This is a genomic window from Streptomyces sp. NBC_00289 (assembly GCF_041435115.1).
Lineage (GTDB): Bacteria > Actinomycetota > Actinomycetes > Streptomycetales > Streptomycetaceae > Streptomyces.
In genome coordinates this window covers 8832818-8946749 of record NZ_CP108046.1, presented here as the reverse complement: position 1 = coordinate 8946749, position 113932 = coordinate 8832818, and the positions used below count along the sequence as shown (strand labels likewise).

General features: G+C 72.3%; 103 protein-coding genes and 1 pseudogene (2 of these 104 cut by a window edge). 39 read left to right on the top strand and 65 right to left on the bottom strand.

Annotated features, from left to right (window positions below; genetic code table 11):
- Positions 1-708 carry the 3' end of a PP2C family protein-serine/threonine phosphatase gene (locus OG985_RS40475; RefSeq protein WP_371673366.1) on the top strand. 759 nt of this gene lie to the left of the window's left edge, so the window shows 708 of its 1467 coding nt (coding positions 760-1467); the start codon falls outside the window, past its left edge; its stop codon occupies positions 706-708.
- A 66-nt stretch (positions 709-774) separates the two neighbouring features.
- Here OG985_RS40475 and OG985_RS40470 read toward each other — a convergent pair whose 3' ends face one another.
- Complete coding sequence (locus tag OG985_RS40470; protein ID WP_371673365.1) at positions 775-2259, bottom strand: hypothetical protein; 1485 nt, start codon at positions 2257-2259, stop codon at positions 775-777.
- A gap of 232 nt (positions 2260-2491) precedes the next feature.
- Between OG985_RS40470 and OG985_RS40465 the strand changes: the two genes are divergently transcribed.
- Entirely contained in the window at positions 2492-3634 is a 1143-nt protein-coding gene (locus tag OG985_RS40465) for an aminoglycoside phosphotransferase family protein (RefSeq protein WP_371673364.1), read from the top strand.
- 271 nt (positions 3635-3905) lie between these two features.
- Positions 3906-5885, top strand: a complete 1980-nt coding sequence (locus OG985_RS40460) for an N-acetylmuramoyl-L-alanine amidase (RefSeq protein ID WP_371673363.1) — start codon at positions 3906-3908, stop codon at positions 5883-5885.
- Between the two features lie 5 nt (positions 5886-5890).
- On the opposite strand, the gene OG985_RS40455 is transcribed toward OG985_RS40460, so the two are convergent.
- The 3 genes from OG985_RS40455 to OG985_RS40445 form a co-directional block, all read right to left on the bottom strand.
- Positions 5891-6388 (bottom strand): hypothetical protein, encoded by a 498-nt coding sequence (locus tag OG985_RS40455; protein WP_371673362.1) that lies wholly within the window; start codon positions 6386-6388, stop codon positions 5891-5893.
- 71 nt (positions 6389-6459) lie between these two features.
- A complete protein-coding gene (locus OG985_RS40450; RefSeq protein ID WP_371673361.1) occupies positions 6460-9375 on the bottom strand; it encodes an AAA family ATPase in 2916 nt (971 codons plus the stop codon).
- Between the two features lie 109 nt (positions 9376-9484).
- The gene (locus OG985_RS40445) at positions 9485-10102 is read right to left on the bottom strand and encodes an ABATE domain-containing protein (RefSeq protein ID WP_371673360.1); all 618 of its coding nucleotides are present in this window, start codon (positions 10100-10102) and stop codon (positions 9485-9487) included.
- A gap of 51 nt (positions 10103-10153) precedes the next feature.
- Here OG985_RS40445 and OG985_RS40440 point away from each other — a divergent pair, with 51 nt between their 5' ends.
- Entirely contained in the window at positions 10154-10831 is a 678-nt protein-coding gene (locus OG985_RS40440) for a pyridoxal 5'-phosphate synthase (RefSeq protein ID WP_371673359.1), read from the top strand.
- A 260-nt stretch (positions 10832-11091) separates the two neighbouring features.
- Here OG985_RS40440 and OG985_RS40435 read toward each other — a convergent pair whose 3' ends face one another.
- The 5 genes from OG985_RS40435 to OG985_RS40415 form a co-directional block, all read right to left on the bottom strand.
- Entirely contained in the window at positions 11092-11334 is a 243-nt protein-coding gene (locus tag OG985_RS40435) for a DUF397 domain-containing protein (protein ID WP_371673358.1), read from the bottom strand.
- A gap of 82 nt (positions 11335-11416) precedes the next feature.
- Positions 11417-12583 (bottom strand): thiolase domain-containing protein, encoded by a 1167-nt coding sequence (locus OG985_RS40430; protein WP_371673357.1) that lies wholly within the window; start codon positions 12581-12583, stop codon positions 11417-11419.
- Positions 12580-13629 carry a thiolase domain-containing protein gene (locus tag OG985_RS40425; protein ID WP_371673356.1) on the bottom strand — a complete coding sequence of 350 codons (1050 nt, stop codon included), beginning with the start codon at positions 13627-13629 and terminating at the stop codon, positions 12580-12582. The genes OG985_RS40430 and OG985_RS40425 overlap by 4 nt, the downstream gene beginning before the upstream one ends.
- A complete protein-coding gene (locus OG985_RS40420; protein WP_371673355.1) occupies positions 13626-14597 on the bottom strand; it encodes a Zn-ribbon domain-containing OB-fold protein in 972 nt (323 codons plus the stop codon). Before OG985_RS40420 ends, OG985_RS40425 begins: the two co-directional genes overlap by 4 nt.
- A 52-nt stretch (positions 14598-14649) precedes the next feature.
- Entirely contained in the window at positions 14650-15450 is an 801-nt protein-coding gene (locus OG985_RS40415) for a crotonase/enoyl-CoA hydratase family protein (protein ID WP_371673354.1), read from the bottom strand.
- A 165-nt stretch (positions 15451-15615) separates the two neighbouring features.
- Between OG985_RS40415 and OG985_RS40410 the strand changes: the two genes are divergently transcribed.
- Positions 15616-17235 (top strand): acyl-CoA synthetase, encoded by a 1620-nt coding sequence (locus tag OG985_RS40410; RefSeq protein WP_371673353.1) that lies wholly within the window; start codon positions 15616-15618, stop codon positions 17233-17235.
- A 176-nt stretch (positions 17236-17411) separates the two neighbouring features.
- Positions 17412-19442, top strand: coding sequence for a sulfatase (locus tag OG985_RS40405; RefSeq protein ID WP_371673352.1), 2031 nt, complete (start codon positions 17412-17414; stop codon positions 19440-19442).
- Positions 19443-19475: 33 nt separating this feature from the next.
- Here OG985_RS40405 and OG985_RS40400 read toward each other — a convergent pair whose 3' ends face one another.
- Positions 19476-20339 carry an alpha/beta fold hydrolase gene (locus tag OG985_RS40400; RefSeq protein ID WP_371673351.1) on the bottom strand — a complete coding sequence of 288 codons (864 nt, stop codon included), beginning with the start codon at positions 20337-20339 and terminating at the stop codon, positions 19476-19478.
- A gap of 183 nt (positions 20340-20522) precedes the next feature.
- Between OG985_RS40400 and paaK the strand changes: the two genes are divergently transcribed.
- From paaK to OG985_RS40385, 3 genes are all read left to right on the top strand, one after another.
- Positions 20523-21818 carry a phenylacetate--CoA ligase PaaK gene (gene paaK / locus OG985_RS40395; RefSeq protein ID WP_371673350.1) on the top strand — a complete coding sequence of 432 codons (1296 nt, stop codon included), beginning with the start codon at positions 20523-20525 and terminating at the stop codon, positions 21816-21818.
- An 810-nt stretch (positions 21819-22628) separates the two neighbouring features.
- Positions 22629-23285, top strand: a complete 657-nt coding sequence (locus OG985_RS40390) for a hypothetical protein (protein WP_371673349.1) — start codon at positions 22629-22631, stop codon at positions 23283-23285.
- Positions 23286-23307: 22 nt separating this feature from the next.
- A complete protein-coding gene (locus OG985_RS40385) occupies positions 23308-23670 on the top strand; it encodes a hypothetical protein (protein ID WP_371673348.1) in 363 nt (120 codons plus the stop codon).
- A gap of 174 nt (positions 23671-23844) precedes the next feature.
- On the opposite strand, the gene OG985_RS40380 is transcribed toward OG985_RS40385, so the two are convergent.
- The 10 genes from OG985_RS40380 to OG985_RS40335 all read right to left on the bottom strand — a co-directional run bounded on the left by OG985_RS40380 (position 23845) and on the right by OG985_RS40335 (position 36371).
- The gene (locus OG985_RS40380; RefSeq protein WP_371673347.1) at positions 23845-24156 is read right to left on the bottom strand and encodes a trypco2 family protein; all 312 of its coding nucleotides are present in this window, start codon (positions 24154-24156) and stop codon (positions 23845-23847) included.
- A gap of 48 nt (positions 24157-24204) precedes the next feature.
- On the bottom strand, positions 24205-25707 hold the full coding sequence (locus OG985_RS40375; protein WP_371673346.1) for an acyl-CoA synthetase: 1503 nt from the start codon (positions 25705-25707) through the stop codon (positions 24205-24207).
- Between the two features lie 205 nt (positions 25708-25912).
- Positions 25913-26758: an RNA polymerase sigma factor SigJ gene (gene sigJ, locus OG985_RS40370; protein ID WP_371673345.1), complete on the bottom strand. Its 846-nt coding sequence runs from the start codon at positions 26756-26758 to the stop codon at positions 25913-25915.
- 226 nt (positions 26759-26984) lie between these two features.
- Entirely contained in the window at positions 26985-28559 is a 1575-nt protein-coding gene (locus OG985_RS40365) for an acyl-CoA synthetase (protein ID WP_371673344.1), read from the bottom strand.
- Positions 28556-29668, bottom strand: coding sequence for an NAD(P)H-dependent flavin oxidoreductase (locus OG985_RS40360; RefSeq protein WP_371673343.1), 1113 nt, complete (start codon positions 29666-29668; stop codon positions 28556-28558). Before OG985_RS40360 ends, OG985_RS40365 begins: the two co-directional genes overlap by 4 nt.
- A 54-nt stretch (positions 29669-29722) precedes the next feature.
- On the bottom strand, positions 29723-31291 hold the full coding sequence (locus OG985_RS40355; RefSeq protein WP_371673342.1) for a phytoene desaturase family protein: 1569 nt from the start codon (positions 31289-31291) through the stop codon (positions 29723-29725).
- Positions 31292-31410: 119 nt separating this feature from the next.
- Entirely contained in the window at positions 31411-33687 is a 2277-nt protein-coding gene (locus OG985_RS40350) for a tetratricopeptide repeat protein (RefSeq protein WP_371673341.1), read from the bottom strand.
- A 63-nt stretch (positions 33688-33750) separates the two neighbouring features.
- A complete protein-coding gene (locus OG985_RS40345) occupies positions 33751-34611 on the bottom strand; it encodes an oxygenase MpaB family protein (protein ID WP_371673340.1) in 861 nt (286 codons plus the stop codon).
- 9 nt (positions 34612-34620) lie between these two features.
- Positions 34621-35811: an acyl-CoA dehydrogenase family protein gene (locus OG985_RS40340; protein WP_371673339.1), complete on the bottom strand. Its 1191-nt coding sequence runs from the start codon at positions 35809-35811 to the stop codon at positions 34621-34623.
- A 185-nt stretch (positions 35812-35996) separates the two neighbouring features.
- Positions 35997-36371 (bottom strand): ferredoxin, encoded by a 375-nt coding sequence (locus tag OG985_RS40335; RefSeq protein WP_371673338.1) that lies wholly within the window; start codon positions 36369-36371, stop codon positions 35997-35999.
- A gap of 107 nt (positions 36372-36478) precedes the next feature.
- Between OG985_RS40335 and OG985_RS40330 the strand changes: the two genes are divergently transcribed.
- The 6 genes from OG985_RS40330 to OG985_RS40305 all read left to right on the top strand — a co-directional run bounded on the left by OG985_RS40330 (position 36479) and on the right by OG985_RS40305 (position 40687).
- Entirely contained in the window at positions 36479-36838 is a 360-nt protein-coding gene (locus OG985_RS40330) for a DUF6479 family protein (protein WP_371673337.1), read from the top strand.
- A 199-nt stretch (positions 36839-37037) separates the two neighbouring features.
- Complete coding sequence (locus tag OG985_RS40325) at positions 37038-37925, top strand: NAD(P)-dependent oxidoreductase (protein WP_371673336.1); 888 nt, start codon at positions 37038-37040, stop codon at positions 37923-37925.
- Between the two features lie 50 nt (positions 37926-37975).
- Entirely contained in the window at positions 37976-38398 is a 423-nt protein-coding gene (locus OG985_RS40320) for a PPOX class F420-dependent oxidoreductase (protein WP_371673335.1), read from the top strand.
- A gap of 235 nt (positions 38399-38633) precedes the next feature.
- Positions 38634-39626 carry a dihydroxyacetone kinase subunit DhaK gene (gene dhaK / locus OG985_RS40315; protein WP_371673334.1) on the top strand — a complete coding sequence of 331 codons (993 nt, stop codon included), beginning with the start codon at positions 38634-38636 and terminating at the stop codon, positions 39624-39626.
- A gap of 49 nt (positions 39627-39675) precedes the next feature.
- Positions 39676-40284 (top strand): dihydroxyacetone kinase subunit DhaL, encoded by a 609-nt coding sequence (dhaL, locus tag OG985_RS40310; RefSeq protein WP_371673333.1) that lies wholly within the window; start codon positions 39676-39678, stop codon positions 40282-40284.
- The gene (locus OG985_RS40305; RefSeq protein ID WP_371673332.1) at positions 40277-40687 is read left to right on the top strand and encodes a PTS-dependent dihydroxyacetone kinase phosphotransferase subunit DhaM; all 411 of its coding nucleotides are present in this window, start codon (positions 40277-40279) and stop codon (positions 40685-40687) included. The genes dhaL and OG985_RS40305 overlap by 8 nt, the downstream gene beginning before the upstream one ends.
- Positions 40688-40735: 48 nt before the next feature.
- On the opposite strand, the gene OG985_RS40300 is transcribed toward OG985_RS40305, so the two are convergent.
- On the bottom strand, positions 40736-41431 hold the full coding sequence (locus tag OG985_RS40300) for a glycoside hydrolase family 75 protein (RefSeq protein WP_371673331.1): 696 nt from the start codon (positions 41429-41431) through the stop codon (positions 40736-40738).
- Between the two features lie 477 nt (positions 41432-41908).
- On the opposite strand from OG985_RS40300, the gene OG985_RS40295 reads away from it, so the two are divergent.
- Positions 41909-42910 (top strand): fibronectin type III domain-containing protein, encoded by a 1002-nt coding sequence (locus OG985_RS40295; protein ID WP_371674632.1) that lies wholly within the window; start codon positions 41909-41911, stop codon positions 42908-42910.
- A gap of 196 nt (positions 42911-43106) precedes the next feature.
- Positions 43107-43658, top strand: a complete 552-nt coding sequence (locus OG985_RS40290; RefSeq protein ID WP_371673330.1) for a hypothetical protein — start codon at positions 43107-43109, stop codon at positions 43656-43658.
- 24 nt (positions 43659-43682) lie between these two features.
- Here OG985_RS40290 and OG985_RS40285 read toward each other — a convergent pair whose 3' ends face one another.
- The 4 genes from OG985_RS40285 to OG985_RS40270 form a co-directional block, all read right to left on the bottom strand.
- Positions 43683-44234, bottom strand: coding sequence for a PadR family transcriptional regulator (locus OG985_RS40285; protein ID WP_371673329.1), 552 nt, complete (start codon positions 44232-44234; stop codon positions 43683-43685).
- Positions 44235-44263: 29 nt separating this feature from the next.
- Entirely contained in the window at positions 44264-46279 is a 2016-nt protein-coding gene (locus OG985_RS40280; protein WP_371673328.1) for an FAD-dependent oxidoreductase, read from the bottom strand.
- 98 nt (positions 46280-46377) lie between these two features.
- A complete protein-coding gene (locus tag OG985_RS40275; protein ID WP_371673327.1) occupies positions 46378-46746 on the bottom strand; it encodes a hypothetical protein in 369 nt (122 codons plus the stop codon).
- 115 nt (positions 46747-46861) lie between these two features.
- On the bottom strand, positions 46862-47740 hold the full coding sequence (locus OG985_RS40270) for a hypothetical protein (RefSeq protein WP_371673326.1): 879 nt from the start codon (positions 47738-47740) through the stop codon (positions 46862-46864).
- Positions 47741-48113: 373 nt separating this feature from the next.
- Here OG985_RS40270 and OG985_RS40265 point away from each other — a divergent pair, with 373 nt between their 5' ends.
- Both OG985_RS40265 and OG985_RS40260 read left to right on the top strand, forming a co-directional pair.
- The gene (locus tag OG985_RS40265) at positions 48114-50195 is read left to right on the top strand and encodes a SpoIIE family protein phosphatase (protein ID WP_371673325.1); all 2082 of its coding nucleotides are present in this window, start codon (positions 48114-48116) and stop codon (positions 50193-50195) included.
- Between the two features lie 117 nt (positions 50196-50312).
- Positions 50313-51080 carry a hypothetical protein gene (locus tag OG985_RS40260; protein ID WP_371673324.1) on the top strand — a complete coding sequence of 256 codons (768 nt, stop codon included), beginning with the start codon at positions 50313-50315 and terminating at the stop codon, positions 51078-51080.
- Positions 51081-51383: 303 nt separating this feature from the next.
- Here OG985_RS40260 and OG985_RS40255 read toward each other — a convergent pair whose 3' ends face one another.
- On the bottom strand, positions 51384-52214 hold the full coding sequence (locus OG985_RS40255; RefSeq protein ID WP_371673323.1) for a putative protein N(5)-glutamine methyltransferase: 831 nt from the start codon (positions 52212-52214) through the stop codon (positions 51384-51386).
- Between the two features lie 385 nt (positions 52215-52599).
- Between OG985_RS40255 and OG985_RS40250 the strand changes: the two genes are divergently transcribed.
- Positions 52600-53004: a MarR family winged helix-turn-helix transcriptional regulator gene (locus OG985_RS40250; protein WP_371674631.1), complete on the top strand. Its 405-nt coding sequence runs from the start codon at positions 52600-52602 to the stop codon at positions 53002-53004.
- A gap of 18 nt (positions 53005-53022) precedes the next feature.
- Here OG985_RS40250 and OG985_RS40245 read toward each other — a convergent pair whose 3' ends face one another.
- Together OG985_RS40245 and OG985_RS40240 are read right to left on the bottom strand one after the other, a co-directional pair.
- Positions 53023-53754, bottom strand: coding sequence for a GNAT family N-acetyltransferase (locus tag OG985_RS40245; RefSeq protein WP_371673322.1), 732 nt, complete (start codon positions 53752-53754; stop codon positions 53023-53025).
- On the bottom strand, positions 53751-54677 hold the full coding sequence (locus OG985_RS40240; protein ID WP_371673321.1) for an NADP-dependent oxidoreductase: 927 nt from the start codon (positions 54675-54677) through the stop codon (positions 53751-53753). Before OG985_RS40240 ends, OG985_RS40245 begins: the two co-directional genes overlap by 4 nt.
- A 209-nt stretch (positions 54678-54886) precedes the next feature.
- On the opposite strand from OG985_RS40240, the gene OG985_RS40235 reads away from it, so the two are divergent.
- The 3 genes from OG985_RS40235 (at position 54887) to OG985_RS40225 (ending at position 57454) form a co-directional block, all read left to right on the top strand.
- On the top strand, positions 54887-55492 hold the full coding sequence (locus OG985_RS40235) for a sulfite oxidase-like oxidoreductase (RefSeq protein ID WP_371673320.1): 606 nt from the start codon (positions 54887-54889) through the stop codon (positions 55490-55492).
- Positions 55485-56255, top strand: coding sequence for a ferredoxin reductase (locus OG985_RS40230; protein ID WP_371673319.1), 771 nt, complete (start codon positions 55485-55487; stop codon positions 56253-56255). Before OG985_RS40235 ends, OG985_RS40230 begins: the two co-directional genes overlap by 8 nt.
- Positions 56256-56872: 617 nt before the next feature.
- Positions 56873-57454 (top strand): hypothetical protein, encoded by a 582-nt coding sequence (locus tag OG985_RS40225; protein WP_371673318.1) that lies wholly within the window; start codon positions 56873-56875, stop codon positions 57452-57454.
- Positions 57455-57477: 23 nt separating this feature from the next.
- Here OG985_RS40225 and OG985_RS40220 read toward each other — a convergent pair whose 3' ends face one another.
- Positions 57478-57846, bottom strand: coding sequence for a hypothetical protein (locus OG985_RS40220; protein WP_371673317.1), 369 nt, complete (start codon positions 57844-57846; stop codon positions 57478-57480).
- A 103-nt stretch (positions 57847-57949) separates the two neighbouring features.
- On the opposite strand from OG985_RS40220, the gene OG985_RS40215 reads away from it, so the two are divergent.
- From OG985_RS40215 to OG985_RS40205, 3 genes are all read left to right on the top strand, one after another.
- Positions 57950-58918 (top strand): acetylxylan esterase, encoded by a 969-nt coding sequence (locus tag OG985_RS40215; protein WP_371673316.1) that lies wholly within the window; start codon positions 57950-57952, stop codon positions 58916-58918.
- 118 nt (positions 58919-59036) lie between these two features.
- On the top strand, positions 59037-60203 hold the full coding sequence (locus OG985_RS40210; RefSeq protein ID WP_371673315.1) for a serine hydrolase domain-containing protein: 1167 nt from the start codon (positions 59037-59039) through the stop codon (positions 60201-60203).
- A 130-nt stretch (positions 60204-60333) separates the two neighbouring features.
- The gene (locus OG985_RS40205; RefSeq protein ID WP_371673314.1) at positions 60334-61068 is read left to right on the top strand and encodes a GntR family transcriptional regulator; all 735 of its coding nucleotides are present in this window, start codon (positions 60334-60336) and stop codon (positions 61066-61068) included.
- Between the two features lie 211 nt (positions 61069-61279).
- Here the strand turns inward: OG985_RS40205 and OG985_RS40200 are convergent, their stop codons facing one another.
- Together OG985_RS40200 and OG985_RS40195 are read right to left on the bottom strand one after the other, a co-directional pair.
- The gene (locus OG985_RS40200; protein ID WP_371673313.1) at positions 61280-62005 is read right to left on the bottom strand and encodes a class I SAM-dependent methyltransferase; all 726 of its coding nucleotides are present in this window, start codon (positions 62003-62005) and stop codon (positions 61280-61282) included.
- Positions 62006-62010: 5 nt separating this feature from the next.
- A complete protein-coding gene (locus tag OG985_RS40195) occupies positions 62011-62574 on the bottom strand; it encodes a PadR family transcriptional regulator (protein WP_371673312.1) in 564 nt (187 codons plus the stop codon).
- An 87-nt stretch (positions 62575-62661) separates the two neighbouring features.
- Here OG985_RS40195 and OG985_RS40190 point away from each other — a divergent pair, with 87 nt between their 5' ends.
- The gene (locus OG985_RS40190; RefSeq protein WP_371673311.1) at positions 62662-63060 is read left to right on the top strand and encodes a nuclear transport factor 2 family protein; all 399 of its coding nucleotides are present in this window, start codon (positions 62662-62664) and stop codon (positions 63058-63060) included.
- A 71-nt stretch (positions 63061-63131) separates the two neighbouring features.
- On the opposite strand, the gene OG985_RS40185 is transcribed toward OG985_RS40190, so the two are convergent.
- Positions 63132-64376, bottom strand: coding sequence for a cytochrome P450 (locus tag OG985_RS40185; RefSeq protein ID WP_371673310.1), 1245 nt, complete (start codon positions 64374-64376; stop codon positions 63132-63134).
- A gap of 479 nt (positions 64377-64855) precedes the next feature.
- Between OG985_RS40185 and rho the strand changes: the two genes are divergently transcribed.
- Together rho and OG985_RS40175 are read left to right on the top strand one after the other, a co-directional pair.
- Positions 64856-65998 (top strand): transcription termination factor Rho, encoded by a 1143-nt coding sequence (gene rho, locus OG985_RS40180; protein ID WP_371673309.1) that lies wholly within the window; start codon positions 64856-64858, stop codon positions 65996-65998.
- A gap of 219 nt (positions 65999-66217) precedes the next feature.
- Entirely contained in the window at positions 66218-67396 is a 1179-nt protein-coding gene (locus OG985_RS40175; RefSeq protein WP_371673308.1) for a D-alanyl-D-alanine carboxypeptidase family protein, read from the top strand.
- Between the two features lie 433 nt (positions 67397-67829).
- Here the strand turns inward: OG985_RS40175 and OG985_RS40170 are convergent, their stop codons facing one another.
- The 12 genes and pseudogenes from OG985_RS40170 to OG985_RS40115 all read right to left on the bottom strand — a co-directional run bounded on the left by OG985_RS40170 (position 67830) and on the right by OG985_RS40115 (position 79290).
- Positions 67830-68762: a glutaminase gene (locus OG985_RS40170; protein ID WP_371674630.1), complete on the bottom strand. Its 933-nt coding sequence runs from the start codon at positions 68760-68762 to the stop codon at positions 67830-67832.
- A 34-nt stretch (positions 68763-68796) separates the two neighbouring features.
- A complete protein-coding gene (aspA, locus tag OG985_RS40165) occupies positions 68797-70212 on the bottom strand; it encodes an aspartate ammonia-lyase (RefSeq protein WP_371673307.1) in 1416 nt (471 codons plus the stop codon).
- A gap of 18 nt (positions 70213-70230) precedes the next feature.
- Positions 70231-71256 carry an asparaginase gene (locus OG985_RS40160; RefSeq protein WP_371674629.1) on the bottom strand — a complete coding sequence of 342 codons (1026 nt, stop codon included), beginning with the start codon at positions 71254-71256 and terminating at the stop codon, positions 70231-70233.
- A 71-nt stretch (positions 71257-71327) separates the two neighbouring features.
- Positions 71328-72770 (bottom strand): amino acid permease, encoded by a 1443-nt coding sequence (locus OG985_RS40155; protein WP_371673306.1) that lies wholly within the window; start codon positions 72768-72770, stop codon positions 71328-71330.
- Positions 72767-73447 (bottom strand): FadR/GntR family transcriptional regulator, encoded by a 681-nt coding sequence (locus tag OG985_RS40150; RefSeq protein ID WP_371674628.1) that lies wholly within the window; start codon positions 73445-73447, stop codon positions 72767-72769. Before OG985_RS40150 ends, OG985_RS40155 begins: the two co-directional genes overlap by 4 nt.
- 163 nt (positions 73448-73610) lie before the next feature.
- Positions 73611-74447 carry an undecaprenyl-diphosphate phosphatase gene (locus OG985_RS40145; protein ID WP_371673305.1) on the bottom strand — a complete coding sequence of 279 codons (837 nt, stop codon included), beginning with the start codon at positions 74445-74447 and terminating at the stop codon, positions 73611-73613.
- A gap of 48 nt (positions 74448-74495) precedes the next feature.
- Positions 74496-74902: pseudogene (locus OG985_RS40140) on the bottom strand (CrcB family protein).
- Positions 74903-75109: 207 nt separating this feature from the next.
- Complete coding sequence (locus tag OG985_RS40135) at positions 75110-76072, bottom strand: SMP-30/gluconolactonase/LRE family protein (protein WP_371673304.1); 963 nt, start codon at positions 76070-76072, stop codon at positions 75110-75112.
- Between the two features lie 154 nt (positions 76073-76226).
- Positions 76227-76514 carry an ArsR family transcriptional regulator gene (locus tag OG985_RS40130; RefSeq protein ID WP_371674627.1) on the bottom strand — a complete coding sequence of 96 codons (288 nt, stop codon included), beginning with the start codon at positions 76512-76514 and terminating at the stop codon, positions 76227-76229.
- A gap of 316 nt (positions 76515-76830) precedes the next feature.
- Positions 76831-77649 carry an ABC transporter permease gene (locus OG985_RS40125; protein ID WP_371673303.1) on the bottom strand — a complete coding sequence of 273 codons (819 nt, stop codon included), beginning with the start codon at positions 77647-77649 and terminating at the stop codon, positions 76831-76833.
- The gene (locus tag OG985_RS40120; RefSeq protein WP_371673302.1) at positions 77646-78608 is read right to left on the bottom strand and encodes an ATP-binding cassette domain-containing protein; all 963 of its coding nucleotides are present in this window, start codon (positions 78606-78608) and stop codon (positions 77646-77648) included. The genes OG985_RS40125 and OG985_RS40120 overlap by 4 nt, the downstream gene beginning before the upstream one ends.
- 13 nt (positions 78609-78621) lie before the next feature.
- On the bottom strand, positions 78622-79290 hold the full coding sequence (locus OG985_RS40115; RefSeq protein WP_371673301.1) for a DUF4097 family beta strand repeat-containing protein: 669 nt from the start codon (positions 79288-79290) through the stop codon (positions 78622-78624).
- A 229-nt stretch (positions 79291-79519) separates the two neighbouring features.
- Between OG985_RS40115 and OG985_RS40110 the strand changes: the two genes are divergently transcribed.
- The 4 genes from OG985_RS40110 to OG985_RS40095 all read left to right on the top strand — a co-directional run bounded on the left by OG985_RS40110 (position 79520) and on the right by OG985_RS40095 (position 82474).
- Positions 79520-80269, top strand: coding sequence for a helix-turn-helix domain-containing protein (locus tag OG985_RS40110; RefSeq protein ID WP_371674626.1), 750 nt, complete (start codon positions 79520-79522; stop codon positions 80267-80269).
- A 168-nt stretch (positions 80270-80437) separates the two neighbouring features.
- A complete protein-coding gene (locus OG985_RS40105) occupies positions 80438-81469 on the top strand; it encodes a LacI family DNA-binding transcriptional regulator (protein ID WP_371673300.1) in 1032 nt (343 codons plus the stop codon).
- Positions 81470-81647: 178 nt separating this feature from the next.
- Positions 81648-81998, top strand: coding sequence for a VOC family protein (locus tag OG985_RS40100; protein WP_371673299.1), 351 nt, complete (start codon positions 81648-81650; stop codon positions 81996-81998).
- A 68-nt stretch (positions 81999-82066) separates the two neighbouring features.
- On the top strand, positions 82067-82474 hold the full coding sequence (locus tag OG985_RS40095; protein ID WP_371673298.1) for a MarR family winged helix-turn-helix transcriptional regulator: 408 nt from the start codon (positions 82067-82069) through the stop codon (positions 82472-82474).
- 165 nt (positions 82475-82639) lie between these two features.
- Here OG985_RS40095 and OG985_RS40090 read toward each other — a convergent pair whose 3' ends face one another.
- Positions 82640-83041 carry an SseB family protein gene (locus OG985_RS40090; RefSeq protein ID WP_371673297.1) on the bottom strand — a complete coding sequence of 134 codons (402 nt, stop codon included), beginning with the start codon at positions 83039-83041 and terminating at the stop codon, positions 82640-82642.
- 368 nt (positions 83042-83409) lie between these two features.
- Positions 83410-84378 (bottom strand): alpha/beta hydrolase, encoded by a 969-nt coding sequence (locus OG985_RS40085; RefSeq protein ID WP_371673296.1) that lies wholly within the window; start codon positions 84376-84378, stop codon positions 83410-83412.
- Between the two features lie 188 nt (positions 84379-84566).
- Here OG985_RS40085 and OG985_RS40080 point away from each other — a divergent pair, with 188 nt between their 5' ends.
- The 4 genes from OG985_RS40080 (at position 84567) to OG985_RS40065 (ending at position 88945) form a co-directional block, all read left to right on the top strand.
- Entirely contained in the window at positions 84567-85019 is a 453-nt protein-coding gene (locus tag OG985_RS40080; RefSeq protein WP_371673295.1) for a MarR family winged helix-turn-helix transcriptional regulator, read from the top strand.
- A 105-nt stretch (positions 85020-85124) separates the two neighbouring features.
- The gene (locus tag OG985_RS40075) at positions 85125-85637 is read left to right on the top strand and encodes a carboxymuconolactone decarboxylase family protein (protein ID WP_371673294.1); all 513 of its coding nucleotides are present in this window, start codon (positions 85125-85127) and stop codon (positions 85635-85637) included.
- A 27-nt stretch (positions 85638-85664) separates the two neighbouring features.
- Positions 85665-87110 (top strand): glyceraldehyde-3-phosphate dehydrogenase, encoded by a 1446-nt coding sequence (locus tag OG985_RS40070; protein WP_371673293.1) that lies wholly within the window; start codon positions 85665-85667, stop codon positions 87108-87110.
- A 425-nt stretch (positions 87111-87535) separates the two neighbouring features.
- On the top strand, positions 87536-88945 hold the full coding sequence (locus tag OG985_RS40065) for a DUF2252 domain-containing protein (protein ID WP_371673292.1): 1410 nt from the start codon (positions 87536-87538) through the stop codon (positions 88943-88945).
- A gap of 85 nt (positions 88946-89030) precedes the next feature.
- Here OG985_RS40065 and OG985_RS40060 read toward each other — a convergent pair whose 3' ends face one another.
- Positions 89031-91745, bottom strand: coding sequence for a LuxR C-terminal-related transcriptional regulator (locus tag OG985_RS40060; RefSeq protein ID WP_371673291.1), 2715 nt, complete (start codon positions 91743-91745; stop codon positions 89031-89033).
- A gap of 305 nt (positions 91746-92050) precedes the next feature.
- On the opposite strand from OG985_RS40060, the gene OG985_RS40055 reads away from it, so the two are divergent.
- A complete protein-coding gene (locus OG985_RS40055) occupies positions 92051-94117 on the top strand; it encodes a SpoIIE family protein phosphatase (RefSeq protein WP_371673290.1) in 2067 nt (688 codons plus the stop codon).
- A 130-nt stretch (positions 94118-94247) separates the two neighbouring features.
- Positions 94248-94634 (top strand): hypothetical protein, encoded by a 387-nt coding sequence (locus OG985_RS40050; RefSeq protein WP_371673289.1) that lies wholly within the window; start codon positions 94248-94250, stop codon positions 94632-94634.
- A gap of 75 nt (positions 94635-94709) precedes the next feature.
- On the opposite strand, the gene hypE is transcribed toward OG985_RS40050, so the two are convergent.
- From hypE to OG985_RS39960, 18 genes are all read right to left on the bottom strand, one after another.
- A complete protein-coding gene (gene hypE / locus OG985_RS40045) occupies positions 94710-95789 on the bottom strand; it encodes a hydrogenase expression/formation protein HypE (protein ID WP_371673288.1) in 1080 nt (359 codons plus the stop codon).
- Complete coding sequence (gene hypD / locus OG985_RS40040; protein ID WP_371673287.1) at positions 95782-96906, bottom strand: hydrogenase formation protein HypD; 1125 nt, start codon at positions 96904-96906, stop codon at positions 95782-95784. Before hypD ends, hypE begins: the two co-directional genes overlap by 8 nt.
- Entirely contained in the window at positions 96903-97229 is a 327-nt protein-coding gene (locus OG985_RS40035) for a HypC/HybG/HupF family hydrogenase formation chaperone (protein ID WP_371673286.1), read from the bottom strand. Before OG985_RS40035 ends, hypD begins: the two co-directional genes overlap by 4 nt.
- Before the next feature lie 50 nt (positions 97230-97279).
- A complete protein-coding gene (gene hypF / locus OG985_RS40030; RefSeq protein WP_371673285.1) occupies positions 97280-99691 on the bottom strand; it encodes a carbamoyltransferase HypF in 2412 nt (803 codons plus the stop codon).
- A complete protein-coding gene (hypB, locus tag OG985_RS40025; protein WP_371673284.1) occupies positions 99688-100497 on the bottom strand; it encodes a hydrogenase nickel incorporation protein HypB in 810 nt (269 codons plus the stop codon). Before hypB ends, hypF begins: the two co-directional genes overlap by 4 nt.
- 3 nt (positions 100498-100500) lie before the next feature.
- Complete coding sequence (hypA, locus tag OG985_RS40020; RefSeq protein ID WP_371673283.1) at positions 100501-100896, bottom strand: hydrogenase maturation nickel metallochaperone HypA; 396 nt, start codon at positions 100894-100896, stop codon at positions 100501-100503.
- Positions 100897-101045: 149 nt separating this feature from the next.
- Complete coding sequence (locus OG985_RS40015; protein WP_371673282.1) at positions 101046-101150, bottom strand: hypothetical protein; 105 nt, start codon at positions 101148-101150, stop codon at positions 101046-101048.
- Between the two features lie 74 nt (positions 101151-101224).
- Positions 101225-101776 carry a hydrogenase maturation protease gene (locus OG985_RS40010; protein ID WP_371673281.1) on the bottom strand — a complete coding sequence of 184 codons (552 nt, stop codon included), beginning with the start codon at positions 101774-101776 and terminating at the stop codon, positions 101225-101227.
- Positions 101773-103209, bottom strand: a complete 1437-nt coding sequence (locus tag OG985_RS40005; RefSeq protein ID WP_371673280.1) for a hypothetical protein — start codon at positions 103207-103209, stop codon at positions 101773-101775. The genes OG985_RS40010 and OG985_RS40005 overlap by 4 nt, the downstream gene beginning before the upstream one ends.
- Positions 103206-103916 (bottom strand): DUF6084 family protein, encoded by a 711-nt coding sequence (locus OG985_RS40000; protein WP_371673279.1) that lies wholly within the window; start codon positions 103914-103916, stop codon positions 103206-103208. The genes OG985_RS40005 and OG985_RS40000 overlap by 4 nt, the downstream gene beginning before the upstream one ends.
- Entirely contained in the window at positions 103913-104581 is a 669-nt protein-coding gene (locus tag OG985_RS39995; RefSeq protein ID WP_371673278.1) for a DUF5947 family protein, read from the bottom strand. Before OG985_RS39995 ends, OG985_RS40000 begins: the two co-directional genes overlap by 4 nt.
- The gene (locus OG985_RS39990) at positions 104578-105183 is read right to left on the bottom strand and encodes a hypothetical protein (RefSeq protein ID WP_371673277.1); all 606 of its coding nucleotides are present in this window, start codon (positions 105181-105183) and stop codon (positions 104578-104580) included. The genes OG985_RS39995 and OG985_RS39990 overlap by 4 nt, the downstream gene beginning before the upstream one ends.
- Entirely contained in the window at positions 105180-106964 is a 1785-nt protein-coding gene (locus OG985_RS39985) for a nickel-dependent hydrogenase large subunit (protein WP_371673276.1), read from the bottom strand. Before OG985_RS39985 ends, OG985_RS39990 begins: the two co-directional genes overlap by 4 nt.
- A gap of 122 nt (positions 106965-107086) precedes the next feature.
- Entirely contained in the window at positions 107087-108175 is a 1089-nt protein-coding gene (locus OG985_RS39980; RefSeq protein ID WP_371673275.1) for a hydrogenase expression protein HypE, read from the bottom strand.
- A 48-nt stretch (positions 108176-108223) separates the two neighbouring features.
- Complete coding sequence (locus OG985_RS39975; RefSeq protein ID WP_371673274.1) at positions 108224-110014, bottom strand: hydrogenase maturation protein; 1791 nt, start codon at positions 110012-110014, stop codon at positions 108224-108226.
- A gap of 668 nt (positions 110015-110682) precedes the next feature.
- Positions 110683-111369, bottom strand: a complete 687-nt coding sequence (locus OG985_RS39970) for a TetR/AcrR family transcriptional regulator (protein ID WP_371673273.1) — start codon at positions 111367-111369, stop codon at positions 110683-110685.
- A gap of 35 nt (positions 111370-111404) precedes the next feature.
- On the bottom strand, positions 111405-113459 hold the full coding sequence (locus OG985_RS39965) for a discoidin domain-containing protein (protein WP_371673272.1): 2055 nt from the start codon (positions 113457-113459) through the stop codon (positions 111405-111407).
- A gap of 192 nt (positions 113460-113651) precedes the next feature.
- A protein-coding gene (locus OG985_RS39960) for a SpoIIE family protein phosphatase (protein ID WP_371673271.1) crosses the window boundary here: on the bottom strand, positions 113652-113932 show its 3' portion. Its footprint extends 2230 nt past the window's final position; 281 of the gene's 2511 nt are visible here — the last part of the coding sequence; its start codon lies beyond the right edge, outside the window — the gene reads right to left on this strand; it ends in the stop codon at positions 113652-113654.

The window sequence follows — 113932 nt, the reverse complement described above, 5'->3', positions numbered from 1 at the left end:
TCTCTGCGACTTCCGCACCAGGGTCCCGAGACACTCGACCTCGCGGCCCACTACCTGCCGTCGTCGGCCGGCGCGCTGATCGGCGGGGACTGGTACGACGCGCTCGAACTGTCCGACGGCGAGACCCTGCTCAGCGTCGGCGACCTCACCGGACACGGCGTCGCGGTGACCTCCGGCATGGCGACACTGCTCGGCGCCGTGCGCGGCATGGCGATGGCGGGTACCCAGCCCGGCCAACTGATGGCCTGGCTCAACCAGTTACTCGACGCCACCGTGCAACCGGCCCTCGGCAGCGCGGTGTGCGGCCGCTACCGGCCCGAGACCCGCACCCTGGTGTGGGCGCAGGCCGGACACCCCGCCCCGCTGCTCTACCGCGGCGGGACAGGGCGCAGACTGCACGCGCCGGCCGGCGTGCTGCTCGGCGCGACCTCGGGTGCCGTGTACGAGCAGGCCGAGGAAGCCCTCGAAGTGGGCGACCTGATCCTGCTGCACACCGACGGACTGGTGCCCGGACGATGGGGGTCCCCCCGCTCGAGCGAAGCCGAGAGTGGGGGAGGCACCGAGGCGGTGCGCCGCCTTCTCGGCCTGGCCCCCCGGTTCGGCGGGGCCCGCACGGCGCAGGACTGTGTACGGATGGTCGTGGAGGAGTTCGGCGAGGCGGACCGCCAGGACGACGCGTGCGTGCTCGTCGCCAGGGTGACCGCGTAGCGACCTTCCGGGCTCACCGGTCCATCCACCGGCGCGGAGGCGGCGCGATCACGGACGGCCGTTTTCCTAGGCGCGTGCGGTTCCCCCCTTCGGCTTCGGCAGCGCCACCCTGATCTCCTCCCGGAGTTCGTGGATCTTGGGGTAGCCCGAGTACTCGGCGGTGAGCCGGTACATCTGGCGCAACCGGTCCCAGGTCCGGTGCGAGGAGTTGGAACCCATCGACATGAGCGCCAACCGGGCGTACCGGTCCGCCTGTTCGGGGTCGTCGGCGATGAAGCAGGCCGAGGCCATCGACAGGAAGTCGAAGATCTTCGACCGCTGCCGTCCGTCGACTCGCAGGGCCAGGGCCTTCTCCGCGTAGTGCTGGGCGTGCGCGGCCGCGCCCGGCTCGTGCTCCGCCAGCGTGCGGTAGGCCAGGGCCTGCATGCCGTACAGGTCCTCCTCCTTGAAGGTCTGCATCCAGCTCGGCGGCGGTACGTCGCCCCGGTCGGAGACGAAGAGGTCCTCCGCCTGCCCGAGGGTGCGGCGCATCGCCTGGCCCTTGCCCATGGACGCCTGTGCCCAGGCCTCGATGGTGTAGAGCATCGCCCTGGTGCGCGGCAGCACCGCGGCGCCGGAGCCGGACCGGGCGAGCTTCATCAGGTCCAGCGCGTCGTCGGGCCGGCCCAGGTGCACCATCTGACGGGCCGCCCGGGAGAGCGCCTCCCCGGCCCGGGGCCGGTCACCGCCCTCACGGGCCGCGTGGGCGGCGATGACGAAGTACTTCTGGGCCGTGGGCTCCAGGCCGACGTCGTGCGACATCCAGCCCGCGAGGACGGCGAGGTTGGCGGCGACGCCCCACAGGCGCCGCTGGAGATGGTCGGGGTGACGGTAGGCGAGCATGCCGCCCACCTCGTTGAGCTGGCCCACCACCGCCTTGCGCTGCAGCCCGCCACCGCGGGCCGCGTCCCAGGCGCGGAACACCTCGACCGAGCGCTCCAGTTCCTCGATCTCCTGCGACCCGATGGGGGCGGCCTCGTAGCGGTCGAACCCGGCGGGGTCGGCGTGCAGGGGATCGTCGAACGCGGGAGCGTCGGACCGGAGCGTGGGGTCGGTGTGCAGCCAGTCGTACATGGCGCTGCTGAGTGCGGATCCTGCGGTGAGCGCGACACCCGCGCCCACCAAGCCGCGTCGGTTGAGCATGAGGTCCATTCCCGTGAATTCGGTGAGGACCGCGGCAGTCCGTTCGGGCGCCCACGGCACACCGTCGGGATGTTCCACACTCCCGGCGTCCTGCCGTTTCCCCGTACGCCCGTGCCGGACCAGACCGAGGTCCTCGATGGTCACGACACGGCCGAGACGCTCGGTGAACAGAGCCGCCAGCACCCGCGGCACCGGATCTCGCGGGATCTCTCCCGTGTCGATCCAACGCCGTACCCGGGAGGTGTCGGTCGCCAGCTGGGGGTGGCCCATCGCCGCCGCCTGCTTGTTGACCATCCTCGCGAGTTCACCCTTGGACCAGCCGGTCAGGCCGAACAGGTCCGAGAGACGAGTGTTGGGTTGTCCGCTCACGTCAAGCCCCCAGGTTCTCGGCTGAGTTGAATGTAGCCCGGTGCAAGTTGCCGGGCGACTATTCGCCAGGGTTCGCCAGGGTGCGCCAGATGGTGTGCCACTGGGCAACGGGTGTCAGGTAGGAACGCGCCACCCCGACCCGGTCGCCGAGGGACACTCCCCAGGGTGTACCGGGGAGACCGGGCCGGGCAGCGCATGACGTCGCAGGCACACGAAGGGATCTGTCTCGCCCATGTACACAGCATCGTCCTCCGTGTCCGCCCCGCCCCGGCCGCTGCACCCCCGCCCGGGTGGCGGCGGCCCCTATCTCGACCCCGCACGTCCGGCCGCCCCCGTACTCGGTGGCGCCGGCCGGACGCGGCGCGTGCCGGGGCTCGGCACCCAACCGCTCAGCGGGAGACTCGACCTGTCCGGCCCACAGGGCGCCCAACTGCGTACGGCGATCGCGTCGGTGCACCGGATCTGTCCGGAGTTCGCCCCGGTGCAGGTGCTGCGCCGCAGCGGACGCTCCGTGCTCCTGGTCGGGACGACGGGACGCAGCACGGCTGTCGCCAAGTGTTTACTGGACCACTCCCCCGCCTGGGCCGAGCGCATCCGGCACGAGATAGCTGCATACCGCTCGTTCGTCCGGCACCGCCCGCCCGTGCGGGCGCCCCGGCTGATCGCGGCGGATCCGGACAACTGCACCCTCGTCATCGAGCGGATGCCGGGACGGGTGGCGGCGTTGCAGCGGCACCCGGCCGAGACGCCGCCGCGCGCGGACATCAGAGCGGCACTCGGTGCGATCTGCCGGCTGAACGCCTGGCGTCCGCCGGCCGGCACCTTCGACGCCCCCCTGGACTACGCGGCCCGCATCTCCCGCTACCACGAACTGGGACTGCTCACCGACCGGGACATGGGTGACCTGCAAAAGCTCCTGCACGGCATCGCGCACTCGGCGGGCCGGCAGGGCATGGGCCAGTTCTGCCACGGCGACGCACTGCTCTCGAACATCCTTCTCTCACCGGCCGGTCCAGTGCTGGTGGACTGGGAGCACGCGGGCTGGTACCTGCCGGGCTACGACCTGGCGACGCTGTGGTCGGTCCTCGGGGACGCCCCGGTGGCCCGGCGCCAGATCAGTCAGATCGCCCAGTCGGCGGGCCCGGCTTCGCGTGACGCGTTCCTGGTGAACCTGATGCTGGTCCTGACCCGCGAGATCCGCACCTACGAGACGGCCGTGCAGCGTTCGATGCACGACATGACCCCGGCGGCACCGGGAACGGCCCAGCCGGGTGCTGCGCCGTCCGGCGAGGAGCAGCGGCTGCTGCTGCGGCGGCTGCACGACGACTGCCAGCTGGCCCGCCGGGCCGTACGCGCGGCGGTCGGCACTCGCTGAAGGGGGCAAGGCCCGCGGTGTGTCCGTGAGAACGGCGCACCGCGGGCCTTCGTACGTGTCCGGCGGAACACCCCGACGGGCAGCCACTGGTGTACGCCACTGACGCCGCGCAGGCCCGGAAGCCGCCGCCACGAAACTCCTCCGCGCCCGCCTTGACATGGGAAATCGTCTGCCTCTGGGCATGATTGACGGATCGTCGGTAAGCCGATAGCACTGACCCACCGCTCGGCTCCGCACGCCCCGTCACGCTCGACCGTCCCAGGAGGCCGCATTGCGAGGATCCGTTCCCGACCCCCGGCGCACCCCCGGTCACAGACGCGCCCGCACCACCGCCGGCGCTCTCGCGACGGCCGCCCTGCTGCTGCCGCTGCTCGGCGCCGCCCCCTCCGGCGCCGCCCCCTCCGGCGCCCTGACTTCCGCCGGCGGGCTTCAGCCGGCGTTCGCCGCCGCGGCCGCCGAGTACCACGTCCCGCAGAGCGTCCTGCTCGGCGTCTCCTATCTGCAGTCCCGCTGGGACACCCACGCCGGCGCGCCGAGCGTCACCGGCGGCTACGGGCCGATGCACCTCACCGACGCCCGCACCGCGCTCGCCGAGGCCCCGCACCACAGCGAGGCCACGGAGGACGCCCGTGGCGACAGTGCCCGCGCGCCCCTGCACCCCGTCACGGAGATCCCGGCGAGCTCCGAACTGCCCGCCCGCCTCACGACCCTGCCGAAGGCCGCCGAACTGACCGGGCTGAGCCCCGAGTCCCTGCGCACCGATCCCGCCGCCAACCTGGCCGGCGGTGCCGCGCTGCTGGCGGCCGCCCAGAAGGACCTGGGTGAGCCGACGAGCGAGGACCCGGCGGACTGGTACGGCGCGGTGGCCCGGTTCTCGGGCGCCGACGACAGCGCGACCGCTGCGGCGTACGCCGACGACGTGTACACGGTATTGCGCTCCGGCGAGACACGCGTCACGGACACGGGGCAGCGGGTCGCCCTGGCCGCACAGCCGGGACTGGCCCCCGATACCTCCCAGCTGCGGCGGACGGGACTGCGGACCCCCAGGGCCGGGGACACCGAGTGCCCCTCGTCGGTGTCCTGCGAGTGGATCCCGGCACCGTACGAGGAGTTCGGGGACGGCGACTACGGCAACCACGACCTCGGCGACCGTCCCGCCTCGCAGAGCATCAGGTACATCGTGGTCCACGACACGGAGGGCGCCTGGAACGGCGTCCTCAACCTGGTGCAGGACCCCACCTATGTGTCGTGGAACTACACGCTGCGCTCCACGGACGGTCACATCGCCCAGCATGTGAAGGCCAGGGACGTGGCCTGGCACGCGGGAAACTGGTACGTCAACGCCAAGTCGATCGGCCTGGAGCACGAAGGGTTCTTGGCGAACCCGGACGCCTGGTACACGGAGGCGATGTACCGGTCGTCGGCGCGGCTGGTGAAGTACCTCGCCAAGCGGTACGGCATCCCGCTCGACCGGCAGCACATCCTCGGGCACGACACCGTGCCGGGCCCTACGACCTCGACGGTTCCCGGGATGCACACCGACCCGGGCCCGTACTGGGACTGGCGCCACTACTTCGAGCTGCTGGGGCGGCCGATCAAGGCGAGCGCCGGCAAGAAGGGCGGGCTGGTGACCATCCGCCCCGACTACGCCGGCAACCAGCCGGTGTACACGGGCTGCGCGACCGCGGGTGTGCCGTGCGCGGCGCACGGGTCGGGCGAGGTGCGGCTGTACTCGGGGCCCGGTGACACCTACCCGCTGATCAAGGACATCGGGCTGGGCACCACTCCGACCACCGGGGTGAACGACCTGTCCTCCCGGGTCTCCACCGGCCAGCAGTACGCGGTCGCCGACCGTGACGGCGACTGGACGGCGATCTGGTACCTCGGGCAGAAGGCCTGGTTCGAGAATCCGGCGGCCGCGCCGACGGCGGTGCGGGCGACCGGCCTGGTCGTCACGCCCAAGGACGGTCTCGCCAGTGTCCCGGTGTACGGGCGCGCCTATCCGGAGGCGTCGGCCTATCCGGCGGGGGTGCCCGTACAGGCGGTGTCCCCGCTGCCGTACAAGCTGTTGGAGGGGCAGCGGTACGCGGTCGGCGACGAGCTGCCGGGCGAGTACTACTACGCGGTCACCTTCGGCACGGACTCGCATCAGGTCGTGATCGGCCAGGACCGTTACTACGAGATCCAGTTCGGCCACCGGGTGGCGTTCGTCCGCGCGGCGGACGTGCGGGCGGTGCCGTCGGCCGGCTGATCGCCTCAGCCCTGCTGGAACAGCTCCGCGGGGAGCGGCTTCAGCAGGGCGTACAGGTCGTCGGTGATGGGGCGGTCCCAGGCGGCGATGGTCACCAGGACGTTGTCACTGCGGTCGAACTGCACGCAGGAGATCCGGCCCTCGGAAAGCTTGAGGCGCCGCACGATCAGCAGGTTGTCGCCCTGCATCACCGGCATGTCCTCGGTGCCCACGACGGTGACCTCCTCGTCGTTCTCCAGGGCCAGCAGCAGCTGCGCCACCTCGAAGGGCACCTCGGTCTCGGCGATGTCGCGGGCCGGGGAGCCCTCCGGCAGATTGCCGATGATCATCGCGGGGCCGCGGCCGCCGAACAGGTCGTAGCGCAGGAACACGCCCTGACAGGTGCCGTCGGGGGCGGGCAGCAGTCCGGCGCCCAGGTTGCCGGGCCAGTCGCCCGGGTCCATGGCCAGGACGTCGAATTCAGGCCCGGCGGGCGTGGCACTGCGGCGGCGGAGGAACGACATGCGGCCATGGTACGTGGCCGGGAGTGCTGCGTGACGTGTGGGCGCCCCAGGCGTTGCCGACGGATCTCCGCTCAGCGCGGCAGGGATCCGTCGGCGGCGCCCGGGGTCTGTTCGGCGAACGCCGACGCCAGCCCCGTACGGTCCGTGCCGACCTTCCTGCAGACCGCCGAGAGCAGCCGTACGACAGTGTGCTCGTCGGTGCGGAGTTCCCCGGCGATCTCGGTGTCGGTGCGGCCGCGGGCGGTGAGGGCGGCGGCGGTGCGTTCGCGGGCGGTGAGGGTGTCGGTCTCGGTGCTGTGCAGGCGGCGGGGGCGCAGGCCGGCGGCGGCGAGTTCGTCCCGGGCCTGTTCGACGAGACCGTCGGCGCCGCACTGCACGGCCGCGTCGAGTCCCCGGTAGAGGGGTTCGGCGGCCGCCGCGGGGCGGGCGGCGCGGCGCAGTTCGGAGCCGAGGGCGACCAGGGCGCAGGCGAGCTCGTAGGCGGCCGGGGAGCGTTCGAGGTGGGCGACCGACTCCTCCAGCAGCTTCACCCGCTCCGGGCCCGGCGAGACCTCCGCGGCGATGCGCAGGGCCTGGCCGACGGCGGAGGGTGCGCCGAACTGGCGTGCGCGGTGGACCGCTTCCCGGGCGGTGGCGACGGCGCGTTCGGGGGCTTCGTGGCTCTCGGCGCGGGCGAGGTGAAGCTGCCAGGGGCACCAGGAGGGGTTGCGTACGCCGCGCGGGTCGAGCCGGCGGCCCGCGGCGGTCAGCTCCACGACGGCGTCCTTGGCGAGGCCGCGGGCGAGGAGCAGTTCGCCGTGCACGGTCTGGGCGTCGGGGAAGACGACGACGGCCGGATAGGGCGCGCAGAAGAAGTAGTCGTCGCCGACCTGCGCGGCCTCCGTGACCCGGCCGCGGGCGAGCAGGACCTCGATGAGGATGCCCACGGCGTACCAGTGGGCGGGGGTGCCGGGTCCGACGCGTGCGGCCAGGCGCAGGCCCGCGCGGACGAAGTCCTCGGCCTCGGCGAGCCGGCCGCGGCGGAACCGGACGTAGGCGAGCAGGGTGTACGCGAAGGAGAGGTGGGCGCCGCGCCAGCCCCGCCGCTCGAAGTCGGCGATGCCGGCGGCGAAGAGTTCCTCGGTGCGGCCCGGCCGGTCGCAGTAGAGGTGGGCGAGGGCGACCAGTACGGGCACCTCGAATCCCCGGTCGGGCTCGGCCCAGCCGAGACCGCCGACCAGGGCGCGTTCGGCGTGCTGGAGGGCGACCGGGGCGGGCTCGCCGCGCAGGACGGCGTCCCAGGTCCGCAGGCCGATGATGTACCGCTCGGTGAGGTCGCGGCCCGCGAGTCGGTCGGCGAGCCTGGTGAGGCGGCGGGAGCGCGAGGGGTGGTCGGGTTCGTCGGCGCGGAAGGCGTCCCACATGAACTGTTCGGCGACCATGCGCAGCCTGACCCGGGCGTCGTCGGTCACCCGGATCTCGCGGGCGAGGCTGTCGGAGGCCTCGGCGAGGCGGTCGCTGTGGGCCAGTACCTGGGAGAGCCGGTAGACGATGCGGTGGCGCAGGTCCGGGTCGGCGACGGGCTCCTCGAGGGCGGCGCGCAGGTGGTTGACCGTGGTGGCGGGTTCGGTGAGCAGGGAGGCCGAGCCGAGTTCGTACAGGACGGCGGCCCGGTCCTCGAAGGGCGGCGGTTCGCGCAGTGCGCGGGCGAGGTAGCTGCGTGCGGCGTCGGGGGCCCCGGCGCGGAGGGTCTCGACGGCGGCGGCACGCAGTTGCCGCACGACCCAGGTGTCGCCCTCGGGGTGGGTCTCGAGGAGGTGGCGGGCGGCGACGGTGGGACCCTGCCCCTCGTCGATGACGCACCAGGCGGCCTGGCCGTGCAGGGCGACGCGTACGCCGGCCGGGATGGCCCGGTAGACGGCGGTGGCGATGAGCGGGTGGACGAACTCCAGGGTCTCGGCACCGGTGAGGATGCGGGCGCCACGCAGGGCGTCGGCCGCGTCGGCGGCCTCCTCGTGGCCGACTCCGGCGACGGCGGCGGCGAGCTGCGGCCGGATCTCGGTGCCGAGCACGGCACAGGCCCAGGCGAAGCGGACGGTGGAGGTGCCGAGGCGTTCCAGGCGGGCGACGAGGCCGCTGCCCTTGACGGCGGCGGCGAGGTCGCGCAGCAGGTGGGCGCCGGGTTCGGTGGGGCTGAGTCCGCGGTCGCGCACCTTGGCCGTGAGCTCGACCGCCTCGAAGGGGTTGCCGGCGGTGACGGCCCAGCATTCGCGGCAGAACGCGTCGTCGGCGTGTGCGCCGAGCGCCTCCCGGACCAGGCGGGTGACGGCGACGGCGCTGAGCGGTTCCAGGTCGAGGGGGCGGCCGCCGGCGCGGCCGGGCAGTCCCCTCAACGACTCGGCGTGGTCGGGAAGTTCGTCGGGCCGGTAGGCGACGACGACGAGCAGCGGGAGTTGCTCGGCACGGGGTGCGAACGCGGCGAGCCAGCCGAGGGATTCAGGGTCGGCCCAGTGCGCGTCGTCGAGGACGACGACCATCGGGGCGTGCCGTACGGCGAGGTGGGTGAGCACCCAGTCGAGGCCGTCGCGCAGACCCTGGGGGTCGGGCGGGGCGCCGTCGGTCGGGGCGCACAGGCCGAGGGCGGGGCCGACGATGTCGTACCAACTGCCCAGCGAGGCGCGCAGTTCGGTCTCCGCGGATCGGGCGAGCTGGGGCTGGAGGAGCTGGCGGGCGACATGGAAGGCGACGCGCTGCTCCTGGTCGCTGCCGCGGGCGGACACCACGGCGCAGCCGCGGGCGACGGCGCGGCGGCGGACCTCGGTGAGGAGGGTCGTCTTGCCGATGCCGGCGCGTCCGGCGAAGGCGAGGAGCGCGCCGCGCGGGCGGCCGCGCGGCGCGGCGCCGTCCGCGCGCACGCCGGTGAGTTCGGCCAACGCCTCGTCCACAGCGGCGAGTTCACTGTCGCGCTCGAGGAGCGTCCGGCTGCTCCGTGCGCTGCGCTGCCCCATGGTGCACCCCCTGTCACGGCGGGACACCCGCGCGGGGAGCGGGCACGCACCGTGACCTACAGGGACCTCAGCGTACGCCGTGAGCGGGTCGCGCGACCCGGTTCGCGTATTACTGACCGCGACCGTCCCGGGCGGCGTCGCGGTGCCGTTCGTGGTGGCGGGCGACGCGGGCGCGGTTGCCGCAGGACGGCTTGCACCACTCCTGGCGGGGGTGCTCCTTGAGGAAGTAGCGCACGCAGCGGGGCGCGTGGCAGGCACGCAGGAGCTGCCGGTCGGGGCCGTCGAGGAAGGCGATCGCCGCCTGCGCGAGGACGGCGGTCAGCTCGCCCGCGCCGGAGACTGCCCGACGGTGTACGGCGGGTTCGGCGCCCTCGGCCCACCTCAGCACGGGCACGGTGGGCGTCCGGGCCGCGGCCGCGTTGAGGCGCTCGACCGCTTCGGGAACGGGCAGCAGCCGGGCCGCGTCGGCGGGGCTCGGCTCGCCGGGGCGCACGGCGCGGGCGAACAGGGCCCGGACGGCGGCGCGCAGCTCACGCACGGCGGTGAGGCCGGTGTCGTCCGCGACGAAGGCCGCGGCGTCCGGCACGGTGTCCGGGCGGGCGTGGACCCAGGCGGTGAGGCCGGCCGGGTCGGTGAGGTCGTCGGCGACCCCGCCGTGTCCGTCGTGCCGGACGGTCAGGGCGAGGTCGAGGGCGAGCCGGGCGTCCGTAGTGATCGTGTCCCGCATGCCGCTAATGATAGCTTCACTTCTATCCATTAGAGCTGGAGGGGAGCGTCGATGGAGGATCTGCGCCTGCTGCTGCGCGGCCTGGAGGTGTTCGCGGGTGAGCTGCCCGCGTTCGACCCGTCGGCCGCACCGGACACACCGTCCGAGCTGTTCACCGAATGGCTGCTGGGGGCGGTGGCGGCGGGCGTCCGCGAGCCGCACGCCATGACGGTCTCGACGGCCGGCGCGGACGGCGCCCCGACGGCCCGCACGCTGATCCTCAAGGGCGTGGAACCGGACGGCTGGCAGTTCGCGTCGGACGGCGGCAGCGTCAAGGCCCGCGATCTCGCCGAACGGCCGTACGCAGCGCTGACGTTCTACTGGTCCGAGCTGGCCCGTCAGGTGCGGGTGCGCGGAACCGTCGTACCGGCGAGCGCCGAGGCCAGTGCCGCGGACTTCCTGGCGCGGGGCGCCGGGGCACGCGCGGAGGCGCTGCTCGGCCGGCAGTCGCAGCCGCTCGCGGACCTCGCCGAGCGTGACACGGCGGTGCGGGAGTCGCTGGCCCGGCTGGAGGCCGAACCGGACCTGGTCGCGCCGGGCTGGACCCTGCACACCGTACGGCCCGAGTCGGTCGAGTTCTGGCAGGGCGACAAGGAACGGCGGCACACGCGACTGCTGTACGTCCGCGACGCCGAGGGTGCCGGTCCCGGCGCCGGTGAAGGGTGGCGCAGGCAGCTGCTGTGGCCGTGAGGGGCCGCGCCGCCTCCCGACGAGGTGATCAGGCGCGGGCAGGCGTGAGCAGGCGCGGGAAGACGTGGCCTCACACCTCGGGCGGCGCCGGAAGCGCGTCCTCGCCGCGCACGGACGGCCCTTTCCCTCCGGGGCCGGCCCGGCTCGGCGTCGGCCCCGGCAGGGTGTGCGAGCCCGTGTCCCCGGAGAGGGGCCGTGTCCGCGGGAGACGGCCCGGAGGTCCCGGAGCGGCCCGCCGGTTCACTCCCCCCGGCTGAGGGTCACGTCAGGTCGAACTCGCCTTCACGCGCGCCCGAGACGAACGCGCCCCACTCGGCGGGTGTGAAGATCAGGGAAGGGCTTTCCGGGCGGCCACTGTTGCGCATCGCGATGAATCCCTCGACAAAGGCGATCTGGACATCTCCCCGGCCACGGCTGCTCGAGTGCCACTCGGCGCTGCTGAGGTCCAGCTCGGGCTTGTCCCAGCCCATGAGCGGCTGCTGCTGGATGATGGTCTCGGCCACGTCCTGCTCCTCCCGATTGCGTCGTCCGCGGCCAGCCTAGCGATCGGTTCCTGACGCCGACAGGCCACGTGAGGCGGACCTTTCAGGAGTCGGGGCGTTGTGAGCCCACCAGCCACATGGAGAAGAACTGGGATCCGCCGCCGTAGGCGTGCCCCAGCACCCGGCGTGCCCCCTCCACCTGGTGTTCTCCGGCCTGACCACGTACCTGGAGAGCGGCCTCCGCGAAGCGGATCATGCCGGAGGCGCCGATGGGATTGGCCGACAGGACACCCCCCGACATGTTGACGGGCAGGTCCCCGTCCAGCTCGGTGACCCCGGCCTCGGTGAGCTTCCAGCCCTCCCCCTCGGCGGCGAATCCCAGGTTCTCCAGCCACATGGGCTCGTACCAGGAGAACGGCACGTACATCTCGACGGCGTCGATGTCCCGCCTCGGGTCGGCGATGCCGGCCTGCCGGTACACGTCGGCCGCGCAGTCCTTGCCGGCCTGCGGCGACACGAAGTCCTTGCCGGCGAAGAGCGTCGGCTCGCTGCGCATCGCGCCGCCCAGCATCCAGGCCGGCGGGCGGGGGGCGCGGGCGGCTCCGGCGCGGTCGGTGAGCACCATGGCGCAGGCGCCGTCCGAGGAGGGGCAGGTCTCCGAGTAGCGGATCGGGTCCCAGAGCATGGGCGAGGCCTGGACCCGCTCCAGGGTGAGATCGTGTTCGTGCAGGTGGGCGTAGGGGTTCTTGAGCGCGTTGCGCCGGTCCTTGTACGCGACCAGCGAGCCGACCGTGTCGGGTGCGCCGGTGCGCCGCATGTAGGCGCGCACGTGCGGTGCGAAGAAGCCGCCCGCTCCGGCGAGCAGGGGCTGCTGGAAGGGGATGGGCAGGGACAGGCCCCACATGGCGTTCGACTCGGACTGCTTTTCGAAGGCGAGGGTCAGTACGGTGCCGTGGACGCGGGCCGCGACCAGGTTGGCGGCGACCAGGGCGGTGGATCCGCCGACGGAGCCCGCGGTGTGCACGCGCAGCATGGGCTTGCCCACGGCGCCCAGCGCGTCGGCGAGATAGAGCTCGGGCATCATGACGCCCTCGAAGAAGTCGGGCGCCTTGCCGATGACGACGGCCTCGATGTCGGCCCAGGTCAACTCGGCGTCGTCCAGCGCCCGTTGGGCCGCCTCGCGGACGAGTCCGGCGATCGACACGTCCCGGCGCGCGGCGACGTGCTTGGTCTGGCCGATGCCTACGACGGCCACGGGCTCCTTGCTCATCGTGGATCCCCTTCGAGTACGGCGACCAGGTTCTGTTGCAGACAGGGTCCGGAGGTGGCGTGGGCGAGGGCGCGGTCGGACTCGCCCCGGTGGATGCCGGCGGCCGCCTCACCGATGCGGATCAGCCCGGCGGCCATCACCGGGTTGGCGGCGAGCGCGCCCCCGGACGGGTTGACGCGCACCGAGTCGTCCAGCCTCAGCGCCCGGCGCAGGACGACCTCCTGCGAGCTGAAGGGCGCGTGCAGCTCCGCCGTGTCGACGGGGCGTTCGAAGGCACCGGCCCGTTCGGCGGCCAGGCGGGCCGACGGTGAGTCGGTGAGGTCGCGGACCCCCAGGCCGTGCGCCTCGATGCGGTGGTCGATGCCGCGGATCCAGGCGGGCCGCGCGCACAGGGACCGGGCGCGTTCCCCCGCCGCCAGGATCACGGCGGCGGCCCCGTCACCGACGGGTGGGCAGTCGCCGGTGCGCAGGGGCCGTACGGCGTACTCCCCCTGGGGAACCGAACCGCGCAGCTGCGCATGGGAGTTGGCGCCCGCGTCCGACCGGCTGCGAGCACCTACGGCGGCCAGCGCGGGTTCGTCGGTGACTCCCCCGTCGATGAGCGCCTGCGCCTGCAGGGCGGCGAGGGAGACGGCGTCGGGCCACAGGGGAGCGACGTAGTACGGGTCCAGTTGCCGGGTGAGGACGTCGCGCACCGAACCGGGCGAGGACTTGCCGTAGGAGTAGACGAGGGCGGTGTCCGCCTCCCCGGTGAGCAGTTTGGTCCAGGCCTCGTACAGCGCCCACGCGCCGTCCATCTCGACGTGCGACTCGGAGATCGGCGGCCAGGCGCCCACCCCGTCGAGGGCGAGGGTGAAGGAGAAGGCCCGCCCGGCCAGGTAGTCGCTGGAGCCGGAACAGGTGAAGTCGATGTCCGCGGTCTTCAGGCCGGTCTCGTCGAGTACCTCGTGCAGCACGGGCATGAGCATCTCGACCTCGGAGAGTTCCGCACTCGTACGCCGGTGGTCGGTCTGCGCGAAGGCGACCACGGCAATCTCACGCGTCACAACAGCTCCTTGTAGGTGTCGTACTCCGCGTCGGGTTCGCCCGTGGGCCGGTAGTGGTCGGGGTGGCGGGCACCCTCCTTCCACACCGGCTCGACACGCAGGCCCATCCGTACCCGGTCGTAGGGGATGCCCGCGATCCGGCCGTGCAGCGCGAGGTCGGCGCCGTCGAGGGCGATGTGGGCGTAGACGTAGGGCACCTCGATGTCGAGGTTCTTCGCCTTGATGTTGACGATGCAGTACGTCGTGACCGTGCCGCGCGGACCCACCTCGACCTGTTCCGATGTGGCCACGCCACATGTGGGGCAGGCACCCCTGGGCGGGACGTACACCTTGCGGCAGGACGGGCAACGCTCTCCCACGGTCCGCCGTTCGGAGAGGGCCCCGATGTAGGCGGACTGGGCACGGCCGGGCGAGTAGGTGTAGTCGAGGCGGGCGGGAGCCACGATGCCCGTGACCATGTTCTCGAACTCGCCGCTGTGAACGGCGGCCTCCGTCGCGCCGGTGCGGCCCGTGTCCTGCCGCTCGCCGGCACCGTCGTACGGCTCGAAGCAGGCGATGTCCGTGATGGCACCGGTACGTTCCCCGGCCCAGCGGATCCGCACCCGCATGCCGCTGTGCACGGAGTCGGGGCCGGGCACGTCCAGGACGTGCAGCAGGGCGGTGTCGGCGCCGTCGAGGCGGACCAGGACCCACGCGAAGGGCGTGTCGAGCGGCTGCCCGCGGCGGGGTTCGTGGTTCCAGGCCCAGGTGGTCACCGTGCCGGTGGCGGCCACCTCGACCAACTCGCCTATCTCCTCGGCGGTGACGGGGTCGTATTCGACGGGTGGGACGAGCGTCCTGCCGTCGCGGGTCCGGACGCCGAGGACGACCCGCTCGCGCAGACCGGTGAGGAACGCGCTCTGCACGGGGCCGAGGGAACGGGTGAAGGGAAATTCGAGGACGAGGGGGGCTTGGAGGACTTCGGGCATCGCGGGCGGTCTCCTTCGCGGCTCGGTCACGCTGGTGGACGGGTGGCCGCGCTCAGGCACGCCGGTAGACGGGCGGCCGCTTCTCGGCGAAGGCGCGGGCGCCCTCCTTGGCGTCGGCGGTGTCGAAGACGGGCCAGCCGCGTTTCAGTTCGGCGGCCAACCCGTCCGACTCGGTCATCTCGGCGGTCTCGTACACCGAGGCCTTGACGGCCTCCACGGCCAGCGGGCCGCAGGCGTTGATCCGTTCGGCGATCGCCAGGGCCTCGGCGAGCGCGGTGCCGTCCGGGACGACATGACCGACGAGCCCGATGTCCGCGGCCTCCCGGGCGCTGTAGGGGCGGCCGGTGAGCAGCATCTCCAGGGCGTGGGTGCGGGGAATCTGGCGTTGCAGCCGGACCGTGGAGCCGCCGATCGGGAACAGGCCGCGTTTCACCTCGAACAGGCCGAAGGTCGCGGACTCGCCGGCGACCCGGATGTCGGTGCCCTGGAGGATCTCGGTGCCGCCGGCGACGCAGTACCCCTCGACGGCGGCGATCACCGGTTTGCGCGGGCGGTGGTGGCGCAGCATCGCCTTCCAGTGCAGGTCCGGGTCGGCCTTGAGGCGGTCCCGGTGGTGCTCTCCCTCCATGCCCCTGCCCGCGAGGGCCTTGAGATCCATCCCGGCACAGAACGAGCCGCCCTCGCCGGTCAGCACGACCGAGCGGATCTCCTCGTCCTCGTCGGCCTCGACCCAGCCGTCGTACAGGCCGACGAGCATCGACAACGAGAGCGCGTTCTTGGCCTCCGGCCGGTTGAGCGTGAGCACCAGTGTGGCGCCCTCGCGCCGCACGGTGAGGTGTTCCGTCCCACCCATCGCCCATCTCCCCTCTGAAAGAACGAGAACAGGTTGCAGGAGCGGAGGAGGCACTTCAAGGGTTTTCTGACAGTCAGTCAGATTTGTTTGACGCGGGCCCTTCCCAGTTGCCGCGCCCTTTGCTCTGATGACCGGCGAGCCGACAGTCGAGGGTCAGGAGGAGCGGTGGAGTACAACATTGCCGACCTGTTCGAGTCGGTCGTCGACGTGGTGCCGGATCGCGAGGCGCTCGTGTACCTCGACCGCCCCGGCACGGGCGCGGAGCACCGCCTGACGTACGCGGAACTGGACGCGGCGGCCAATCGCGTCGGCCACCATCTGATCGACAGCGGGATCCGGCCCGGTGAGCACCTCGGACTCCACCTCTACAACGGCGTCGAGTACCTCCAGACCGTGCTCGGCTGCCTCAAGGCGCGGATCGTGCCGGTCAACGTCAACTACCGGTACGTCGAGGAGGAGCTGGTCTACCTCTACCAGGACGCCGACCTGGTCGCCCTGGTCTTCGACGCCGAGTTCACCGACCGGGTGGCGGCGGCGCTGCCGCGGGTGGAGAAACTGCGGCACCTGGTACGGGTGGGAACCGCCCCGCCGGGGGCGGCCGAGGTGCCCGCCACCGCCTTCACGGACGCGGAGGCCACGGGCTCACCGGAGCGCGGGTTCCCGCGGCGCTCGGGCGACGACCAGTTCATCATCTACACGGGCGGCACCACCGGCATGCCCAAAGGGGTGATGTGGCGCCAGGAGGACCTGTTCTTCTCCGGGCTCGGCGGCGGCGCGCCGACCGGGGAGCCGGTAGGGAAGCCGCAGGAGATCGCCGAGCGGGTCGCGGCCGGCGGCGCGGGCATCACCTTCTTCCCCACCCCCCCGCTGATGCACGGGACGTCGACACTGACGGCGTTCATCGGCTTCAACTTCGGGCAGCGGGTCGTACTGCATCGCAAGTTCGCGGCCGAGGAGGTACTGCGGACCATCGAGAAGGAGAAGGTCACCAGTATCTCGCTGGTGGGTGACGCCATGCTGCGGCCCCTGATCGACGCCCTCGACGGCCCCATGAAGGGCACCGACTGCTCGTCCGTGTTCAGCGTGTCGTCCTCGGGCGCGATCATGTCCGACACGGTGCGCCGCCAGTTCCGGGCCCATCTCCCGAACGCGATGCTGCTGAACAACTTCGGCTCCTCCGAGTCCGGCTTCAACGGCACGGCGACGGAGGACTCCGGACCCGAGCGCGGCTTCCGCATCCGCGTCAACTCCCGCACTCAGGTCGTCGATCCGGCGACGCGTGAGCCGGTCGCCGTGGGCGAGGTGGGCCGGGTCGCGCAGTGCGGACACGTGCCCCTCGGTTACTACAACGACCCGGCGAAGACCGCGGAGACCTTCTTCGAGAAGGACGGCGAGCGCTGGGTGCTGCTCGGCGACATGGCCACCGTCGACGAGGAGGGCGTGGTCACCGTCCTCGGGCGCGGCTCCCAGTGCATCAACACCGGCGGGGAGAAGGTCTACCCCGAGGAGGTCGAGCAGGCGCTCAAGTCCCATCCGGACGTGTACGACGCTCTGGTGGCCGGGGTGCCGGACGTGAAGTGGGGCAACCACGTGGCGGCGGTGGTGCAACTGCGGGAGGGCGCGCCACGGCCCTCCCTGGAGGACCTCCAGTCGTACTGCCGTACCCATCTCGCGGGTTACAAGATCCCCCGGCAGATAGTGATCACGCAGACGATACGGCGCTCGCCCAGCGGTAAGGCGGACTACCGGTGGGCTCGCGAGGTGGCGGTCTCGGCGGATCGGTAGACGCGAGGCAGCGGCTCACCGGTGGGCCTGTCGGGAGCTGGGGGCGTACTCTTTGCGCGCGGTTGACCCGGGCGTTTGAACGGAGTGCCGGGTGGGGCCGTACGCGAGGTTGGCGGCCCTGCCCTGTGGGCCCGGTCCGCCGTGCCATCAGCGGCTTCGCACGGAAGGACCCCCGGGTGTCGCACCTCACGCCCCCTCGTCAACTGCCAAAGACGGACGCGGACGCATCGGAGAGAACCACAGCCGAGGAAGCCTCGACCGCTCCCGCGGTGACCGAGCCCGGCGCCGCGGGGGACGTGGAGCCGGCTGACGAGGAGGCGACCGGCGCGACGGCCGAGCCGACCACGAAGGCCGAGGCGGAGGAGGACGGGCCGGACGGACGCCCCGCGACGGAGGAGACGGCCGACGGCGCGGAGGACGGGAAGGCGGCCGCCGAGGCCGTCGTCCCGCACCCGGCCTCCACCGGCGACGCGTCCGGCGAAGAGTCCGGCGACGAGGCAGCGGCCTCCACCGCCACCACCGGCCCACCCGGCCCGGGTGACGCCGCCTCCTCTTCCGCCCGCCCCGGCTGGTTCGGCTGGCGCCGTCGTCACCCCCGCGCCGCCCGTGCCGTGCGGGCGGGCACGAGCATCCTGGCCGGTGCGCTGGTGCTCGTCGTGCTCCTCGTGCCCAACCGCCTCGACCGGATCAATCTCCAGTCGTTCCTCCGCCTCCCCGTCGAGGTGATCTTCCTCGCGGCCGTCCTGCTCGTACTGCCGTCGAGGGCACGGCGGATCACGGCCGTCGTCCTGGGGACGTTCCTCGGGCTGTCCACCGTCCTGAAGTGCCTCGACATGGGTTTCCGCCAGACTCTGGCCCGGCCGTTCGACCTGGTCTTCGACTGGGTTCTGCTGAGCGACGCGGCGGACTGGATGAAGGACTCGTTCGGCCGCTCGGGTGAGGTGCTCGCGGTCATCGGGCTGATCGTCCTGCTCGTCCTCGTGCTCGTGCTGAGCGCGCTCGCGATGGTGCGGCTCGCGAACGTGATGGCCCGGCACCGCTCCGTGGCCGTGCGCGGCACGCTGGTCCTCGGCACCGCCTGGATCATCCTCTTCACCATGGGCGTGCAGTTCGGCGGCGTCACGGTCGCCACCAGGGGCTACAGCCAGTACCTCGCCAACCGCGTGCAGTACGTCCGCGACGGCCTCGGTGACGCCGACGTCTTCAAGAAGCAGCTCGCCGTCGACGCCTTCGCCGACACCCCGAACGACCGGTTGCTGACCGGTCTGCGCGGCAAGGACGTGCTGTTCACCTTCATCGAGAGCTACGGCCGGGTGGCGATCGACGATCCGGCGATGGCCCCGGAGATCGACGCGACGCTCAAGGAGGGCGACGCCAGGCTCAAGGCGGCCGGCTTCGCGGCGCGCAGCGGCTGGCTCAGCTCGCCCGTGACGGGCGCCGGCAGCTGGCTCGCCCACTCGACGTTCCTGTCCGGCCTGTGGATCAAGAACCAGCAGCGGTACCGGACCCTGACCACCGGCGACCACGCCACCCTCACCAGCTACTTCCAGAAGACCGGCGCCTGGCGCACCGTCGGCATCGTCCCGGGCGTGCGCAAGGCGTGGCCCGAGGGCACGTACTTCGGCCTCGACCACATCTACGACTCCACGCACCTCGGCTACCAGGGTCCCTACTTCAGCTGGACGCCCGTGCCGGACCAGTTCAGCCTCGAGGCGTTCCAGCGCCTGGAGCACGGGAAGAAGAACCGCGACCCGATCATGGCGGAGATCATCCTGGCCTCCAGCCACAACCCCTGGGCTCCCATCGCCCACACGATCGGCTGGGACGACCTCGGCGACGGCTCGGTCTTCGAGCAGATCAAGAAGGAGGGCAAGAACCCCACGGAGGTCTGGAAGCACCCGGCGAGCGTGCGCACCGAGTACCGCAAGGCCATCCAGTACTCCCTGGACAGCCTGACCCAGTGGATGCAGAGGTACGGCGACAAGAACACCGTCCTCGTCTTCCTCGGCGACCACCAGCCGGTGCCCACCGTCACGGGCGGCAGCACGAGCCGCGACGTGCCGATCACGATCGTCGCGCACGACCCGAAGGTCCTGGACCGGATCTCCGACTGGGGCTGGACGGACGGTCTCAAGCCGGCCGACAACGCGCCGGAGTGGGCCATGGACGAGTTCCGCGACCGCTTCATGACGGCGTACCAGAAGTGACGGCGCGGCACGCCGCTCCCGGGGCGGGGCGAGCTACTCCGCCGTGGGCAGCGGCGTCGTGCTCCCCGCGAAGAACGCGGCGACGCGACGGCTGAACCATCCCGGGTCGTCCAGCCAGGGGAAGTGGCCGGCGCCGGGCTGGACGACGAACTCGGCGTTCGGGAACACCTGAGCGGCACGTCGGGCGAGTTCGGGGCGCGGACCGCCGTCGAGTTCCCCGGCGAGGACGAGGACGGGTGAGGCCAGTCCGGTGAGGGCCGATCGGGTCGCGGGCGGGTCGTAGGCGCCCTCGGAGCCGTAGACGTCGGCCGCCTCGTCGCTGTACTCGTCGTCGCCCCGCGCGTCGTGCTGTCGGGCCGCCTCGTCCCAGCGGCCGTAGAAGAAGGGGGCGAACGCGGGGTCGAAGTCCCCCTCGCCCGCGAGCCACTTCTCGAACGGCGCGATCGCCTCCGCGAACCACGGCTCGTCCTTCCGCAGCCGCGCCGCGGCCAGCCGGTCCTCGGCGGTGACGGGCATCCCGAGCGCCCAGGGTGTGGCGGTGATCAGCGCCAGCCGGGCCACCCGCCGCGGGTGGCGGGCGGCGTACAGCGTCGCGAGATTGCCGCCCGCCGAGTGCGCGAGCACGTCCATCCGCTCCAGCCCGAGGTGGACGCGCAGCGCCTCCACGTCCTCGACCAGCCGGTCGCAGCGGTACGACGCCGGGTCCTCGGGCGAGGCGGAGTCGCCGGTGCCCCGCAGATCGAGCAGGACCAGGCGCCGGTGCGCGGCGAGTCCGCCCAGGTCTCCGAGGTAGCGGGACGCCCGCATCGGGCCCCCGGGCAGCACGACGAGCGGCTCACCGTCACCTCGCACGTGACAGGCGAGTTCGGTTCCGTCGGGCGCGGTGAAGGTCGGCATGCCGTCGATCTTGGTGGACCGCGCGCCGTGACGGCAACGGATTTGCCGCCCTGCCGCGCGGCGCGCGGAGAAAAGGCCCACCGCCCCCTTGCCTGAGCCCGTCCGGTTTGGATTACTGATCCACACATCGCGACCGAATGATCGGTCGCCCGGATTGGCACGTTTGGTGAGGGAGAAGCTCCCATGGTGGATGCGACTGAGCTGCTGGACCCGGGGGAACGACTCGACGCGGAGGCGCTGCGCACCCTGCAACTGGAGCGGCTGCGCACCTCACTCCGGCACGCGTACGAGCACGTGCCCTTCTACCGCGACTCCTTCGACAAAGCGGGAATCCGCCCCGAGGACTGCCGGTCCCTCGCCGATCTGGCCCGGTTCCCCTTCACCACGAAGGCCGACCTGCGGGCGAACTACCCGTACGGGATGTTCGCCGTGCCCCGCGACCGCGTCCGCCGCATCCACGCGTCGAGCGGCACCACCGGGCGCCCCACGGTGGTCGGCTACACGGACGGCGACCTGTCCCGGTGGGCCGACCTGGTCGCCCGTTCGCTCCGGGCGGCCGGCGGACGCCCCGGGGACACGGTGCATGTGGCGTACGGCTACGGGCTGTTCACCGGCGGCCTGGGCGCCCACTACGGTGCCGAACGGCTCGGCTGTACGGTCATCCCCGCGTCCGGTGGCATGACCGCCCGCCAGGTCCAGTTGATCCGAGACCTGGAGCCCGGCGTCATCATGGTCACCCCCTCCTACATGCTGACGATCCTCGACGAGTTCGAACGCCAGGGCGTCGACCCGCGCGGCACCTCCCTGCGCGTGGGCGTCTTCGGCGCCGAACCGTGGACCGAACGGATGCGCCAGGAGATCGAGGAGCGGTTCGCGATCGACGCCGTCGACATATACGGGCTCTCGGAGGTGATGGGCCCGGGAGTCTCCCAGGAATGCCTGGAGACGAAGGACGGGCTGCACATCTGGGAGGACCACTTCCTCCCGGAGGTCGTCGACCCGGTCACCGGGGAGGTGCTGCCGGAGGGCGAGCGGGGCGAACTGGTCTTCACCTCGCTCACGAAGGAGGCGATGCCGGTGATCCGCTACCGGACACGGGACCTGACTCGGCTGCTGCCGGGCACGGCCCGGGTGTTCCGGCGGATGGAGAAGGTCACCGGCCGCAGCGACGACATGGTGATCCTGCGCGGGGTGAACCTCTTCCCCACGCAGATCGAGGAGATCGTGCTCCGCACGCCGGGTGTCGCTCCCCACTTCCAGCTCCGGCTCACCCGCGAGGGACGCCTCGACGCCCTGACCGTCCGGGCGGAGGCCCGGCCCGACGCGACCCCGCACGACCGGGACGCGGCCGCGCTCGCGATCACTGCCGCCGTGAAGGACGGCATCGGCGTGTCGGTCACGGTGGAGATCGTCGATCCGGAGTCGCTGGAACGCTCGGTGGGCAAGATCCGCCGGATCGTGGATCTGCGCCCCCGCTAACCGGCTGATCCCCGTCCGGCTTCGACACCTCGAAGATCGGCCGGTGGCCGTTCATCTATCAAGGCGCCGAGTGCGGTGGCGCGGCTCGGTCCCGTGCCGGGGGGCGCTCGCATTCCTTCGGTCGTCGGCGGTGGATCCGGGCGTCAGGGCACGGACCGCTCGCCGTCACGTGCCGACGACGTGCCGGAAGCAACGGAAACGTGTTGTGTCGTGTGTTCACGGTGTCGAGTATTTCGTCCGGGCGCTTCCGCCTGCCGGATCAAATGGCGACTTCGCCTCTTGTACTGGACGGACGAAGGGAGATATCGGCGGCGGAATATCCACTGAGCTGCACAAAATGCCATAAAATGGAGGACGCCGTCACCCCGTGCGCGTTTGACCAGAGCTCGAGGTGAGGCCATGAATGCCGTTGCGGAGCCGGTGGCCGACAACACGGCAGCGCAGCACAAGGGGGGACGTAACGCCGGACAGGGGACGCCAGCCCCGGTCCTTCGCCCGTACGGCGGATCGGCCGTGTCCCGAGGCCGAAGGGGCGGCGACATGACCACCACCTCCGGACTCCGCGTCATCACCACGAAGGTCCCTCCGCCTCGACCGGCTGCCGTGGTTCCTGTTCCACTGGCGGATCGTCATCGGACCGCCCGGAAGCCCGGCGCCGGCGCGACCGGACCCCCCCCGCTGGGAGGTCTGCCGCTTTCGCTGCGGTCCGGCGAACTGCGGGGGCGGTGGGGCGGTCGCATGGATTTGAGCAGGAGCTGGTCGTTCAGCCGCTCCGGACGATGAAGAACACATCGCGAGTTGGGAGGAACAATGCGGAACCTGACACTGAGCAAGATCGGCACCCGGCTGTTGCGTCTGCGCCACGACTCGTCACAAAGCTCACAGGACCGGGCGGCGCCGGCCGACTACGGACTGGACCACCGGCAGGTCGCCGAATTCGTCGCCGGCACGCTGGACGCGGAGGGCGAGGCGGCGCTCGCCCATCAGGTGGCGCGGCTGCTGCCCTTCCACTGGACCTGGCCCACCCGGGTCGCGGAGGCGATGTCGCAGATCATGGACCACTTCGGTGATCAGCGTGAGCTGATGGCCTGGTTGGACCGGCACCCTGGCCGACCACGGCTGGTGGCACGCCTGTACGTCTTCATGGGCCTCCTCGACTGGTACAGCGCGGTGCCCGCGGTCGTGACCGCGATGCGTGAGTACCGGGAGCGGACACCGTATCCGCCGGGCCTGGAGCCCTACTTGGTGCCTGTCACCGATGACGACACACTCGCGGGCATTGCTTTCAAGGTCGAGAAACTGCTCGGTGAGGAGCGAACCCGGGAGGCCGTCGAACTGGCCATGGCCACTGCGGCATGGCTGCAGCAGATCGCGCCGCGCGTGCGGGAACTCAGCCCTGAGGTCGGCGACTTGGACGAACTGATGGGGCAGGCGCGGCAGGACATCCGGGCAGCAGCAGACATCTGACAGTCGATGCGGCGGTAACGGCATGACGGTGAAACTGAACGCGATGGCGTTCGACCACGCAAGGAAACTGACCGAAGAGGGCAGGATCGTCCTGGACGACCGGGACGAGTGGAGCGAGCACCAGCCCTCGGCAGCGGACGAGAATGCCTACCTCGAGGAGCACGGATTCAACGAGTACGCCGGGTGGTACCTGGGCATCGACGACGAGATGGGAGAGGAGACCAAGGGCCGGTACAAGTTCCCCTACGGCGATTTCGAGCGCGTCCACCGCTGCGGTGTGCTCTCTGCGAAGGTACGCGCCGGACAGCAGAAATACGCGGACATCGAGAACGCCGCCGCGCACCTGCACGAACTGCTGGACGGCCGGCGGACCGGGAACCGGTGACAGCGCCGAACTCTGCACCCTCCTCACCGTGCGAACGGCAATCCAGCGTCGTACGGAGAGGCGATCCGCGGCCGGACAGCGCCCGCACCATCGACCGTCGCCGGACGAGGCGCGGATCCTCATCGGAGGTCACGCCAAGCTCGTCAGTGCCGCACTGGCGACAGCCGCCACCCTTCAGCGCTCGCCTTCGGCTTCGGCGCCGCCGATCAGCGCGGTCCGCGGCGGGCCGCCGGCCGCCGGGACGAGCTTCGGCGTCAGGGTGACCGTGATGCGCTGCGTCTGTGCGTGGGCGTACTTCCCGTCCGCTCCCGCGTCGACCACCCAGAGCCGGACCTTGGCCTTCGCGCCGGCCTCGCGGGTGACGGCGACGGTGGCCTCGATCTCCACGGGGCCGAGTTCGAACCGGACCGCCTCGCCGGCGCCGTCCGTGAGCGAGTCGGTCAGCTGCTGCCGTAACTCGCGGATCATGTCGGACAGTTCGATCACGCTTCCCCCTCGCGCCGGGCTACTCGGATGCTACAAGGCCGGGCACCTTCACACGCCGTCCCCGAACCGGTCCCTAAGTTCCCGCTTGAGGATCTTGCCGCTGGCGTTGCGCGGCAACTCGTCGACGAACAGAACCCGTTTCGGCGCCTTGAAGGAGGCGAGCTTCTCCCGGGCGTGCGCGAGGAGTTCCTCCTCGGTGACCTCGCCGCGGGCGACGACGACCGCGGTGACGGCCTCGATCCACCGCTCGTCGGGCAGGCCGATCACGGCGACCTCGGCGACGGCCTCGTGCGTGTACAGCGCGTCCTCGACCTGCCGTGAAGCGACCAGCACGCCACCGGAGTTGATGACGTCCTTCACCCGGTCGACGACGGTGAAGTAGCCGTGCGCGTCGCGGACCGCGAGGTCGCCGGAGTGGAACCAGCCCTCGCGGAAGGCCTCGGCCGTCTCCTCCGGCTTGTCCCAGTAGCCCTCGCACAACTGCGGTGAGCGGTAGACGATCTCGCCGGCCGTGCCGTCGGGGACCTCCTTGCCCTGCTCGTCGACCACACGAGCGTCGACGAACAGCACGGTACGGCCGCAGGAGTCCATCCGGCCCTTGTGCTCGTCGGGGCCCAGGACGGTGGCGAGGGGCCCGATCTCGCTCTGCCCGAAGCAGTTGTAGAAGGCCAGTTTCGGCAGCCGCTCACGCAGCCGCTCCAGGACGGGCACCGGCATGATCGAGGCCCCGTAGTACGCCTTCCGCAGGCCGCCCAGGTTCCGCGTCGCGAAGTCCGGGCGGTTGGCCAGGCCGATCCAGACCGTGGGCGGGGCGAAGACACTGTCCACGCGGTCGGCCTCGATCAGGTCGAAGAGCCGGTCGCCGTCCGGCGCGTCGAGGATGATGTTGGTGGCCCCGACGGCGATGTACGGCAGCAGGAACACGTGCAGCTGGGCCGAGTGGTACAGCGGCAGCGCGTGCGCCGGCCGGTCCCCGGCGCTCAGGTCGAGGGCGGTGATCGCGCTGAGGTACTCGTGCACCAGGCCGCGGTGGGTCATCATCGCGCCCTTGGGCAGCGCCGTGGTCCCGGACGTGTACAGCAGCTGCACCAGGTCCTCGCTGCGCGGCTCGGGACCGTCGTACGGGGGCGCCGTGGCCAGCAGCGCCAGCAGGGAGTCGTCGGCGTCCCGCAGGGGCAGTGTCGCGACCCCGTCGGGGAGCCGGCCGGCGAGGTCGGGGTCGGCGAGGACGAGGGTGCTGCCGGACTGCCGGACCAGGTAGGCGAGGTCCTCCCCGGTGAGGTGGTTGTTCACCGGCACATGCACCAGGCCGGCGCGGGCGCAGGCCAGGAAGCCGATGAGGTACGCGTCCGAGTTGCGTCCGTAGGCGGCCACCCGGTCGCCGGGGACCGGACCGCGGGCGAGCAGCGCGCTCGCCGCGCCGGAGACCGCCTCGTCGAGTTCCTGGTAGGTCCATGAGCGGTCGCCGTACTCGACCGCGACCCGCGCGGGGGTACGTCGGGCGGTGCGGCGCAGTACTCCGTCGACCGTGCTGCCGTGTCCGGGCGTCATGACACATGATCCTCGGTCCACCACGGAGGGAGGTCAAGCCGCGCCCCTGCGGCCCGACCGTATGGAGCCACCGGGCGGCCTCCGGTGACGGATCACGGGGCGAACCGCTCGGCGGAGTCCGGTGACCGACGGCGGGGCAGGCCCCCGGTCGGGTGTGGTCCCCGCCCGTGTGCGCGCCGCACATGGGCGGGGCCCACACCTCGGGTCAGCCCGGGATGTGGGCCAGCTTGTCCGGGTTGAGCATGACGTGGATGGCGTCGACACGGCCGTCCACCACGTCGACGGTGAGGAGCCGGGGGTTGCCGTCGACCGTGCCCGCCAGACAGGGGCGGCCGTTGACGTCCACGAGTCGCGGGGCGCTGAGCGGACGGTGGGTCACCAGGTCCACGACGAAGGCGGCGACCTGCTCCCGTCCCCCGATCGGGCGCAGCGCGGCCCTGACCTTGCCGCCGCCGTCGCTCCACGCGACGACGTCCTCCGTCAGCAGGTCGCCGGGTCCCGCCGGGTCGCCGCCGCGCGCGGCCTCCAGGAGCCGGGTCAGCAGCCTGGCGTGGGCGCCCTCGGCGAGGGTGAACCGGTCGCGCCCGGCGGCGAGCCTGCGGGCGGCCCGGTGGTGCAGCTGGCGGCAGCTCGTCACGGTCGTGTCGAGGATGCGGGCGATCTCCCCGTACGGCACCTCGAAGGACTCCCGCAGGACGAACACGGCGCGCTCCGGCGGCGACAGACCCTCCATCAGGTGGAGGGTGGCGTAGGCGACGGTGCCGCGCAGCCCGGGCGTGCCGAGCGGACCGAGCGCTTCCGTGGCCACCGGCTCCGGCAGCCAGGGCCCGACGTACGCCTCACGCGTCACTCGGGCCGACCGCAGCTGGTCGAGGGCGAGCCGGGACACGGCCGTGACGAGGAAGGTCCGGGGTTCGCGCATCTCGTCGCGGCCGCCGGCCGACCACCGTGCGTACGCCTCCTGGACCACGTCCTCGGCGTCCCACATGCTGCCGAGCAGCCGGTAGGCGAGCCCGAGCAGCCAAGGGCGGTACGTCTCGAACAGCTCCATGTCCAACTTCCGTGTCCTTCCGGCGGGTTCGACGTGCGGCACGCGCACCGGTCGACTCGGTGACGAACCCGGCGCGCGCCAGGAGGCATAACGAGGCCGTCGGTCCAAGGTGCGGGCGCCGCGCGAACTGTCCGCGCGGCGCCGCCCGTTCCCACCGGCCGGAACCCCAGTGGTCCCGCCGTTCGTTCCCGCCGGCCGAATGCCGGTCGTAAATCTTGGAGCCGGTCTACACCGCCCTGGTGCGGCCTTCCCAGTACGGGTCCCGCAGCCGTCGCTTGTAGAGCTTGCCGTTGGGATCGCGCGGCATCTCGGCGATGAAGTCGACGCTCCTGGGCCGCTTGTAGCCGGCGAGCTGCCCGGCACAGTGGTCCAGGATCACGGCGGCGAGGTCGGGGCCGGGTTCGTGGCCGGGCGCCGGTTCGACGACGGCCCTGACCTCCTCGCCCCAGTCGTCGTGCGGGATGCCGAAGACGGCGGCGTCGGCGACGGCGGGATGGGCCAGCAGGGCTGCCTCGATCTCGGCCGGGTAGATGTTGACCCCGCCCGAGATGATCATGTCGATCTTGCGGTCGCGGAGGAAGAGGTAGCCGTCCTCGTCGAGGAATCCGAGGTCACCGACGGTGAAGAAGTCGCCGATGCGGTTCTTCCGCGTCTTGTTCTCGTCCTTGTGGTAGGCGAAGCCGCCGGTGTTCATCTTCAGGTAGACGGTGCCGAGTTCGCCGGGCGGCAGCCGGTGGCCCTCGTCGTCGAAGACCGCGAGTTCGCTGATCGGCCAGGCCTTGCCGACCGTGCCGGGCTTCTTCAGCCAGTCCTCGGCGGTCGCGAAGGCGCCGCCTCCCTCACTGGCCGCGTAGTACTCCTCCACACAGTGCCCCCACCAGTCGATCATGGCCCGCTTGACGTGGTCCGGGCACGGGGCCGCGCCGTGGATGGCGTGCCGCATGGAGGAGACGTCGTAGGACTGCCGGGTGTGCTCCGGCAACGCGAGCAGGCGGTGGAACTGGGTCGGGACCATATGGGTGTGTGTGCACCGGTGGGTGTCGATGAGGCGGAGCATCTCCTCGGGCGTCCACTTGTCCATCAGGACCAGCCGGTGGCCGATGTGCAGGGACGCGCCCGCGAACTGGAGTACGGCGGTGTGGTAAAGCGGCGAGCAGACCAGGTGCACGTTGCCGTCGAACGGCCTGATCCCGAAGATGCCGAGGAAGCCGCCGAGGTATGTCTCCTCGGGGACCTTGCCGGACAGCGGGCGCCGGATGCCGCGCGGGCGGCCGGTGGTGCCCGAGGTGTAGTTCATGACCCAGCCGAGGGTGCGGTCGCCGGGCGCCGACCCGGGCTGCCCGTCGAGGAGTTCGGCGTACGGCCGGAATCCCTCGACCGCGCCGACCGCGTACCGGTGGGTGGCCGGCAGGCCGGCCTCGTCGGCGGCGTGCCGGGTGGCGTCGGCGAACCGCTCGTGGGTGATGAGCACCTTGGCACCGGAGTCGGCGACGATCCAGCCGATCTCGGGGCCGACGAAGTGGTGGTTGACGGGGACGAGGTAGAAGCCGGCCTGGGTGGCGGCGAGATAGGCGGTCAGGAACTCGGCTCCGTTGGGCAGGACGACCGCGAAGGCGTCGCCGCGTTCGAGCCCGGCGGCGCGCAGACCGTGGACGAGCCGGTTGGCCGCGGTGTGCAGGCGGCCGGCGCTCCACTGCTCGCCGTCGGGGGCGACGAGTACCGTACGGTCGGGGTCCTGGGCGGCCTGGGCCCAGAACCCGACGGGGGGCGTGCCGACGGTACCGGCGGGGGATGTGCTCACGACTGGCCGCTCCTTCCGGCGATGCGGTTGATGCGGTCGACGGCCCGCTCGAATCCGGTCGTGAGGTCGTCGAAGACCGCCTGGACACTGCGTTCGCCGGTCATCCGGCCGACGATCTGCCCGACCGGCGTGCCGAGCAGGGGCTCGACCTCGTGCTTCTGGATGCGTGAGACGGCTTCGGCGACGAGCAGCCCCTGCAGGGGCATGGGGAGGGTGCCCGGCCCGTCCGGGTCGTCCCAGGCGTCGGTCCACTCGGTGCGCAGCTGACGCGCGGGCTTTCCGGTCAGGGCGCGGGACCGGACGGTGTCGCCGGAGCCGGCGGCCAGGAGTTTGCGGGTGAGGGCGGCCGAGTGCAGGTCGGCCTCCGTGGTGGTCAGCCACATGGAGCCCAGCCACACGCCCTGGGCGCCGAGGCTGAGCGCGGCGGCCACCTGTTGCCCGCTGCCGATGCCGCCTGCGGCCAGTACGGGCAGCGGGTCGACGGCGTCGACGACCTCCGGGGTCAGCACCATGGACGCGATCTCCCCGGTGTGGCCACCCGCCTCGTAGCCCTGGGCGACGACGATGTCGATGCCCGCCTCCGCGTGTTTGCGGGCGTGCCGCGCACTTCCGGCGAGCGCGGCGACCAGCACGTTCTGGTCGTGGGCCCGGGCGACGACGTCGGCGGGCGGCGAGCCGAGGGCGTTGGCGAGCAGCCGGATCGGGTAGTCGAAGGCGACGTCGAGCTGGGTGCGGGCGACCTGCTCCATCCATCCGGTAATGCGCCAGCCGGACACCTCCCCCTCGTCGAGGCCGGGCACGCCGTACTTGGCGAGGGTGTCCGTGACGAACTGCCGGTGTCCCTCGGGGATCATCGCCTCGACGTCGGCCTCGCTGACGCCTTCGACCTTCTTCGCGGGCATCACGACGTCGAGGCCGTAAGGCCGGCCGTCGACGTGCGCCTCGAGCCAGTCGAGGTCGCGCTTGAGGTCGTCGGGGGCGGTGTAGCGGACCGCGCCGAGCACTCCGAAGCCGCCGGCCCGGCTGACGGCCGCGGCTACGGCGGGGAACGGCGTGAAGCCGAATATGGCGTGCTCGATTCCGAGTCGCTTGCTCAACTCCGTCTGCATGGGCGCAGAATGCCGCAGTCCTCCGGACGACGGAAGCCTTTTTCTGATGCTCCGTCAGATTTCTGGCCGCTCCAGCACCGCCATCGCCGCGTTGTGCCCCGGCACCCCGCTCACCCCGCCGCCACGCACCGCGCCCGCGCCGCACAGCAGCACGTTGGCGTGCCGGGTCTCCACGCCCCAGCGGCCGGTGTCCTGCTGGGCGTAGGGCCAGGAGAGTTCGCGGTGGAAGATGTTGCCGCCGGGCAACCGCAGGTCACGCTCCAGGTCCAGCGGCGTCTTGGCCTCGATGCACGGGCGGCCCTCCGCGTCGGTGGCCAGGCAGTCGGCGAGCGGTTCGGCGAGGTGCGCGTCCAACTGCGCCAGCGTGGACTTCACCAGTTCGTCGCGTACGGCGTCGTTGTCCCGGTCGAAGAGCCGCGCGGGCGTGTGCAGGCCGAAGAGGGTGAGCGTCTGGTAGCCCTGTTCGACGAGGTCCGGGCCGAGGATCGTCGGATCGGTGAGCGAGTGGCAGTAGATCTCCGAGGGCGGGGCGGTGGGCAGTTCGCCGGCCGCGGCCTGGCTGTGGGCGACGGCCAGCTGCTGGTAGCCCTCGGCGATGTGGAAGGTGCCGGCGAACGCCTCGCGCGGGTCGACGGAGCTGTCCCGCAGCCTCGGCAGCCGCTTCAGCAGCATGTTCACCTTGAGCTGGGCGCCTTCCGCGGGCTCGGAGGCCGTGTCGCCGGTCAGCGCGGCCAGCTCCTGCGGTGAGGCGTTGACGAGGACGTGCCGGGCGGCGACCACACTCTCGCCGTCCGCGGTGCGGTGGACAACCTCGGCGGTGCGTCCGTCCGTGTCGATCCGCACCACCTCGTGCCCGGTGGCGAGGACGGCACCCGCCGCCCGCGCGGCCCCGGCCAGCGTTCCGGTCAGGGCGCCCATGCCGCCGACGGGTACGTTCCAGTCGCCTGTGCCGCCGCCGATCACGTGGTAGAGGAAGCAGCGGTTCTGCGGCAGCGCCGGGTCATGGGCGTCGGCGAAGGTGCCGATGAGGGCGTCGGTGAGGACGACACCCCGGACCAGGTCGTCGTCGAAGCGGTTCTCGATGGCGACGCCGATGGGTTCCTCGAACAGCGTCTGCCAGGCCTCTTCGTCGTCGACGCGACGGCGCAGCTCCTCACGGGTGGGCAGCGGTTCGGTGAGGGTCGGGAAGACCTGCCGGGCGACGTGGCCGGTCATGTCGTAGAAGCGCTGCCACGCCTCGTACTCCCGCTCGCCGCCCGTCAGTCGCGCGAAGGCCTCCCGGGTCCGGCGTTCGCCGCCGCCGACCAGCAGGCCGGTGGGCCGGCCGGCCCGCTCCACGGGGGTGTACGACGAGACGGTCCGGGTGCGGACGCGGAAGTCCAGCCCCAGGTCCCGCACGATCTTCTTCGGCAACAGGCTGACCAGGTACGAGTAGCGTGACAGCCGTGCGTCGACCCCGGCGAACGGGCGGGTGGAGACGGCGGCGCCCCCGGTGTGGTCCAGCCGCTCCAGAACCAGCACCGACCGGCCGGCCCGGGCCAGGTAGGCGGCGGCGACCAGGCCGTTGTGGCCTCCGCCGACGATGACGACGTCGTACGTCCGGGATCCCTCGAGTGCAGGCATCCCTCTTGGTAACACGGGGTGATCTAGGTCGGCCAGAGGTGAGCGGCACACGGCCCGCACGCCTACCGACCCGGTGGCCGACGCACCGGCCGGCGCCAGGAGGGAGTCCGGGCCGGGGGTCAGGTGCCGCCCGACGCCTGCTGCCGGCGCAGTACCGCGACCCTCCGGTACAGCTCCACCGCCTCCGCACCGCGTCCGACCTGCTCCAGGCAGTGGGCCTCGTCGCTGCGGCTCGCGAGGGTGTCGGGGTGACCGGGGCCGAGGACGCGCTCGCGGGCGGCGGCCACACGCCGGTACTCGGCCAGCGCGTCCGCCCAGCGGCTCAGCCAGCCCAGGCCGACGGCCACCTCGCGGCGGCTGATCAGGGTGTCTGGGTGGTCCGGTCCGAGGACACGCTCGCGGATCGCGCAGACGTCGCGTGACTCCGCGAGAGCCTCCTCCCAACGGCCGAGACGGCCGAGGTTGACGCCGAGGCCGTGGCGGGCGCGGAGCGTCTCGGGATGGGCGGGGCCGTGGACGCGGGTGCGGTCGTCGATCAGCTCGCGGTAGAGCGTCAGCGCCTGCGCGCTGCGGCCGAGGCGGCCGAGGCTGATGCCCACCTCGTAGCGGGCGGCGAGGGTGTCGGGGTGGTCGGGGCCGAGGGCCTGGGCGCGGGCCGCGGCGACCTCCCGGTAGGTCTGCAGGGCCTCCGGCCAGCGGCCCAGCTGTCCCAGCGCGTAGGCGACCTCGTACCGGGTGACCAGCGTGTCGGGGTGGTCGGGGCCGAGCACCCGGACGCGGGCCGCCGCGACCTCGCACGCCATCCGGTACGAGTCCTCCGGGCGGCCGAGTCTGCTGAGGTTGAAGGCGAGGTTGTGGCGGCAGCGGAGGGTGTCCGGATGGTCGGGGCCCATGGCGCGCTCCCGGGCGGCGAGCACCGACGTGTACGTCTGGTGGGCGTCGAAGTGGCGGCCCGACTGGCCCAGCACATAGGCCACTTCCTGGCGGGCGGCGAGCGTGTCGGGGTGCTCGGCACCGAGCAGGCGCTCCCTTGCCCGGGCGACGTGGGTGTACTCGCGCAGGGCGTCGGCGGCGCGGCCGGTGCGACTGAGGGTGAAGGCGAGCTCGTAGCGGCTGGAGAGGGTGTCGGGGTGGTCCGGGCCGAGCAGGCGCTCGCGCTCGGAGGCGACCGCGCGGTGCACCTCGCCGGCCTCCGTCCAGCGGCCCAGCCGACCGAGGCCGAGTGCCTCGTCGTGCCGTCCGGCGAGCGCGCTCACCGCCTGCGGGGAGGGGTCGGACGGGCCGGCCGGTACCGGCGGCGGCTCGGACCGGCCTGCCGGGGGCCGCGGGATCCACTCACCGGTGAGGCCGGCTCCGGCGTCCGGGGGCGTGGTCCGCAGACCGGCCCCGGTGGCCTTGTGACCGGTGGTCATACCGCGGGTCCAGGACGGCAGACGGCCCTCGGGTGACGCCGGGCCGGGCACCCGGAGCGCCTCGCCGGAGCCCGCGGGTCCCGAGGCCCGGAGCACCGGCTGCGGGGTCACGACGGTCGGCACGTACATCGGCGTGGTGCGGCCCGTGTCGATCCGCCGGCTCACCTCGCCGGCGTCGGAAGGCCGTTCTTCGGGAAGTTTGGCCAACAGGTCCAGGATGATCCGCTCGAGGTAGGCGGGCAGTTCGGCGCGGTGACTGCGCGGTGGTTCGGGAGGCGTGTCGCGGTGGCCGACGAGGACCCCCCAGGCGTCGTCGAGATCGAACGGCGGCGCCCCGGTGGCGATTTCGTACAGGACGCAGCCCAGCGAGTACAGGTCGCTGCGCTGGTCCACCTCGACTCCGCCGATCTGCTCCGGCGACATGTAGTGCGGGGTGCCCATGGCGATGCCGGTGCCGGTCAGCCGTGAGGTGAAGCCGATGTCGTGGCCGAGCCGGGCGATGCCGAAGTCGCAGATCTTCACGGTGCCGTCGGTCAGCCGCACGATGTTCGCGGGCTTCAGGTCGCGGTGCACGATGCCCTGCCGGTGGGTGTAGGCGAGCGCCGCGGCCACCTGGTCGGCGATGTCCACGACGTCGGAGACCGGCAGCGGACGGTGCTCGTTGTCGTCCAGGAGCTGGCTGAGGTTACGGCCCTCCAGCAGCTCCATCACCAGGTACAGGACGCCGTCGGACTCACCGAAGTCGTGCACGACGGTCACCCCGCGGTGCTGGAGCGCGGCGGCCACCCGGCCCTCGCGCCGGAACCGCTCCCGCAGCACACGGGTGAAGGACGGGTCGTGGTGCGGCCCGAGCGGCTTGAGGCACTTCACGGCGACATGCCGGCCCAGCGACTCGTCACGCGCACGCCACACCTCGCCCATGCCGCCACGCCCGATCAGGTCGAGCAGCCGGTACCGGCCCTGGATCAGCCTGCTGTCCCCCATCTGCCGCGATCGCCCCCGTCGAAAACTCGCCCCGCCCTCCCCTGGCTCGTCCAGTATGGCGAGCTATCGTCCGACTTTGTACGGCGCCGGGCGGGAGCCGGGTCCGAGGCGGGCCATGGCCCGGAGGATGTGCTTGGGCGGGAGCTGCCACCGCAGACGTGCGGGAACGCGGCGCAGCAGGGTGCCCGTGGTGCGCAACCGGCGGGTGACGGCGGCGGGTTCGGGGGCGGGTCGCCCGTAGAGCTCGTGGGCGTACGGCGGCAGGGCGGCGTACGCCAGCTGCGCCACGTGCCGCCACAGCACCTCGCGCGCCGGGATCAGCAGAGGATGCGTCGGCGGGCGGAGCAGGAGGTCGTCCACCGCGCGTGCGTCCGCTCCGGCGGCCAGCTCGGGCCGCACCTTCTCGAAGTAGGCGGCCAGCTCCGCCCGGTCGGCCGGCACCGCGTCCGGGTCGAGACCCACCAGGCGGGCGCTGACGCGGTGTTCGGCGACGTAACGGTCGGCCTGCGCGTCGGTGAGCCGGAAGCCGGAACGGCGCAGGACGTGCAGGTAGGAGTCGATCTCGGCGCAGTGCACCCAGAGCAGCAGCCCGGGTTCGTCCACGTCGTAGCGCTCCCCGGTGTCCGGGTCGGTGGCCTGGAGCCGACGGTGGATCGTCCGCACCCGGGCGCCCGCCTTCTCGGCGGCCTCACAGGTGCCGTAGGTGGTGGTGCCGACGAAGTGGGCGATGCTCCTCAGCCGGCCCCAGGCGTCGCGCCGGAGATCGGAGTTCTGCATCACCCCGCGCACGGCTCGTGGGTGCAGAGCCTGGAGGTACAGGGCGCGGACGCCGGCCACCCACATCATCGGGTCGCCGTGCATCTGCCAGGTCACCGAGCGCGGTCCGAAGAGCCCCGGGTCGCCCGCCGGGATGGAGGCCGTCATGCGGGCAGGCTAACGCCGTACCCGGGGCATCCCCAGCCCGATCCACGAGATGATCTCCCGCTGGATCTCGTTGTTGCCGCCGCCGAAGGTGAAGATCACCGCGGAGCGGTAGCCGCGTTCCAGTTCGCCGTGCAGCACCGCGCCCGCCGAGCCCTCCTTGAGGGCGCCGGCCGCCCCGACGACCTCCATGAGCCACGCGTAGGCGTCCCGGCGGGCCTCCGAGCCGTACACCTTGACCGCGGAGGCGTCCTGCGGGGTGAGCGTGCCGTCCTGGACGGCGGTCACCATCTGCCAGTTGAGGAGTTTCAGCGCGTCGAGCCTGGTGTGGGTGCGGGCGAGCAGGCGGCGCACCCAGGGCAGGTCGACGACCCGGCGCCCGTCGGCGAGTTTCGTCTCCGTCGCCCAGCGCTGGACGTCGTGCAGCGCGCGGATGGCCATGGTGCCGTGCGCGGCGAGGGTGACCCGCTCGTGGTTGAGCTGGTTGGTGATCAGGCGCCAGCCCTGGTTCTCCTCGCCGACCCGGCGGGAGACGGGGACCCGGACGTTCTCGTAGTGGCTGGCCGTGGTGTCGTGCGAGGCGAGGGTGTTGATCAGGGTGCAGGAGTAGCCGGGGTCGGTGGTCGGCACCAGGAGCATGGTGATGCCCTTGTGGGGCGGGGCGCCCGGGTCGGTGCGGACGGCCAGCCACACCCAGTCGGCGGTGTCGCCGTTGGTCGTCCAGATCTTCTGGCCGTTGACGACGTAGTCGTCGCCGTCGCGCACCGCACGGGTCTTCAGAGCCGCCAGGTCGGTGCCGGCCTCGGGCTCGCTGTAGCCGATGGCGAAGTCGATCTCACCGGAGAGGACCTTCGGCAGGAAGTAGGCCTTCTGCTCGTCCGTGCCGAACTGCATGATCGTCGGGCCGACGGTGTTCAGCGCCATCAGCGGCAGCGGGACGCCCGCCTGGGAGGCCTCGTCGAAGAAGATGAACTGCTCCATCGCCGTCAGTCCGCGCCCGCCGTACTCCTTGGGCCAGCCCACGCCGAGCCAGCCGTCCCTGCCGAGGCGGCGGACGGTGTCGCGGTAGAAGCGTTTCTGGGCGGCGGGGTCGGAGTACCGGGCCGAGTACCGGGTGGAGGAGTGGTCGGGCACCAGGTCGGCGAAGTAGGCGCGCAGTTCGGTGCGCAGCGCGAGCTGCTCGGGCGTGTATTCGAGGTGCACGGCGCCTCCAGGCTTCCCAAGGGCGGTCCTGACGGCGCACACCGTAGAACGTGTTCCAGAAATTGGGAATGCCGGGAGCACCTTCGGCCGCCGGAGCACCCGAAGTCCGGCCGCCCGCCGCCCGAAGCCGCAGCTCTCAGCTCTCAGCTCTCAGCTCTCAGCTCTCAGCTCTCAGCTCTCAGCTCTCAGCTGAGTGTGGCCATGAAGTCCGAGCAGGCCTGTGCGCACTCCCGGCACGCCTTCGCGCTCTGCTCGGCGCCCGCCTGCCCGTCGAAGACATGCGCGCACTCCAGGCACACCGTCCGGCACCACTCCAGCTGGACGCGGATGCCGGCCTCGTCCTGACGGTTCTCCTCGGACAGCACACGGCAGGTCGCGTCACACACCTCCGCGCACATGATGCCCTTGCGTCGTACGAGTTCCTGTCGCTCGGTCGCGTCCGGGTCCACGAGGCTGGCGCGCAGCGCGCACGCCCTGGCGCACTCGGTGCAGGCCTGTGCGCAAGCGAAGCGGTCCTCCAGGAACCGGAACAGCTCCTGCTGGGATGTCGTCGAAGTCACGTCGTCCGGGTAGCCGGTGCCGATGGCGCCAAACCCGGTGTTCGCAAGGGTTCCGGGCGGCGGCGGACCGGCTGGTTCAGGGCGGTCGTCACGGGTACTCGCGTGCCATGACTACTGCATGGATGGAGACGGCCGCGGGCACGGGCGCCGGCGGTGCCGCGATCGTGGTGGTAGGCGTGGTGATCGCGGCGCTGCTGATCGGCGCGTTCTGGCTGGGTGTCCGCGTGATGCGACGCGAATCGCGCCCGCCACGCCCGGATGAACAGCCACGGCTGCCGGACAGTGGCCCGGTCCGTGAGGTCCGCGAACACCGGGAGTCCGACGAGGTCCCCAGAAGCGAGGAACGGCTGACCCCGCACCAGCTGCCCGGCAACGCAGGGTCCCGGACCAGCACGTCCAAGGACCGGCCCCGCTGGGACGAGGGAAGCAGCGGTTCGTTCGGCAGCGGCGGACCGGGCGGCAGCTGAGTCCCGGCGCTCCGAGTCCTGTGCGCGGAGGTCCCGGCGCTCCGAGACCTCCGTACGCGGTGCCGGGCGCCGTAGGGAGGGCAGGTCACCGGGACGGGTGCACCCCCGTCTCCCGCCTCGCCCGGAGCACCCCCGTGATGGCATCGTCGGTGGCGGCCACGCCGCAATACACGCACCGCCACACGAGGAAGTTGACGTCATGACCGACAAGCTCACCGTGAGCGTCCTGGGTACCGGAATCATGGGGGCCGCGATGGCCCGCAACCTCGCCCGCGCCGGGCACACCGTCCGGGCCTGGAACCGCACCCGCGCCAAGGCCGAGCCCCTCGCCGCCGACGGCGCCCAGGTCGCCGACACCCCCGCCGAGGCGGTCCGGGACGCCGACGTCGTCCTGACCATGCTGTACGACGGCGCCGCCGCGCTCGACGTCCTGCGCGAGGCCGAGCCGGCACTGCGCCCCGGCACCGCCTGGGTGCAGTCCACGACCGCGGGCCTCGAGGCCACCGCCGAGCTGGCCGGGTTCGCGCGAGCGCACGGTCTCCTGTTCTACGACGCCCCGGTGCTCGGCACCCGCCAGCCGGCCGAGGCCGGGCAGCTCACCGTGCTCGCCGCCGGGCCCACCGCCGGCCGGGAGAAGGTGACGCCGGTCTTCGACGCTGTCGGCGCCCGCACGGTGTGGACCGGCGAGGACGGGGCGACGGCGAGCGCCACCCGGCTGAAACTGGTGGCCAACAGCTGGGTCATCGCCGCCACCAACGCCACCGGGGAGCTCCTCGCCCTGTCGAAGGCCCTCGACGTGGACCCGGGGGACTTCTTCGCCCTCATCGCGGACGGCCCGCTGGACATGGGCTACCTGCACGCCAAGGCCGCCCTGGTGCTGGAGGACCGGCTCACGCCCGCCCAGTTCGCGGTGGCCACGGCCGCCAAGGACGCCCGGCTCATCGTCGAGGCGGGCCGTCGGCACGGCGTCCGCCTGGACGTGGCGGCCGCGAGCGCGGAGCGGCTGGAGCGCGCCGCCGCCCAGGGCCACGCCGACGAGGACATGGCCGCCGCCTATTTCGCCAGCTTCGACGAGAAGCCCTCCTGAGCGACTCCCAGGCCGCTCCCGGCCCTTCGTCCGCAACCAGAGGAGTCCGCATGTCCAAGCCACCCCTGCCGCCCGAGGCCGTCGAACTGCTGAGCCGGCCGAATCCGTGCGTCATGGCCACGCTGCGTTCGGACGGCGCCCCCGTCTCCACCCCCACCTGGTACCTCTGGCACGAGGACCGGGTGCTGATCAACATGGACGGGGGACGCGTGCGGCTGAAGCACCTGCGGCGCGACCCGCGCGTGAGCCTCACCGTGCTCGACAAGGACGACTGGTACTCGCACGTCACGCTGATCGGCCGAGCCGTCGACATCTACGACGACGAGGACCTGGCCGACATCGACCGCATCTCCCGGCACTACGCCGGCGGGCCCTACCCCGACCGCGTACGCCCGAGGGTCAGCGCCTGGATCGAGGTCGAGCGGTGGCACGGCTGGGGAGCCTTCAGGGACAGCGACCAGGCGTCCCCGTGAAAGGCGACGGTGCGTGTCGGGTGACTACCGTCCGTGTGGAACGGTGGCCGCGGATCCGCCCTGGTGGGCGGCCCGCGCGCCCCGGAACGTCCGTCCACGTGACCTTCGCCCCGCGAGCGCCGATACTTCCGAGTGTGGGCTCCCGGAACCGTCGCTCCACCTGACGGCCGTGTCCGACGGTTTCCCGGGGCAGCCGGCGACAGTGCGCAACTGCCAGGCGATCCAGGAGGCACTCATGAAGATGCTCATCAACGTCCCGGAGAACGTGGTCTCGGACGCGTTGCGTGGCATGGCGGCCGCTCATCCCGAGTTGACCGTCGACGTGGAGAACCGGGTGATCGTACGGCGGGACGCCCCCGTCGCCGGAAAGGTCGCCCTGATCTCCGGTGGCGGCTCGGGACACGAGCCGCTGCACGGTGGATTCGTGGGCCCCGGAATGCTCTCGGCGGCCTGCCCGGGCGAGGTGTTCACCTCCCCGGTGCCCGACCAGATGCTGCGGGCGGCGGCCGCGGTGGACAGCGGGGCCGGTGTGCTGTTCATCGTGAAGAACTACACGGGTGACGTGCTCAACTTCGACATGGCGGCCGAGCTCGCCGAGGACGAGGGCATCCAGGTCGCCAAGGTGCTGGTCAACGACGACGTGGCGGTCACCGACAGCCTCTACACGGCCGGCCGACGCGGCACGGGCGCGACGCTGTTCGTGGAGAAGATCGCGGGGGCGGCAGCCGACGAGGGGCAGGCGCTGGAGCGGGTCGAGGCGATCGGCCGGCAGGTCAACGAGAACTCCCGCAGCTTCGGCGTCGCGCTCAGCGCGTGCACCACCCCCGCCAAGGGCAGCCCCACCTTCGACCTGCCGACGGGCGAGCTGGAGCTGGGCATCGGCATCCACGGGGAGCCGGGGCGGGAGCGGCGGTCGATGATGACCTCGCGCGAGATCGCCGACTTCTCGGTCAACGCGATCCTGGACGACATGACTCCGCGCAATCCCGTCCTCGTCCTGGTCAACGGCATGGGCGCGACCCCCCTTCTGGAGCTGTACGGCTTCAACGCCGAGGTGCAGCGCGTGCTCACCGAGCGCGGTGTCGCCGTCGCCCGCACGCTCGTCGGCAACTACGTCACCTCGCTCGACATGGCCGGCGCCTCGGTCACGCTGTGCCAGGTCGACGAGGAGACGCTGCGCCTGTGGGACGCGCCGGTGAGGACGCCGGGGCTGCGGTGGGGCGTGTGACCCGACAGGGGAAGGCGCTCACCACGTACCGACCAGGCAAGGAGATCACGTGCTCGACGCCGATTTCTTCCACCGCTGGATGACGGCGACCGCCGCGTCCGTCGACCGTGAGGCGGAGCGGCTCACGGCCCTCGACTCCCCCATCGGGGACGCCGACCACGGCAGCAACCTCCGCCGGGGGTTCACCGCCGTGGTCTCCGTGCTGGAGAAGGAGTCGCCCCGGACGCCCGGCGCGGTCCTCACCCTCGCCGGGCGGCAGCTCATATCGACGGTCGGGGGTGCCTCGGGTCCGCTGTACGGGACGTTGCTGCGCCGTACCGGCAAGGCGCTCGGGGACGCCGACGAGGTCAGTGCGGAGCAGCTCACCGAGGCGTTGCGGGCGGGGGTGGACGCGGTCAGGACGCTCGGCGGTGCCGCGCCCGGCGACAAGACGATGATCGACGCGCTGGTGCCGGCGGTGGACGCGCTGGGCGACGGCTTCGCCGCGGCACGCACCGCCGCCGAGGAGGGGGCCGTGGCGACCACTCCGCTCCAGGCCCGCAAGGGCAGGGCCAGCTACCTCGGCGAGCGCAGTATCGGTCACCAGGACCCGGGGGCCACGTCGGCGGCGCTGCTGGTCGCCGCGCTCGGTGAAGCGGCGGAGGCGAGCGATGAGTGACGACAAGCTGGTCGGGATCGTGCTGGTGTCGCACAGCGCGGCGGTGGCCGCGTCGGTCGCCGAGCTGGCGAAGGGGCTGGCCGGCGGGGGTGCGGAGGTGCCCGTCGCTCCGGCGGGCGGCACCGAGGGCGGCGGACTCGGTACGAGCGCGGAGCTGATCGCGGCCGCGGCCGCGGCCGTCGACCGGGGTGCCGGAGTCGCCGTCCTCACCGACCTCGGCAGCGCCGTCCTCACCGTGAAGGCGCTGCTCGCCGAGGGCGACGAACTCCCCGAACGGACCCACCTGGTGGACGCCCCGTTCGTCGAGGGAGCGGTCGCCGCCGTCGTCACGGCGTCGACGGGAGCCGACCTGGCGGCGGTGGAGGCGGCGGCCGGGGACGCCTACACATACCGGAAGGTGTGAGAACAGCCCCGCCCCCGGCTCTGGCCGGGGGCGGGGCCGTGACGGGGTTCAGCCGGCGCGCACGAACTCCTTGGCCAGGCGCTCACCGAGCGTCACGGCGGCCGCGTGATTCTCGATGGGCGTCACCTGCGTGTTCTTGAAGACGATGTAGGTGACGCCGGAGGCCGTGCCGCCGCCGCGCGGGTCGGCGCGGATACCGAGGGCCTCGGCGGTGGCGTACGACGCCTCGCCGATGATGTCGTACGGCCCGACATCCCCCACGACCGCGTACTGCACGCGCCCTTGGTGGACGACGGCGGCGACCGAGCCCCCGCGGATGCCGTGATCCCGGTAGTTCCAGATGCCGCCGGCGTCGGGCACGACGATGTACGGGAGGCGTTCGGCGCTGAGATAGCGGCCGTCGGACTGCTGGAAGGCCGTGGTGTCGGAGAAGAGCGGATCGGTGCGGCCGTTGCACAGCGGGCCCGGCTGCCCGTCACAGTCGATGTCCATGTCGGCCGTCCAGAAGACGGCCTCCCGGGTGCCGCAGACCGGGATCGTCGCGGGCCCGCCGGCATCCGTGCGGTAGCGGCCGCCGGAGACGGGGACGCAGTCACGCACCTTGGCCAGCAGGTCGGCGGCGAGGACGGTGCCCTCGCGCCGCACGACCCGCTCCTCGCGCGCCTGGGGCACCGCGGCGGAGAGCGTCGTCGGGGCGAGCAGGGCGATGCCTGCCGCGGCCAGCGTCAGCGACTGGACACGCACGATGGAAGCCCTCTCCTGGGGGACATGTGGCGAACACCCGGCCAAATCTGGTGCCGTCGCGGGCATCCGGCCACTGTTGGAGGGCCGGACGGCGCACGTCCGCGGGGATCGGCAGGGGCCGGGGGCCCGGGCCCGTGTCGGCTCCGGGCTCCCGGCCGCCCACGTCCGGCGCGGGATCAGCGACGACAGCGGTCCGCGCCACCGGCCAGAACTTCCCGGTTCCCAGGGAGAGTTCGGCCGTGAGAGACCTCAGCATACGTAACGCTCCCGGCGGCCGGGCAACGACCGCCCCCTTGCCGCCGTCGCATCCGGGGCGCCATATTGGTCCGGACCATTGCCGCCGTGCCGCCCCCGGGAGGCAGAGCCGTGCGACGCGTTGCCGATCACCGTGCCGCTCCCCCACACCGCCGCTCCGTTCCTCACCTCCACCGCCGCTCCGTCGCTTCCCCTAGCCGGTTCCTCGCGCTCTGCGCGGCCGTGGTCCTGCTCGCGTCCTGCGGGTGGGGCGGGACGGACGACGGGACGGGTGAGGGCGGGCTGCCCGGGGCGCCCGTCGGCGTCACCGCGACGGCGGGCAGTGCGACCAGCGTCCACGTGATGTGGAACGCGGTGTCCTCGGCCGGCGGCGTCCGCGTCTACGAGGTGTACCGCGGAACCACAAAGGTGAAGGAAGTACCCGGTTCGCAGCACATGGTGGACCTCACCAGGCTCAGGCCGTCCACCCTGTATGTCTTCACCGTGCGGGCGCGGGACACCGCCGGGCGCCGGGGGCCGCACAGCCGCGAGGTCCGGGCCACCACACCCGCGGCCGCGGCGGCGGACGACTCGGCGCCGACGGCTCCGGGCCGGTCGCGGGGCAGAGCGGCCGGCAGCCGGGCCGTCCAGCTGTTCTGGTCCGCCTCCTCGGACGACCGGGGCGTGGTCTCCTACGACATCCACCAGGGCGGCACGAAGATCCACAGCGTGGGTGGCGCCCAGACCGCGGCCGTGGTCACGGGGCTGCGGCCGGACACCCGTTACACCTTCACGGTGCGGGCCCGGGATGCCGCGGACAACGTCTCGCCCCCCGGCGCCGCCGTCCGCCTCACCACCGCGCCGGGCTCCGACGACGGACGCGGCTCCGCCCCCACCGCCTTCCGCGCCACGACCCACCGCACCGACGGGGCGTACTACGTCGACCTCACCTGGGTTCCGCCGCGCACGGGCGGCGTGGTCACCGAGTACCAGCTCCGCCTCGACGGCCGGCCGGCCACCTCACTGGTGTACGGCGCGGGCGCCCCTCGCGACCGGGCGGCGTACAGCTTCTACGTGGGACGGCAGGCCGGGGCCACCCACCGGATCCGGATCCGCGCCAGGCTGCCCGACGGCACCTGGGGCGGCTTCTCGCCGGAGCGGACGGTGACGACGGGCGGGGCCGCCGACCCGAGCGGTACGGCGGACGAGCCGGGAGACGCGGGACAGGCGGAGGCAGGCGGCTGACACCGCGCGGCCGACATCGCCATGCCGGGGCGGCCCGCGATCCTCCGGACGAAGGACTGCGTCACCTGCCCGGGTGCAGTCCGCATGCGGTCCGGGCCGGGGACACGTTGGCTTCCTCTCAGGCGGCACGGGCGTTCCCCGACCCTCGGCGGCGCAAGGGATGTACCGCCAACCGTGCAGCCGGAGGGCAGTCCATATGCACACTCTTCAGGCACTCCACCGCACCGGCCTGACCGCGGCAGCCGCGGCAGCCGCCGTCGCCCTGCCGCTCACCCTGTTCGCCGGGCCCGCGTCGGCGGCTTCCGGCGTCTCCGTGAGCACCAACGGGTCCACGGTCTCGGTCACCACCAGCGCGTGCACGCAGGCGAACGGCAGCTGGGGCAACGCCTCACTCCTCAGCGGCGGGCAGGCGACCTTCTCCCAAGGCCGCCAGGCGGCGCTCACGGGGTCGAGCGCCCTTCAGTCCGCGGCCTGGTCGAGCGTCAGTTCCGGGACGTACACCGTGGTCGTGGTGTGCTCGAACGGCAGCACCGCCGGCACCCAGTCCGTCATCGTCTCCCCCGCCTCGACTCCCACCATCTCCGCGACGGCCTCGGCCTCGCCCTCGCGTGGCGTGATGGGCGGTCTCGGCGGCGCCACCAGGGACTACGGCACCGTCACCCTGGCGGCCGGCGGCGCGCTCGTCGGAGCCGGGGTCATCGCCACGGCATGGGTCCTGCGCCGCCGCTCGAAGCCGAACCGGCTCTGAACGCGCGCTGGAGCGCGGCGCGGTTCACGGGCCGGCCGTGTCCGGACGTTCGGCGAACTCCTCCACCGCGCGCTCCAGCCACCGCGTCCAGAAGGTCTCCAGATCGATGCCCGCCTGCAGCACCAGATGCTGCAGGCGCTCCTGCGGACCGTCCCGGCCGGGTGGGAAGTCGCGCTCCTCGATCTCCCGGTACTCGGCCAACTGCCGCCGGTGCAGCTCCAGATGGCGGCGCAGATCGGACTCGATGCCGGCCGTGCCCACCACGGCCGCGGCGCGCAGCCGCAGCAGCATGACGTCACGCGGCGGCTTCGGGTCCTGGGACGCGGCGGTCCAGCGGGCCAGTTCCGCGCGGCCCGCCGGCAGGACCTCGTAGCTCTTCTTCTGCCCGCGGGCCGGCTGCTCGGCCGGGAGGGTGCGGATCTGGCCCTCGGCCTCCAGTTTTCCCAGCTCGCGATAGATCTGCTGATGCGTCGCCGACCAGAAGTAGCCGATCGACTTGTCGAACCGGCGGGTCAGCTCCAGCCCCGAGGACGGCCGTTCGAGCAGAGCGGTGAGGATCGCGTGCGGGAGGGACATGGAGTCATCCTAGGGACGGACGCACAGGGTCAGAGGGCCGCCGCCAGCTCGGTGCCCTGCTTGACCGCGCGCTTGGCGTCGAGTTCGGCGGCCACGTCGGCTCCGCCGATGAGGTGCACGCTGCGGCCCGCGGCGAGGAGCTCCTCGTACAGGCCGCGGCGGGGTTCCTGACCGGTGCACAGCACGATCGTGTCGACCTCGAGGACCGTGCTGTCCTCCCCGACGGTGACGTGCAGGCCCGCGTCGTCGATCCGGTCGTAGCGCACGCCCGCGACCATGGTGACCCCGCGGTGCCTGAGCTCGGTGCGGTGGATCCAGCCGGTGGTCTTGCCGAGGCCCGCGCCGACCTTGGCGGTCTTGCGCTGGAGCAGGTGGACGGCGCGCGGCGGGGCGGGCCGCTCGGGTGCGGCGAGCCCGCCGGGGGTCGCGTAGTCCATGTCGACGCCCCAGAGGCGGAAGTACGCCGCCGGGTCCTCGCTCGCCTTGTCGCCGCCGTCGGTGAGGAACTCGGCGACGTCGAAGCCGATGCCGCCCGCGCCGAGGATCGCGACCCGGTCGCCCACGTGTGCGCCGTCGCGCAGGACGTCGAGGTAGCCGACGACGCTGGGGTGGTCGATGCCGGGGATCTCCGGGGTGCGCGGGGTCACGCCGGTGGCCACGACGACCTCGTCGTAGCCTGCCAGGTCCCCGGAGGTCACCCAGGTGTTCAGCCGTACGTCCACGCCGTGCGTGTCGAGCTGGTGGCGGAAGTAGCGCAGCGTCTCGTCGAACTCCTGCTTGCCGGGGACCTTGCGGGCGACGTTGAGCTGACCGCCGATCTCGTTCGCGGCGTCGAACAGGGTGACGTCGTGGCCGCGTTCGGCCGTCGACACCGCGCAGGCGAGTCCCGCGGGGCCCGCGCCCACGACCGCCACGCGTTTGCGCAGCCGGGTCGGCGAGAGCACCAGCTCGGTCTCGTGGCAGGCGCGCGGGTTGACCAGGCAGGAGGTGATCCTGCCGCTGAAGGTGTGGTCGAGGCAGGCCTGGTTGCAGCCGATGCAGGTGTTGATGGCCTCGGGGCGACCGGCCGCGGCCTTGGCGACGAAGTCGGGGTCGGCGAGCATCGGCCGGGCCATCGACACCATGTCGGCGAAGCCGCCGGCGAGCAGTTCCTCGGCGAGTTCGGGGGTGTTGATGCGGTTGGTGGTCACCAGGGGGACCGAGACCTCGCCCATGAGCTTCTTGGTGACCCAGGTGTAGGCGCCGCGCGGCACCGAGGTGGCGATGGTGGGGATACGGGCCTCGTGCCAGCCGATGCCGGTGTTGATGATCGTCGCTCCGGCCGCCTCGACCGCCTTGGCGAGCGTGACCACCTCCGCCAGCGAGGAACCGCCCGGGACGAGGTCCAGCATCGACAGCCGGTAGACGATGACGAAGTCCTCGCCGACGGCCTCGCGCACCCGCCGGACGATCTCGACCGGGAAGCGCATGCGGTTCTCGTACGAGCCGCCCCAGCGGTCGGTGCGGTGGTTGGTCCGCGCGGCGACGAACTCGTTGATCAGGTAGCCCTCGGAGCCCATGATCTCGACGCCGTCGTAGCCGGCCTGCCGGGCCAGGCGGGCGGCGCGGGCGTAGTCGTCGACGGTCTGCTCGACCTCGGCGTCGGTGAGCTCACGGGGCTGGAAGGGGCTGATCGGGGCCTGGAGGGGACTCGGGGCGACCAGGTCCGGGTGGTAGGCGTACCGGCCGAAGTGCAGGATCTGCATCGCGATCCGGCCGCCCTCGCGGTGCACGGCCTCCGTGATGACCCGGTGCTCCTCGGCCTCCGCGTCGGTGGTGAGTTTGGCGCCGCCCTCGGCCGGGCGTCCGGCCTCGTTGGGCGCGATGCCGCCGGTGACGATCAGGCCCACTCCGCCGCGTGCTCGGGTGGCGTAGAACTCCGCCATGCGGGCGAAGCCGTGCTCGGCCTCTTCCAGGCCCACGTGCATGGAGCCCATGAGGACGCGGTTGGGCAGCGTGGTGAAGCCCAGGTCGAGCGGGCTCAGCAGGTGCGGGTAACGGCTCATCGGGCCCTCCGTGCGCGGTGTCGTCCCTCTGTTCTAGAGGACCGCGCACGGTTTATGCAACTAGTTGCACAACAGGGGCCGGGGTGATGTGCCGCAGGTCACCGACTCTCCAGCAGGACGTGCAGCTCCCGCTCCTGGTCGCCGGAGGCCGAGGAGAGGTCCCGCACCGCGAACAGGGAGTCCAGCGTGGTACGGAGCTGTTCGATCGCCCAGTAGCCGCCCTGCGCGTCGGCCTCGACGGAGGACGACAGCCGGGCGGGGTGGGCGCACTCGTTCGCGTCGGTGACCTCGAAGGTGCCCAGCCACACCATCGGGCGGGTCTCGTGAAGCTGCTGCGGTACCTCGTCGGTACGCCGGTCCGATTCGAAGCACGCACACAGCGTGTCGAAGACGATCCGGGCATCCTCCTTGCTGCATCCGCTGATCTCGACGGAGACGGACTCGTCGTGCAGTCGCTCGCGGCCCATCGCGATCGCTCCTCTCGTGGCGGTGGCACGGCACCGCGGGCTCCCCGCGAACCGTGCCACACCCCCAGAAAAGCACCACTTCGCCAGCCGGCACCACCCGGGGCGGCGCCCGATGTCAGCCGCGGGTGAACTTGTACGTCTTGCTGTCCGTCAGCACGCAGAAGCCCGGCGAGACGACGATCACGCGGAGGGTTCCCGTACGGCGGTCGTAGTCGATGCCCTCCGCCTCGAAGGTGCCCGAGCAGGAACTGCGCAGCGGGAGCTGCCGGAGGGCGGTGACATGACCGCTGACGTCGGCCGAACCGTTCGGCTCGGCCGACAGGTCGACCTGGAGCAGCGGCTTGGTGACGCCGAACAGCGTGCCCGCCGGGTCGTCGGAGGAGCACAGCAGCCTGGTCGCGGTGACGAAGTCGCAGCCCTGCACGTCCCGCACCGGGTGATCCAGGTTGACGGTGGACGCCTGCGGAAGGTTCGCGGCGGGCGAGGTGCCCGGGTTGACGCCCGGGGTCGGGAACACCAGCAGCCGGGTCATGGTGCCGTACTCGCCCGATAGCATCCACTGCCCGCCGGGCGCCACGGCGGCCCAGGAGTTGTTCAGGGCCTCGCCGGGGCCGAGCGTGTGAACGTACTCCGACCAGCCGCCGCCCGGCGCCTGCACCCGGAACATCTTCGTGGTGCCGGAGTCCCGCTGGTACGGCTCGACGTAGTAGCCGTCGTAGGAGGCGTCGGGGTCACCCACATGGTTCCAGCCGCGGCTGCTGAGACCGACGGGGATCGTGCCGATGCCGGTGTAGCGGTTGGCGCTGCCGGCCGGGACCTCGACCGAGGCCAGCCCCTGGCTCTCGGTCAGCGGGTCGGCGCGGTCCGAGCCCGCCTCGTTCCAGGTGTCGGCGGCGGAGGCGGACGGAGCGGCCGACAGGACGGCGGCGACGGCGGTGAGGGTGACGAGTCCGGCCAGGACCGGGTGACGACGTTGCCGGGCACGCAGGGGCATGGAACGACTCCTCGGTGGGGGGTGGGGCGTGGTCGGCGGACAGTCTGGCGTTCCCAGGTGGTCATGTACAGACCAATGTGGAAACCTCGGCTGTCGGTCCGGCGACGGGCGCCGACCCACTCGTCCGGACGTGACATCCCGCACGCCCGTGCACGGCGTCCCACCCGACGACCGGCCACGACCGGGTCCGGCGAGGGCGCCCGTCCGGCACGACTTCGCCGGACGGGCGCCGCAGATTGAGAGATGGTGGAAGAGTGCGACGGTGGCGTCGCGGAAACGGTTGAGCGCGAGAGAACAGTCGAGTGCGGAAAAACAGCGGAAACCGGCACGGGGGAACGACGTGCCCCGAGGATGGGCGGAGGCGGTGCCCGCGATGAACACGGCGGGAGCCCCCCTGCCCCAGGGCGACGAGCCGGTGCACGGGACGGTGCGGCCGACCGGTCTGCTCGACGTCCTCGGCGTGGCTTCGGTGGTCCTGGACACCGAGGGACGCATCGTCCTGTGGAGCCCGCAGGCCGAGGAACTGTTCGGATACTCCGCGCGGGAGGCCCTCGGCGAGTACGCGGCCGGACTCATGATCAACGAGCAGCACGTCGACCTCGTAGTCAAGCTGTTCGCCGACGTCATGGCCACCGGTGAAAGCTGGTCCGGGGCGTTCCCCGTCCGTCACAAGGACGGCAGCACCCGACTGGTGGAGTTCCGCAACATGCGGCTGCTGGACGACCGGGGCGACGTCTACGCCCTGGGACTCGCCGCCGACCAGTCGACCGTGCGCCGTCTTGAGCGGGACGTGGCGCTGTCGGCGCGGATGATCACGCAGTCCCCGATCGGGCTGGCGGTCCTCGACACGGACCTGCGGTACGTCTCGGTCAACCCGGCGCTGGAGCGACTCAACGGCACATCGGCCCAGGAGCACCTCGGCCGGACGATCGGCGAGGTCATGCCGGACTTCGACGTCCAGAACGTCGAGGCCGCGGCGCGGGAGGTACTGGCCACCGGCCGGCCGATCATCAACCGGCACAGCATCGGGCGTACGCTCGCCGACCCGGACGAGGACCACGCCTGGTCGATCTCGATGTACCGGCTGGAGGACTCCACCGGCACCGTGCTGGGCGTGGCCGGTTCGGTCGAGGACGTCACGGAGCAGTACCGGGCGGGCGTCGAGGCCGAGGCCCTGCGCCGCCGCCTGGCCGTCATCGCGGACGCCTCCGCCCGGATCGGCACCACGCTGGACCTCGACCGCACCGCCCGGGAACTGGCCGGGGTCGCCGTGCCGGAACTCGCCGACATCGCCGCCGTGGACCTCCTGGACGCGGTGGTGGAGGGCAGGCGCAGCAGCCTCGGCCCGGCCGAACCCGCCGTGATACGGGCCCTGGCCGTCGAGGCGTACCTGGCCCCCGAGGCACTGCTGGCGGCGGACCCGCCCGGACACGTGGCCCGGTACGCGCCCGACCGCCTCGTCACGGAGTGCGTGCGCACGGGCAGCCCGGTCATGGTGACCCGGGTCGAGGCCGCGGACCTGCCCCGCATCGCGCGCTCCGCGGAGTCGGCCGAACTGCTGGCGCGGGCCGGCGTCCACTCCTACCTGGCCGTGCCGCTGATCGCGCGGGGCGAGGTACTGGGCGCCCTGGACCTCAAACGCGCCCGCAACCCGCTGCCGTTCAGCGAGGACGACCTGCTCCTCGCCCGTGAACTGGCGGCCCGGGCCGCGGTCCAGATCGACAACGCCCGCTGGTACCAGAACGCCCGCGACACCGCCCTCACCCTGCAGCGCAGTCTGCTGCCCAGCCATCCGAGGCTGACCGGCGGACTCGAGGTGGCCTCCCGCTACCAGCCCGCGGGCGCCACCGCCGAGGTCGGCGGCGACTGGTTCGACGTGATCCCCCTGGAGGGCGGAAAGACCGCGCTCGTCGTGGGCGACGTGATGGGCAGCGGCATCAACGCCGCCGCGACGATGGGCCGACTGCGCACCGCGACGAACACCCTGGCCTCGCTCGACCTCGATCCCGCCCGGCTGCTCGAGCACCTCGACAGGATCACCGACGGCCTGGACCAGTCCATCGCCACCTGCGTGTACGCGGTCCACGACCCCCGGCTGCGGCAGTGCCGGATCGCCAACGCCGGGCACCTGCCGCCCGCCCGCCTCCGTGCCGGACAGCACCCGGAATTCCTCGAACTGCCCACCGGCGCGCCGCTGGGCGTGGGCGGCGTCGCCTTCTCCACCACCACCGTCGACCTCGAGCCCGGGGACCGGCTCGTGTTCTACACCGACGGCCTGGTGGAGACACGGCAGCACCCGCTCGACGAACGCCTGGACGCGCTCCTGGCCCTCCTCGACGGGCCGGACCGTCCCCTGGAGGAGGTCTGCGACCTCCTGCTGCGGACCCTGCACCAGCCGGACAACTCCGACGACGTGGCACTTCTCATCGCCCGCGTGCAGACACCCGACGACTGACGGCGGCGGCCGTCCGGATTCACAGCATTCGATTACCTGCTCCTTACCGCCCTCACCCGACAATCACAGGGAGGCATGCGATCGGGATGCCGGCCGCCCGGCCGATGGGAGCGCGTCGTGACACACGATCCGGACCAGGACCACACCGCGGCCGGCGAGCCGCCCGACCGGCCCACCCACACGCCACCGGACGCGCAGGCGGACGGGGGTTGGGAGTTGCTCACGGGGCACGGCGGGCCGGAGCCCTCCGGCCCGCCCGGCGCGGGCCTGCGAGACGCCTGGCGGCGACGGTCCGTCCGGGCGCGGGCGGTGGCCGCGGCGGCCACGGTCGCCGTGCTGGCCGTCGGCGGCGTGGCCTACGCCGCGAGCTCGGGCGGCGGAGGTGGCGGGGCCACACCCGCGGCCGCCGGATCCGGCACGTCGTCGGCGTCGGACAGACCGGGTGACCGGCACGGCCGTGGCATGTGGTTCGGCCTCGGCGGCGACGGCGTGCACGGCGAGGCGACCGTCAAGGACCGCGACTCCGGCGAGTGGGTCGTGCGGGTCTGGCAGTGGGGCACCGCCGAGAAGGTGGACGGCGACCAGGTCACCGTCAGGAGTGAGGACGGGGCCTCGTGGACGTGGACGGTGGACTCGGACACGTCCGTGTTCCGTGACGGCGCGCCGGCCTCCGGGTCCGACGCCGTCAGGAAGGGCGAGACGTACTACCTGGCCGGCACCCGCGCCGAGGACGGAGCCCTGACCGCCGCCCGGGTCCTGTCGGGCACTCGGGAACCGGGCGGACCGGACGGGCCGCACCGCGGCGACCACGGCCCCCGGGACTGGCGAAGCCCCCGTCCCACGACGAGCCCGTCGGGCGGGCCGGGCAGCGACGCGACGACCTGACGGCGCCGGCCCGCCCCGCGGCACCACAGCCGGACGACCCCGCCCACGCGGGTTGCACGGCCAGCGCCACGACGCCGTACGCCGCCGTGACCGACGAGCGCGGCCGAGCACCGATCAGGCGCCCTTCCGCGGTCGAGTGCCGATCACACGACGGCGTACAACTCCTCGGAGACGGCCGGGCGAGCCGTGCAACCCCGCGCCGCCACAGCCGGACGACCCCGCCCACGCGGGGTTGCACGGCCAGCGCGGCCTGCGCCACGACGCCGTACGCCACCGTGACCGACGAGCGCGGCCGAGCACCGATCAGGCGCCCTTCCGCGCCCGGGTGCCGATCACGACGACGGCGTACAACTCCTCGGAGACGGCCGGGCGGGCCGTCAGGCCGCCCTGGGTGAAGGCGTCGAGGGCCGCTCGCGCCTGTCGTTCGCTCGTCTCCACCAGCAGGCAGCCGCCGGGCGTGAGCCAGCGGGACGCCCCGGCGGCCACCCGGCGCAGCACGTCCAGGCCGTCCGTGCCGCCGTCGAGCGCGACCAGGGGTTCGTGCTCGCGTGCCTCGGCGGGCAGGAGGCCGACCTCGGCGGTGGGAACGTACGGCACGTTGGCGGCGAGGATGTCGACCCGGCCGAGCAGGTGGCCGGGCAGCGCCTCGAAGAGGTCGCCGCGGTGGACATGCCCGCCGACGGCGGTGACGTTGCGGCGGGCGCAGCGCACTGCGGCCGGGTCGACGTCGGCGGCGTGCAGTTCCACCCGGCCGAGGGCGGCGGCCAGGGCAAGGCCGACGGCACCAGACCCGCAGCACAGGTCCACGACGACGGACGCGTCCGGGGCCTGGGCGAGGGCCTGTTCGACGAGGAACTCGGTACGGCGGCGGGGCACGAACACGCCGGGGGTCACGGCGATCCGCTGCCCGGCGAACTCGGCCCAGCCGAGGACGAGTTCGAGAGGTTCACCGGTGACACGACGGTCCACCAGAGCGGCCAGTTCGTACGGGGTGCGGGCGGCGGCCAGGAGCAGCCGCGCCTCGTCCTCCGCGAACACACAGCCGGCGGCGCGCAGCACGGCCACGACGGCGTCACCGGACGAGGGCGAAGGTGATCGCGGTGACGAGGGAGGCAACGGGGAACGTGGAGGCATGGAAGCGAGAGCCTTTCGGGAGCCGAAGGGCGCTCTCGCGGTCACCTACTGCGGGTGATCCGCGCCGACTCGAGGGATGAGCACCCGACCTGACGCAGCGGTAATGGGTCTCACCTCCTCGAAACAGGGCCGGGATCGTCCGCAGCCGGACGGCAACCTTACACGGTGATCAGCGGCAGGCGGCCGACGCACCCCGGCGGCCGCAGGACGCGGCCTCCCGGCCGTCCGCCGACCTCACCACACCCCCTTGCAGTTGTATTATGCAACCAGAGGTGAGGGAGGTCCCGTGAAGGCAGCCGAACCAGCTCGGGCAGCCGTGTCCGAGGACGCGGGCGGCGCGGGCCGGCCCGCCGCGGACACGGCCGTGGAAACCATCCAGCGCGAGATGACCGTCTTCGCCCGCCGCGCCCGGGCCTCGGCGGGACGCATGCACCCCGAACTGTCCCTGGTGTCGTACACCCTGCTCGGGCACCTCGAGGAGAGCGGCGGCGGCCGCCGAGCCACCGACCTGGCCGCGCACTACGCCCTGGACAAGTCGACCGTCAGCCGCCAGGTGACCGCCCTGGAGCGCGCCGGGCTCGTCGAACGGCGACTGGACCCCGACGACCACCGGGTCCAGGTGCTCCACCTGACCGAGGCGGGCCGCCACATCCTCGCCCAGGTCACCGAGAGCCGCCGCGCGGCCTTCCGGGAACGGCTCGCGGACTGGCCGGAGGAGGACCTGGAACGGTTCGCCGGCTATCTCGAGCGGTACAACACCTGGTCCGCCACCGGAACCGGGAACGCCTGAACGGCCGAACAGGCCCGCCTACGCCACCGGCACCGCCTCCCGTGCGTCCGGCAGGTTCTCCGGTGCCCGCGCCGCGAGGAACGCGGTCTTGCGGCGGAGGCGGAAGCCCAGCGACTCGTACAGTCGGACGGCGTTGACGTTGCCGGCCCCGGTGTGCAGGAAGGGGGTCTCGCCGCGTTCCCGGATGCCGTGGGCGACGGCGAGGATCAGCCGGGTGGCGAGGCCCTCACCGCGGAAGGCGGGGTCGGTGCAGACCGCGCTGATCTCGGTCCAGCCCGGCGGGTGCAACCGCTCCCCCGCCATCGCGACGAGCCTGCCCTCGCGCCGTATGCCCAGGTAGGTGCCGAGCTCGATGGTGCGGGGCAGGAAGGGGCCGGGCTGGGTCAGCGCGACCAGGTCCAGCATGTCGGGGACGTCGGCGGGACCCAGGAGGACCGCCTCGGGGTCCGGGGCGGCCGCCAGTCCGTCGTCGACCAGCTGCACGCCCTCGACCCGGAAGGTGATCTCCCAGCCGTCCGGAACTCGTCCCCGGAAGCCGGGCAGCGGCACCTCGCCGCCGGGACCCGCGAGCGCCGCGAGGTCGGCCCAGTCGTCGGGGCCGGGGTCGTCGGGCAGCGCCAGCCAGGGCGAGACGTCGACGGGGTAGCGCAGGACGCGCCCGCGCCGTTCGGCGAAGTGGGCGTGCGGGCCGGTCAGGGAGGCGAGGGCGGGGTTGTCGAGGACGTGCGCGGCGCCGTTCACAGAGCTCATCGGGCGACCTCGATCACGATCTTGCCGCGGGCGTGGCCTTCCTCCACCGCGCGCAGTGCTTCTCCGGCGCGGTCGAGCGGGAAGGTCCGGGTGACGTGGGGGTCCAGCTCGCCCTTCACGACGAGGTCCGCCACCGCCTCCAGGCGGTCGGAGGTACGGAACCGGGTGACGCGCGCACCGCCCAGTTTCTCCACGTCCTCGGCCGGGGCGCCCGCCGTGACCACCTTCGCCGGGTCGGCGGGCAGCGTGGCAGCCTCGGTGAGCACGTCGGCGCCCACCAGGTCGTACACGCCGTCGACGCCCTCCGGCGCGGCCGCCCGCACGCGCTCCGTCCAGCCGGGTCCGGCCGGGACGTGCACGGCGCCGAACGACTCGACGAGGTCCTTCTTGCCCTCACTCGCGAGTCCCACGACACGCAGACCGCGGGCCCGGGCGATCTGTACGACCGCCACGCCGACCCCACCGCCCGCCCCGGTGACGAGCACGGTCGCACCGGAGGGCAGCCCGAGCTGGACGATGCCGTCGAGCGCGGTCGCGGCGGCGACGGGCAGGGTCGCCGCGTCGGCGAAGGACAGGGCCGCCGGCTTGCGCGCGATCAGGTCGACCGAGAGCAGGGCGTACTCGGAGTACCCGCCCTCGACCGGACGGCCGAAGACCTCGTCCCCGACGGCGAGGTCCCGGACCTCCTCGCCGAGTTCCTCCACGACACCGGAGACCTCGTTGCCGAAGACGGCGGGGAAGGCGTAGGAGCCGCTCTCGCCGGGACGGCGGTAGCCCGTGCGCTGCTTCCAGTCGACGGGATTGACTCCCGCGGCCCGGACCGCGACCAGGACCTGACCGGGTCCGGGAACGGGCCGGTCCACCTCGACGAGCGCCTCGGTCTCCGGGCCCCCGTAGCGCGTGAAGACGTACGCCTTGGGCATGTGTGTCCACTCTCCTTCGCGGTCGCCGGGGCGCCCGTCGCGGGCGCCACCGGATGCGGCACCTGTCGGCAAGGAGGACGGGCGGGCCGCTATTCCCGGGGCGCCGGAGAGTTCATACCGCCTTAATGATCGGGGGTCGCCCCCACGTCCGGCGCCGGCCGCGAGGCACGTACCGTTGGCCGGGTAGGCAATCTGGAGGCACCACCCGCATGCACGTCACCCGAGGCTTCACCGGACGCCCCCGCGTCCACAACCCCGGCCTGCCACCCGGCCAGTACGACGCGGGCGACGAGTGGCCCGTCCTGTCCGCGGAGGTCACCCCCGACCTGACGCCCGCCGACTGGAGCTTCCGGGTCGACGGTCTGGTGGAGAAGCCCCGAACGTGGGACTGGGCGCAGGCGCACGAGCTGGCGGCCTCGGCGTACGAGGGTGACATCCACTGCGTGACGAGCTGGTCGAAGTTCGGGGTGCGGTTCGGGGGCGTCTCGCTGGACACGTTTCTGGATGTGGTGCGGCCCCATGGGTCCGCCACCCATGCCGTCGCCTACTCGCACACCGGCTACACCACGAACCTTCCGCTCGCCGATCTGACCGGCGGGCGTGCCTGGATCGCCTGGGAGTACGACGGGAAGCCCCTGGCACCCGAGCACGGCGGGCCGGCGCGGCTGCTGGTGCCGCACCTGTACTTCTGGAAGAGCGCCAAGTGGATCGCGGGACTGCGGATCCTGGACCACGACGAGCCGGGGTTCTGGGAGCAGAACGGCTACCACGCGCGCGGCAACCCCTGGCAGGAGCAGCGGTACTCCGGTGACTGAGATCTTCCCTCGCCCCGCTTTCACTCCCACGACACGGTTCGCCGTGCCCGGGCGCATCGCCGTGAGCGGCCGCGCCGCCGCGCTGTGGCAGACCGCGACGCTCACCGAGATCCGCCGTGAGACCCCGCTCGCCGCGACCTTCCGGTTCTCGGTGCCCGCCTGGGCCGGGCACCTGCCGGGCCAGCACCTGATGCTGCGGCTCACCGCGGACGACGGCTATGTGGCCCAGCGCCACTACTCGATCGCTTCCGCGCCCGACGACTCGGGCCACATCGAACTCACCCTCGACCACGTCGAGGGCGGCGAGGTCTCGGGCTGGTTCCACGGCGTGGCCAAGCCAGGGGACGAGGTCGAGGTGCGCGGCCCGCTGAGCGGCTTCTTCGCCTGGCCCGGCGACCGGCCCGCGCTGCTGATCGGCGCCGGTTCCGGCGTCGTACCGCTGATGTCGATGGTGCGTCACCACCGGGCGCGTGACCTTCGGGTGCCGCTGCGTCTGCTGGTGTCGGCACGCAGCCCCCAGGAGCTCATCTACGCGCGGGAGTTGGGCGCGGAGACGACCCCGGTGTTCACGCGGAGCGCGCCCGAGGGTGTGCCCGTGGGACGTGTGGCCGCCGCACATGTGGCGCCGCTCCTGGCCGAGCAGCCTCCTGGTGGATGGGAGGCCTATGTGTGCGGCTCCAACGCCTTCGCGGAACACGCGTCGCGGCTGCTGCTCGAGGCAGGACAGCCCGTGGACCGCATCCGCATCGAACGCTTCGGCTGACGCAGGCGCCGGCCGCCACCCGGTGAGGCCGGCCGGCGGCGGGGGGCTCCGCGTCCACGCCGTGCGACCCGGGCACCGCCGGGCACCGCCACGACTGTCGGCCGGCCCTCGGCGCGTGCGGCACCGCCGGGCACCGCGACGACCGTCGGCGGCCCCCACGCACCGTCGCAACCACCGGCAGGCCCCACCCACTGCCGCTGCCACTGCCACTGCCGCTGCCGCTGCCGCTGCCGCTGCCGCTGCCGCAACGGTCGCCCCTGTCGGCCTCCCGACCCGCCGACCCGGAGACCCGCAGACCCGCCGACCCGACCCGCACCCCCCCCCACCGGACCGCTCGGCGCCCGCCTCCCCATCCCCCGCACTCACTCCCGCATTGCCCTCCCCCGAGCCCCCTCCGACCCTCCTGTCCCGCACGCCCCCGCACGTCCGCGCCCCGTCCGCCCCGCGCCCGCCTCGCGCTCTCCCCGGCGTTTCACCGCCCCGCGGCTGGGCACCGGGAACCGGCGACCGCGACCAGTCGTCCGGCGCTCCGTGCGGGAGCAGTTGGTGAACGGCGGCAGCGGACGGATACTGGATCCGGATGAGCACTCGCAGCTGTGCGTGGTGCGGAGGTCGACATGCGAACCCGGTTGCGCGGTTGGCGCTGGCGGCGCAATCCGTTGCGGCGCCGGTCGGACGCCGTAGAGGCGTGGACGATGCTGGTCGTCGTCGTGCTGCTGCTGGTGGCCGCCCCCCTGGCCGGAGCGGTCGCGGGATGGTGGGCCCACGACGAGGCGCGCGCCGTCGTCGCCACGGAGCGCGCCGAGCGTCATCGGGTGCGGGCCGAGGTGGTCGGCAGGACCCCGGACACGTTGCCCTCGGTGGGCGGCCGTGAGCACTCGTACCGGGTGAAGGTCCGCTGGACCGAGGCCGGCACGGGGGTGCGTACGGTGACGGCACGTGTCCCGGCGGGCAGCCACCACGGCGATGTGGTCGACGTGTGGTTCGACTCCCGGGGCCGGAGTGTGGCCCCGCCGCCCGGCGAGAGCGCGGTCTGGCAGCACACCCTCGCGATGGCCGCGTGTGCCACGGGCGGCGCGGTCGCCGTCGTCCTGGTCGGACAGTCCCTCGTCCGCACCACGGCCACCCGGCACCGGATGGCCGAGTGGGAGCGTGACTGGGCACTCACCGAGCCCCAGTGGACCCGCCGCCGCGCCTGACCGGGCGCCGCCGGGACACCGGTTCACCCACCGGATGCGGCGGGGGCGGTGCTCCGCGTACGGGCGATGCCCCCGTGGGTCCGGAGCGCGTCCGCCCGTGCGGGCAGGGCGGGCTCGGCGCGGTCGACGAGGATCCGGGCCGGGACGATCGTAGGCCGCCCCGACCCAGGCCTCGCCCCCGGTGGTGCCCGGCGTGGCCTGTCGTCCGGCGGGCGGAGACGGTCGCCGCGGCCCCCGGCTTGGGTCCCGGCGGAGCCGACGGCGGTGACCCGACCACCCGTGATTGCCACCCAGCCGCCCGGAACCTCCCGCCGCTCGTCCACGACGACCGATTCGGCGTCCCTGACCAGCGGTTCCACCACCTCGACCGGCGCTTCGGCGGCAGACGTCATGGTGTCGTCGTGGATGCGCACGGCGCAGGGGACCTGGCGAGTCGTCCGACCTCACCCGTACGGTGTGATCATCCGCACTCACTTTCCACAAAGGCGGTCCTACATGGCCCTGTTCGACCTTCCGATCGAGGAACTCCGCGAGTACCGCAGCGCGTCCGCCGAGCCCGAGGACTTCGACGCGTTCTGGGCCAAGACCCTCGAGGAGACCCGCGAGCACGACCTGGACGCCCGTTTCGAACTCGTCGACACGGGTCTGACCACGGTGAAGGTGTACGACGTGACGTTCGCCGGGTTCGGCGGTCACCCGGTGAAGGGCTGGTTCACCCTGCCCGCCGAGGTGTCGTCGCCGCTCCCGGTGGTCGTGGAGTTCGTGGGCTACGGCGGCGGTCGCGGCCTGCCGCACGAGCATCTGCTGTGGGCGTCCACGGGCCGGGCGCACTTCGTGATGGACACCCGCGGCCAGGGCAGTGCCTGGGGCGGCGGTGGTGGGACCGGCGACCCGGTGGGCGGCGCGCCGGCCTACCCAGGTTTCATGACCCGGGGCATCGACGCACCCGAGAACTACTACTACCGCCGGGTGTTCACGGACGGCGTCCGGGCGGTGGAGGCGGCCCGTTCGCACCCGCTGGCCGATCCGGGCCGCACGGTGGCCGTCGGCGCCAGCCAGGGCGGCGGCATCACGATCGCCGTGGGCGGACTGGTTCCGGACCTGACGGCGGTCGCACCGGACGTGCCGTTCCTGTGCGACTACCCGCGCGCCGCGACCATCACCGACCGTCACCCGTACCGGGAGATCGGCCTCTACCTCAAGACGCATCGAGGCCGCGGTGAGGACGCCCTGCGCACCCTCTCCTACTTCGACGGTGTGCACTTCGCCGCCCGTGGCCGGGCACCGGCCCTGTTCTCGGCGGCCCTGGAGGACCAGACCTGCCCGCCCTCGACCGTCTTCGCGGCCTTCAACGCCTGGGCACACGAGGACAAGGCGATCGAGGTGTACGACTTCAACGACCATGAGGGCGGCGGCCCGTACCAGGAGGCGGCCAAGGTGAGCTGGCTTCGGTCACACGCCTGAGGGGCGACCCGTCCGGATGCGCGGGGGCGGCCTTCCGCCCAGTCCGACCAGTCGGTACGTTCGGGGGGTTCGGGCCGCAGCGTCGCGGCCCGGGTTTCCGGCGGACGACGGAGGGCCCATGTCCGAGCACGAGGCAGACGTTCACGGTCACTGCGACACACGTTTCGCGGCGGTGCGCACGGCGTTCGGGGAGAACTTCCGCGCACGCGGCGAGCTGGGCGCCGCGGTCACCGTCACGGTCGACGGCGAGACCGTGGTGGACCTGTGGGGCGGCTGGGCCGACGCGGCCCGCACCCGCCCCGGGGAGCGGGACACGCTGGTCAACGTGTGGTCGACGTCGAAAGGGCCGGTCGCGCTGTGCGCGCACATCCTCGCCGACCGGGGGCTGCTGGACTTCGACGCTCCGGTGGCCGCGTACTGGCCCGAGTTCGCCGCGGCCGGCAAGGAGAAGGTTCTCGTACGACATCTGCTGTCGCACCGGTCCGGGCTGTGCGGTCCGCGCGAGCCGCACTCGCTCGCCGACCTCTACGACTGGGAGCTGACCACGCGGCGGCTGGCGGCGATGGAGCCCTGGTGGGAGCCGGGAACCCGGTCCGGGTACCACGCGATGACGTACGGCTTCCTGGTCGGCGAGGTCGTGCGGCGCGTCTCGGGGCTGCTGCCCGGCGCCTTCCTGGAACGGGAGGCGACCGGACCGCTGGGGATCGACTTCACCATCGGGCTGCCGGAGATGGAGGCCGGCCGGGCCGCCGAGCTGGTGCATCCGCCGACCGCGTCGAGCAGCGAACAGGCCGCGGTCTTCAGCCAGTTGACGCCCGCCGCCCTCGCCGCGCTGGCCAACCCGCTGGTGGGCGCGACCGAGGCCAACTCGGCCGCGTGGCGGGCCGCCGAGATCCCCGCCGCGAACGGGCACGGCACCGCGCGGGCCGTGGCGGCGCTGTACGGGATCTTCGCCGGCCGGGGCGCCTACGACGGCCACCGCGTCCTTTCCGCCGAGGCGGCCGAGCGGGCACGCGAAGGACAGGGCCGCTGCCGTGACCTGGTCCTGGGCGCCGGTCTCGCGCACGACACCGAGATCGGCCTCGGCCTGTGGCTCAGCGGGCCGAACGGCTCGTACGGGCCGAACCCGCGGGCTTTCGGACATGACGGCTTCGGCGGCTCCTGCGGACTGGCCGACCCGGAGGCGGGGGTCTCCCTCGGGTACGTGATGAACCGTATGGGGCCTCATATCGCCGACGACCCGCGAAAGACGGCGCTGATCGACGCCCTGTACAGCGCGCTCTGACGGCCGGCCGGGGCGGGCCGGTTTCGGCCGAACTGCCGGGCCGCCCTTCCCTGCTGGTTTAGACCAATGCTAGATCTGGTGGCGCAATGAGCCCGCACGGCTACGGCATGTCACCAACAGGAGGCGCGGCATGGCCCGCACCGACCACCCGTCCACCGAAGAACAGCCGCTGTACTGGCGGATCGCCGTGGAGTTGCTCGGCGAACTGCGCGACAAGACCGTCCCGCCCGGCGAACGGCTGCCGGGTGAGCGGCAGTTGGCCGAGCACTTCGGGGTCAGCAGGGAGACCGTTCGGCAGGCGCTGGAGGTGCTGCGCCGCGACGGTCTCGTCGCTACCGACCGACGGGGCAGCTACGCCACTCTGCCGGGCCTGCCACTGGAGAACCACTCCTCCCTGACCTTTCCGGTGGGCGCGCGGGACGCGGAGCCCGGCGCCGCCGACCGGACGACCGTCACCTGGGAAACGCCGCCGCCCGCGCACGCCGAGGCGCTGGGGCTGGCTCCGCACCGGCCCACCCTGGTACACCGCTACGAGTCCGCCGGCGCCGACGGACGGGGCCGGCGCAGCGCCGTGACGTCCTTCTCCGCCGTGGCCCTCGCCGAGGTGGAGGAACTGGCCCGGTACCGCGACCGCGCCGACGGAGCCGCCTCGGCACAGCTGCGGCGGACCTACGACTGGATGCGCCGGGCGGGCCTCACCCTGCACCACCGGGACTCCATCACTCCGCTTCCCGACGCACCCTCGGTACGGGTCACCCGGCGCGTCCACGACCAGTACGCCCGCCCCCTGGAGATCACCGACCTCGTCGTGGACGCCGAACAGGACGCTCTCGTCTACGAGTTCACCCTCCCGTCGGCGGGCTGACGACGCGGAGCCGACCGCCGGCGTCCGGAGTCGGCGCCCGGCCGGCCGGCTCCGAAGGCGTCCGGGGCCGGCGGCGTTGGGGCCGCCGGCCGACTCTCCGCCCGACAGCGCAGACGCGGGCGCGGGCGCGGGCTCCGACGACCGCACCGCCGTCACGTCCGCCCCGGTCGCCGCCGCGCGGGGAGCGGACGGCGGCGGTGGGCCGTACGGACTAGTCCGGCCGCCGGGCCACGACCATCCGCACCCGGGGACTGCCGTCGCGCCGCCGCCCGAAGTCGGACAGGGCCTGGAGCTCGACCAGGAACCCGGCGCGCTCCAACTCCCGTCGCAGGTCACCGAACCGGTAGGCGCGGTAGTACATGACGAACGGCGGCCGCCACACGGCGTTGCGCAGCCGCATCACCCCGTCGAAGGCCAGCAGCATCCAGTAGGCGCGGGATCCCGGGCGGGGCGGGGCGACGACGGGAAAGGCCAGGCAGCCGCCCGGCCGCAGAACGGAACGGGCCTGCCTGAACAGCACCGGCAACTCCCCCGGCAGGAAGTGTCCGAACGCCCCGAAGCTGACCACGAGGTCGAAGCCGGGACCGAACGGGAGGGCGCGGGCGTCAGCGCGCACCCAGGAGATCGGCGGCCCCGGAGCGGGCGGGCGTTCCCGCGCGACGGCGAGCATGCCGGCGCTGAAGTCGACCCCGGTGACACTGCGGCGGCACACCCGTGCCAGCACACCGACTCCCGCGCCGGTGCCGCAGCACAGGTCGAGCCCGTCGTCGAAGGGGCCGGTCCGCCCAAGGGCCGAGGCGACGGCGTCGAGCACCGAGTCCGGCGTACGGAAGGGGGTGTGGTCGAATTTCGGCGCGAGCAGGTCGTAGCCGCGTTCGACGGACGAGAGCGCCTGCACGGCGAGTTCGCGCAGACCGGGGCCTTCGGGGCTGAACATCCGCGTCAGCCTAGAGGAACCCGGCGCCCGAGGACCGCGAGAACGCGCTCGCACCAGAGCAGGTTCTGCTCCTCGAACGAGATCCCCGCCATGAGGGTGAGGTACGGGCCGACCCGGTCGGCGGCTCGCAGATACTCCTCCTCCGTACACCCGCCGAGGAGCCGTTCGCGTACCCGTTCGTAGCGGGTGAGCTTTCCGCGCGCCCACGTCATGCGTTCCTCGACGAGGGCGCGGGTCCCCGCCGGGTCCGAGCCGTCCATGGCCTGGATCTTGATCAGGAGTTCGTCGCGGATCGCGGTGGGCCGACGGGTCGGCTCGGCCGCGAACGCGCCGAGTTCACCGCGGCCGGCCTCGGTGAGCGTGAACATCCGCTTGTTGGGGCGGCGTTCCTGCTGCACCACGCGCGCCTCGATCAGGCCGTCCTGCGCGAGACGTTCCAGCTCGCGGTAGAGCTGCTGCGGTGTGGCCGGCCAGAAGTTCGCGAGCGACACGTCGAACACCTTGGACAGCTCGTAGCCCGAGGCCTCGCCCTCCAGCAGGGCGGCCAGGACCGCGTACTTCAACGACATGTGGACACGCTAACAGCAGATGACTAATCTAATCCGCACCTACTCAACTATTTGACCAGACAAACTGGACGGACTGGAGAGATGTCGATGCGTGCATTCCGCGAGGCGGTCGAGGCACAGGACCTCGACGCCGCCGAGGCGCTGCTGGCGCCGGACGTCGTCTTCACCAGCCCGGTGGTCTTCAAGCCGTACACCGGAAAGGCCATCACCGCGGCGATCCTGCGCGCGGTGGCACAGGTCTTCGAGGACTTCCGCTACGTCCGCGAACTCGACGGCGCGGACGGCCGTGACCACGCGCTGGTCTTCACCGCCCGGGTCGACGGCCGTGAGCTCACCGGCTGCGACTTCATCCACCTCGACGAGGACGGTCTGATCGACGAGCTCATGGTCATGGTCCGTCCGCTGTCGGGCGCGCAGGCGCTGGCGGCGGCCATGGGCGCGCGCTTCGAGCAGATCGCCGAGGAGGCGCGGGCCGGGCTCGGCTGAACGCGCGCGGCGCGTCCCGCCGGCTCGCCGGTCGTCACGGCGGTTCCCGGTCATCACGGCGTTCACCTGGCTCAGCGGCCGAGGCGCACCGGAAGCGCTCGTACGCTGTTGCCCACGAAGCTGGAGTGACGGGAGAGCTCGCTTTCGGGGACGGCGAGGTCGAGGCCGGGGAAACGGGCGAACAGCCGCTCCAGGGCGAGGCCGGCCTCCAGCCGGGCCAGCGGCGCGCCCAGGCAGTAGTGGGCGCCGTGCCCGAGTGAGAGATGCCGTACGGCTCCCTCCCGCCCCGGACGGGTGACGTCGAACCGGTCGGCGTCCGGCCCGTGCACGGCCGGATCCCGTCCGGCGGCGGAGTACCCGGCGAGGACGGGCGTGCCCTGGGGTATGACCGTCCCGCCGACGGCCAGGTCCCGCACCGGGTACCGGAACGGGAAGTAGCTGACGGGCGCGTCCCAGCGCAGCGTCTCCTCGACGACGTCCGTCCAGCTCGCCCCGCCCGCCAGCACGAGGTCGAGCTGGTCACGGTGCCCGCACAGGGCCCGTACGGCGTTGGTGATCAGGTTGAGCGTGGTCTCGTGCCCGGCGATGATCATCAGCACCAGGGTGCCGATCAGCTCCTCCTGGCTGAGCCGGTCGCCGTCCTCGTCGCGGGCGGCGATGAGCGCGCTGGTGAGGTCGCCACCGGGCCGCTCGGTCTTGGCGGCCGCGATGCCCGCGAGGACGGCGACGAGTTCCCGGTTGGCGGCGACGGCGTCCGGCGGCGCGATGTCGGTGGCCACGACCTGGTTGGACAGCTGGTGCAGCCGCTCCCGGTACTCCGAGTCGACGCCGAGCAGTTCACAGATGACGCCCATGGGCAACGGCAGCGCGAAGTGCCGTCGCAGGTCGGCGACGCCACCGCCCGCCTCGGCCACCCGGTCCAGGTCGTCCAACAGCCGGGCGGTCAACTCCTCGACACGCGGCCGTAGTTCCTCCACCCGGCGGGCGGTGAACGCCCGGCTCACCAGCGACCGCAGCCGCCGGTGGTCGTCGCCGTCGGCGGTGGTCATGCCGTGCACGGTGGCGAAGGTGAGCAGCGGCCAGCCCGGGGCGATCCGCCCCTCACACAATGCCGTGAAGTGCCGGGCGTTCTTGGCGACTTCGGGGTGCGCCAGGAACTCCCTGAGCGCGTCGTGGCCGAGCACGGCCATCCCCTCGACGTCACCGGGCAGGACGACCCGGGCCACGGCGGCCCCGGCGAGCAGCCGGGCGTTGTCGGCGTGCGGGCAGCCGCCGGCGGGGTCCAGGCGGTGCGGCGCGACGGGCGAGGTGTCCAACGAGGTCTCCCTGCAAGCTGGTTGACGCCGTACGGAGCGACGATTCTGCCCCTTCGCAGCGCCGGGCGCACCACCTCGGCGAAGCCCTCCGCGGCGGACGGGGGACGGCGGAGGGCGGACAGGGGACGGTGGACGGCGGAGGGCGGACGGGGACGGGGACGGGGACCATATGGAATAAGCGAGGGCCCCAGCGCGTTGACGCCAGCGGAACCGACCTACGTGGTACAGTGCCGACAGCACTCGTGCACGCCCCTGATTTCGGGCGCCGGTGCCAGTTCCTCCTCAGTTCCGCCGATACACCAGCCGTCTCCGGCCGGTGCGACGGCTTTCCCGCACCACCTCACCAGCGGCTCAGCTCTGCCGTGGCCGGGGTCCGGTGCCGTTCCCGCCGCCGAGGTGCGCCGTGCGCCCTCCCTTCGCGGCCCTCCCCTCCCCCTCGCATGTCTCATGCCTTCCGTCCGTGAAAGGACACGACCACCATGACCACCACACTCCAGCACCCTCCCGCCCAGCAACAGCTCCCCGCCCGGGTCGCGACCGGCGTCCTCGACATCGACGCGAACGGGAAGGGGCACCTGCGCTCCGCGCACCTGACGCCACTGCCCACCGATCTGCAGGTTCCCCCCGCGCTCATCCGCCGGTACGGCCTGCGCAAGGGAGACCTCGTCGACGGCGTACGCGGCACCCAGCGCGCCCTGACCGAGGTCGCCCGGGTCAACGGCCGTACTCCCGAAGAGTCGCGCGACCGCCGCCACTTCGGCGACCTCACCCCGCTGCACCCGCGCGAGCGGATCCGGCTCGAACACCCGGGGGCCGGCCTGACCGGCCGGGTCGCCGACCTGATCGCGCCCGTCGGCAAGGGGCAGCGCGGTCTCATCGTGGCCCCGCCCAAGACCGGCAAGACCGTCCTGCTCCAGCAGATCGCGGCCGCCGTCGCGGGCAACCACCCCGAATGCCGGCTGATGGTGGTGCTGCTCGACGAGCGCCCCGAGGAAGTCACCGAGATGCGGCGCTCCGTACGGGGCGAGGTGTACGCCTCCACCTTCGACCGGGCGCCCAGGCAGCACATCGCGCTGGCCGAACTCGTCATCGAGCGGGCCAAGCGGCTCGTCGAGGCGGGCGAGGACGTCGTGATCCTCCTCGACTCCCTCACCCGGCTGTGCCGGGCCCACAACAACGCGGGCGCATCGAGCGGCCGTACCCTGTCCGGCGGTGTCGACGCGGCCGCGCTGCACGGACCCAAGCGGTTCTTCGGCGCCGCCCGCCTGGCCGAGGAGGGCGGCTCCCTCACCATCCTCGCCACCGCCCTGGTGGAAACGGGCTCCCGCGCCGACGACTTCTACTTCGAGGAGCTCAAGAGCACCGGCAACATGGAGCTCCGCCTCAGCCGCGAACTCGCCTCCCGCCGCGTCTTCCCCGCCGTCGACATCAACCCGTCCGGCACCCGTCGCGAGGAACTCCTCCTGCAGCAGACCGAGTTGACCGCCGTGCGCGGACTGCGCCGGGTGCTGCAGACCCGGGACGGCCAGACCAACCTGGAAACCCTGCTGGACCGGATGCGCGAGACGCCGGACAACGCCACGTTCCTGCGCCGGATCCAGCCGACGCTGCCCGTCGGCTGACACCCGGCGCGCACCGGACCCGACGCCGCGCCCCTGCACCTGGCGCCCGCCCGCCGGCATTCGGCGCCTGCCCGCCGGACGTCCGGTCCCTCGACATACGGACCTCCGCGTCCCGTTTCCGCCGACCACCCCAGCCCCACGTGCGGCATCCGGGTGCTCGCGGGCCCCGCCCGGCCCTGGCACCGCCCTCGGCGGGGTGTGCGTTCCTACATTTGCGGTATGACTATCGGATTTCCTTCCCGGACGGCTGTGTCGGCCTGCGCGATCTGTGTGGCGGGCCTGCTCGCACTCGCCCCCGCCGCGGCGGTCGCCCGCACCGGAACCGACCCCGGCGGGCCCGGCGGGGTGCGGGCAGCGGCCCCGCAGCCCGCGCTGCTCTACCGTTCCGGCACACAGGTCCGGCCCCGCGCCGGGGCACCCCGGATTCCGGCCGTCTCCGCGCTGTCCTGGCTGGTGGCCGACGCCCGCACCGGCGAGGTGCTCGCCGCGCACGACGCACACCGCAGACTGCCGCCGGCAAGCACCCTCAAGACGCTGTTCGCCCTCACCGTCCTGCCGGCCCTGCCCAGCGGCATCCGGCACGAGGTCACCGAGGCGGAGCTCGCGGGCATCGGCCCCGGCAGCAGCCTGGTCGGGGTGGCCGAGGGCCGTACGTACCAGATCGCCGACCTGTGGCGCGGGGTCTTCCTCAACTCCGGCAACGACGCCGTGCACGTCCTGGCCGCGCTCACCGGCGGCTGGCGGAACGCGGCCGTCCGTATGCAGGCCAAGGCCCGCGCGCTGGGGGCCCGCGACACGCAGGTGCGTTCGCCCGACGGATACGACACGCCCGGTCAGGTGTCGTCGGCGTACGACCTCGCCGTCTTCGGGCGGGCCGGACTGCGCGACGCGGACTTCGCGCGGTACTGCGCCACTGCCGAGGCCATGTTCCCGGGCACCGGCGACCGGCCGTACGGGATCCGGAACACCAACCGGCTGCTGACCGGCGCCGACGGTGTCGAGCCGTACCCCGGTCTGATCGGCGTCAAGAACGGCTACACCAGCAACGCCGGCAACACCCTCGTGGCCGCGGCCCACCGCGGCGGCCGCACCCTGGTCGTGACGGTGATGAACCCTCAGGCCGGCGGCGGGTTCACCGTGTACGAGGAGACGCGGGCGCTGCTCGACTGGGGGTTCGGTGCGGCCGGGCGGGTCGATCCGGTGGGCTCGCTGGACGCGCTGCGGGCCGGCCCGCGGCCGGCGGTGCTGCCCGTGGCCGTCGCACTGGACCCGGACGGGGAGGCGTCCGGGGCGCCCGGCTGGCCGGAGACGGGCGCGATCGCGGGCGCCGCGGCTTTGGGCGCGGGCGCCGTGGCGCTGGTGTTGCGGTGGGTGCCGGGCCGGGCCGCCCGGGGCTGACCGGCCGGCGGCGCCCGGAGACGACGGGCGGGAGCTGTTCGTGCGCAACCTGGCCAGGCCGGCCAGGTACTCCTCGGCGGGCCAGCAGCGAGCCGGCCCCGCGCCGGGTGCGCTCGGGGTGCACGTACACGTCGACGTAGCCCTGGCCGGGCCGCTTCGCCGACGGGTACGACAAGGGCGGCCCCGGTGACCCCGGAGCCGCCCTCGGTGTCGGCGGGACGACTCCGACGTACACGCCGGCCGGGCCGGGTGCGGCGCGCGGAGGACGGACGGCGAGGAGTTCCCCGACCGGCAGGGCGCCCGCTGTCTCACCGCCCACTGGCGCGGGGCCTTTCGGGCGGGGGCCTGCGCCTGTCCGGTGCGTGCTTCGCGCGGTCCGGTCGCGGGCGGGACAGTCCGGCCGGGACCGGGCGGCCACCGCGGATCCGGTGCGTCAGAAGACGGACAGTCCCGTCAGGGTCGTGAAGCGGTCCAGGGCCGCCATGCCCGCCACCGAGTTTCCGCGCTCGTCCAGTCCCGGACCCCACACGCACAGCGTGCAGCGGCCCGGTACGACCGCGATGATGCCGCCGCCGACACCGCTCTTGCCGGGCAGGCCCACCCGGTAGGCGAACTCGCCCGCCGCGTCGTACGTCCCGCAGGTCAGCATGACCGCGTTGACCTGCTTGGCCTGGCTGCGGGTGAGCAGCCGGGTGCCGTCGGCGCGGACTCCGTGCCGGGCCAGGAAGGTGGTGGCCAGGGCGAGGTCGGCGCAGGAGGCGGTGACGGAGCACTGGCGGAAGTACTGGTCCAGGAGCGTCGGCACCGGGTTGTCGATGTTGCCGTAGGAGGCCATGAAGTGGGCGAGGGCGGCGTTGCGGTCGCCGTGCGCGGACTCGGAGGCGGCGACCTCCATGTCGAAGTCCAGGCCCGGGTTGCCGCTCTCCGTCCGCAGGAAGGACAGCAGTTCACCGGCCGCGTCCCCGGTCCGGGTCTGCAGGCGGTCGGTGACCACCAGCGCGCCCGCGTTGATGAACGGGTTGCGCGGGATGCCGCTCTCGTACTCCAGCTGGACCAGGGAGTTGAAGGGGTTGCCGGAGGGCTCGCGGCCGACGTGTTCCCAGAGTTCGTCGCCCTCGCGGGCCAGGTCGAGCGCGAGGGTGAAGACCTTCGTTAGGGACTGCGTGGAGAACGGCTGTCGCCAGTCCCCCACGCCGTACACCGTGCCGTCCAGCTCGGCGACGGCCATGCCGAAGCGGCGCGGGTCGCAGGCCGCGAGCGCCGGGATGTAGTCGGCGGGCCGGCCGCGGCCGGGGGTCCGCTCGATCTCGCCGGCGATGCGCTCCAGGACCGGCTGGAAGGTCATGGACGAGGTCATGATCACTATTGTGCCTCCGGGCCGGTGCCTGCGCCCCCGCCGATCAGACGAGGGCTGCCGGGCCGCTGCCCGCCAGGATCTCCGGCCGCAGCAGGGCGGCCAGCTTCTCGGCTGGCAACAGGCCCTTTTCCAGGACGAGTTCGGCCACGCCCCGGCCGGTGGCGAGGGCCTCCTTGGCGATGTCGGTGGCGGCCGTGTACCCGATGTGCGGGTTGAGCGCGGTGACCAGGCCGATGGAGTTCTCCACGGTCCGGCGCAACACCTCGGTGTTGGCGGTGATCCCGTCCACGCAGCGCTCGGCGAGGGTGAGGCAGGCGGCGCGCAGATGAGTGATGCTCTCCGACAGGGAGTGCAGGATGATCGGTTCGAAGGCGTTGAGCTGGAGCTGTCCGGCCTCGGCGGCCATGGTGATGGTGACGTCGTTGCCGATCACCTCGAAGGCGACCTGGTTGACGACCTCGGGTATCACCGGGTTGACCTTGCCGGGCATGATGGACGAACCGGCCTGCACCGGCGGCAGGTTGATCTCGCCGAGTCCCGCGCGCGGCCCGGACGAGAGCAGCCGCAGGTCGTTGCAGCTCTTGGAGAGCTTGACCGCGATCCGCTTGAGCACGCCGGACATCTGCACGAACGCCCCGCAGTCCTGGGTGGCTTCGACCAGGTTCGCCGCCGTGACCAGCGGCAGCCCGGTGATCTCGGCGAGGTGGCGGCGGGCCGACTCGGCGTATCCGGCGGGGGCGTTGAGGCCGGTGCCGATCGCGGTCGCGCCGAGGTTGATCTCGTGGATCAGCGCGACGGCCTCGGCGAGCCGCAGACGGTCCTCGTCGATCATCACGGCGTACGCGGAGAACTCCTGGCCGAGGGTCATCGGCACCGCGTCCTGGAGCTGGGTGCGGCCCATCTTCAGGACGTCGTGGAACTCGACGGCCTTGCGCGCGAAGGCGTCCTGGAGCACCGCCATCGCCTGGAGCAGACCGCGCACCGCGAAGACGGTCGCGATCTTGACGGCGGTCGGGTAGACGTCGTTCGTGGACTGGCCGAGGTTGACGTCCTCGTTGGGGTGCAGGTGCCGGTACTCCCCCCTGCCGTGTCCCAGCAGTTCCAGCGCCCGGTTGGCGATGACCTCGTTGGCGTTCATGTTGGTCGAGGTGCCGGCGCCGCCCTGGATGACGTCGACGACGAACTGGTCGTGCAGCCCGCCCGACCGGACCTCGCGGCAGGCCCCGACTATGGCGGCGGCCTTCTCCGGTGCCAGCAGGCCCAGTTCCTCGTTGGCGAGGGCGGCGGCCTCCTTGACGGCGGCCAGGGCGTCGACGAGATGCGGGTAGGCGGAGATCGGTGTGCCGGTGATGGGGAAGTTCTCCGTGGCGCGCAGGGTGTGGATGCCCCAGTACGCCTCGGCGGGGACGTCGCGGTCGCCGAGGAGGTCGTGCTCGCTGCGGATGGCGGCGGCAGTCATGACGGTACGGGCCTTCTCTCAGACGTGGGTGGGGGTGGGCAGCGAGGTGAGCGGGTCCAGTGCGCGGACCGGGCGGACGCTGCCGACCGGCCTGCCGCCGCCGAGCAACGGCTGCCCGGCGAACCCGGTGAGGACGGCGGGATCGACCCCGGCCCGGGCGAGCGCGGCCGCGGCGACCGGGACCCGCGCCCGGTCCGCCCCGTCGGCGATCTTCACGGCGACGGCCCGGCCGTCCGGCAGCGCGGCGACCTGTACGCCCTCGAAGCCGTCCTTGGCGAGCAGCCCGGGCACGGCCCGCATCAGCGCGGCGACGTCCCGGCCGGCTCCGGAGGCCATCTCGGCGTGTGCGCGCATCGCCTCCGCCACCCGTGCCTCGGGGGTGCCGGGCGCGGCGGTGGTGATCCGGGCGGCCGCCCGGGCGAGGCCGTGCAGCGAGACGGAGAACAGGGGCGCCCCGCAGCCGTCGACGCTCACCTGGGCGATGCGCTGCCCGGTGAGGTCCTCCACGATCTCCGCGATCGCCTGCTGGAGCGGGTGCCCGGGGGCGAGGTAGTCGTCGAGGGACCAGCCGTTGAGCCTGCTGACGTAGAGCATGGCGGCGTGCTTGCCGGAGCAGTTCTGGGCGAGCCGGGAGGGCAGCCGGCCCTCGCGCACCCAGTCGTCCCGGACGGCCGGGCCGAACGGCAGGTCGGGCACGTTGCGCAGGTCGTCCTCGGTGAGCTGGGCGAGCTCCAGGATGCGCCGGGTGCCGGCGAGATGGCGTTCCTCGCCGGAGTGGCTGGCGGCGGCGAGCGAGAGCAGCTCGCCGTCGAGGGGCAGCCCGGCCCGGACCATGGCCACGGCCTGGACGGGCTTGAGCGCCGAGCGCGGGTGACAGGCGGCCTCGATGTCGCCGATCTGGAGCTGGACCTCGCCGCCGGCGCCGAGGACGACGACGGAGCCGTAGTGGATGCCCTCGATCACACCGCCGCGTACGAGGTGGGCGACGGGGGCGTGGAGGGGTTCACGGACGAGGGGTGCGTCCGCGACGGAGCTGCTGTACATCACTGCCTGGTGGTCATGGGCGGCCGCGCGTTTCACGCGTCCGCTCCGGTGGTCGTGGGAGGGCGCGTAGTTCACGCGTCCGCTCCGGTGGTCGGCCTGCGTGGCGCCCGGCCGCGGATGCCGAACCATCCGGCGACCAGGGCGGCGGCGATCAACGGCAGGCACAGCACGGTGGTGCGTCCGGCGCCGCCGTCGGCGTACATGAGGACCAGGACGGTGGCGAGGAAGGCCAGCGTCACCAGTTCGGTCCAGGGGGAACCCGGCAGGCGGTAGTCGGGGCGGGCGAGTTCGCCCTTCTGGGTCCTCTGCCAGAAGAGCAGGTGACAGACCATGATCATGCCCCAGGTGGCGAGGATGCCGATCGCGGCGAAGTTCAGCACGATCTCGAACGCGTCGGCGGGCACGACGAAGTTGAGGCCGACGCCGAGGACGCAGACGCCGCTGGTGAGCAGGATGCCGCCGTACGGGACCTGGCTGCGGCTCATGACGCCGGTGAACCTCGGCGCGGAGCCGGACTTGGCCATGGAGCGCAGGATGCGGCCGGTGGAGTAGAGCCCGGAGTTGAGCGAGGACATGGCCGCGGTGAGGACGACGAGGTTCATCACACCGCCCGCCGCCGGGATACCGACGTTGGACAGCACGGTCACGAAGGGGCTCTCGCCGGCGGTGTACTTGTTCCAGGGCAGCAGCATCGACAGCAGGACCACCGAGCCGACATAGAACACGCCGACGCGCCACATGATCGAGTTGATCGCCTTCGGCATGATCTGCTCGGGGTTCTCGGTCTCACCCGCGGTCACACCGACCAGCTCGACTGAGGCATAGGCGAAGACGACACCCTGGATGATCAGCAGCATGGGCAGCAGGCCGCTGGGGAAGATGCCGCCGTTGTCGGTGATCAGGGACGGGCCGGGGGTCGCGCCGTCGACCGGGTGCTGGGTGACCAGCAGGAAGATGCCGATACACATGAAGATCACCAGGGCGCTGACCTTGACGATGGCGAACCAGAACTCCAGCTCGCCGAAGATCTTCACCGAGATCAGGTTCACCGTGAGGACCACGGCCAGGGCGATCAGCGCGATCACCCACTGCGGGATGTCGGAGAACATGCCCCAGTAGTGGGTGTAGGTCGCCACCGCGGTGATGTCGGCGATCCCCGTGGTGGCCCAGTTGAGGAAGTACATCCAGCCCGCGGTGTACGCGCCCTTCTCGCCGAGGAACTCCCGGGCGTACGAGACGAAGGCGCCGGAGGACGGGCGGTACAGGACGAGTTCGCCGAGGGCCCGCACCACGAGGAAGGCGAAAACTCCGCAGACCGCGTAGGCGATGAACAGGGACGGGCCGGCGTCGGCGAGGCGGCCGCCGGCGCCGAGGAAGAGACCGGTACCGATGGCGCCGCCGATGGCGATCATGTTGACGTGCCGGGACTTCAGGGACTTGCTGTAGCCCTCGTCCCCGGCGTCGACGTGCGCGGCCGGTGTGCGGGTTGCCTCCTGGAGGTGCTGCTCGCTCACGCCTCGGGTCCGCCTTCCATGGGAGTGTCCGTGCGCCGGGGGTTGCGCACGATGTGGGTGAGGGTGGTCTCGACGCGGTCGAGGTGGTGCGCCATGGCCTCGACGGCGTCGTGTTCGCTGCCGTCGAGCAGCGCCTCGACGATCGCGCGGTGCTCGCGGTTGGACTGCTCCCGACGGCCGCCGAGCTCGTTGAGGAACGCGGACTGGCGGGCCAGCGCGTCGCGGATCTCCTCGATGACCCGGCGGAAGACCGGGTTCTGGGCGGCCTCGGCCACGGCGAGGTGGAAGAGCGAGTCCATCGCGACCCACGCGGTGGTGTCGGTCTCCTGCTCCATGCGGTCCAGGAGGTGGGCCAGGTGGTCCAGGTTCTCCGGGGTGCGGCGCCGGGCCGCGTAGCCGGCGACCGGGATCTCGATGTGGCGGCGCACCTCCAGCAGGTCGCTGGCCGCGTAGTCGCCGAAGGTGGGGTCCTCGACGGTGTTGGCGACCACGAAGGTGCCCTTGCCGGTCTTGGAGACCGTCAGCCCCATGGTCTGCAGGGCGCGCAGTGACTCGCGGAGCACGGGGCGGGAGACCTCGAGGGTGCGGCACAGCTCCGCCTCGGAGGGGAGCTTGTCGCCGATGGCGTAGGTACCGCGCTCGATGGCGCCGCGGAGGTGGGCCAGCACCGCTTCCATGGCGCTGACGCGCCGCGGGACCGCACCACCTGTCTGGCTGTCTGACAGGTTCACGGAAGTGATCCTGCGGGCGGCGGGAGCGGACTGTCAAGGCACCTGAAAGAAAAGATTCACGGGGCGTGAAGCCTGAAAACCGACTTCACACCCCGCTGGGCCCATCCGCTCAGCTGTCGAGCACGCCCCCGGCGAGCAGCCCGAAGAGGGCCACGCCGATGACGAGCCGGTAGATCACGAAGGCGTTGAAGGAGTGCTTGGCGACGAACTTCAGCAGCCAGGCGATGGAGCCGTACGCGACCACGAAGGAGACCGCGGTGCCGACGGCGAGGGGGGCGACGCCGACGCCCGTACCCAGGGCGTCCTTCAGTTCGTACAGGCCGGCGCCGGTCAGGGCCGGGATGCCGAGGAAGAACGAGAGGCGGGTCGCCGCGACCCGGTCCAGGTCGAGGATCAGAGCCGTCGACATGGTGGCGCCGGAGCGCGAGAAGCCGGGGAAGAGCAGGGCGAGGATCTGTGAACTGCCGACCAGCATCGCGTCCTTGAACGAGGTGTCGTCCTCCCCGCGCTTGTGCCGTCCCATCTGGTCCGCCGCCCACATCACACCACTGCCGGCGATCAACGAGCCGGCGACCACCCACAGGGAGGCGAGCGGTCCTTCGATCAGCGGCTTGGCTGCCAGCCCGACGATCACGATCGGGATCGTCGCGTAGATCACCCACCAGGCGAACTTGTAGTCGTGGTGGTGGCGCTCCTCCTTGTTCCGCAGACCACGGCCCCAGGCGGAGACGATGCGCACGATGTCCTTGAAGAAGTACACGAGCACGGCGGCGATCGCGCCGACCTGGATGACGGCCGAGAACCCCACGACCGCGTCGTTGTCGACGGGGATGTTCATCAGGCCCTCGGTGATCTTCAGATGGCCGGTGGAGGAGACGGGCAGGAACTCGGTCACCCCCTCGACGGCTCCGAGGACCACGGCCTGACCGACGTTGATGACGCTCATGGAATCCAGTTCTGAGGAGTTGGTCGACTGTGCGGTGAACAGTCTCGACTACGCGTGCAAGCGCCCGGCCGCCCACGTCCGCACGGCCCGGGTGATCGACACCCCGGCCCGTGCCGCACCGAGGCCCGCCGTCACGCTGTCGACGACGTTGGCGGCAGCGTAGAGGCCCGCCGCCGTCCCGGTCAGCCGCAGTGTCTCGTAAGAGAACGTGGAGCACGTCATCCGGGCCCCGCCCGGGCCCGCCCCCGGAGCAGCTGAAGGCGGGAGTCCGCGGCTCCCGGGGCGACCGCGCCGGTCAGCGCCGGTCAGCGCCGAGAACGAGACAACCGGTGAGGTTCACCACCAGTGCGCCCCGGGGGAGGATCGGGTCGCGTCCCGACCGCATCACGCGGGCCGGTGAGGTGGCGCTGCGGAGCGCCGGCCATCGCCCTTGCGACGGCCGGCGCCCAGTTCACAACGACCTCTTACCCTTTACGACACCCACCCTGCCCGTTTCGCCCGGACTGTCGGACTCCGCCTCGCCGCGGGTGACGTACCGGATGAAAACTTCGGGGGCGTCGAGGACCGCCCTTGCTCTCGGGGCGGAGTTCGTCGAGCCGCGTCAGGAAGGCGGGGACCCGTTCTCCGGCATCGACGCCATCGACGCCGGGCACGCATCCGGGTCATTTCGGGGCGGGCGCCTCACACACGGCCACGCCCCGCTCCCGCAGGCTCCCCAGAACGAGGTGCCCGGCGGCCTCGCAGACGGCGGTGACCATACGGAAACCGGAGCGACGGCGGGCAAGGTGCTGGACCACGTTGCCCTGGTCGTCGACGGCCAGGACGCCGATCGTCCCGGTGGGGCGGAAGGGGGCGCGCACCGCGACGCTTGCGGCGGCACGGCGGAGCGTCGGCGTACCGCGATGCAGCAGGTCCAGCGGGGGCACTCGGGGGCCCGCCAGCGCGACCCGGATCAGCCCGTCGGTGCCGCCGCGCCACAGATTGTCGGGCATGCCCGGGAGGTCCTCGACGAACGGCTCGCTCCGGCCTGCCTTCGGCCCCGCGAGCCAGTAGCGGGTCAGCCGGTACGCGCCGGTCTCGGCGACGACGAGGAAGGACTCGTCACCGCTCGACGCCAGGCCGTTGGCGAACTGGAGTCCCTCCAGCAGTACTTGGGGCGTGTCGCTGCCGGGGGCCAGGCGCAGCAGCCGGCCCGTCCCGGTGTGCTCGACCAGATCGCCGATCCACTGTTCCAGGGGGTAGCGGCGGCTGGAGACGGTGAAGCAGACGCTGCCGTCGGACAGGGCGACCACATTGCTGCAGAACCGCAGCCGCTCCCCCGCCAGTGAGTCGGCGAGGACGCGGACGACGCCGTCGTCGAGTCCGACGCGCAGCAGGCCGCGTTCGGCGTCGCACACCAACAGGGCGTTTTCCGGGAGGAGTTCGAGGCCCAAGGGCCTGCCGCCGGTCTCGGCGAGTACCTCGACGAGGGTCGCGGAGGGATCGGTCAGCCCGTCGATCCGCAGGATGCGGCCGTCCTCCACTCCGGTGATCACCCGGCCGTGGGAGTCGGCGACCACGTCCTCGGGGCCGCGCCCGCCGATCGCGATGTAGTGCCGTGGGACGAGAGCAGTGGGACGGTCCATGCGCGTCTGTCCTTCCATGTCGCCCGGGGGAACCTGGCGGGTGTGTACCCCCGCGGCCCCTTCCTCACCGGGCCTTACCGGCCGTTCCGGAGTACCAGGCGCCACCGGCCTCTCTCAACGCCCGGTTCTGCCGAGGGTGGTCGAACAGGCGGCCCTACCAGCCCTTTTCGAACATGCGCGCCACCTCGGCTATCCGTACCTCGTCGCGCCGGTAATAGGTGCGCCGCCGGATCTTCCTGGTGCGGAGCAGGCCGAGGTCCACGAGCAGGCCGAGGTGGGTGACCGCGACCGAACGGCGCACGCCGAGCTTGTCGGCGACCGCACCTGCCGTGACCCCGTCCTCGACGGGGTCGCCGTGCCGCTGCGGCGGGAAGTGTGCGACCGGGTCCTTCAGCCACTCCAGGATGTCCAGCCGCCTCGCACTGACGGAAGTCCTCAGCATCTCGTCCCCTCCGTCCGAGCCCTCCTCGACCGCGTCCTCCCACTGTCCCGCAGACGAGGTCATCATGTCCGCGACTCCGCACCTTTTGTCCGGTACCGAACTCCCTTGCGCGGAAAGTGCGTTCGACCCCGCCCCAGGTGTGAGGGTCGGGCGTCGTGGGGCTCAGCCCCGGGCCCGGCGGCCGGTGGCCGGCGTCCGGCGTCCGGCGTCCGGCCGGGAACGCCGACGAGGCGGCGTAGGCCGACGCGGTGCCGGCGTACGCCACCCTGGGGCGGACGGGTTTGCGGAAGGTGGTCCTTCCGCGCTGTCACGGCGGCTACTTCGGGTCGCGGTTGAACGTGGAGGTCGACCAGAAAAAGCCGAGCACCGTGAGAGCCAGGCACCAGACGACGGCGAGCCACCCGTTGTGGCCGATCTCGCTGCCGAGCAACAGGCCCCGCAGGGTTTCGATGGCGGGCGTGAAGGGTTGGTACTCGGCGATCGGCTGGAACCAGCCGGGCATGGATTCGACCGGTGTGAAGGCGCTGGACAGAAGCGGCAGCAGGATCAGCGGCATGGCGTTGTTGCCGGCGGCCTCGGCGTTGGGGCTGACCAGGCCCATGCCGACGGCGATCCAGGTGAGTGCCAGGGCGAAGAGCACGAGCAGCCCGAACGCCGCCAGCCACTCCAGGGCGGTCGCGTCCGTTGACCGGAAGCCGATGGCGACGGCGACGGCACCCACGAGGACCACGCTCGTGATCGACTGCAGCACGCTGCCGACGACGTGCCCGACGAGCACCGAAGGGCGGTGGATCGCCATGGTGCGGAAGCGGGCGATGATGCCCTCGGTCATGTCGTTGGAGACGGAGACCGCGGTTCCGACCACGGTGCTGCCGATGGTCATCAGCAGCAGGCCCGGGACGACGTACGCGATGTACGCGGAGCGGTCGGGCGTGCCGCCGCCGATGCCCGAGCTCATCGTGTCGCCGAAGATGTAGACGAAGAGCAGCAGCAACATGATCGGGGTCAGCAGCAGGTTCAGGGTGAGGGACGGATAGCGCCTCGCGTGCAGGAGGTTGCGTCGCAGCATCGTGGACGAGTCGCGTACGGCGAGGGAGAGCCGGGTCGGACGGGTGGGAGCCAGGGGGGTGCTCATCGGACAGCCTCCTTGGGCTGGGCGGGGATGCCGGCGCCGCCGGTCAGGGCGAAGAACACGTCGTCGAGGTCGGGGGTGTGCATCGTCAGCTCGTCCGCCTCGATGCCGGCCGCGTCCAGCCGGTCGAGGACGGTGCGCAGTTCGCGCTGGCTGCCGCCGCTGGGGATCTGCAGCGCCAGCGCCTCGTCATCGAGGGTGACCTCGCGCAGGGCGGAAGCGGCGGCCCGGTATGCCGCCGGGTCGGTGAAGCGCAGCCGCACATGTCCGCCCGGGACCAGCCGCTTCAACTCCTCGGCGGTGCCCTCGGCGGCGATCGTGCCGCCGTGGAGCACGGCGATACGGTCGGCGAGCTCGTCGGCCTCCTCCAGGTACTGGGTGGTGAGGAAGACGGTGACCCCACCCGTGACCAGCTCGCGGATGATCTGCCACATGCCGTGCCGGGCGCGCGGGTCGAGGCCGGTGGTCGGCTCGTCGAGGAAGATGATCCGCGGGCTGCCGACCAGCGTCATCGCGATGTCCAGGCGGCGCTTCATGCCGCCGGAGTAGGTGGAGGCGGGCTTCTTCGCCACCTCCGCCAGGTCGAACCGCTCCAGCAGCTCGGCGGCGACCCGCCGCCCCTCACGGCGGGAGAGGTGGTGCAGGTCCGCCATGAGGAGCATGTTCTCCTCACCGGTGATCAGGCCGTCGACGGCGGAGAACTGCCCGGTGACGCCGATCGCGGCGCGCACCGCCTGCGGGTCGGCGGCCGGGTCGTGACCGCCGATGTGGATGTCGCCGCTGTCCGGGTCGGCGGAGATCAGGGTGGAGAGGATCTTCACGGCGGTGGTCTTGCCGGCGCCGTTCGGGCCGAGCAGCGAGAAGACGGTGCCGGCGGGGACGGCCAGGTCGATGCCGTCGAGGACGACCTTGTCGCCGTAGGACTTGCGCAGCCCGTTCGCCGCGATGGCCAGGTTGGTCATGATGCGTGCTCCTTCAGAGGCTGCGGGCGTCGATGTCGCCGTAGGCGGTGGTCGCGTGGATGTTCAGGTCGGCGCTGTCCTCGGTGTTCCTGAGCGCGTTGTTGATACGGCCGTAGCTGGTACCGGCGTCCAGCGAGGCGGAGACTCCGGCGGCGGCGCGGACCGACACGTCGCCCATCTGGGTGCGCAGCACGACCGTGCCGTGCACGGCCTCGTCGATGGTGATGTCGCCCTTCTGGGTGCTGATCTCCGCGGGGCCGCCCAGGCGTCCGACCGAGACGTCACCGGCGAGGGCGGTGAGGCGGACGCTCGCGGCCTCGTCGATCTTGACCGCGCCGTGCGCGCCGTCGAAGGCGATGTCTCCGAACCGTCCGACGGCCCGGAACTCGGCGCTGGCCGCCTTCGCCTCGATGCGGGAACCGGCGGGCAGCTGGACCGTGACCTCGATGAAGCCGGAGGCGCCGAAGTACTGGTTCTTCGCCGCGGGGGCCTGGATTCGCAGGACGCCGTCGCCGTATGCGACCTCGATCCGCTCCGCGGCCTTCACGTCGCGGCCCTTCGAGGCGTCCGCGGGCAGGACCTCGACGACGGTGTCGGCCCGGTCGGCGGCGATGAACTGGACGCGCCCCGCGGGGATGTCGAGGACGGCGGAGACCGGGGTGGGGGTGTCGAACTTCTGCATGGTGCTCTCCTCCTGCGCTTGTTGTTTCTGACACCGGAAACGCTACGTTGCGTTCACAGATCACACAACAAGCATGTTGCATCGCATCAACATAAGAGCAGCTCAGAGCCACACTTTCGTTGCAACGGTCCTGTTTTTAATGCAACGACAGCTTGCCCCCTCGTTGCATTGGATAGAAAGTGAACGCTATGCTGGGAAGCGTCAGGGAACCGTGAGAGGGGACATCGCGATGCCGGGAGGCAGGCTCACCCAGCAGGAACGCCAGCAGATCGCGCTGGGGCTGGCCGACGGGCTCGCCTACGCGGAGATCGCCAGACGTCTCGACCGGCCCACCTCGACGATCACGCGTGAGGTGATGCGGAACGGCGGCCCCACCGCCTACCGCGCCGACCTGGCCCACCGCGCCACCGAACGCCGCGCCCACCAGCGCAGGCAGACCGCGCCCCGGGGGCGTCAGGCGCCCCCGCAGGCCGACGGACGCGACGCCGAGGCCGTGCGCGAGTACGAGGAGTCGTTCACCACGCTCCTCATGCAACAGGGGTTGCCGAAGATGATGTCCCGGGTGCTCGTGTCCCTCTACACCACCGACGCGGGCAGCCTCACCGCGTCGGAACTCGTCCAGCACCTCCAGGTCAGCCCGGCGTCCATCTCCAAGGCGATCACGTTCCTGGAAAGCCAGGGCCTCATCCGCCGGGAACGGGACGAACGCCGCCGCGAGCGCTACGTCGCCGACGACGACGTCTGGTACCAGGGCATGATCGCCGCCGCCCGGGCCCACGCCCAGCTCGCCGAGACCGCACGGCAGGGCGTCCGCGTCCTCGGGCCCGACACCCCGGCGGCGGCCCGCCTCCAGGGCATCGCCCGCTTCGTCGACTTCGTCGGCGAGAGCATGATCCGCGCCTCGGAGCAGGCCCGCGAGGTCCTCTACACGAAAGCGGAAACGACCTCGGGCGACACTGCCGAGCCGCGTTCGGACTGAGCGAAGGCGCCTGACGGGCACGCGCCCGGGCCGGCCCGCACAGGACCCCGGCCGGGAGAAGGTGTGGGTTGTTCCGGCAGGTGCACGGATACCACGTGCCGCCGGAGCCGGCGTTCGGATCGTCCACCCGCTCAGGGGCCTCGAACCGCCGCGCGGAGTCGTAAGGTCGTGACCATGAACAATCCGGGGGGCCGGCGCAGACCGCCGACGATTCACGATGTGGCGCGGGTGGCGGGAGTGTCACGGGGAACCGTCTCGCGCGTGCTCAACGGCGGGCACTACGTCAGCCCGGCCGCTCTCGAGGCGGTGAACGCGGCCATCCGCAAGACCGGCTACGTCGTCAACCGGCACGCCCGCTCGCTGATCACCGGGCGGTCCGACTCGGTCGGGTTCCTGCTCACCGAGCCGCAGGAGCGGTTCTTCGAGGATCCCAACTTCAACGTCCTGCTGCGGGGCTGCACCCAGGCCCTCGCCGCGCACGACGTGCCGCTCCTGCTGATGCTGGCCGGTACCGAGGACGAACGGCGGCGGATCACGCGGTACATCACGGCCGGCCATGTCGACGGCGTCCTGCTGGTCTCCAGCCACTCCGGGGACCCGATCGCCGAGGAACTGCGCAAGGCGGGCGTGCCACTGGTCGCCTGCGGCAAGCCGATCGGCCTCGGTTCCAAGGTCAGTTACGTGGCGGCGGACGACCGGGACGGCGCCCAGGACATGGTGCGCCACCTGCTGTCGCTGGGCCGCCGCCGTATCGGCATGGTCACCGGCCCGCTCGACACCCCCGGCGGGGTGGAGCGCCTCGCCGGCTACCGCGAGGTCCTCACCGAGGCGGGTGTCGGGATCGACGACCGGCTCGTGGTCTCCGGCGACTACAGCCGGCTCAGCGGCGAGTCGGGCGCCGAGCGTCTGCTCGCCCAGTCCCCCGACATGGACGCCGTGTTCGTCGCGTCCGACCTGATGGCACAGGGTGTGCTGACCGCGCTCGAACGGGCGGGGCGCCGGGTTCCCGAGGACGTCGCGGTCGGCGGTTTCGACGACTCGCCCGCCGCGCTCTCGGCCCGCCCGGCACTCACCACCATCCGGCAGCCCTGGGACCGCATCAGCGCGGAAATGGTCCGGGTGCTGCTGGCTCAGATCGGGGGCGAGGAGCCGGCGGCGGTCATCCTGCCGACGGAGCTGGTACGGCGGGAGTCGACCTAGCGGGACACGGGGAGCGCCTGGGTGCCGTGTGGGCCGGCTCGCGCGGCCCGTCCGCTCGACCGGTCAGGATCGGAGAAGCCACTCCGCGCTCCCCCGCTCTAGCGTGGGACCACCGACGAAATCCGTCGGCCGACACCGACACATCTCGTCGGTCCGCGCAGTGGCAAGGGAGTACGACATGACCGCCGGCCTCAAGACGATCATCTACCCCGTCAAGGACCTCGCCGGGGCGAAGTCCCTGTTCAGCGCCCTGCTGGGGGTGGAGCCGTACGCCGACGAACCGTACTACGTCGGTTTCCGGGACGCGGAGCAGGAAATCGGCCTCGACCCCAACGGGCACGCCAAGGGCATGACCGGGCCGGTCCCCTACTGGCACGTGACCGACCTCCGGGCCACCCTCGCGGCACTGCTGGCCGCCGGCGCGGAGACGCTCCATGACGTTCAGGACGTCGGCGGCGGCAAGCTGATCGCCTTCGTGAAGGACGCGGACGGCAACCTCGTCGGACTCACCCAGGACCCGGCCGCCTGAGACCTGTTGCATGCGCGCACACTAGTTGCATACTCAACGAATAGCGGAATCGGTGTTACCGTGCGGGTATGGCAGTCAAGACGGCCGATGCCGGGCTCGAGGAACGCTGGCGGGACATCCTGTCGCTGCACGCGCGCACGATGTGCGAGATCGACCGTGCCCTGCACCCGCACGGTCTGGGCGCGAGCGATTTCGAGGTGCTCGACATCCTCGCCACCGAGTCGCCCGGGGACGGAGACCAGTGCCGGGTTCAGAACCTGGCCGGCCGGGTCCATCTGAGCCAGAGCGCACTCTCCCGCCTGATCGGCCGGCTGGAGAAGGACGGACTGGTGGAACGCTCGATGTGCGTGGAGGACCGGCGCGGTGTCTGGGTGGCGCTCACCCGCAAGGGCCGTGACCTGCACGCCGAGGTGCTCCCGCTGCAACGTGCGGTACTGGCCCGGACCTTCGGCGACGCCCGGCTCCCGCACGAGTGAGACCGGGGGCACGGAGCGGGAAAAGGTCTTCGGCACGGAGCGGGAACGGACCCCAGGCACGGGGCGGAACCAGGACCCGGGCACGAAACGGGACCCCGCGCGCACACTTCGGGGCCCGGCCGCACCCTGTCCGACAGGGCATGGCCGGGCCCGTTCCATGCGGACCTACGGCCTGGCCAGCAGCGTGCGCACACCCTCGGACGTGAGCGTCAGCGGGTGTTCCGAGCCGCCGTCGATGGACAGCGACAGCTCCTCGACCGGCCACTGCGCGGCGAGGGCACCCAGCGGCACCAGGCGGTAGCGCGACACGAACGGCAGCAGTTCGGCCATCGCCGGCTCCGAGGTGAACACCGGAACCACCGGATCGCCGTCCTCCTGCTCGAGGACGGGCAGCGCCACCGCCGACGGGTCGGCGGTCTCCTCCTGATTCGCGTCGTCGGGCACCGGTACAAGCACGTCACTGCTCGCGAGCGCGTCCAGCGCCGCTGTGTCGTCGGTGTTCACCGTCAGCGCGTCCAGTGCTTGCTGGGCCGGGGTGGCGGCGTTGTCGTACGCGGGTGTCTCCATGGCAGATTCCCTGATAGCGGCGGTCGTACGGGCCGCGTGGGGCATGATCGCCCGGGCGCGGTCTCCCTCGCGTACCCGACGCGACCCGGGGCAACCCTCACGCCACGGGTGAATCGAACGGCCGGGCGCCCGGCCGGCGGCGTGAGCGAACCGGGGGCCGCGGACCGGACACCCGGCCGGCGGCGGGAGTGGCCCGTGGCCGCGATCCGCCCCGGAGCATGGTCCGGTCCTGGCCACGCGGGACCCGAAGCACGCGTTCACCCACCGCGGCCCCACCGCCCGCCGCCCCTGCCTGCCGCCCGCCGCCCGCCGCCCGCCGTGACCATCCAGGTCACCGGCAGGGCGCGCGATCGCCGTGGCCGGTGGCCTCAAACCGCGTGGAGCGCCGTGCGCAGGGTGCTGACGGCCAGCGTGATCGCGGCTTCGGCGGCGTGCGTCTCGCGCAGGGCGTTGAGCATCACGAAGTCGTGGATGATGCCCTGGAAGCGGACGGCGGTGACGGGGACGCCGGCCGTGCGCAGCTTGTTGGCGTACGCCTCGCCCTCGTCGCGCAGCACGTCGGCCTCGCCCGTGATGACCAGCGCCGGGGGCAGGCCGGTGAGCTGTTCGGTGGTGGCGCGCAGCGGGGACGCGGTGATCTGCGCCCGCTCGGCCTCGTCGGTCGTGTACTGGTCCCAGAACCACTGCATGCCGTCGCGGCGCAGGAAGTAGCCCTCCGCGAACTGGTGGTAGGAGCCGGTGTCGAAGTTCGCGTCCGTGACCGGGTAGAACAGCACCTGCTGGACCAGCGGGACGTCGCCGCGCTCCTTGGCCATCAGCGTCAGCGCGGCGGCCATGTTGCCGCCGACGGAGTCGCCGGCCACCGCCAGCCGCGAGCTGTCCAGGTTCTTGCCGGCGCCCTGCTCGACGACCCACCGCGCGACCGCGTAGTTCTGCTCGATGGCGACCGGGTAACGGACCTCCGGCGAGAGGTCGTACTCCGGGAAGACCACGGCGGCGCCCGCGCCGACCGCGAGTTCGCGCACCAGGCGGTCGTGCGTGTGCGCGTTGCCGAACACCCAGCCCGCCCCGTGGATGTAGATGATCACCGGGAGGTCTCCGGTGACTCCGGCGGGGCGGACGACACGGGCGCGGACCTGGCCGGTGGGCCCGCCGGGCACGGTGACCCACTCCTCGTCGACGTCCGGCTTGGTGATCTCGCCGGACTGGACCTCGTCTACGGTCTTGCGACCCTCGGCCGGGCCGAGGTCGAACAGGTAGGGCGGGTTCGCGGTGGCCTCGACGAAGGCCTGCGCGGCGGGTTCCAGGACGGGGCGGGCGGGAGTGCTGTCGGTCATGGCGACCTCCTCGTTTCGGGTGCCGTGGGCGGACTCCGTCGGTGCATGTCCACCGGGAGCCGCGGCACGCCTTGAACAGTAGCGTGCGACTTAGTCGTGCACAACTAGTTCGTGTTCGATACAGTCGAGGGGACCGGAACGTTAGAGTGGTGATCGTCATGAGCAGCGCGAGGACCAGGAGCCGTACCGTGAGCCCTGCCGCCGAACCCACCGAGGGATCACTGCTCCTCGGCGACCAGTTGTGCTTCGCCCTGTACGCGGCCTCCCGGGCGGTCACCGCCCGCTACCGACCGCTGCTCGAAGCGCTCGGCCTGACCTACCCGCAGTACCTGGTCATGCTGGTGCTGTGGGAGCAGGACTCGATCTCCGTACGCGACCTCGGCAGCTCCCTCCAGCTGGAGTCCAGCACGCTCTCACCGCTACTGAAGCGACTGGAGGCGAACGGACTGCTGCGCCGCGAACGCCGCACGGACGACGAGCGCTCGGTCGCCATCCGCCTCACCGAGGCCGGCGCCCGGCTGCGGGACACGGCCGCAACGGTTCCCCTCGCCATGGGGGACGCCATGGGGCTGACGCCGGATCAGGACGCCGCGGCCAAGCAACTCCTGCGGCTGATCACCGCCAACGTCGCCGACGGATGACGCACACCGCGCCCGCGCCGTGACACGGCGCGGGGACATGCCCGTCGTCCGGCGGCATGTCCCACACACCTCCACACCTCTCACGTCCACGGCAAGGAGACCGGGTTGAGCGACAGCACGCAGGGCCGAGCGGATCGGCGGATCTACATCGACAAGCAGAGCCCGAAGCCGTACCACGCCCTGGTCCAGACGTCCGAGGCGGTCCGTGCGAACGCCGCCGACGCGGGCCTCGACCGCGGGCTCGTGGAGCTGATCAACCTTCGCGTCTCACAGATCAACGGCTGCGCCTACTGCCTGAACCTTCACACGGGCGCGGCCCTGCGGGCGGGCGAGGCGACGCAGCGCCTGGGGGTACTGCCGGCCTGGCGCGACACCGAGCTCTTCACGGCGCGGGAACGCGCGGCGCTCGCGCTGGCGGAGGCGACCACCGCCCCCGCCGACTCCGCCGCCCAGGACACCGCCTACGACGCCGCACGCCAGGTGCTCAGCGACGACGAGATATCGGCGGCGATCTGGGTCGCGGTCACCATCAACGCCTTCAACCGGGTCTCCGTCATGAGCAGGCACCCGGTCCGGAGGCCGCCCGAACCGGGGCCGGGGCATGGGGTTAGCATATGAGCGCCCCCTAGCTCGAAAGATAAATCTGTGACTGTCAACGACGACTCGTTCACCGACTGGAAGCACCGCGAGGAGATCGCGGAGTCCATGATTCCGATCATCGGGAAGCTGCACCGGGAGCGGGACGTCACCGTCCTGCTGCACAGCCGCTCCCTGGTGAACAAGTCGGTGGTGAGCATCCTCAAGACCCACCGCTTCGCCCGGCAGATCGCCGGCGAGGAACTCTCGGTCACCGAGACGCTGCCCTTCCTGCGGGCGCTCACCACTCTCGATCTCGGCCCGTCCCAGATCGACATCGGCATGCTCGCCGCCACGTACCGGGCCGACGACCGCGGCCTTTCGGTGGCGGAGTTCACCGCCGGGGCGGTCGCCGGTGCCACGGGTGCCGGCAAGATCGAGCGCCGCGAGCCGCGTGACGTCGTCCTCTACGGCTTCGGCCGGATCGGCCGTCTGGTGGCCCGCCTGCTCATCGAGAAGTCGGGCTCCGGAAACGGTCTGCGGCTGCGCGCCATCGTGGTGCGCCAGGGCGGCGACCAGGACATCGTCAAGCGGGCCTCGCTGCTGCGCCGCGACTCCATCCACGGCCAGTTCCAGGGCACGATCACCGTTGACGAGGCGACCAGCACGATCGTCGCCAACGGCAACGAGATCAAGGTGATCTACGCGGGCGACCCGTCGGAGGTCGACTACACGGCGTACGGCATCCGGGACGCCATCCTCATCGACAACACGGGCAAGTGGCGTGACCGCGAGGGCCTGTCGCAGCACCTGCGCCCCGGTATCGACAAGGTCGTCCTGACCGCGCCGGGCAAGGGCGACGTCCCGAACATCGTGCACGGCGTCAACCACGACACGATCAAGCCGGACGAGCAGATCCTGTCCTGCGCCTCCTGCACCACCAACGCGATCGTCCCGCCGCTGAAGGCGATGGCCGACGAGTACGGCGTGCTGCGCGGTCACGTGGAGACGGTCCACTCGTTCACCAACGACCAGAACCTGCTGGACAACTACCACAAGGCCGACCGCCGTGGCCGTTCGGCGCCGCTGAACATGGTCATCACCGAGACCGGTGCCGCCTCCGCCGTCGCCAAGGCGCTGCCCGACCTGAAGGCGCCGATCACCGGCAGCTCCATCCGCGTCCCGGTCCCCGACGTCTCGATCGCGATCCTCAGCCTGCGGCTCGGCCGCGAGACGACGCGCGAGGACGTGCTGGAGTACCTCCGCAACGTGTCGCTGACCTCGCCGCTCAAGCGCCAGATCGACTTCACCACCGCCCCCGACGCGGTCTCGAGCGACTTCATGGGCTCGCGCCACGCCTCGATCATCGACGCCGGCGCCACCAAGGTCGACGGCGACAACGCCATCCTCTACCTCTGGTACGACAACGAGTTCGGCTACTCCTGCCAGGTCGTCCGCGTCGTCCAGCACGTCTCCGGGGTCGAGTACCCGACCTATCCGGCGCCGGCGGTCTGAGAGGCGCGGAGAGCACGAACGGCCGGACGGCGCTGATCGGGCCGCGGATCCGCGGGTGCCCGCGGCCCGGTCAGCCCCGAAGGCCATCGGCGACGTACGCCCCGGGCGACGGAGCCGAACGGCAGGCCGGCCAGAGCCCCCTGCCGCCGCGCCGCCCGGACCGGTTCACCCCCGACGGGTGAGCCGCCTGCCCCGCCGGCACGCTGAGCTGCTTACCGGGGCACGCGCTGTGTGCCCCGAACTCCCGAACTGTCGAAGAGACACAGGACGGACGATCCAGCGGCTGCCGGGACGGAGCCCGGCCCGCACCGGAGGGCGGGCGACGTGCCGGAGGCGGCCGGTGACCGCGTCGCCCGCGCGAGTCGGGTGCGCGCCACGGCGCCGTCACCGCGTGCCACTGGGACGGGGTCCGGAAGGTTCGAGCCATGACCATAGCCAGTGCGTTCACGGCGTCCCCGTCACCGGCCGAGAGAGCGCGGTACGGCAGACACGCCCGTACGCGCGCGTCCCGTTCGTGTCATGGCTGGTTCGAGGCCGAGTCGAAACGCCCGGACCCCGTCGAGGTGATAGAGGAGCAGTCGGCCACCCGGCTCAAGGACCTGGTGCCCATCCGCTACGGCCGCATGCTGGAGTCCCCGTTCCGCTTCTACCGGGGCGCGGCGTCGATCATGGCGACGGACCTCGGGCCCCTCCCCAACACCGGTCTGACGGTCCAGCTCTGCGGAGACGCCCACCTGCTCAACTTCCGGTTGCTGGCCTCGCCCGAACGCCGTCTCGTCTTCGACATCAACGACTTCGACGAGACCCTGGCCGGGCCCTTCGAATGGGACGTCAAGCGACTGGCGGCCAGCTTCGCGATCGCGGGCCGCGCCAACGGCTTCTCGGTCAAGGAACAGAACGGCATCGTGCGCGCGTGCGTGCGTGCCTACCGGGAGCGGATGCGCACCTTCGCCGGCATGCGCACCCTGGACATCTGGTACGCCCAGGACGACGCCGACCACATGCGCGAACTGATGGCCTCGTCGATGGACAAGGAGGCCAGGCGCCGTACGGCAGAGGCGACGGCGAAGGCCCGTACGCGCACCCATCTCCAGGCCTTCGAGAAACTCACCCGGGTCACGGCGGAAGGCCGGCGGATCGCACCGGACCCACCGCTCATCATCCCGCTCCGCGACCTGCTGACCGACTCCTCCGGGGACGCCGAGGAGAAGGAACTCCGCACCGTCGTGGACGCCTACGCGCGGACCCTGTCGTCGGAACGACGCCACCTGCTGCACCACTACCGCCTGGTCGACATGGCCCGGAAGGTGGTCGGCGTCGGCAGCGTCGGCACGCGCTGCTGGATCCTGCTGCTGCTCGGCCGGGACGACACCGACCCGCTTCTGCTGCAGGCCAAGGAGGCACAGGAGTCCGTCCTCGCCGCCCACACCGGCGGCGACCGCTACGACAACCAGGGCCGCCGTGTGGTCGCCGGCCAGCGCCTCATCCAGACCACCAGCGACATCTTCCTGGGCTGGACCCATGTCACGGGCTTCGACGGGCGCGGCAGGGACTTCTACGTACGGCAGCTGCGGGACTGGAAGGGCATCGCGCGGCCGGAGATGATGAACCCCGGCCTGCTCCGTCTCTTCGCACGACTGTGCGGGGCGTGTCTGGCGCGGGCCCACGCCCGTTCCGGCGACCCCGTCGCGATCGCCGCCTACCTCGGCGGGAGCGACCGCTTCGACCGCGCGCTCACCGGTTTCGCCCAGGTGTACGCCGACCAGAACGAGCGGGACTTCGAGACGCTGGGGGCCGCCGCCCGCTCCGGCAGGATCCGGGCCGAGAGCCTCTGAGCCGGCCGGCGTCTTCGGTGGTCGGCACTTTCGGGTCCCGCGGGGAATCGGGGCCCTCGGGGCCCGAAAGGTCCCGGCCGCCCGGTCACAGCAGCCGCAGCTCGCGCGCGCGGCGGACCGCGTCGTTGCGACGGTTCACCGCCAGCTTCCGGTAGACGCTCTTGAGGTGGGTCTTGACCGTGTTCACCGACACGTACAGATCGGCCGCGATCTCCTGCGTCGACATCATCTGGGCCAGCCGTTCCAGCACGTCGTGCTCCCGCCCGCTCAGTTCCTCCACGACCGGCGGGAACCGGTCCTCGGGCCGGGGCGGACCACCGTGCGACGGGGCACCGGGGGTGAGCCAGCCCTCCGTCAGCGATCGCAGCGGTGCCGTGCTCAGGAGGGGCCGGATCCACGGTCCGGCCTCCAGGAAGGGGCGCCGCAACCGCTCGGGCCGGGCCTCCCGCAGTGCCTGCGCGACGAGGCTGCGCGAGGTGGCCGAGTCCCCCCTCGCTTCCGCGGCCTGCGCCCTGACCAGCGTCGCCCGGACGGTCACCGCCGGCCCGACGCGGCCGTCGGGAGGCACGAGGTCGAGGAGGTCGAGCGCCGCGCCGTGCTCGCCCACGGCGAGGTGGGCCCGCGCCGCGCCGACCGCACACGCCACCTGGTCCCCGGGCACCCCCCGCAACAGCTTGACGGCTGCCTCCGGGCGCCCCTCCGCCAGGTGTGCGGCGGAGGCCACCAGCGCCGTCTGGCCCTCGGCCCAGGGTGAGACCACGGCCGCGGTGACGGCCGCGTCCGCCCGTTCGAGCGCGGCCTGCGGGTGGCCGCGGGCCAGCAGCAGGCGCGCGGTGGCGATGGCCCGGCCCGCTTCCATCACCGGGTCCCGCATCGCCGGGTGGGATTCGGCCGCCTCGTCGAGGAGGCTCTGCGCCTGGCCGAGTTCGTTGCGGTCGACGGCCACGGCGGCGAGGACCAGCCGCCCGATTCCGGAGCCGGAGGGCTGCGACAGGCTGAACCGCTCCGTCTCGGTCAGCGCCTCCATGGCCCTGCGCTCCGCCCTGCCGAGCCACCCGTTCAGATAGTCGATCAACGCCAGGCGGCCCAGTGAGTCCTCGCGCGGGAGCGCCGTCGCGGCCCCGCCGGAACCCTCGGCCACCGTGGACAGAACGGCACGCGCGTCGTCGAACCGTCCGGCCCACAGCCTCGTCGAGCCCAGATGGGTCAGCAGGAGTGCGGTGAGTTCGGGATGCTTGTCGAGCAGGTGCGCGGGGACCTGCTCCCACAGGTTCCCGGCCGCCTCGGCCGCCATCTCCGCCCGCGCGGGCGAACCGGTCAGCCTGGCGGCCAGGGCTTCCAGCAGGGCACAGCTCAGCCGGGCGGCCGCGAGCCCGTACGTGTCCTGGTCCGCGCCCTTCTCCTCCGCCAGGCTCCGTTCCGCGTGATGCAGGTGGGTCAGGCCGCGGTCGAGGTCGCACCGGGACAGCTCGCGGGCCGCGCGGACGAGGTCAGGGGCGGGACCCGTGGCCTCCGATCCCATACCGGAGAACAGCTCGGCCAGGTCGTCGCAGCGCAGGCCGGTGAAGAGCTGGCCGATGGCGAGGTCGTCGACGAGGGTGTCGGCGGTGAGCTCCCAGTCGCCCGCGGCGGCGCCGTGCCCGAGGCTCTCCGCGAGGGCGCCGGAGTGCCGCAGCCATCGGGCGGCCCGGCGGTGAAGTTCGGGCTCCAGACCGGGGGACCGCTCGCGCAGGTGTGCCCGGAGGATCTCCGCGAACAGCGGGTGGAGCCGGCACCAGGCGTGGCCGAGGTCCTCGACGAAGGCGTTCTCCCGGTGCAGCGCGGCCAGGATGGGTCCGGCGTCGGTGCGCTCGGTGAGCACGTTGGCCAGCTCCGGGCAGAAGCGGTCCAGGACGCTGACCCGCAGCAGGAGGTCCTGCGTCTGGGGAGTCTGCCGTCTGAGCACCTCCGCCAGCAGAAAATCGGCGACCGTGGTGCGGTCGGCCTCGAACTCCTTCAGATACGTCTCCGGGTCCGGGCGTTCCCGCGCGGCCAGGGCGCACAGCCGCAGTCCGGCGGCCCAGCCCCGGGTGCGCTCCACGAGCGCACGCGCGGCGGGCACCGGCAGGGACAACCCGTGGAGGTCCAGGAGCGCGGCCGCCTCCTCGGCGGTGAAGGCCAGCTCCGCGTCCCTGATCTCCGTCAGGTCCCCGGCGGCCCGGTACCGGTGCAGCGGCAGCATCGGTTCCGTACGCGTCACGAGGATCAGACGCATCCCGGCTCCGGCGTTGCGCAGGACGAAGCCCAGTTGCTCGGCGACCTGCGGGTCGGTGACCCGGTCGTACTCGTCGAGCACCACGATCACGGGCCGGTCCCGGCCGCTCAGATCGGCGGCGAGCCGCGCGAGGAGCGCGTGGTCCACGTGGCCGGCCTCCGCGGGGAAGTGGACTTCGGGGGGCAGCGGCACACCGGAGACACGCAGCGTCTGGAGCAGGTACGCCCAGAACATCCCGCAGCCCTGGTCCGCCGCGTCGCTGGTGAGCCAGGCGACGGACCGGTTCCGCCCGCTGGCCCAGTCGGCGACCAGCAGGGTCTTGCCGGCGCCGGCGGCTCCGTTGACCATGGTCAACGGTGTCAGAAGCGCCTGGTCCAGGTGCGTGGCAAGGCGCTTGCGGCGCAGAAACGTGGCCGGCCTCGCCGGTATGGCGAACCGGGTCCGCATGAACGGATCACCCTGGGGGTCCGCGCTCGGCGCGTTGCCTCCCGAACCGTTCTTCCCGAAACCGGCCATGGCGCTCACCACCACTGCTCGACGGATCATGGGCAGCGCTCATCTCCCAGCATCCCAGTGTTCCCCCGCGCACGCTCGCCGCACGGGCGCTTCGACCCCATCGGCCCGGCCCCACGGTGGCGCGTCGCAGGTCTGCGACGCGCCACCGTGGGGCCGTCTCCTCGGGTACGGCCGTCTCCTCGGGTACGGCCGTCTCCTCGGGTACGGCCGTCTCCTCGGGTACGGCCGTCTCCTCCGGGTGCGGACAGGACGGCCGCGGAGCACCCTGGAGGCGCGCCCGGTTCGCGGCAACCGCCCACCGGAGCAAGCACAGGACCGAGCTCGGAGGTATCCCCGTGGCGCACGGCGATCCCGGCCGGCACGTCGCCGAGACGGCGGTCTCGATGCTGGAGGCGCTGTTCACGCAGTCACCGATCGGGCTCCACCTGCTGGACACCGATCTACGGGTGGTGCGGATCAACGCCACCACCCCCGCCATGCGGGGCGTGGTTCTGGAGGACCTGGTGGGGCGGCCGGCCCGGGACGTCTACGCCATGGTCGAGGGCGACGTGGAGGCACTCCTGCGTGAGGTGCTGGACACCGGCGTCCCCGTCCAGCAGCGCATCATGCGGGCGCGTGTCGACGGCATCCGGCCCCAGGAGCGGCGGTTCGAGGTCACCGCGCTGCGCCTGGTGGACCCGGACGGGTGGGTGCTCGGGGTGGCGGTCACGTCGGTCGACGTCACCGAGCGGGAGCGGGCCCGTGCCCGGACCGTGGTGCTGGACGCCGTACGCGGCAAGGTGGGACGCATCCTGGACCCGGCCGTGACCGGCGAGGAACTGGTCGAGGCGGTGGTCCCCGCGTTCGCCGACATCGCGGTCGTGGAGGTGGTGGACGCCGTGATCCGCGGCGGCGACCCGCCGGTGGCCCCGGCACCCACGGGCACGCCCGTGATGCGCACCGCGTTCCGCAGCACTCATGCCCGGCCGCAGCAGGCGCATCCGGTGGGCGAGGTTCGCCGGCTGCCCGCGCCGACACCGTTCACCCAGGCCCTGGCAGACCTGCGTCCGCGCGTGGTCCCGCTGCACGCGGCCGCGCCATGGCTGTCCGCGGACCCCCCGGTCGCGGAGGCGATCCGCTCGGCCGGAGCGCATTCCCTGCTGGTGGTGCCGCTGGCGCTGCGTGACGCGGCCCTCGGCATCGTGAGTCTGTACCGCACCGGAGACTCGGCGCCCTTCGACGAAGCCGACCGGGAGCTCGCGGTGGAGCTGGCCTCGCACACGGCGCTGTGCCTCGACAACGCCCGGCGCTACGCCCGGGAGCACACCGTCGCCGCGACGGTCCAGCGCCAACTGCTGCCGCGGCGCCCTGTGAGCCACGCGTCGCTGGAGACCGCCTACCTCTCCGTCACCGGGGCCGATCCCGGCTCCTGGTACGACACCATCGCGCTGTCCGGCGCCCGCACCGCCCTCGTCGTCGGCAAGGTGTCGGGACACGGACTGAACGCGGCCGCGACCATGGGACAGCTGCGTACCGTCGTACGCTCCCTGACGGCGTTCGACCTCCCTCCCGACGAACTCCTCGCCCGCCTGCACGGCACGGCGGGCCATCTCGCCGCCGAGCGCGGACATCTCCCGCTCGGTGATGCGCTCCGCCGGGACGTACTCACCGCCGACTGCGTGTACGCCGTCCACGACCCGGTGACCGGCAGGTGCACGATGGCCACGGCCGGCCGGCTGGGCCCCCTCGTCGTACGCCCCGACCACACCGTCAGCCTCCCCGCCTCACCGGGTGGGCCGCGGCTGGGCACGGCGGAGGGTGCCCCCTTCGCGGCCGTGGACGTCGAGGTCCCGGACGGCAGCGTCCTGGTGTTCACCAGCGATCCGGTCCTCACCGCGTATCTCGCCGAGGCCCCGGGGCCGCTGCCGTCGGCGCCGGACTACCGCGACCGCCCGATCCAGGAGCTCTGCGACGCCCTCGTCTACGCACTCCCGGCCGGCCTCGGGGCCGGTGACGCCGCGGTGATCGTCGCGCGCACCCGGGCGTTCTCCCCCGACCGGTTCGTGGCCTGGCCGATCGATCCGGACCCCGCTGCCGTGGCCCTCGCCCGACGCCGTACGGCCCGACAGCTCGCCGCGTGGGACGTGGACGACGAGACCGCCTTCAACACCCGGCTCATCGTCAGTGAACTCGTCACCAACGCGGTGCGGTACGGCAGCCCACCGCTCGAACTGCGGCTGATCCACGACCTCACCCTGACCTGCGAGGTGCGGGACACCGGCTCGGACGCGCCACTCCTGCGCCACGCGGCCGGTGTCGACGAAGGCGGACGCGGGCTGTTCATCACCGCGCAGCTGGCCCAGGCCTGGGGCGTCCGCTACACGGCCCCGGGCAAGACGATCTGGACCGAGCAGTCGCTCTGACGGCCCACATGTCCGCCACCCACATGTCCCAGGCGCACATGCCCCACCGATATCAGAGTGGGACAATTGGTCGCATAGCGGAGGTGCGCCATCCGCGTCTCCCACGGAACGGAAACAGGCAGGTCAGTCCATGCCGAACAAACCACATCCCTCCGAGCCGTCGCACGGGAAAGGCCCGAGCCGTCACCAGGGCGAAGGACAGCACGGCTGGTCGCCCGACGTGGACGAGACGCGTCAGCAGGACAACCCGAGCGCCCACCGTTCCTTCCACGCGGAGGAGCACGCCGGCGAAAGCGGCCGGGGCCGGAAGAAGTCCGCGCAGGAGAAGAAGGCCGTGCCCGGCGACACGGTCAAGAGCGCCAGCACACGCGGTGAGGAGTACGCCGAGCAGGACGAAGAGGGCATGGGGAAAACCGAGCGCAGGGGGCGTTCCCAGCGCCCGGCCGGCGGCAAGGACGCTTCCGCGTTCTCGGGCGTGGACCCCAAGGATCCGCCGTCCGGGCAACGACCCGGCTAGTGCCGCAACAGGCAACGTTCACCCGGCACCTCCCCTCCGGCCGGACGGCTCCTAGCCGCCGGCCGGAGCCGGGGATCAGCAGATCCGCGGAAGCTGCTCGCCGAGCGGCAGGTCCACCACCCGCGTGCCCCCGAGCCCGGTGCGGGCCACCACCAGGCCGGGGTGTTCCGCGACGGCCTCCCCGATGATCACGGAGTCCGCTCCCAGCGGATGTGCGCGCATCGCCTCGAGCACCGCGTCGGCGTGCTCACGCGGCACGAAGGCCACCAGCTTGCCCTCGTTGGCGACGTACATGGGGTCCAGACCCAGGATGGCGCAGGCATTGGCCACGGCCGCCGGGACGGGCACGTCGCGCTCCCGGACGACCACCCCCGCGCCGGAGGCCGCCGCGATCTCGTTCAGCGCGGCGGCCAGCCCGCCCCGCGTGGGGTCACGCAGCACGTGCAGATCCGGGGTGACGGCGAGCATGGCGTCGACCAGGCCGCCGAGCGCCGCGCAGTCGCTCTCGATCTCCACACCGAATTCCAGACCCTCGCGCACGCTCATGATCGCCACACCGTGGACGCCGATGGCACCGCTGACGATCACCACGTCGCCGGCGACCACCCGGCCCGGGCGCAGATCGACGCCCGGGGGGATGAGGCCGATGCCGGCCGTGTTGATGAAGATCCCGTCGCCGTGTCCGGCCTCCACCACCTTGGTGTCGCCGGTCGCCACCTCGACGCCCGCGGTGCGCGCCGCCGCACCCAGCGCCTCGGCCACCCGGGAGACGACGTCCAGTTCGACGCCCTCCTCCAGGATGAATCCGCAGGACAGGTAGGCGGCCCGGGCGCCGCTCATGGCGAGGTCGTTGACGGTGCCGTTGACGGCGAGGTCGCCGATGCTGCCACCGGGGAAGAACAACGGCCGTACCACGAACGAGTCGGTGGAGAACGCCAGCCGGGCACCGCCCAGGGTGAGAGCGGCGGCATCACCCATCTGGGCGAGCACCTCTCCCCCGAAGGCGGGCGCGAAGATCTGCTGCACCAGTTCGGCGGACAGCGCCCCGCCGCCGCCGTGGCCCATGACCACACGGGGCCGGTCGCGCAGCGGAGCGGGACAGGTCCAGGCCTCGACGTCGAGCGCCGGCCCGCGGAGATCGGTGGTGTCAGACAACGGGGGTCGCCTCCCGGGCCGCGTTGGTGATGTCCAGTCGCCGGTAGAGGTAGTACGCGGCGCAGGCGCCCTCGCTGGAGACCATGGTGGCTCCGAGGGGGTTGCGGGGTGTGCAGAGCGTGCCGAAGGCCTCGCACTCGTGCGGCTTGAGGAGCCCCTGCAGGACCTCGCCGCTGCGGCACTCGGCCGGTTCACGGGTCTGGATGCCTTCGACCGAGAAGCGGTGTTCCGCGTCGTGGTCGCGGTACTTCGGGGCCAGCCGCCAGCCGCTGTCGGGGATCACTCCGATGCCGCGCCAGGCACGGTCGGTGACCTCGAAGACGTCCTCCAGCATCGCCCGGGCGGCCGGGTTGCCCTCCGGGCGGACGGCGCGGGCGTAGGCGTTGTCGACGGTGTGCTCGCCGCGCTCCAGCTGGCGGACGGCGCGGCGCACGCCTTCGAGGATATCCAGTGGCTCGAATCCGGTCACGACGATGGGCACCCGGAAGCGTTCGGCCAGTTCCGGGTACTCCCCCACGCCCATCACGCTGCACACGTGCCCGGCCGCGAGGAAGCCCTGCACACGGCAGCTCGGCGAGCTCATGATGGCCTCGATGGCGGGTGGTACGCGCACATGCGACACCAGCATGCTGAAGTTCGTGACGCCCAGCCTGCGGGCCTGATGGACCGTCATGGCGTTGGGCGGCGCGGTGGTCTCGAAGCCGATGCCGAAGAACACCACCTCGCGGTCCGGGTTCTGCTGCGCGATGCGCAGGGCGTCGAGCGGCGAGTAGACGACGCGCACGTCGCCGCCCTCGCTCCGGACCTGGAACAGGTCCCGGCCGGTACCGGGCACCCGCAGCATGTCGCCGAAGGAGCAGAAGATCACGCCCGGCCGGGAGGCGATCTCCAGGGCCTTGTCGATGACCTCCAGCGGGGTCACGCACACGGGACAGCCCGGCCCGTGGATCAGCTCGACCTCCTTGGGCAGCAGTTGGTCGATCCCGTGGCGGATGATGCTGTGCGTCTGCCCTCCGCAGACCTCCATCAGGGCCCAGGGCCTGGTCACCGTGGCGTGGATGTCGTCGAGGAGCCGGCGGGCCAGCTCGGGGTCCTGGAACTCGTCGATGTACTTCACTTGCGCACCTCCTCGACGACGTCCTCGCCCGCGAGCGGGAGCGTCCCGCCTCCGCCCGCTTCGGCGGCCATGTCCCAGGCGTCGCCGAACTCCTCCTGCAGCAGGCCGATTTCGGCGAAGAGTTCGAGTGTCTGCTTCGCCGACTCCTCGTCCAGGCGTTGCAGGGCGAACCCGACGTGCACGATGGCGTACTCGCCGACCTGGAGGTCGGGCAGGTACTCCAGGCACACCTCCTTGACCACGCCGCCGAAATCGACGGTGGCCATTCGGGTGCCGTCACGTTCCTCGATGTCCAGCACTTTGCCGGGTACCGCCAGGCACATGTGCCTCTCCTTTCGTGTGAGTCGCGCGTTGCCCGGTGCTGCCGGGACAGTTATCGGTCGGCGGCCGTGGCCGGGGCCGTCGTGGCACGGGCGGCGACCATGAGCTGGCCGAGGGCCAGGCCGCCGTCGTTGGGCGGGACCAGGTGGTGCCGCACAACCGTGAAGCCGTCCTCGCGCAGGGCCGCGGCGCAGGCCGAGGAGAGCAGGGTGTTGGCGAACACGCCGCCTGTCAGGGCGACGGTGTCCAGCCCGTGGCGTTCGCGGGCCCGCACGCACATCCGGTGCACCAGGCCGGTGACGGCCCGGTGGAAGCGGGCCGCGATGAGGGCGGGTCGTGTGCCGGCCCGCAGGTCGCCGACGATCGCCGCCAGGACGGGGGCCGGATCGGCCCGTACCGTGCCGCCGCCGTCCGGCTCCGGTGTCCGGAGGGCGAACGTGTAGGTGGTGACGTCCTCGGCGGGCGCGTTCAGCGCGGCCGCCTCGAGTTCGACGGCCGCCTGGGCCTCGTATCCGACCAGGTGGCACACGCCCGCGAGGGAGGACACGGCGTCGAAGAGCCGGCCCATGCTGGACGTGGGGACACAGTTCAGGTTCCGCTCCAACTGCCGTGCCAGTACCAGGCGTTCGTCGGGCGGACAGGCGGCGGCACAGGCGAGGTCGGCCGACCAGCCGATCCCCGCCGCGCGCAGGTGGGCCAGCGCCATGCGGTACGGCCGGCGTACTGCGGCGTCGCCACCGGGCAGCGGGACGTACGCGAGGTGCCCGAACCGGGTGAAGCCGTCGTAGTCGGCGAGCAGGATCTCGCCGCCCCACACGGCACCGTCGTCGCCGTGTCCGGTGCCGTCGAAGGCGACGCCGATCACCTGCCGGCTGCCGTCCAGTCCGTGTTCGGCCATCGCGGCGGCGACGTGGGCGTGATGGTGCTGGACGCGTACGACGGGCCGGCCGGCCGCGTTCCGGCCGGCCCAGCCGGCCGAGCGGTAGCCGGGGTGCCGGTCGGCCACCAGGGTCGTGGGCCGCACTCCGGTGATGGACTGCAGTTGCGCCGCGGCACGCTCGAAGGCCCGCTGGGTGCCGAGGTCGTCCATGTCGCCGATGTGCGCGGACAGCCAGGCCCGCCGGCCCTCCCCGACGCAGAACGCGTTCTTGAGGTCCCCGCCGACGGCGAGAGCCGGGCGCACGGGAAGCGGAAGGGGGATCGGCAGCGGGGCGTAACCGCGGGCCCGGCGGATCATCAGCGGTTTTCCGTCGCTGACGCGGACCACGGAGTCGTCGCACGGGACGTGGATCGCCCGGTCGTGCGTGAGCCAGGCGTCGGCGAGGTGCGCCAGCCGCTCCAGTGCCTCCGTGTCGTCGGTGACGATGGGTTCACCGGCCCCGTTTCCGCTGGTCATCACGAGGAGCCGGGGGCCGTCGGGGTCGCCGGGCAGACCGAGCAGGAGGTGGTGCAGGGGCGTGTACGGCAGCATGACGCCGAGGTCGGGGCTGCCGGGGGCGACCGCTTCGGCCGGCCGCACGGCACCTGCCTCCGGGGCGGTGCCGGTCCGTCGTCGCAGCAGTACGACGGGCCTGGTGGCGCCCTCCAGCAGGCTTCGCTCCTCGCGGCCCGGTCGCACGAGGTGCGCGATGTCGTCCACGGTCCGGGCCATGACGGCGAACGGCTTGTCACCCCGTCCCTTGCGGCGTCGCAGCAGCGTGACGGCCGCGGCGTTCGAGGCGTCGCAGGCCAGGTGGTAGCCGCCCAGGCCCTTCACGGCGAGGATCGCCCCGCGGGCGAGAAGCGCGCGGGCCCCGGCGACGGCGTCCGCTCCCTCGACGCTCTTCAGCCCTCCGGCGGAAGCGCCGCGTGGCACCAGCAGACGCAGCCGCGGCCCGCAGGCGGGACAGGCGACCGGCTGCGCGTGGAAGCGCCGGTCGGCCGGATCGGCGTACTCGCGGGCGCAGTCGGCGCACATCGGGAAGCCGGCCATGGTGGTGTGCGCCCGGTCGTAGGGGACGCCGGTGACGATCGTGAAGCGCGGGCCGCAGTGGGTGCAGTTGACGAAGGGGTGGCGGTGTCGCCGGTCGGCCGGGTCGGCCAGTTCACGGAGGCAGTCGGCGCAGGTGGCCGTGTCCGGGGAGACCAGGGTGCGCACCGGCCCGTCGGTCCGGGAGGCGAGGATGGTGAAGGCGCCGCCTCCCGTGGCGGGCAGCTCCAGCTGGTGCACGGACTCCACGTGAGCCAGCGGGGGTGCCTGCGCGGCGATCCGCTCGCAGAACCGGGCGACGGCAGAACGGGTCCCCTCGACCTCGGCCACCACGCCCTCGGGGGTGTTGGTCACATGCCCGGCCAGGGCGAGTTCGGTGGCGAGGCTGTACAGGTACGGCCGGAACCCCACGCCCTGGACGACGCCCCGCACGGTGACGCGACGGCGCGCCGGCACGTCGTCGGCCACGACGGCCGGAGGCGGCGGACCGCTCACGAGCGGTTCCGCGCCATGGCACCGGCGCCGTGTGTGTGGACCTGCCCGTCGCCGTGGTGGTGGGCGACCGCCTCGTCGTGGCCGTGCGCGTGCGCGTGCCCGTGTCCCGGGCCGTCCGGTCGACGGGCCATGACGGGGGTGTGCAGGGGCGCGCCGTCCGCCGCCGCCAGTGCCCTGTCGAGCAGCTCACCGATCGCGCGGCCCCGGCGTGCCGACGTCAGCAGGATCTCGACCCCCGGGTTGATCCGCTCGACGTTGGCGCGGAAGGCGGTCTCGTCGAACTCGACGGCTTCGGCGATGTCGGTCTTGGTGACGACGACCAGGTGGGCGAGGCCGAACGCGGTGGGGTACTTCAGCGGCTTGTCCTCGCCCTCGGTCACGGAGGCGAGGACGACTCTCAGGGTCTCCCCCAGGTCGTAGGAGGCCGGGCAGACCAGGTTGCCGACGTTCTCGACGAACAGCAGCCGGGTGTCGTCGGGCAGCCAGCCGTCGAGGTGTCCGCCGAGCATTCCGGCCTCGAGATGGCACAGCCCGTCGGTGAGGACCTGCTTGACCGGGACGCCCGACCGGGCCAGGCGCGTGGCGTCGTTCTCGGTGGCGAGGTCGGCGGTGAGTCCCGCGACGGGCACCGACCGCTCCCGTGCCAGCAGCAGCTCGCGTTCCAGCAGCGCGGTCTTCCCGCTGCCGGGGCTCGACAACAGGTTGACGATCGTGGTGCCCCGGGCCGCCAGGTCGGCGCGCAGGGTGTGCGCCGTCGCGTCGTTCTTGGCGAGCACGGCCTGTTGCAGGTCGACGACACGGCACATGGTTCAGCGCTCCTCGGAGATCGGTTCGCGGGTTTGCGCGTGCGGCCGGCCGTCCTCCCAGTGCACGCTGACGATCTGCAGTTCCCGGCCCGCGAGCAGGTCGGTGCTCGTCCCGCCGCACTCAGGGCAGCCCAGCCGGGGCGGCATGCCGACGGCCCATTCGTGTGCGCAGTCCGTGCAGCGGGCCCGCCCCGGTACCGCTTCGGTGACCAGTTCGGCGCCTTCCAGCACGGTTCCGGCGCAGGCCAGTTCGAAACAGAAGGAGAGGGAGTCGGCCACGACACCGGCCAGTTCACCCACCTGGAGCCGGACCGACCGCACCGCCGTGACGTCACCGGCCTGCGCGGCGGCCTGCTCGACCTGGTCGACCACGGCGAGCGCCACGGACATCTCGTGCATCGGTCTCAGTCCTCCCAGGGCCGGCCCGCACATGCCTCGGCGGGTTCCATTAGAGGTGAGCGGTCCGGGCCGCACGGCCCGGCACGCCGTCACCCGCCGACGCGTACGCCGTTCGACGCAATCTCACGGCGTGGGCGGGACAAGCCCGTTCACATCCTGCGGATCCGCAGGTAGCGCCTGATGTCGGGAAGGAGCTGCGCGGCAAGGGCCGCCGCGGCGACGAGGGCCGCGCCGCTCACGATCGTCTTCTTCATCCCGTGTCTCCTCACGTGCTTCACTCGGCTCACTGGTTTCACCTGTCTCACTGATCTCACTCGTCTCACTGGTCTCATGGGGAGGCCTCGCCGACAGCGGCCGGTGAACCGGCGCCCGCCGACCCGCCGTCCGACAGCAACTCCTCGATCAGCCGAACGGCCCGCGGTACGGCCTCGGACACCGGCCGGCTGAGCCCGATGCCCTCCTCCAGCGAGGCCGGTTCGCAGCCGACGATCAGCGTGCGCCGCGGCGGCTGCCCGCCGGTCCCGGCACAGAGCGTGTCCAGCAACGCCAGGACGGTGTCGGGGGTCATCCCGTGCCCGTCGAGCGCGGGCCCGCTGTCGGCCGCGTCCGTGCCGGGGCTGTCGTGCTCGATCACGTACAGCGTGCCGGGGCGCCGGCCGCGTGCCGTGGCGTCCACGAGGACGAGGGTGTCGTAACCGTCGAGGAGCTGGTACGCGAGATGCACCCCCCGCACGCCGATGTCCACGACCTCGACGTGCTCGGGCAGTTGCCGTTCGACGAGGCCGCGCACGGTCTCCACGCCGAAGCCGTCGTCCCCGAGGAAGATGTTGCCGATGCCGGCGACGAGGGTTCTCGGGGCTGTTTCCGGGGGCCGGTTCACGCCTCGTCCTCCAGTGGTGTGACCTCGTCCGGCTGGAAGTACAGGAAGCGGCCCTGCTCCCGGCGGATGTCGGCGCCCGGGTCGCCCTCGACCGTGACGGCGAGGTGCACCCCGCCGTCCACGTCGTGCAGTACCGCCTCGACCTTCGCGCTGCGGCCCTGCAGGAACAGGTCCTGCGCGTCGGAGCGCCGCAGGCCCGGTCGCAGCAGCACTCGACTGCCCGCGCCCAGCGAACGGCCGTCCACGACGACGCGGTCCTGTGCGGGGTCGAAGCCGGCCTCGCTCGCCGGGTCCCACCACGGGGTGTCCGGGCGGGGCACTCCGTGCTCGTCGGGGAACCCTTCGGCGGCCGGTTCGGCGGTGCTCGCCCCGCCGGTCACCTCACGCAGGCTCCGTACCGCCCCGTGCAGCCGCTCCAGCACCTCCGCGGGCATCGAGTCCGCGAGGTCGATCACCGCGGCCGCCCGCTCGTCGGTGCCGCGGGCCTCGCGCTTCTCCTGGTCGGTGAGGGCGGCGGTCCGCAGTGCGAGGATCTCGTCGATCTCGAGGGAGTCGTAGAGCGCGCCGGGGCTCTCCGGTGCGATGGCCGGGTGGTCCTCCAGGATGATCGGCGAGGACAGCACGAGGTCCCCGCGGCCGGGTTCACCGGCGAGGACGGGCCAGGTGTGCAGGTTGCGGCAGGTGGCGACGGCGCCCTTGGCCCACTCGGGCGGATCGGTCATCGACAGGAACGACCCGGCGCTGAGTGCCATGAGGAGGTGCGAGGCCACCAGGGAGTACGGCAGCGCCGCGTCCCGGTCGGCGCCGTGGCCCTCGGGGGGCGTCCACGGGGTGGTGTTCTCGACCACGGCGGTCAGCCGCAGGGCCCGGTAGGGGCCGTCGATCTCGCGGGCGGACAGCCGCACCGCGCCGCTGATCTCCTCGGAGCGCCGTACCGTACGGCCGACGGTCCGGCCGGCCGCGTCCAGCACCGGGGCGACGTCCTCCCGCGCGGGACGTCCGAAGGGGACGGTGATGCCGTCCCCCAGCAGGTCGTCCACGGCCGCGACGACCTCGACCCGCTCCTCGGCGCCCTCGTCCCAGGGCACCAGCACCCGGTCGTCCAGCTGGAGTTCGCGCACCGTCTCGAAGCCGCCGTCGGGGCGGACCCGCTCCACGGTCCGCCGCCGGGCGTGCAGGAAGCGCAGCTCGACGGAGAGGGTCGCGCCGGCCTTCGGCTCCATCAGACACTCGGTGTGCTGGAAGTCGTGCTCCTCGCACTCGGCGCCCCAGGCCGGCGGCACGAGCACCCCGAACTGCCAGCGCAGCCGGTTCTTGGCCGCCGAGGCCCGGTAGGGGTAGAGCACGTAGCCCTCGAACAGGACGGCGTCCGCCACCTGCCGGGCGAGGTCGAACCGTGCCTCCGTCTCGGGGGCGAACGCGGTCACGGTCACGGCTCGGTCCTTCCGACGGGGGTGGTGCTCGTGCCGGTGCCGGTGAGTGCGAGGAACGGGTCCGTCCCGGGCGGGTCGGCGGCACCGCTGTCGTCGAGCAGGGCCCGCAGGGTGGCCTCCCAGGAGGGCAGCGCGCGCCGCGAGCGGTAGGCGAGAAGGGCGTCCATGGTGTCGCGGGGCAGTCGGATCCAGCCGCACCCGGGGAAGTGCTGCTCGACCATCTCCCGCCACACCGGGACCGGCATCCGGAAGGCGGCCTCGCGGTCCCAGGGGATCGGCTCGACCTGGAAACCGCCCGCTCCGGTGAACGCCGTACCGGAGAAGAGCAGCAGCAGGGGAACCTCCCCGCCCTCGAGCGCGGCCAGGTAGCGGGTGGCGGCGATGTCCATGTCGTAGGTGCAGGGCACGACGAGGTCGACCTCGGTCTCTCCGGCGAAGCCGGGGACCATCAGGGGCACCTGGGCGAACTGCACCGGCTGGAGGGTGCTGCCCCAGCGTGAGCGCTCGCCGAAGAGGTCCGCCAGGCCGTCGGCCTCGGCGGCCTCGTAGCCGCGGCGGGCGGGTTCGATCCGGATCTGGCAGCGCAGCGCGAGAGCGTGCACGCGGGCGCCGCCGGCCGCCGTGACCCGAAGCCGGAAGACGAGGGTCGGACCGGCGGCGTAGCGGTCGGCGCGCACGCCGGTGCACGCGAAGGAGAACTCCGTCACGGCGCTCCCGTCTCGCGGACGGGCCTGGCCTGTCGCACGACGTTCTCGAAGAACGCGTCGAGGGCGGCGCGGGCCTCGGCGCCGCCGTCGAAGCCCTGCCACAACAGGCGCATACGGCCCACCAGTTCGTAGCAGATGTCGATCGGCACCAGGTAGCACTCGCAGCGGCCGTCGGTGCGGCGCAGCAGCAGCGCCTCCACGTCGGACTCCAGCAGCGCGGTCAGCCGGCTGCCGCCGAGGACCTCGGTCCAGGTGGCGGGTTCGAGTTCGCTCTCGGTGGCTCCGGCGGGGCTCGGGTAGAGGGCGACCAGGCGGTCGAGCGCCGCGTTGTGGAAGAAGAAGGCGACGCCGACCGGGATCTGCAGCGCCTCCCACGCACGGTCGTCGAGGTGATGGCCGGGGTCTGTGAGGTAGCGGGCGGGGACCGCGCGGAAGCGGCCCGCCGCGGCACCCGGCTGTTGCATGAGCAGTGCGCACGGCACGCAGGCGCAGACGAGGGCGCGTTGCTCGACGTCGACGAGGTGACGGTGGTCCGACTCGGCCACCGTCACCGCGCACAGTTCGCACCGCTCCTGCGCGGGCGGGCGCTCGGCGAGGAACCTGCGAAGGCCGGAGACACCCGGCCTCGGGCCGGGTGTCCGCAGGGGCGCCGGGAACCCGCTCATCGCGTCTTCGCCGGTGCCGGACCGGCCGCCGCTGTCGTCCTGGCACCGGACCCGGCACCCGGCTTCGGGCCCGTGCCGATCTGGAGCAGCGCGGGTTCCTTGGCGGCTGTCTGTACGTCGACGGCTGTGACCTCGGGCGCGAAGCAGGCGAGCGCCTCCTCGGCGGCCTGCTGGGCGCCGCCTGTGCCGGTGCCGCAGCCGCAGCCGCCGCCCGCGGAGGCCCGCAGACTCAGGGTGCCGCTCTTCTCGTCGAAGCCCACCCTTTCCAGGCCGTGGTCCTGGATGCTGTCGAGGGCCCGGGCGATGCGGCTGTCGCGGTCCTCCGGGTGGAGGTCGTGCAGCACCAGCAGGCTCGCGACCAGGTCGTCGCCGAGCAGGCGCGCGAGCGGCTCGCCGGAGGTCCGCCGCTCGCCGGGGGCGGACAGCAGCTGGAGGATGCGGGCCAGTCCGGAGCCGTAGAAGTCCATGAGGGAGCGGACGAGTTCCTCCGCCGCCGCGGCCGCCGCCGGGTCGCCGGTGGCGGCCAGGCGGTTCAGCACATCCTCGATGCGGCGTCCGGTCTGCTCCGCGTTCACGGGCCGCCCGGCCGGCGCCGCGCTCATCCGCCCAGTCCGCTCAGGCCGGTGGGCACGTGCATCTTCTGTACGGTCTTGCCGCCTCCGACGTACATGTGGACGCCGCAGGGCAGACAGGGGTCGAAGCTGCGGACGGCCCGCATGATGTCGATGCCCTTGAAGTTCTCGGGCGTGTTCTCCTCGAAGATCGGGGTGTTCTGCACCGCGTCCTCGTAGGGGCCGGGGGTGCCGTAGGTGTCCCTGGTGCTGGCGTTCCAGGGGGTGGGCGGGTAGGGGTGGTAGTTGGCGATCTTGCCGTCGCGGATCACCATGTGGTGGGAGAGGACGCCTCGGACCGCCTCGGTGAAACCGACGCCGAGACCCTCGTCCGGCACCTCGAACTTCTCCCAGGTCTGGGTGCGTCCGGCCCGGACCTCCTCCAGCCCCTTCTCCGCGAAGTGCAGGGCGATGGCGGCGGTGTAGGCCTGGAAGTAGGTGCGCGCGCGGTTGCGCTCCAGCGCGTTGCTCCAGCGCGGGATCTTCCACTCGAAGGTGGTCTCGGGCTTGGTCATCGTGCGGGGCAGGTTGATCACCACGCTGTGGCCGGTGGCCTTGACGTAGCCCGTGTCGACGAGCCCGGACAGGGCGGTGGACCACAGCCGGGCGATGGGGCCGCCGCCGGTGTCGAGGGCCAGGTGCTCCTTGCCGTCGAACCAGCGGGGCGACATGACCCAGCTGTACTTGTCGTCGAAGTTGCGCTTCTGCGGGGCGGGGATGGTGTGCTGGTTCCACGGGTGGCGCGGGTCGACCGGGTTGCCGAGCGGGTCGTGGGTGACGAACTGCTCCTGGCCCTGCCAGTCCTCGTAGTAGGAGCTGCCCAGCAGGATGCGGATACCGAGGTTGATCTCGGTGAGGTCGTTGGTGACGAGTTTGCCGTCGACGATGATGCCGGGCGTGACGAACATCCGCCGGCCCCAGTCCGTCATGTTGGCGTAGGTGAAGTCGCAGTACTCGGGGTCGTTGAGCGCGCCCCAGCAGCCGAGCAGGACGCGGCGCCGGCCGACCTCCTCGTACCCGGGCAGCGCCTCGTAGAAGAAGTCGAAGAGGTCGTCGTGCAGCGGTACGACCCGCTTCATGAACTCCACGTACCGCATCAGGCGGCTGAGGTAGTCGGTGAAGAGCTGTACGGAGGCGATGGTGCCGACGCCGCCCGGGTAGAGCGTGGAGGGGTGCACATGGCGGCCCTCCATGAGGCAGAACATCTCCCGGGTGTAGCGGCTCACCTGGAGGGCTTCGCGGTAGAACTCGCCCTCGATCGGGTTCAGCGACCGCATGATGTCGGCGATCGTGCGGTAGCCGTGCTCCCCGGCGTGCGGTGCCTCGGTGCGTTCGGCCAGTTCCAGGACGCCGGGGTTGGTCTCCTTGACCATCTTCTCGCAGTAGTCGACCCCGACCAGGTTCTCCTGGAAGATGTTGTGGTCGAACATGTACTCCGCGGACTCGCCCAGGTTGATGATCCACTCAGCGAGGTGCGGGGGCTTCACGCCGTACGCCATGTTCTGCGCGTACACCGAGCAGGTGGCGTGGTTGTCACCGCAGATCCCGCAGATCCGGCTGGTGATGAAGTGGGCGTCGCGAGGGTCCTTGCCGCGCATGAAGACGCTGTAGCCGCGGAAGACCGACGAGGTGCTGTAGCACTCCGCGACCCGCTTCTGCTTGAAGTCGATCTTGGTGTGGATGCCGAGGCTGCCCACGATCCGGGTGATCGGGTCCCAGGCCATCTCCACCAGGCCACTGCCGTCGCCGGCCGCCTTCGTCGTCGGTGCCATCGTGTATGCCGTGCCCTTCGTTGCGCGGGGAGGTGGGGGTGCACGCATCGCAGGTGCGTGCATCGGGTGTGCGGGAGGCGCGAGGGGGTCCGTCTCGCGGGGCGGTCACGCGCGGCGGGACGTCACCACGGCGGCCGGTATCCGGTGGTGATCTTGTCTCCGGTGTGGCGCCACCTGGGCTCCTTGTCCACGGTCCTGGCCGTGATGGTGCGCAGTCTGCGGACGACCGCGCCGTAGGCGCCGCTGGCGGTGCTCGACACCTTCCCGCCGGGGGGCTCGTCCATGAACGGCATGAACTTGTCGGGGAATCCGGGCATGGTGCAGGCGATGCAGATGCCGCCGACGTTCGGGCAGCCGCCGATGCCGTTCATCCAGCCACGCTTGGGCACATTGCACTTCACGACGGGGCCCCAGCAGCCGAGCTTGACCAGGCACTTCGGCGAGTCGTACGTCAGGGCGAACTGGCCCTGTTCGTAGTAGCCCGCGCGGTCGCAGCCCTCGTGGACGGTGGCCCCGAAGAGCCAGGTCGGACGCAGCTTGTCGTCCAGCGGGATCATCGGGGCCTGCCCGGAGGCCTGGTAGAGCAGGTACGTGAGCGTCTCGGAGAAGTTGTCGGGCTGGATCGGACAACCGGGGACGCACACGATCGGGATTCCGGCCTGGGACTTCCAGTCCCAGCCCAGGTAGTCCGGCAGGCCCATGGCGCCGGTCGGGTTGCCGGCCATGGCGTGGATACCGCCGTACGTGGCACAGGTGCCGATGGCGACGACCGCCAGTGCCTTGGGCGCGAGCCGGTCGATCCACTCGCTGGTCGTGATCGGCTGACCGGTCTCCGGGTTGTCCCCGAAGCCGCACCAGTAGCCCTCCGGCTTGATCGCCTCGTTGGGGATGGAGCCCTCGACGACCAGCACGAACGGGTCGATCTCGCCCCGCTCGCCCTTGAAGAACCACTCGATGAACGTGTCCGCGCCGCCGACCGGGCCGCACTCGAAGTCGATGAGCGGCCAGTGGACGGCGATCTTCGGCAGCCCTGGCAGCACACCGAGCACGATCTCCTCGATGCTTGGCTGCATGGCCGCCGTCAGCGAGACCGAGTCGCCGTCGCAGCTCAGACCCGCGTTGATCCAGAGAATGTGGATCGTGGGTGTCTCTTCGGCGGGCGCGTCTCCGGCGTCCGCAGCGCCGACCGTCTCCGGCGTCGCCTCAGTCATGGGACCGCCTCCTGGGGAGGTATGGGATGAAGGTCTGCATTTCGGACCTCAGCCTTCTTGGTACCAGTGGTCCCCGTCCGATGGGACGCCATGTTGGGCCGTTCCAGTGACGCGGGCGCCGGAGGACGCCGGAGCGGGGGGCGCGACCGGGTCGGCACCGAGGTGCGGCGGAGTGTGACGCGGGCGTTCCTTGGTGACGAACGCACGGCGCAGGGCGTGATAGGGGGCGTCCGGGTCCTGGAAGGTCCGGCGCATCCGGGCCAGCTCCCGCTCCCGGAAGGCGGCCGGCGGGGCCACACTCCGCTGCCCGTCCAGGTCCCTCTTCTTCGCGGCGATCCGGGACGCCGTCGCCGGCAGTGCCGCGAGGCGGGCGGCCAGCGCGCCGGTCTCCGCGGCGAAGTCCTGCGGACCGCAGTCGACGACCCGGTCGACGAGCCCCAGCCGCAGGGCGCTCGCCGAGCTGACCGGCAAGGCCTCGCGCATGAGCCGCTCGGCCGCCGCCGGGCCCACTCTGCGCGGCAGGGTGTACGTCCAGTACTCCGAGCCGTACAGGCCCATGAGCCGGTAGTGGGGGTTCAGCACGGCACCCGAGCGGCACCACACCTCGTCGGCCGCCAGGGCGAGCATCACCCCGCCGGCGGCGGCGTTGCCCCCGACCGCCGAGACCACCAGCCGGTCGGTCGTCGTCAGCACCGCCTCGACCAGGTCGTCGATGGCGTTGATGTTGGCCCAGGACTCGGCGCCGGGGTCGTCGGCGGCCTCGATGACGTTGAGGTGGATGCCGTTGGAGAAGAAGTCCCTTTCGCCGCCGAGCACCAGCACCGAGGTGGGGCGGGCGCAGGCCTCCCGGTAGGCGTCCAGCAGACGCCGGCACTGCTCCGTGCTCATCGCGCCGCCGGGGAAGGAGAACGACAGGAAACCCACGTCCCCGTCCTCCCGGTAGCGGATGTCCGTCCAGGTGGAGTCCCGGGCTTCGGGAAGCGGCGGCAGGGTGTGTTCGGGCAGCGCGGGCAGGTGTTCGCCCAGGGCCTGCACAGCGGGCAGCTTGAACGTGGGCGGCCCGCCCGGCAGGCGTCTGGCCCGCAGCTCGGGGATCCACACGGCGCCGTCCGTGGTCGCCCGGCAGATCGCGCCGGCCCTGGTGGCCAGCAGCTCGCCCGGCCGGCCGCGCAGTTCGCTCTCGGCGTGGCCGCCGTGCAGGTACCACTCGCCGCCGAGCAGTTCGTCCAGCACCCCGGGCTGCGAGTCCGCGGCCCGCAGCTTGCGGACGACGGTGCGCGTGGAGTCCTCGGCCCAGTCGATCCGCCGGACGCTCTGGTCGAGATAGGGGCGGACGCGCACCGGGACGCCTTCGGGGCCGCCCTGTCCGAGCGGCCGGTAGGTGCCGGTGGCGAAGCGGTCCACGGCGCACAGGACGGCCTCCAGCGCCGCGTCGGCGACCTCACCCCGGTACAGGTCGCTCTTCGCCACCGGCGGGACCGGGCACGGGACGGACGCCCACACGTCACCCGCGTCCATCTCCTCGTCCGCCTGCAGCACCGTCACACCCCACAGGTCGGCCTCCTCGTGGATCGCCCAGTCCAGCGAGGACGGCCCTCGGTCACCCATGGGTCCCGGATGGACGATGAGGCAGGTGTGCGCCGACCACACCTCCCTGGGTACGGCCGTCCTCAGCATCGGCGCCAGGACGAGCCGCGGGGCGTGCCGCCGTACGGCCTCGGCGAGCGAGTGGCCGGGCAGGGCGAGTTCCACCGCCACGGTGTGGCCGCGGTCGCGCAGTTCGGCGTGGACGCGCTGGGTGAGGCTGTTGAACGCACTGGCCACGAGCAGGATGTGCACAGCTGCCTCCGGGCGGACGGGGTTCACGGGCACGGATGACCCGGCAGGCTCTCGATCGTCGGCCACGCCGGCCGGCCGGCCCCGGCGACAGGCTGCGGGGTCATCCGAAAGCAGGCGTCGAGCCGCCCGTCCGTACGCGTCCGGAGGACACGGCGTACGGGCCGCCCCGGCGTCAGGCCGGCGGGCTACCGTCCCGGCCGACCGTCGCGGGCCGGGGACCGACGGCGGGCGCCGGCGGGACGGCCGGGCGCGGCGCCCGAGACGTCGCGCCGGACCAGCACGGCGCACGGGACGCCCCGGCGTCAGGCCGGCGGGCTACCGCCGCGGGCCGGGGGACCGACGGCGGGCGCCGGCGGGACGGCCGGGCGCGGCACCCGAGACGTCGCGACGGACCAGCACGGCGCACGGGACGCCCCGGCTCAGACCGGCGGGCCGCCGTCCCGGCCTGCCGTCGCGGGGCCGGCCGCGGTCGCCGGCGGGACGGCCGGGCGCGGCACCCGAGACGTCGCGACGGACCAGCACGGCGCACGGGACGCCCCGGCTCAGACCGGCGGGCCGCCGTCCCGGCCTGCCGTCGCGGGGCCGGCCGCGGGCGCCGGCGGGACGGCCGGGCGCGGCACCCGGGAGACGTCGCGACGGACCAGCACGGCGCACGGGACGCCCCGGCGTCAGGCCGGCGGGCTGTCGTCGCGGACGGCCGTCGGCGGCCGGGGGCCGGCCGCGGGCGTCGGCGGGACGGCCGGGCGTGGTGCCGGGGGGACGTCGCGCTGGACCAGTCCGGCGATGTGGGCGGTGACCGTGTCGAGGATGTCGGTCCAGGCGGCCGCGTCACCGAGCACGAGGTAGTTGAGGGTCAGCCCGTCGGTCATGGCGGCCAGATAGCGGGCCAGCACGGAGACGGGCACGCGCAGCCGGAGGTCCATGCCGCGGCTCAGCTGCTCGATGAGCTCGGCGTAGGCCTCGCCGTAGAGCTCGTACTGGCGTCGCGCCAGATGCTCGAACCCGGGCCGGCGCAGGGCGTACTGCGTGAGTTCGTAGGTGAGCATGTGCTCGTCGGGATGGGCGCGCACGTGGTCCCAGTAGGCCTGGAAGCCGGCCCGGACGGTCTCCTCGAGGGTGGCCCGGGGCCGCAGGGCCTGCCGGACCACCGTCACGGAGTGGTCGGTGATCGTGGTGATGACGGCCTCGACCAGTTCCTGCTTGGAGTCGAAGCAGTAGTGGAAGACGCTCAGGGAGACGCCCGCCTCGGTGGCGATGGACCGGGTCGTCGTCGCGGCGACGCCGTCCCGGGCCATCGCCCTGATCGCCGCCTCCGTCAGCTGTCGGCGCCGTTCGGCCGACGGCATCCGTGCCATCCGCGTGCCCTCCCCGCTCGTCCCCCCGGCGCCCGTCAACCGCTGTAGACGGCCACCTCGTGGAGCGAGTATCCCCAGTCGGTGCCCCGGGTCAGGCCGTGCACGCGGACATAGCGGGCCGGTGTGCCGGTGAAGGAGGCGGTGTCCAGGCCGCCGTCGCCGGAGGTGGTGGACCAGGCGGTCTGCCAGTTCGTGCCGTCGGTGGAGAGCTCGATACGGTACGACTTCCCGTACGCGCGCTCCCAGTCGAGGGTGACCCGCTTGACCAGGTTGGTGGCGCCCAGGTCGACACTCAGCCACTGGTCGTCGCTCCAGTCGCTCGCCCAGCGGGTGCCGGTGTCGCCGTCGACGGCCCGGCCCGGGGCGTAGCTCGTGAACGGGTTGGACTCCGACGAACTGGCGGTGGCCGCGGCGCCCTTGGCCAGGTTGACGCCGGCCTGGTGCTGTTCGGCGGCGCCCCAGGCGCCGAGGTAGGACTCGGCGCCGCGGAACAGGTCGTCCACCACGTCCTGGCCGCCGACCAGCCGGATGTCCTCGATCCAGTCCGGGATCATCCCCACGTGGGCGGCGCCGTCGGTGTTGAGGTCGAAGGTGCGCTCGCCGGTGGTCTGCCGGTCGATGACCGACCCGCCGTCGACGCTCCTGAAGGGGTACGTGACCTTGTCGGCGGCGTCCGCGCCGCGTGGGGCGGGGTGATCGCCGATGCCGTTGAAGTCGGTGCCGAAGCCGTAGCCCACGTCGTACTTGTCCCGCAGCGCGTTCGTACGTTTCGCCTCCGTGGCGAACGCCGTGGAGCCGTGCATGTACTGGGCGACGAAGCCGCCGAGGGAGTACACCCGCTCGGTCCAGTTCAGGTCCATCCAGCTGTGCGAGGAGAGCACGCCGGGGTACGCGGCGGCCTCGAAGATGTCGAGCACCCGGCCGGTGGCCTTGACGCTCATGTGGTCGATCTCCAGCATCATCTTGCGTTTCATCATGCCCCGCACGGCGTACTCGCCGAGCGCGGTGAGCCCACGGGTGTTGCACTGCGCGTTCTCGTCGTACGCGGGGACCTCCGTGCCCGCCGGCAGGTCGCCCTCCGCCTCGCTGGCCGCGGTGCCGATGGGGTTGTCGTGCTGCGGGCCGGCGCACTTCTCGGTCTGCCAGAAGGTGCCGGTCGACAGGAACTGCCCGACGTTGATGGCCGTTCCGAGACCGCCCTCGTCGAAGCGGACGCCGCAGAGCGCGTTGTCGAACTTGTGGCACAGGAACATGCTGCGCACGCCCAGCGCGTACAGCTCGTCGAGGCCGGCGTCGATGTCGGCCCTGCTGCACTGGCCGATGTCCAGGATCTGCTTGCAGCCGAACGGCTCGGAGGTCTCCACGCCCAGGACGACCGCCAGCTTGCCCTGCTTGACGACCTCACGGGCCTGCGCGCTGTCGAGGACGATCCGGAACCAGCCCTTGCCGGTGCCGCCGTACTGCTTGTCGATGTAGGCCTGCAGGGCGTACGTCATCCTCGCCTGGAGGCGGATCGACGTCATCTCGTCGCAACTGCGGTCCTTGAACGGGTAGACGGAGCAGATCATGCCGTTGGTGACGAGGTCGTTGACGAGCACCCGCTGCCCGCCGCGCCAGGCCCGCTCGACCCAGGCGTAGTAGTTCGCCTGGTGGGTCATCGAGTCGTAGGCGGGCCAGTCCTTGAACGTCGGCCAGCCGGCCGGGTCGTGCTTCCCGTCGCCGCCGTGGGTGATGTAGTCGAAGAGCGCGAGCGAGCCGTCGGGGTAGTGCTCGGGACAGTCCTTGAGCGCGTCGGCGACGCCGGCGTCGGAGAACACCTTGCCGCAGATGAGCCGGCCGCCGAACGCCTCGTTGGAGAAGAGGTGGTTGTGCGCGTCGACGAATCCGCGGACGTCGCCCGCCGAGTCGGTACCGGTGAAGGGCTCGCCGGTGACGTTGATCTGCGAGTCGGGGGTCGGCCTCGCCGTCGGCGTCCACCAGTCCGCGGCGGCCGCCGAGCTCGGCGTGGGGCCGAGGACCGTGGCGAGCACCAGGAGGAGCAGGGAGACGACGGTGACGTCTCGGTGTCGGCGGTACGGGCGTCCGGTCATGGTCACAACCCACGTCCCTCGGTCGGCGGGATGGCACGGTCGGCCAGGGCATTTTGACCACCCCTGGAATTGTCATGACCGGCACAAGACAGTGAGACGAGGATCGCGACTGGCGCATTCCGAGTCAAGGGTCCGGGACGATTGACCTGATGCGGATCCGGCGAGGCCGCCGACGCGGAACGTGCGCTTCGGCTACGGCGTTCGGGCGGACTCGGGCCGCGGCCCGTCCGCCACGGGGATGTCCTGCTCGGCCCAGATGCACTTGCCGTCACCCAGGAACCTCGTACCCCACCGATCCGAGACGGCAGCCACCAGGTGCAGACCCCGGCCGCCCTCGTCGGTGTGGCCCGCGCGCCGGATCCGCGGGGTGGTGAGGCTTCCGTCGTAGACCTCGCAGATCAACGACCGACTGCGCATCAGACGGAGCCGGATGGGGCCCTTCGCGTGCCGGACGACGTTGCCGACGAGTTCGC

What these genes read in the sequence shown, in the direction of transcription:
- aspA (WP_371673307.1), bottom strand. Translation starts at nt 70,212, where the DNA reads ATGACTGCCGCCGCCATCCGCAGCGAGCACGACCTCCTCGGCGACCGC.
- OG985_RS40110 (WP_371674626.1), top strand. Translation starts at nt 79,520, where the DNA reads ATGCCGGGAGGCAGGCTCACCCAGCAGGAACGCCAGCAGATCGCGCTG.
- OG985_RS40145 (WP_371673305.1), bottom strand. Translation starts at nt 74,447, where the DNA reads ATGAGCGTCATCAACGTCGGTCAGGCCGTGGTCCTCGGAGCCGTCGAG.
- OG985_RS40175 (WP_371673308.1), top strand. Translation starts at nt 66,218, where the DNA reads ATGACTATCGGATTTCCTTCCCGGACGGCTGTGTCGGCCTGCGCGATC.
- OG985_RS40160 (WP_371674629.1), bottom strand. Translation starts at nt 71,256, where the DNA reads ATGTACAGCAGCTCCGTCGCGGACGCACCCCTCGTCCGTGAACCCCTC.
- OG985_RS40195 (WP_371673312.1), bottom strand. Translation starts at nt 62,574, where the DNA reads ATGTCGTTGAAGTACGCGGTCCTGGCCGCCCTGCTGGAGGGCGAGGCC.
- sigJ (WP_371673345.1), bottom strand. Translation starts at nt 26,758, where the DNA reads ATGGAGCTGTTCGAGACGTACCGCCCTTGGCTGCTCGGGCTCGCCTAC.
- OG985_RS40360 (WP_371673343.1), bottom strand. Translation starts at nt 29,668, where the DNA reads ATGCAGACGGAGTTGAGCAAGCGACTCGGAATCGAGCACGCCATATTC.
- OG985_RS39965 (WP_371673272.1), bottom strand. Translation starts at nt 113,459, where the DNA reads ATGACCGGACGCCCGTACCGCCGACACCGAGACGTCACCGTCGTCTCC.
- OG985_RS40215 (WP_371673316.1), top strand. Translation starts at nt 57,950, where the DNA reads ATGGCCCTGTTCGACCTTCCGATCGAGGAACTCCGCGAGTACCGCAGC.
- OG985_RS40355 (WP_371673342.1), bottom strand. Translation starts at nt 31,291, where the DNA reads ATGCCTGCACTCGAGGGATCCCGGACGTACGACGTCGTCATCGTCGGC.
- OG985_RS40320 (WP_371673335.1), top strand. Translation starts at nt 37,976, where the DNA reads ATGTCCAAGCCACCCCTGCCGCCCGAGGCCGTCGAACTGCTGAGCCGG.
- OG985_RS40130 (WP_371674627.1), bottom strand. Translation starts at nt 76,514, where the DNA reads ATGCTGAGGACTTCCGTCAGTGCGAGGCGGCTGGACATCCTGGAGTGG.
- OG985_RS40375 (WP_371673346.1), bottom strand. Translation starts at nt 25,707, where the DNA reads ATGACGCCCGGACACGGCAGCACGGTCGACGGAGTACTGCGCCGCACC.
- paaK (WP_371673350.1), top strand. Translation starts at nt 20,523, where the DNA reads ATGGTGGATGCGACTGAGCTGCTGGACCCGGGGGAACGACTCGACGCG.
- OG985_RS40265 (WP_371673325.1), top strand. Translation starts at nt 48,114, where the DNA reads ATGAACACGGCGGGAGCCCCCCTGCCCCAGGGCGACGAGCCGGTGCAC.
- OG985_RS39995 (WP_371673278.1), bottom strand. Translation starts at nt 104,581, where the DNA reads ATGAGCGGGTTCCCGGCGCCCCTGCGGACACCCGGCCCGAGGCCGGGT.
- OG985_RS40205 (WP_371673314.1), top strand. Translation starts at nt 60,334, where the DNA reads ATGGCCCGCACCGACCACCCGTCCACCGAAGAACAGCCGCTGTACTGG.
- OG985_RS40125 (WP_371673303.1), bottom strand. Translation starts at nt 77,649, where the DNA reads ATGAGCACCCCCCTGGCTCCCACCCGTCCGACCCGGCTCTCCCTCGCC.
- OG985_RS40400 (WP_371673351.1), bottom strand. Translation starts at nt 20,339, where the DNA reads ATGCCGACCTTCACCGCGCCCGACGGAACCGAACTCGCCTGTCACGTG.
- OG985_RS40270 (WP_371673326.1), bottom strand. Translation starts at nt 47,740, where the DNA reads ATGCCCCTGCGTGCCCGGCAACGTCGTCACCCGGTCCTGGCCGGACTC.
- OG985_RS40325 (WP_371673336.1), top strand. Translation starts at nt 37,038, where the DNA reads ATGACCGACAAGCTCACCGTGAGCGTCCTGGGTACCGGAATCATGGGG.
- OG985_RS40285 (WP_371673329.1), bottom strand. Translation starts at nt 44,234, where the DNA reads ATGTCCCTCCCGCACGCGATCCTCACCGCTCTGCTCGAACGGCCGTCC.
- OG985_RS40330 (WP_371673337.1), top strand. Translation starts at nt 36,479, where the DNA reads ATGACTACTGCATGGATGGAGACGGCCGCGGGCACGGGCGCCGGCGGT.
- hypA (WP_371673283.1), bottom strand. Translation starts at nt 100,896, where the DNA reads ATGCACGAGATGTCCGTGGCGCTCGCCGTGGTCGACCAGGTCGAGCAG.
- OG985_RS40120 (WP_371673302.1), bottom strand. Translation starts at nt 78,608, where the DNA reads ATGACCAACCTGGCCATCGCGGCGAACGGGCTGCGCAAGTCCTACGGC.
- OG985_RS40015 (WP_371673282.1), bottom strand. Translation starts at nt 101,150, where the DNA reads ATGAAGAAGACGATCGTGAGCGGCGCGGCCCTCGTCGCCGCGGCGGCC.
- OG985_RS40290 (WP_371673330.1), top strand. Translation starts at nt 43,107, where the DNA reads ATGCACACTCTTCAGGCACTCCACCGCACCGGCCTGACCGCGGCAGCC.
- OG985_RS39970 (WP_371673273.1), bottom strand. Translation starts at nt 111,369, where the DNA reads ATGGCACGGATGCCGTCGGCCGAACGGCGCCGACAGCTGACGGAGGCG.
- OG985_RS40440 (WP_371673359.1), top strand. Translation starts at nt 10,154, where the DNA reads ATGGAGGATCTGCGCCTGCTGCTGCGCGGCCTGGAGGTGTTCGCGGGT.
- OG985_RS40450 (WP_371673361.1), bottom strand. Translation starts at nt 9,375, where the DNA reads ATGGGGCAGCGCAGCGCACGGAGCAGCCGGACGCTCCTCGAGCGCGAC.
- OG985_RS40085 (WP_371673296.1), bottom strand. Translation starts at nt 84,378, where the DNA reads ATGACCGACAGCACTCCCGCCCGCCCCGTCCTGGAACCCGCCGCGCAG.
- OG985_RS40150 (WP_371674628.1), bottom strand. Translation starts at nt 73,447, where the DNA reads ATGGAAGCGGTGCTGGCCCACCTCCGCGGCGCCATCGAGCGCGGTACC.
- OG985_RS40345 (WP_371673340.1), bottom strand. Translation starts at nt 34,611, where the DNA reads ATGACGGCCTCCATCCCGGCGGGCGACCCGGGGCTCTTCGGACCGCGC.
- OG985_RS40200 (WP_371673313.1), bottom strand. Translation starts at nt 62,005, where the DNA reads ATGTTCAGCCCCGAAGGCCCCGGTCTGCGCGAACTCGCCGTGCAGGCG.
- OG985_RS40095 (WP_371673298.1), top strand. Translation starts at nt 82,067, where the DNA reads ATGGCAGTCAAGACGGCCGATGCCGGGCTCGAGGAACGCTGGCGGGAC.
- OG985_RS40210 (WP_371673315.1), top strand. Translation starts at nt 59,037, where the DNA reads ATGTCCGAGCACGAGGCAGACGTTCACGGTCACTGCGACACACGTTTC.
- OG985_RS39990 (WP_371673277.1), bottom strand. Translation starts at nt 105,183, where the DNA reads ATGAGCGCGGCGCCGGCCGGGCGGCCCGTGAACGCGGAGCAGACCGGA.
- OG985_RS40275 (WP_371673327.1), bottom strand. Translation starts at nt 46,746, where the DNA reads ATGGGCCGCGAGCGACTGCACGACGAGTCCGTCTCCGTCGAGATCAGC.
- OG985_RS40445 (WP_371673360.1), bottom strand. Translation starts at nt 10,102, where the DNA reads ATGCGGGACACGATCACTACGGACGCCCGGCTCGCCCTCGACCTCGCC.
- OG985_RS40050 (WP_371673289.1), top strand. Translation starts at nt 94,248, where the DNA reads ATGCCGAACAAACCACATCCCTCCGAGCCGTCGCACGGGAAAGGCCCG.
- OG985_RS40090 (WP_371673297.1), bottom strand. Translation starts at nt 83,041, where the DNA reads ATGGAGACACCCGCGTACGACAACGCCGCCACCCCGGCCCAGCAAGCA.
- OG985_RS40255 (WP_371673323.1), bottom strand. Translation starts at nt 52,214, where the DNA reads ATGCCTCCACGTTCCCCGTTGCCTCCCTCGTCACCGCGATCACCTTCG.
- dhaK (WP_371673334.1), top strand. Translation starts at nt 38,634, where the DNA reads ATGAAGATGCTCATCAACGTCCCGGAGAACGTGGTCTCGGACGCGTTG.
- OG985_RS39980 (WP_371673275.1), bottom strand. Translation starts at nt 108,175, where the DNA reads ATGACTGAGGCGACGCCGGAGACGGTCGGCGCTGCGGACGCCGGAGAC.
- hypB (WP_371673284.1), bottom strand. Translation starts at nt 100,497, where the DNA reads ATGTGCCGTGTCGTCGACCTGCAACAGGCCGTGCTCGCCAAGAACGAC.
- OG985_RS40350 (WP_371673341.1), bottom strand. Translation starts at nt 33,687, where the DNA reads ATGGGGGACAGCAGGCTGATCCAGGGCCGGTACCGGCTGCTCGACCTG.
- OG985_RS40220 (WP_371673317.1), bottom strand. Translation starts at nt 57,846, where the DNA reads ATGACGTCTGCCGCCGAAGCGCCGGTCGAGGTGGTGGAACCGCTGGTC.
- rho (WP_371673309.1), top strand. Translation starts at nt 64,856, where the DNA reads ATGACCACCACACTCCAGCACCCTCCCGCCCAGCAACAGCTCCCCGCC.
- OG985_RS40455 (WP_371673362.1), bottom strand. Translation starts at nt 6,388, where the DNA reads ATGTCGTTCCTCCGCCGCCGCAGTGCCACGCCCGCCGGGCCTGAATTC.
- OG985_RS40465 (WP_371673364.1), top strand. Translation starts at nt 2,492, where the DNA reads ATGTACACAGCATCGTCCTCCGTGTCCGCCCCGCCCCGGCCGCTGCAC.
- OG985_RS40060 (WP_371673291.1), bottom strand. Translation starts at nt 91,745, where the DNA reads ATGATCCGTCGAGCAGTGGTGGTGAGCGCCATGGCCGGTTTCGGGAAG.
- OG985_RS40240 (WP_371673321.1), bottom strand. Translation starts at nt 54,677, where the DNA reads ATGCCCAAGGCGTACGTCTTCACGCGCTACGGGGGCCCGGAGACCGAG.
- OG985_RS40135 (WP_371673304.1), bottom strand. Translation starts at nt 76,072, where the DNA reads ATGGACCGTCCCACTGCTCTCGTCCCACGGCACTACATCGCGATCGGC.
- OG985_RS40225 (WP_371673318.1), top strand. Translation starts at nt 56,873, where the DNA reads ATGCGAACCCGGTTGCGCGGTTGGCGCTGGCGGCGCAATCCGTTGCGG.
- OG985_RS40280 (WP_371673328.1), bottom strand. Translation starts at nt 46,279, where the DNA reads ATGAGCCGTTACCCGCACCTGCTGAGCCCGCTCGACCTGGGCTTCACC.
- OG985_RS40430 (WP_371673357.1), bottom strand. Translation starts at nt 12,583, where the DNA reads ATGAGCAAGGAGCCCGTGGCCGTCGTAGGCATCGGCCAGACCAAGCAC.
- OG985_RS40100 (WP_371673299.1), top strand. Translation starts at nt 81,648, where the DNA reads ATGACCGCCGGCCTCAAGACGATCATCTACCCCGTCAAGGACCTCGCC.
- OG985_RS40385 (WP_371673348.1), top strand. Translation starts at nt 23,308, where the DNA reads ATGACGGTGAAACTGAACGCGATGGCGTTCGACCACGCAAGGAAACTG.
- OG985_RS39985 (WP_371673276.1), bottom strand. Translation starts at nt 106,964, where the DNA reads ATGGCACCGACGACGAAGGCGGCCGGCGACGGCAGTGGCCTGGTGGAG.
- OG985_RS40115 (WP_371673301.1), bottom strand. Translation starts at nt 79,290, where the DNA reads ATGCAGAAGTTCGACACCCCCACCCCGGTCTCCGCCGTCCTCGACATC.
- OG985_RS40390 (WP_371673349.1), top strand. Translation starts at nt 22,629, where the DNA reads ATGCGGAACCTGACACTGAGCAAGATCGGCACCCGGCTGTTGCGTCTG.
- OG985_RS40415 (WP_371673354.1), bottom strand. Translation starts at nt 15,450, where the DNA reads ATGGGTGGGACGGAACACCTCACCGTGCGGCGCGAGGGCGCCACACTG.
- OG985_RS40245 (WP_371673322.1), bottom strand. Translation starts at nt 53,754, where the DNA reads ATGAGCTCTGTGAACGGCGCCGCGCACGTCCTCGACAACCCCGCCCTC.
- OG985_RS40250 (WP_371674631.1), top strand. Translation starts at nt 52,600, where the DNA reads ATGACCGTCTTCGCCCGCCGCGCCCGGGCCTCGGCGGGACGCATGCAC.
- OG985_RS40065 (WP_371673292.1), top strand. Translation starts at nt 87,536, where the DNA reads ATGACCATAGCCAGTGCGTTCACGGCGTCCCCGTCACCGGCCGAGAGA.
- OG985_RS40305 (WP_371673332.1), top strand. Translation starts at nt 40,277, where the DNA reads ATGAGTGACGACAAGCTGGTCGGGATCGTGCTGGTGTCGCACAGCGCG.
- OG985_RS40190 (WP_371673311.1), top strand. Translation starts at nt 62,662, where the DNA reads ATGCGTGCATTCCGCGAGGCGGTCGAGGCACAGGACCTCGACGCCGCC.
- OG985_RS40420 (WP_371673355.1), bottom strand. Translation starts at nt 14,597, where the DNA reads ATGCCCGAAGTCCTCCAAGCCCCCCTCGTCCTCGAATTTCCCTTCACC.
- OG985_RS40235 (WP_371673320.1), top strand. Translation starts at nt 54,887, where the DNA reads ATGCACGTCACCCGAGGCTTCACCGGACGCCCCCGCGTCCACAACCCC.
- OG985_RS40035 (WP_371673286.1), bottom strand. Translation starts at nt 97,229, where the DNA reads ATGTGCCTGGCGGTACCCGGCAAAGTGCTGGACATCGAGGAACGTGAC.